Source organism: Sphingopyxis sp. YR583, assembly GCF_900108295.1.
Lineage (GTDB): Bacteria > Pseudomonadota > Alphaproteobacteria > Sphingomonadales > Sphingomonadaceae > Sphingopyxis.
The window spans coordinates 54,826-167,556 of record NZ_FNWK01000004.1; the positions used below are offsets into that span (position 1 = coordinate 54,826).

At 64.0% G+C, this 112,731-nt stretch carries 111 protein-coding genes and 1 tRNA gene (2 of these 112 cut by a window edge); 57 read left to right on the forward strand and 55 right to left on the reverse strand.

The window, feature by feature from the left end:
- Positions 1-91, reverse strand: the 5' portion of a protein-coding gene (gene purT / locus BLW56_RS17610; protein ID WP_093512204.1) for a formate-dependent phosphoribosylglycinamide formyltransferase. Its footprint begins 1,091 nt before the window's first position; the window shows 91 of its 1,182 coding nt (coding positions 1-91); it begins with the start codon at positions 89-91; its stop codon lies off the left edge, out of view.
- A gap of 116 nt (positions 92-207) precedes the next feature.
- On the opposite strand from purT, the gene BLW56_RS17615 reads away from it, so the two are divergent.
- Positions 208-690 (forward strand): methylated-DNA--[protein]-cysteine S-methyltransferase, encoded by a 483-nt coding sequence (locus BLW56_RS17615; protein ID WP_093512206.1) that lies wholly within the window; start codon positions 208-210, stop codon positions 688-690.
- Here BLW56_RS17615 and BLW56_RS17620 read toward each other — a convergent pair.
- Positions 687-1,922 carry an MFS transporter gene (locus BLW56_RS17620; protein WP_093512208.1) on the reverse strand — a complete coding sequence of 412 codons (1,236 nt, stop codon included), beginning with the start codon at positions 1,920-1,922 and terminating at the stop codon, positions 687-689. The genes BLW56_RS17615 and BLW56_RS17620 overlap by 4 nt on opposite strands.
- Before the next feature lie 74 nt (positions 1,923-1,996).
- Positions 1,997-2,497: a GFA family protein gene (locus BLW56_RS17625; protein ID WP_093512210.1), complete on the reverse strand. Its 501-nt coding sequence runs from the start codon at positions 2,495-2,497 to the stop codon at positions 1,997-1,999.
- 244 nt (positions 2,498-2,741) lie between these two features.
- Here BLW56_RS17625 and BLW56_RS17630 point away from each other — a divergent pair, with 244 nt between their 5' ends.
- From BLW56_RS17630 to BLW56_RS17655, 6 genes are all read left to right on the forward strand, one after another.
- Entirely contained in the window at positions 2,742-5,042 is a 2,301-nt protein-coding gene (locus BLW56_RS17630; RefSeq protein WP_093512212.1) for a TonB-dependent receptor, read from the forward strand.
- Positions 5,043-5,044: 2 nt separating this feature from the next.
- Positions 5,045-6,331 (forward strand): spinster family MFS transporter, encoded by a 1,287-nt coding sequence (locus tag BLW56_RS17635; protein WP_093512213.1) that lies wholly within the window; start codon positions 5,045-5,047, stop codon positions 6,329-6,331.
- On the forward strand, positions 6,328-7,956 hold the full coding sequence (locus tag BLW56_RS17640; protein ID WP_093512215.1) for a carboxylesterase/lipase family protein: 1,629 nt from the start codon (positions 6,328-6,330) through the stop codon (positions 7,954-7,956). The genes BLW56_RS17635 and BLW56_RS17640 overlap by 4 nt, the downstream gene beginning before the upstream one ends.
- Positions 7,953-9,539: an AMP-binding protein gene (locus BLW56_RS17645; protein WP_093512217.1), complete on the forward strand. Its 1,587-nt coding sequence runs from the start codon at positions 7,953-7,955 to the stop codon at positions 9,537-9,539. Before BLW56_RS17640 ends, BLW56_RS17645 begins: the two co-directional genes overlap by 4 nt.
- Positions 9,526-10,278 carry a TetR/AcrR family transcriptional regulator gene (locus BLW56_RS17650; protein ID WP_371262257.1) on the forward strand — a complete coding sequence of 251 codons (753 nt, stop codon included), beginning with the start codon at positions 9,526-9,528 and terminating at the stop codon, positions 10,276-10,278. Before BLW56_RS17645 ends, BLW56_RS17650 begins: the two co-directional genes overlap by 14 nt.
- 74 nt (positions 10,279-10,352) lie before the next feature.
- On the forward strand, positions 10,353-11,240 hold the full coding sequence (locus tag BLW56_RS17655; RefSeq protein WP_218140551.1) for an SDR family NAD(P)-dependent oxidoreductase: 888 nt from the start codon (positions 10,353-10,355) through the stop codon (positions 11,238-11,240).
- 27 nt (positions 11,241-11,267) lie between these two features.
- Here the strand turns inward: BLW56_RS17655 and BLW56_RS17660 are convergent, their stop codons facing one another.
- The 4 genes from BLW56_RS17660 to BLW56_RS17675 all read right to left on the reverse strand — a co-directional run bounded on the left by BLW56_RS17660 (position 11,268) and on the right by BLW56_RS17675 (position 16,600).
- Complete coding sequence (locus BLW56_RS17660) at positions 11,268-12,182, reverse strand: tetratricopeptide repeat protein (RefSeq protein WP_143043501.1); 915 nt, start codon at positions 12,180-12,182, stop codon at positions 11,268-11,270.
- Positions 12,183-12,190: 8 nt separating this feature from the next.
- Positions 12,191-13,255, reverse strand: a complete 1,065-nt coding sequence (locus BLW56_RS17665) for a dipeptidase (protein WP_093512220.1) — start codon at positions 13,253-13,255, stop codon at positions 12,191-12,193.
- Positions 13,256-13,340: 85 nt separating this feature from the next.
- Positions 13,341-13,964, reverse strand: coding sequence for a helix-turn-helix domain-containing protein (locus tag BLW56_RS17670; RefSeq protein ID WP_093512222.1), 624 nt, complete (start codon positions 13,962-13,964; stop codon positions 13,341-13,343).
- Between the two features lie 194 nt (positions 13,965-14,158).
- The gene (locus BLW56_RS17675) at positions 14,159-16,600 is read right to left on the reverse strand and encodes a TonB-dependent receptor plug domain-containing protein (protein WP_177176011.1); all 2,442 of its coding nucleotides are present in this window, start codon (positions 16,598-16,600) and stop codon (positions 14,159-14,161) included.
- 185 nt (positions 16,601-16,785) lie between these two features.
- On the opposite strand from BLW56_RS17675, the gene BLW56_RS17680 reads away from it, so the two are divergent.
- From BLW56_RS17680 to BLW56_RS17705, 6 genes are all read left to right on the forward strand, one after another.
- Positions 16,786-18,093 (forward strand): metal-dependent hydrolase family protein, encoded by a 1,308-nt coding sequence (locus BLW56_RS17680; RefSeq protein WP_256203686.1) that lies wholly within the window; start codon positions 16,786-16,788, stop codon positions 18,091-18,093.
- Between the two features lie 43 nt (positions 18,094-18,136).
- Positions 18,137-19,699 carry an L-piperidine-6-carboxylate dehydrogenase gene (locus BLW56_RS17685; protein ID WP_093512227.1) on the forward strand — a complete coding sequence of 521 codons (1,563 nt, stop codon included), beginning with the start codon at positions 18,137-18,139 and terminating at the stop codon, positions 19,697-19,699.
- Between the two features lie 31 nt (positions 19,700-19,730).
- The gene (locus BLW56_RS17690) at positions 19,731-20,723 is read left to right on the forward strand and encodes a hypothetical protein (RefSeq protein ID WP_177176013.1); all 993 of its coding nucleotides are present in this window, start codon (positions 19,731-19,733) and stop codon (positions 20,721-20,723) included.
- A 74-nt stretch (positions 20,724-20,797) separates the two neighbouring features.
- Positions 20,798-22,210 (forward strand): amino acid permease, encoded by a 1,413-nt coding sequence (locus BLW56_RS17695; RefSeq protein WP_093512230.1) that lies wholly within the window; start codon positions 20,798-20,800, stop codon positions 22,208-22,210.
- A gap of 128 nt (positions 22,211-22,338) precedes the next feature.
- Entirely contained in the window at positions 22,339-23,580 is a 1,242-nt protein-coding gene (locus BLW56_RS17700) for an MFS transporter (protein WP_093512232.1), read from the forward strand.
- Positions 23,577-24,581, forward strand: a complete 1,005-nt coding sequence (locus BLW56_RS17705) for an alpha/beta hydrolase (protein ID WP_093512234.1) — start codon at positions 23,577-23,579, stop codon at positions 24,579-24,581. Before BLW56_RS17700 ends, BLW56_RS17705 begins: the two co-directional genes overlap by 4 nt.
- Before the next feature lie 6 nt (positions 24,582-24,587).
- On the opposite strand, the gene BLW56_RS17710 is transcribed toward BLW56_RS17705, so the two are convergent.
- From BLW56_RS17710 to BLW56_RS17725, 4 genes are read right to left on the reverse strand one after another with little or no spacing between them, the layout of a single operon-like run.
- Positions 24,588-26,171 carry a long-chain fatty acid--CoA ligase gene (locus BLW56_RS17710; protein WP_218140553.1) on the reverse strand — a complete coding sequence of 528 codons (1,584 nt, stop codon included), beginning with the start codon at positions 26,169-26,171 and terminating at the stop codon, positions 24,588-24,590.
- Between the two features lie 24 nt (positions 26,172-26,195).
- Positions 26,196-27,677 carry an alpha,alpha-trehalase TreF gene (treF, locus tag BLW56_RS17715; RefSeq protein WP_093512237.1) on the reverse strand — a complete coding sequence of 494 codons (1,482 nt, stop codon included), beginning with the start codon at positions 27,675-27,677 and terminating at the stop codon, positions 26,196-26,198.
- Positions 27,677-28,633 (reverse strand): alpha/beta hydrolase, encoded by a 957-nt coding sequence (locus tag BLW56_RS17720; protein WP_093512239.1) that lies wholly within the window; start codon positions 28,631-28,633, stop codon positions 27,677-27,679. Before BLW56_RS17720 ends, treF begins: the two co-directional genes overlap by 1 nt.
- A gap of 3 nt (positions 28,634-28,636) precedes the next feature.
- Positions 28,637-30,940, reverse strand: a complete 2,304-nt coding sequence (locus BLW56_RS17725; protein ID WP_093512240.1) for a TonB-dependent receptor — start codon at positions 30,938-30,940, stop codon at positions 28,637-28,639.
- Positions 30,941-31,090: 150 nt separating this feature from the next.
- Here BLW56_RS17725 and BLW56_RS17730 point away from each other — a divergent pair, with 150 nt between their 5' ends.
- Complete coding sequence (locus BLW56_RS17730; RefSeq protein ID WP_177176014.1) at positions 31,091-32,020, forward strand: alpha/beta hydrolase; 930 nt, start codon at positions 31,091-31,093, stop codon at positions 32,018-32,020.
- On the opposite strand, the gene BLW56_RS17735 is transcribed toward BLW56_RS17730, so the two are convergent.
- From BLW56_RS17735 to BLW56_RS17750, 4 genes are all read right to left on the reverse strand, one after another.
- The gene (locus BLW56_RS17735; protein ID WP_093512243.1) at positions 32,017-33,018 is read right to left on the reverse strand and encodes a LacI family DNA-binding transcriptional regulator; all 1,002 of its coding nucleotides are present in this window, start codon (positions 33,016-33,018) and stop codon (positions 32,017-32,019) included. The genes BLW56_RS17730 and BLW56_RS17735 overlap by 4 nt on opposite strands.
- Before the next feature lie 29 nt (positions 33,019-33,047).
- Positions 33,048-33,953 carry an alpha/beta hydrolase gene (locus BLW56_RS17740; RefSeq protein ID WP_093512245.1) on the reverse strand — a complete coding sequence of 302 codons (906 nt, stop codon included), beginning with the start codon at positions 33,951-33,953 and terminating at the stop codon, positions 33,048-33,050.
- A gap of 141 nt (positions 33,954-34,094) precedes the next feature.
- Positions 34,095-34,170 (reverse strand) — tRNA-Thr (locus BLW56_RS17745).
- Between the two features lie 74 nt (positions 34,171-34,244).
- Positions 34,245-35,114 (reverse strand): hypothetical protein, encoded by an 870-nt coding sequence (locus BLW56_RS17750; protein WP_093512247.1) that lies wholly within the window; start codon positions 35,112-35,114, stop codon positions 34,245-34,247.
- Positions 35,115-35,177: 63 nt separating this feature from the next.
- On the opposite strand from BLW56_RS17750, the gene BLW56_RS17755 reads away from it, so the two are divergent.
- From BLW56_RS17755 to BLW56_RS17805, 11 genes are all read left to right on the forward strand, one after another.
- Complete coding sequence (locus BLW56_RS17755) at positions 35,178-35,750, forward strand: NifU family protein (RefSeq protein WP_093512593.1); 573 nt, start codon at positions 35,178-35,180, stop codon at positions 35,748-35,750.
- 24 nt (positions 35,751-35,774) lie between these two features.
- Positions 35,775-36,368: a malonic semialdehyde reductase gene (locus BLW56_RS17760; protein ID WP_093512249.1), complete on the forward strand. Its 594-nt coding sequence runs from the start codon at positions 35,775-35,777 to the stop codon at positions 36,366-36,368.
- Positions 36,369-36,385: 17 nt separating this feature from the next.
- Entirely contained in the window at positions 36,386-37,003 is a 618-nt protein-coding gene (gene tsaB, locus BLW56_RS17765; protein ID WP_093512251.1) for a tRNA (adenosine(37)-N6)-threonylcarbamoyltransferase complex dimerization subunit type 1 TsaB, read from the forward strand.
- A complete protein-coding gene (locus BLW56_RS17770) occupies positions 37,000-37,482 on the forward strand; it encodes a GNAT family N-acetyltransferase (RefSeq protein WP_256203625.1) in 483 nt (160 codons plus the stop codon). Before tsaB ends, BLW56_RS17770 begins: the two co-directional genes overlap by 4 nt.
- 108 nt (positions 37,483-37,590) lie before the next feature.
- Complete coding sequence (locus tag BLW56_RS17775; protein ID WP_093512253.1) at positions 37,591-38,025, forward strand: MucR family transcriptional regulator; 435 nt, start codon at positions 37,591-37,593, stop codon at positions 38,023-38,025.
- A 135-nt stretch (positions 38,026-38,160) separates the two neighbouring features.
- Positions 38,161-38,586: a Fur family transcriptional regulator gene (locus BLW56_RS17780; protein ID WP_056369183.1), complete on the forward strand. Its 426-nt coding sequence runs from the start codon at positions 38,161-38,163 to the stop codon at positions 38,584-38,586.
- Positions 38,555-39,343 carry a lysophospholipid acyltransferase family protein gene (locus tag BLW56_RS17785; protein ID WP_256203628.1) on the forward strand — a complete coding sequence of 263 codons (789 nt, stop codon included), beginning with the start codon at positions 38,555-38,557 and terminating at the stop codon, positions 39,341-39,343. Before BLW56_RS17780 ends, BLW56_RS17785 begins: the two co-directional genes overlap by 32 nt.
- Before the next feature lie 7 nt (positions 39,344-39,350).
- A complete protein-coding gene (gene miaB, locus BLW56_RS17790; protein ID WP_093512597.1) occupies positions 39,351-40,688 on the forward strand; it encodes a tRNA (N6-isopentenyl adenosine(37)-C2)-methylthiotransferase MiaB in 1,338 nt (445 codons plus the stop codon).
- A 130-nt stretch (positions 40,689-40,818) separates the two neighbouring features.
- Complete coding sequence (locus BLW56_RS17795) at positions 40,819-41,826, forward strand: PhoH family protein (protein WP_062178213.1); 1,008 nt, start codon at positions 40,819-40,821, stop codon at positions 41,824-41,826.
- A gap of 258 nt (positions 41,827-42,084) precedes the next feature.
- Positions 42,085-44,355, forward strand: coding sequence for a TonB-dependent hemoglobin/transferrin/lactoferrin family receptor (locus tag BLW56_RS17800; RefSeq protein ID WP_256203629.1), 2,271 nt, complete (start codon positions 42,085-42,087; stop codon positions 44,353-44,355).
- A 22-nt stretch (positions 44,356-44,377) separates the two neighbouring features.
- Positions 44,378-45,355, forward strand: a complete 978-nt coding sequence (locus BLW56_RS17805; protein ID WP_093512255.1) for a DUF6607 family protein — start codon at positions 44,378-44,380, stop codon at positions 45,353-45,355.
- Positions 45,356-45,409: 54 nt separating this feature from the next.
- On the opposite strand, the gene BLW56_RS20460 is transcribed toward BLW56_RS17805, so the two are convergent.
- Positions 45,410-45,910, reverse strand: coding sequence for a hypothetical protein (locus BLW56_RS20460; protein ID WP_143043502.1), 501 nt, complete (start codon positions 45,908-45,910; stop codon positions 45,410-45,412).
- A 17-nt stretch (positions 45,911-45,927) separates the two neighbouring features.
- Entirely contained in the window at positions 45,928-46,308 is a 381-nt protein-coding gene (locus tag BLW56_RS17810; protein WP_093512256.1) for a DoxX family protein, read from the reverse strand.
- Between the two features lie 219 nt (positions 46,309-46,527).
- Between BLW56_RS17810 and BLW56_RS17815 the strand changes: the two genes are divergently transcribed.
- The 4 genes from BLW56_RS17815 (at position 46,528) to BLW56_RS17830 (ending at position 49,694) form a co-directional block, all read left to right on the forward strand.
- A complete protein-coding gene (locus BLW56_RS17815; RefSeq protein ID WP_093512258.1) occupies positions 46,528-46,983 on the forward strand; it encodes a carboxymuconolactone decarboxylase family protein in 456 nt (151 codons plus the stop codon).
- Positions 46,984-46,996: 13 nt separating this feature from the next.
- Positions 46,997-47,875, forward strand: a complete 879-nt coding sequence (locus BLW56_RS17820) for a sigma-70 family RNA polymerase sigma factor (RefSeq protein ID WP_093512260.1) — start codon at positions 46,997-46,999, stop codon at positions 47,873-47,875.
- Positions 47,876-48,229: 354 nt separating this feature from the next.
- Positions 48,230-48,736, forward strand: coding sequence for an rRNA maturation RNase YbeY (ybeY, locus tag BLW56_RS17825; protein WP_093512262.1), 507 nt, complete (start codon positions 48,230-48,232; stop codon positions 48,734-48,736).
- A gap of 19 nt (positions 48,737-48,755) precedes the next feature.
- Positions 48,756-49,694 (forward strand): hemolysin family protein, encoded by a 939-nt coding sequence (locus BLW56_RS17830; protein ID WP_093512264.1) that lies wholly within the window; start codon positions 48,756-48,758, stop codon positions 49,692-49,694.
- Positions 49,695-49,703: 9 nt separating this feature from the next.
- On the opposite strand, the gene BLW56_RS17835 is transcribed toward BLW56_RS17830, so the two are convergent.
- A complete protein-coding gene (locus tag BLW56_RS17835) occupies positions 49,704-50,429 on the reverse strand; it encodes a COG3904 family protein (RefSeq protein ID WP_256203630.1) in 726 nt (241 codons plus the stop codon).
- Between the two features lie 175 nt (positions 50,430-50,604).
- Here BLW56_RS17835 and BLW56_RS17840 point away from each other — a divergent pair, with 175 nt between their 5' ends.
- From BLW56_RS17840 to BLW56_RS17865, 6 genes are all read left to right on the forward strand, one after another.
- Positions 50,605-51,666 (forward strand): hypothetical protein, encoded by a 1,062-nt coding sequence (locus tag BLW56_RS17840; RefSeq protein ID WP_143043503.1) that lies wholly within the window; start codon positions 50,605-50,607, stop codon positions 51,664-51,666.
- Between the two features lie 44 nt (positions 51,667-51,710).
- The gene (locus BLW56_RS17845; protein ID WP_093512268.1) at positions 51,711-52,868 is read left to right on the forward strand and encodes a glycosyltransferase family 4 protein; all 1,158 of its coding nucleotides are present in this window, start codon (positions 51,711-51,713) and stop codon (positions 52,866-52,868) included.
- 7 nt (positions 52,869-52,875) lie between these two features.
- Positions 52,876-54,195, forward strand: coding sequence for a replication-associated recombination protein A (locus BLW56_RS17850; RefSeq protein WP_093512270.1), 1,320 nt, complete (start codon positions 52,876-52,878; stop codon positions 54,193-54,195).
- Positions 54,196-54,271: 76 nt separating this feature from the next.
- Complete coding sequence (locus tag BLW56_RS17855) at positions 54,272-55,018, forward strand: hypothetical protein (protein WP_093512272.1); 747 nt, start codon at positions 54,272-54,274, stop codon at positions 55,016-55,018.
- A 14-nt stretch (positions 55,019-55,032) separates the two neighbouring features.
- On the forward strand, positions 55,033-55,386 hold the full coding sequence (locus BLW56_RS17860; protein WP_093512274.1) for an MmcQ/YjbR family DNA-binding protein: 354 nt from the start codon (positions 55,033-55,035) through the stop codon (positions 55,384-55,386).
- A gap of 4 nt (positions 55,387-55,390) precedes the next feature.
- A complete protein-coding gene (locus BLW56_RS17865) occupies positions 55,391-56,737 on the forward strand; it encodes a serine hydrolase domain-containing protein (RefSeq protein WP_256203632.1) in 1,347 nt (448 codons plus the stop codon).
- Here BLW56_RS17865 and BLW56_RS17870 read toward each other — a convergent pair whose 3' ends face one another.
- Positions 56,738-57,154, reverse strand: a complete 417-nt coding sequence (locus BLW56_RS17870; RefSeq protein ID WP_093512277.1) for a GFA family protein — start codon at positions 57,152-57,154, stop codon at positions 56,738-56,740.
- A gap of 220 nt (positions 57,155-57,374) precedes the next feature.
- Here BLW56_RS17870 and BLW56_RS17875 point away from each other — a divergent pair, with 220 nt between their 5' ends.
- The 4 genes from BLW56_RS17875 to BLW56_RS20970 all read left to right on the forward strand — a co-directional run bounded on the left by BLW56_RS17875 (position 57,375) and on the right by BLW56_RS20970 (position 61,629).
- Positions 57,375-57,563, forward strand: a complete 189-nt coding sequence (locus tag BLW56_RS17875) for a hypothetical protein (protein WP_093512279.1) — start codon at positions 57,375-57,377, stop codon at positions 57,561-57,563.
- Positions 57,564-57,568: 5 nt separating this feature from the next.
- Positions 57,569-58,954, forward strand: a complete 1,386-nt coding sequence (locus BLW56_RS17880; protein ID WP_093512281.1) for a class I SAM-dependent methyltransferase — start codon at positions 57,569-57,571, stop codon at positions 58,952-58,954.
- Between the two features lie 4 nt (positions 58,955-58,958).
- Positions 58,959-60,515 carry a sulfatase-like hydrolase/transferase gene (locus BLW56_RS17885; protein ID WP_093512283.1) on the forward strand — a complete coding sequence of 519 codons (1,557 nt, stop codon included), beginning with the start codon at positions 58,959-58,961 and terminating at the stop codon, positions 60,513-60,515.
- Between the two features lie 148 nt (positions 60,516-60,663).
- The gene (locus BLW56_RS20970; RefSeq protein WP_256203636.1) at positions 60,664-61,629 is read left to right on the forward strand and encodes a phosphatase PAP2 family protein; all 966 of its coding nucleotides are present in this window, start codon (positions 60,664-60,666) and stop codon (positions 61,627-61,629) included.
- Positions 61,630-61,650: 21 nt separating this feature from the next.
- Here the strand turns inward: BLW56_RS20970 and ptsP are convergent, their stop codons facing one another.
- The 3 genes from ptsP to BLW56_RS17905 all read right to left on the reverse strand — a co-directional run bounded on the left by ptsP (position 61,651) and on the right by BLW56_RS17905 (position 65,800).
- Positions 61,651-63,948 carry a phosphoenolpyruvate--protein phosphotransferase gene (gene ptsP / locus BLW56_RS17895; RefSeq protein WP_093512285.1) on the reverse strand — a complete coding sequence of 766 codons (2,298 nt, stop codon included), beginning with the start codon at positions 63,946-63,948 and terminating at the stop codon, positions 61,651-61,653.
- A gap of 86 nt (positions 63,949-64,034) precedes the next feature.
- On the reverse strand, positions 64,035-64,763 hold the full coding sequence (locus BLW56_RS17900; RefSeq protein ID WP_093512287.1) for a hypothetical protein: 729 nt from the start codon (positions 64,761-64,763) through the stop codon (positions 64,035-64,037).
- Between the two features lie 32 nt (positions 64,764-64,795).
- Complete coding sequence (locus tag BLW56_RS17905; RefSeq protein ID WP_093512289.1) at positions 64,796-65,800, reverse strand: NAD(P)H-dependent flavin oxidoreductase; 1,005 nt, start codon at positions 65,798-65,800, stop codon at positions 64,796-64,798.
- 204 nt (positions 65,801-66,004) lie between these two features.
- On the opposite strand from BLW56_RS17905, the gene BLW56_RS17910 reads away from it, so the two are divergent.
- Together BLW56_RS17910 and BLW56_RS17915 are read left to right on the forward strand one after the other, a co-directional pair.
- A complete protein-coding gene (locus tag BLW56_RS17910) occupies positions 66,005-66,175 on the forward strand; it encodes a YezD family protein (RefSeq protein WP_082521326.1) in 171 nt (56 codons plus the stop codon).
- Between the two features lie 91 nt (positions 66,176-66,266).
- Entirely contained in the window at positions 66,267-68,783 is a 2,517-nt protein-coding gene (locus BLW56_RS17915; protein WP_093512290.1) for a TonB-dependent receptor, read from the forward strand.
- Between the two features lie 72 nt (positions 68,784-68,855).
- On the opposite strand, the gene BLW56_RS20675 is transcribed toward BLW56_RS17915, so the two are convergent.
- Positions 68,856-68,999 carry a hypothetical protein gene (locus tag BLW56_RS20675; protein ID WP_177176015.1) on the reverse strand — a complete coding sequence of 48 codons (144 nt, stop codon included), beginning with the start codon at positions 68,997-68,999 and terminating at the stop codon, positions 68,856-68,858.
- 381 nt (positions 69,000-69,380) lie between these two features.
- Between BLW56_RS20675 and katG the strand changes: the two genes are divergently transcribed.
- The 4 genes from katG (at position 69,381) to BLW56_RS17935 (ending at position 73,850) form a co-directional block, all read left to right on the forward strand.
- The gene (gene katG, locus BLW56_RS17920) at positions 69,381-71,564 is read left to right on the forward strand and encodes a catalase/peroxidase HPI (RefSeq protein WP_093512292.1); all 2,184 of its coding nucleotides are present in this window, start codon (positions 69,381-69,383) and stop codon (positions 71,562-71,564) included.
- Positions 71,565-71,855: 291 nt separating this feature from the next.
- Positions 71,856-72,287, forward strand: coding sequence for a 50S ribosomal protein L11 (gene rplK, locus BLW56_RS17925; protein ID WP_093512293.1), 432 nt, complete (start codon positions 71,856-71,858; stop codon positions 72,285-72,287).
- A 4-nt stretch (positions 72,288-72,291) separates the two neighbouring features.
- On the forward strand, positions 72,292-72,990 hold the full coding sequence (gene rplA, locus BLW56_RS17930) for a 50S ribosomal protein L1 (RefSeq protein WP_093512295.1): 699 nt from the start codon (positions 72,292-72,294) through the stop codon (positions 72,988-72,990).
- 143 nt (positions 72,991-73,133) lie between these two features.
- The gene (locus tag BLW56_RS17935; RefSeq protein ID WP_256203637.1) at positions 73,134-73,850 is read left to right on the forward strand and encodes an extensin-like domain-containing protein; all 717 of its coding nucleotides are present in this window, start codon (positions 73,134-73,136) and stop codon (positions 73,848-73,850) included.
- Positions 73,851-73,896: 46 nt separating this feature from the next.
- Here BLW56_RS17935 and BLW56_RS17940 read toward each other — a convergent pair whose 3' ends face one another.
- The 10 genes from BLW56_RS17940 to BLW56_RS17985 all read right to left on the reverse strand — a co-directional run bounded on the left by BLW56_RS17940 (position 73,897) and on the right by BLW56_RS17985 (position 82,895).
- Complete coding sequence (locus BLW56_RS17940) at positions 73,897-74,253, reverse strand: HesB/IscA family protein (RefSeq protein WP_177176016.1); 357 nt, start codon at positions 74,251-74,253, stop codon at positions 73,897-73,899.
- Positions 74,253-74,735, reverse strand: coding sequence for an SUF system Fe-S cluster assembly protein (locus tag BLW56_RS17945; RefSeq protein WP_093512299.1), 483 nt, complete (start codon positions 74,733-74,735; stop codon positions 74,253-74,255). Before BLW56_RS17945 ends, BLW56_RS17940 begins: the two co-directional genes overlap by 1 nt.
- Positions 74,732-75,913, reverse strand: a complete 1,182-nt coding sequence (locus BLW56_RS17950) for an aminotransferase class V-fold PLP-dependent enzyme (protein WP_093512301.1) — start codon at positions 75,911-75,913, stop codon at positions 74,732-74,734. The genes BLW56_RS17945 and BLW56_RS17950 overlap by 4 nt, the downstream gene beginning before the upstream one ends.
- Positions 75,910-76,638: a SufD family Fe-S cluster assembly protein gene (locus BLW56_RS17955; protein ID WP_093512302.1), complete on the reverse strand. Its 729-nt coding sequence runs from the start codon at positions 76,636-76,638 to the stop codon at positions 75,910-75,912. The genes BLW56_RS17950 and BLW56_RS17955 overlap by 4 nt, the downstream gene beginning before the upstream one ends.
- A gap of 106 nt (positions 76,639-76,744) precedes the next feature.
- Positions 76,745-77,488 carry a Fe-S cluster assembly ATPase SufC gene (gene sufC / locus BLW56_RS17960; RefSeq protein WP_093512304.1) on the reverse strand — a complete coding sequence of 248 codons (744 nt, stop codon included), beginning with the start codon at positions 77,486-77,488 and terminating at the stop codon, positions 76,745-76,747.
- An 11-nt stretch (positions 77,489-77,499) separates the two neighbouring features.
- Complete coding sequence (locus tag BLW56_RS17965; protein WP_093512306.1) at positions 77,500-77,844, reverse strand: hypothetical protein; 345 nt, start codon at positions 77,842-77,844, stop codon at positions 77,500-77,502.
- Positions 77,841-79,328 carry a Fe-S cluster assembly protein SufB gene (sufB, locus tag BLW56_RS17970; RefSeq protein ID WP_093512308.1) on the reverse strand — a complete coding sequence of 496 codons (1,488 nt, stop codon included), beginning with the start codon at positions 79,326-79,328 and terminating at the stop codon, positions 77,841-77,843. The genes BLW56_RS17965 and sufB overlap by 4 nt, the downstream gene beginning before the upstream one ends.
- Entirely contained in the window at positions 79,325-79,786 is a 462-nt protein-coding gene (locus BLW56_RS17975; protein WP_093512310.1) for an SUF system Fe-S cluster assembly regulator, read from the reverse strand. The genes sufB and BLW56_RS17975 overlap by 4 nt, the downstream gene beginning before the upstream one ends.
- A 299-nt stretch (positions 79,787-80,085) precedes the next feature.
- Positions 80,086-80,973, reverse strand: coding sequence for an AraC family transcriptional regulator (locus BLW56_RS17980; protein WP_093512312.1), 888 nt, complete (start codon positions 80,971-80,973; stop codon positions 80,086-80,088).
- A gap of 101 nt (positions 80,974-81,074) precedes the next feature.
- Positions 81,075-82,895: a DUF885 domain-containing protein gene (locus BLW56_RS17985; RefSeq protein ID WP_093512314.1), complete on the reverse strand. Its 1,821-nt coding sequence runs from the start codon at positions 82,893-82,895 to the stop codon at positions 81,075-81,077.
- 69 nt (positions 82,896-82,964) lie between these two features.
- On the opposite strand from BLW56_RS17985, the gene BLW56_RS17990 reads away from it, so the two are divergent.
- Genes BLW56_RS17990 through BLW56_RS18000 form a run of 3 tightly spaced genes read left to right on the forward strand, consistent with a single transcriptional unit; the run spans position 82,965 to position 87,624 of the window.
- Positions 82,965-84,035: a quinone-dependent dihydroorotate dehydrogenase gene (locus tag BLW56_RS17990; protein WP_093512316.1), complete on the forward strand. Its 1,071-nt coding sequence runs from the start codon at positions 82,965-82,967 to the stop codon at positions 84,033-84,035.
- A 41-nt stretch (positions 84,036-84,076) separates the two neighbouring features.
- On the forward strand, positions 84,077-85,768 hold the full coding sequence (gene ggt / locus BLW56_RS17995) for a gamma-glutamyltransferase (protein WP_093512318.1): 1,692 nt from the start codon (positions 84,077-84,079) through the stop codon (positions 85,766-85,768).
- A 50-nt stretch (positions 85,769-85,818) separates the two neighbouring features.
- Complete coding sequence (locus BLW56_RS18000; RefSeq protein ID WP_177176017.1) at positions 85,819-87,624, forward strand: AMP-dependent synthetase/ligase; 1,806 nt, start codon at positions 85,819-85,821, stop codon at positions 87,622-87,624.
- Between the two features lie 88 nt (positions 87,625-87,712).
- Here BLW56_RS18000 and BLW56_RS18005 read toward each other — a convergent pair whose 3' ends face one another.
- The 9 genes from BLW56_RS18005 to BLW56_RS18045 form a co-directional block, all read right to left on the reverse strand.
- The gene (locus tag BLW56_RS18005) at positions 87,713-88,159 is read right to left on the reverse strand and encodes a hypothetical protein (RefSeq protein ID WP_093512320.1); all 447 of its coding nucleotides are present in this window, start codon (positions 88,157-88,159) and stop codon (positions 87,713-87,715) included.
- Positions 88,160-88,220: 61 nt separating this feature from the next.
- Positions 88,221-88,961, reverse strand: coding sequence for a hydroxyacylglutathione hydrolase (gene gloB, locus BLW56_RS18010; protein WP_093512322.1), 741 nt, complete (start codon positions 88,959-88,961; stop codon positions 88,221-88,223).
- Positions 88,962-89,029: 68 nt separating this feature from the next.
- Positions 89,030-89,437, reverse strand: coding sequence for a VOC family protein (locus BLW56_RS18015; protein WP_177176018.1), 408 nt, complete (start codon positions 89,435-89,437; stop codon positions 89,030-89,032).
- A gap of 10 nt (positions 89,438-89,447) precedes the next feature.
- The gene (locus tag BLW56_RS18020; protein WP_093512324.1) at positions 89,448-89,885 is read right to left on the reverse strand and encodes a VOC family protein; all 438 of its coding nucleotides are present in this window, start codon (positions 89,883-89,885) and stop codon (positions 89,448-89,450) included.
- Between the two features lie 9 nt (positions 89,886-89,894).
- Positions 89,895-90,332 carry an acyl-CoA thioesterase gene (locus BLW56_RS18025; RefSeq protein WP_093512325.1) on the reverse strand — a complete coding sequence of 146 codons (438 nt, stop codon included), beginning with the start codon at positions 90,330-90,332 and terminating at the stop codon, positions 89,895-89,897.
- A gap of 42 nt (positions 90,333-90,374) precedes the next feature.
- Positions 90,375-91,139: an alpha/beta fold hydrolase gene (locus BLW56_RS18030; RefSeq protein WP_093512611.1), complete on the reverse strand. Its 765-nt coding sequence runs from the start codon at positions 91,137-91,139 to the stop codon at positions 90,375-90,377.
- Complete coding sequence (locus BLW56_RS18035) at positions 91,136-91,390, reverse strand: DUF6356 family protein (protein WP_037511175.1); 255 nt, start codon at positions 91,388-91,390, stop codon at positions 91,136-91,138. The genes BLW56_RS18030 and BLW56_RS18035 overlap by 4 nt, the downstream gene beginning before the upstream one ends.
- Before the next feature lie 71 nt (positions 91,391-91,461).
- Complete coding sequence (locus tag BLW56_RS18040) at positions 91,462-91,839, reverse strand: VOC family protein (RefSeq protein ID WP_093512327.1); 378 nt, start codon at positions 91,837-91,839, stop codon at positions 91,462-91,464.
- Entirely contained in the window at positions 91,836-92,258 is a 423-nt protein-coding gene (locus BLW56_RS18045; protein ID WP_093512329.1) for a MerC family mercury resistance protein, read from the reverse strand. The genes BLW56_RS18040 and BLW56_RS18045 overlap by 4 nt, the downstream gene beginning before the upstream one ends.
- Positions 92,259-92,405: 147 nt before the next feature.
- Between BLW56_RS18045 and thrS the strand changes: the two genes are divergently transcribed.
- Genes thrS through BLW56_RS18060 form a run of 3 tightly spaced genes read left to right on the forward strand, consistent with a single transcriptional unit; the run spans position 92,406 to position 96,021 of the window.
- Positions 92,406-94,409 carry a threonine--tRNA ligase gene (gene thrS, locus BLW56_RS18050; protein WP_093512331.1) on the forward strand — a complete coding sequence of 668 codons (2,004 nt, stop codon included), beginning with the start codon at positions 92,406-92,408 and terminating at the stop codon, positions 94,407-94,409.
- Positions 94,410-94,411: 2 nt separating this feature from the next.
- Complete coding sequence (locus BLW56_RS18055; RefSeq protein ID WP_177176037.1) at positions 94,412-95,263, forward strand: metallophosphoesterase; 852 nt, start codon at positions 94,412-94,414, stop codon at positions 95,261-95,263.
- On the forward strand, positions 95,260-96,021 hold the full coding sequence (locus tag BLW56_RS18060; RefSeq protein ID WP_093512332.1) for a sulfite exporter TauE/SafE family protein: 762 nt from the start codon (positions 95,260-95,262) through the stop codon (positions 96,019-96,021). Before BLW56_RS18055 ends, BLW56_RS18060 begins: the two co-directional genes overlap by 4 nt.
- Here the strand turns inward: BLW56_RS18060 and BLW56_RS18065 are convergent.
- Both BLW56_RS18065 and BLW56_RS18070 read right to left on the reverse strand, forming a co-directional pair.
- Positions 96,018-98,519: an ABC transporter permease gene (locus BLW56_RS18065; protein ID WP_093512334.1), complete on the reverse strand. Its 2,502-nt coding sequence runs from the start codon at positions 98,517-98,519 to the stop codon at positions 96,018-96,020. The genes BLW56_RS18060 and BLW56_RS18065 overlap by 4 nt on opposite strands.
- Complete coding sequence (locus BLW56_RS18070; RefSeq protein ID WP_093512336.1) at positions 98,520-99,221, reverse strand: ABC transporter ATP-binding protein; 702 nt, start codon at positions 99,219-99,221, stop codon at positions 98,520-98,522.
- A gap of 16 nt (positions 99,222-99,237) precedes the next feature.
- Here BLW56_RS18070 and BLW56_RS18075 point away from each other — a divergent pair, with 16 nt between their 5' ends.
- Entirely contained in the window at positions 99,238-99,951 is a 714-nt protein-coding gene (locus BLW56_RS18075; protein ID WP_093512338.1) for an arylesterase, read from the forward strand.
- On the opposite strand, the gene BLW56_RS18080 is transcribed toward BLW56_RS18075, so the two are convergent.
- The 4 genes from BLW56_RS18080 to BLW56_RS18095 all read right to left on the reverse strand — a co-directional run bounded on the left by BLW56_RS18080 (position 99,948) and on the right by BLW56_RS18095 (position 103,118).
- Positions 99,948-100,271, reverse strand: coding sequence for a YnfA family protein (locus BLW56_RS18080; protein ID WP_093512339.1), 324 nt, complete (start codon positions 100,269-100,271; stop codon positions 99,948-99,950). The two genes, BLW56_RS18075 and BLW56_RS18080, sit on opposite strands and share 4 nt — an antisense overlap.
- Before the next feature lie 85 nt (positions 100,272-100,356).
- Complete coding sequence (locus BLW56_RS18085) at positions 100,357-100,815, reverse strand: outer membrane protein (RefSeq protein WP_093512341.1); 459 nt, start codon at positions 100,813-100,815, stop codon at positions 100,357-100,359.
- A gap of 227 nt (positions 100,816-101,042) precedes the next feature.
- A complete protein-coding gene (rlmN, locus tag BLW56_RS18090) occupies positions 101,043-102,302 on the reverse strand; it encodes a 23S rRNA (adenine(2503)-C(2))-methyltransferase RlmN (protein ID WP_177176020.1) in 1,260 nt (419 codons plus the stop codon).
- A 72-nt stretch (positions 102,303-102,374) separates the two neighbouring features.
- Entirely contained in the window at positions 102,375-103,118 is a 744-nt protein-coding gene (locus BLW56_RS18095; RefSeq protein ID WP_093512345.1) for an SDR family oxidoreductase, read from the reverse strand.
- Between the two features lie 112 nt (positions 103,119-103,230).
- On the opposite strand from BLW56_RS18095, the gene BLW56_RS18100 reads away from it, so the two are divergent.
- Positions 103,231-103,623, forward strand: a complete 393-nt coding sequence (locus BLW56_RS18100; protein WP_093512346.1) for a winged helix-turn-helix transcriptional regulator — start codon at positions 103,231-103,233, stop codon at positions 103,621-103,623.
- A 69-nt stretch (positions 103,624-103,692) separates the two neighbouring features.
- On the forward strand, positions 103,693-103,950 hold the full coding sequence (locus BLW56_RS18105; protein ID WP_093512348.1) for a hypothetical protein: 258 nt from the start codon (positions 103,693-103,695) through the stop codon (positions 103,948-103,950).
- Positions 103,951-104,049: 99 nt separating this feature from the next.
- Here the strand turns inward: BLW56_RS18105 and BLW56_RS18110 are convergent, their stop codons facing one another.
- Entirely contained in the window at positions 104,050-104,379 is a 330-nt protein-coding gene (locus BLW56_RS18110) for a UrcA family protein (protein WP_093512350.1), read from the reverse strand.
- Between the two features lie 152 nt (positions 104,380-104,531).
- On the opposite strand from BLW56_RS18110, the gene BLW56_RS18115 reads away from it, so the two are divergent.
- On the forward strand, positions 104,532-105,413 hold the full coding sequence (locus BLW56_RS18115) for a LysR family transcriptional regulator (protein ID WP_093512352.1): 882 nt from the start codon (positions 104,532-104,534) through the stop codon (positions 105,411-105,413).
- Here BLW56_RS18115 and BLW56_RS18120 read toward each other — a convergent pair.
- Positions 105,410-106,102 (reverse strand): aspartate/glutamate racemase family protein, encoded by a 693-nt coding sequence (locus tag BLW56_RS18120; RefSeq protein ID WP_093512354.1) that lies wholly within the window; start codon positions 106,100-106,102, stop codon positions 105,410-105,412. The two genes, BLW56_RS18115 and BLW56_RS18120, sit on opposite strands and share 4 nt — an antisense overlap.
- A gap of 362 nt (positions 106,103-106,464) precedes the next feature.
- Positions 106,465-106,962: a hypothetical protein gene (locus BLW56_RS18125; RefSeq protein WP_093512613.1), complete on the reverse strand. Its 498-nt coding sequence runs from the start codon at positions 106,960-106,962 to the stop codon at positions 106,465-106,467.
- A 171-nt stretch (positions 106,963-107,133) separates the two neighbouring features.
- On the opposite strand from BLW56_RS18125, the gene dnaN reads away from it, so the two are divergent.
- Entirely contained in the window at positions 107,134-108,249 is a 1,116-nt protein-coding gene (gene dnaN, locus BLW56_RS18130; RefSeq protein WP_093512356.1) for a DNA polymerase III subunit beta, read from the forward strand.
- 52 nt (positions 108,250-108,301) lie between these two features.
- Here the strand turns inward: dnaN and BLW56_RS18135 are convergent, their stop codons facing one another.
- On the reverse strand, positions 108,302-109,645 hold the full coding sequence (locus BLW56_RS18135; protein WP_093512358.1) for a PQQ-dependent sugar dehydrogenase: 1,344 nt from the start codon (positions 109,643-109,645) through the stop codon (positions 108,302-108,304).
- Positions 109,646-109,817: 172 nt separating this feature from the next.
- On the opposite strand from BLW56_RS18135, the gene BLW56_RS18140 reads away from it, so the two are divergent.
- Positions 109,818-110,033, forward strand: coding sequence for a hypothetical protein (locus BLW56_RS18140; RefSeq protein WP_093512360.1), 216 nt, complete (start codon positions 109,818-109,820; stop codon positions 110,031-110,033).
- A 3-nt stretch (positions 110,034-110,036) separates the two neighbouring features.
- On the opposite strand, the gene argC is transcribed toward BLW56_RS18140, so the two are convergent.
- The 3 genes from argC to BLW56_RS18155 all read right to left on the reverse strand — a co-directional run.
- Entirely contained in the window at positions 110,037-110,954 is a 918-nt protein-coding gene (argC, locus tag BLW56_RS18145) for an N-acetyl-gamma-glutamyl-phosphate reductase (RefSeq protein WP_093512362.1), read from the reverse strand.
- A gap of 4 nt (positions 110,955-110,958) precedes the next feature.
- Complete coding sequence (locus BLW56_RS18150) at positions 110,959-111,903, reverse strand: C40 family peptidase (RefSeq protein WP_256203647.1); 945 nt, start codon at positions 111,901-111,903, stop codon at positions 110,959-110,961.
- Positions 111,904-111,988: 85 nt separating this feature from the next.
- Positions 111,989-112,731, reverse strand: partial view of a leucyl aminopeptidase family protein gene (locus BLW56_RS18155; protein ID WP_093512366.1) — the 3' portion only. It continues 661 nt past the right edge of the window; only the last 743 of its 1,404 coding nucleotides appear in the window; the start codon falls outside the window, past its right edge; the stop codon is at positions 111,989-111,991.

Genomic DNA, 112,731 nt, shown 5'->3' on the forward strand with positions numbered 1-112,731 from the left:
TGACGCGGCACCCGAGCCGTTTTGCCGAAATAACGAATTCGCGGCCGAGTTCGCCCGAGCCGAGGAGAAGGATGGTAGCGGTGGGGGTCATGCAAAAACTTTCCATCGACGTTGGGCGCAAGATTCGGGACGCACAGCGGTGCGGCCTCCGCCATATGAATTTCAGCATCAAAGTGCGACAGTGAATGACATTAGAGGATCAACCTTGTGACCCATTATTCGAAAACCATCTGGTCGCCGGTCGGCGAACTGACTCTCGTTGCCGATGAGCGCGGCCTCGCCGCCATCTTGTGGGAGAATGATCGGCCCGATCGGGTCCAGCTTGGTGTCTTGAGCGAAAAGCCCGATCACCCGGTGCTGGTCGAAACCGAGCGGCAATTGGGCGAATATTTTTCCGGCGACCGCCGCAGCTTCGATGTGCCCTTGTCTTTTGCCGGCACCGATTTCCAGAAGCGCGTGTGGGCGGCGCTGCTCGCCATCCCGTTCGGCGAGACGCGCAGCTATGGCGAGATCGCCGATCAGCTCGGCAATCCGGGGGCCTCGCGGGCGGTCGGCGCCGCCAACGGGCGCAACCCGATTTCGATCATCGCGCCATGCCACCGCGTCGTTGGATCGAATGGCAAGCTGACCGGTTTCGCCGGCGGACTGGAGGCGAAGGCGTTCCTGCTCGACCTCGAAGCGGCGGCCTAAAGGTCGAGCGTGCGGATTTCGGGGATCAGTTTCCACCACAGCAGCGCGCCGAGCAGCGACAGCGCGGCCGCGGTCGCAAAGGCATAGCCATAACCGCCGAGATAATCGACGATCAGGCCCGTGACGATCGGCCCGATGATACCCGAAATATTGCCGAGCGCATTCTGGACGCCCATCCAGCTGCCGGCCGCACGGGGGCCCGCGAAAATCTGGCCGACGGCGAAGATGTTCGTCGCGATGAGCCCCGCGCCGAAGCCCGCGACAGCCAGCCAGAGGGCCAGCATCGCATAGCCGTCTGCAACCGCGATGCCGGCGGTCGCCGTTCCGATGGCGAGCTGGCCCGCGATCATCAGCCAGCGGCGAACCTCGCCTTCATTGGCGCCTTTCGCGACCATCCGGTCGGACAGCCAGCCGCCGGCGAGCGCGACGATCCCCTGCGTCGTGAAGCTCAGCGTCGTCAACGCCGTCATCTCGCCGATCGAATAGCCGCTCGTGTTGACGAGATAGAGCGGCAGCCAGGCGAGCAGGAAGTAGAAGCCGTAATTCGACAGGAAGTGGACGATGCTCATCTTCCACAGCGCGGGCACGCGGAGCAGACGGCGGATCGAAACCCGCTCACTCGCCGGCACCTGTATTGCGCGGGCGCGCATCGAGGCTGCGGCGAATTGCCAGGGGATGAGCCACAGCAGCGTCACGGCGCCGAAAATCCAGAAGACCGGCCGCCAGCCCCATTCGCCGAGGATCGCGCCGCCGGTGAGTACGCCGATGGCCGGACCGAAGGCGATCGCTGCGGAGACCGACGCGTTCGCGATGCCGCGCCGTTCGACGGGGACTTCGGCAGCGAAAATCTTGCTGCTGCCCGGAAAGGCGATGCTTTCGCCCAGCCCGAGGAACAGGCGCAGGATGATGAGCGATACCAGCCCGCCCGCGAAACCGGTGAGCGCGGTGCTGATCGCCCATATTGTGACTCCGAGCGCAAAGACGCGGTAGACGCAGAAACGGTCGCACAGCCAGCCGACGAACAGGCAGGCGGGAGCATAGACCCAGAAAAAGGCCGAGACGGCCAGGCCGAAACCCGTCGCCGACAGCTCCAACTCCTCCTTCATCAGCGGCGCGGCGACCCCGATTGCGCCGCGGTCGACATAGTTGAGGAGAACCGACAATGCGATCAGGATGACGACCCAGGTTACCCGTCTTCCGTCAGCCCGGCCCGTGATCGATTGTGTCGCCATATTCAAGCGCTCCCCTGCCCGGTGACAGGGCTAACAGATGGGTCGCCGCACGCTAGCGAAAATTGGCCGCACGGCTAACCGCAGGCGGGCCAGCTGTCCGTATCATGGTCTGGATGCTGGTGATTGCTCGCGCTGATGGCGCCGACATAGTCGGCCATCGTTTCCTCGGTCGTGCCTTCGCCCTTGATCGGAAGATGGCCGAACATCTCCAGCTGGCCTTCGATCCCGAACTGAACCCGCGGCGGAAAGCGCGCCGGATCATCGAACGACCCCGTCGTCAGATTGATATGCCCGCTCTCGAAATAATCATAGGCGAGCGGCGTCCCGCAACCGGAGCAAAATCCGCGCGCTGCCTTGTCGGAGCTTTTGAACCAGGCCAGCGAACCGCGCGTCCAGCGGATCGCGTCGCGCGGGACACCGATCAGCGCGATGAAGAAATTGCCCGCCGCTTTCTGGCACATCCGGCAGTGACAGATATGCGAGCTGTCGAGCACGGCCGTCACATGCCAGCGTACCGCGCCGCACTGGCATCCGCCGGAGGCTTCGGCTTCAACGCGCTCCGGGCGATCGCTCATATTCCTTGCTCCCGTTCAATTGTCAGATGCCGCGCAATATAACGGAATGCGGTGTCTGGATCGCTCAAATTTTCTACGGGCCCGATCATCGGCAAAAGCTGACTATCCTATGCGTCAGAGCTTCTCTTTTCGGATCAGGAATTTTACTCACACACGTGAGAGTGAATATTGACTCAAGCCTAGGCCGCTGCCATGAACACACCATGCCGACGACCGAGCGGCGATATTTTTAGGAGAGGGCAAGATGAGGGTTCAGCTGTTTGCGTCCGTATGCGCGGGCGCGCTTTTCGCAATTCCGGCGGGCGCCGCTGCGCAAGATGCGGCCGGATCCGCGCCCCAGGCCGACGAAGCACAGGACGGCAACGACATCATCGTCACCGCGACGCGCCGCGCCGAGCGTATTCAGGACGTTCCCATCAGCATCTCGGCCTTTTCGCAGGACGAGCTGACCGAAAAGGGCATCGTCGGATATGAAGGCATCGGGCGCGAGACGCCGGGCGTGGTGCTGAACAAGCCGACCGCCAACTTCAACAATTTCACCGCGCGCGGCATCGCGACCAACGGCTATAACGCCAACCTGCAAAGCTCGGTCGCCATCTATATCGACGAGCTTCCGGTGTCGACGATCGGCAACACCACCGTCGTCGATCCCAATTTGTTCGATGTCGAGCGCGTCGAATTCCTGCGCGGGCCGCAGGGGACATTGTTCGGGTCGGGCTCGCTCTCTGGTGCGATGCGCATCCTGCAGAAAAGCCCCGATCTCAACGATTTCGATACAGCAGCTCTCGTCGATTTGGGCCTGACCGGATCGGATTCGATCCGTCAGCGCTATAATGCGATGGTCAATGTGCCGCTAGTCGAGGACAAGCTCGCGCTCCGCGTCGTCGGTTTCTACCGCGACGAGGAAGGCTATCTCGACAATGTCGGGACGGGCGTGAAGAATTCGAACACGCTGATCGACTATGGCGGCCGTGCGACGCTGCTCTGGCGTCCGACCGACCGGCTGTCGATCAAGCTGCTCGGCAGCTATGAATATAGCAATCCCAAGGACAGCTCGCTGACGAGCCCGTCGCTGGGTCGCAACAAGCGGATCTCGGACGAACCCGATCGCTTCACCGGCAAGCAGTTCATCGCCAATGCGACGATCGACTATGAGTTCGATTTTGCGAAGCTCACCAGCTCGTCGACCTATTCGGATTTCGATCAGCGCTTCTACGTCGATCTTGCCGGTACCTTCGCGCCGGGTTCCTTCGTCGGCGCGCCGATCGCTTTCGGACTCGACGCCGACGCCTATGACAAGGTGTTCGTTCAGGAAACGCGGCTCGCCTCGACGCTCGACGGTCCGTTCCAGTTCGTCGTCGGCGGCTTCTATCTCGACCGCCGCCGCGACGTCGATTATCTCTATCGTTCGAACCCCGGCTTTCTTGCGGCGCGGAACATGACGGGGCTGCCCGACAAATATTTCCAGAAGCTCTACACCCATTCGCTCAGCAAGGAGCTCGCGGGCTTCGGTGAGCTGACCTATCGTTTTTCGGACAAATTCTGGCTGACCGGCGGGATGCGCTACGGCGAGACCTCTGCGCAGGCGTTCACGGAGGCAGGCGGCTATCTGGCGACCGCGTTCGGCTTCAACTATTATGATTATGCACTGCTCGGCCTGCCGGTGAATTTTACGACTTTCACCCCCTATGCGGCGGCCGAAGGCGTGAAGGCGAAAGGGTCGAAGCCGTCGTGGAAATTCAGCGCGACCTTCAAGCCGAGCGACGCACTCACCACCTATGCGACCTTCTCGACCGGCTTCCGCGCGCCGATCGTCAATGCCCGCGCGGGCGCACCCAGCCTTGTCGATCCGAACGATCTCACCATTCCCTATGGCGCTTCATCGGACGATCTCAAAAGCTATGAGGTCGGCGCCAAGGCACGCTGGCTCGACGGGCGCGTCACGATGAACGCCGCCTTCTACCTGATCGACTGGAGCAACATTCAGGCACAGGCGAACCGCCAGTCGGACTCGGTGCAGTTCGCGACGAACATCGGCGCCGCGCGTAGCAAGGGTTTCGAGTTCGAGATCGGCGTGATCCCCGCGACCGGCTGGGCGATCGGTTTTAACGGCGCGTACAACGACGCAAAGATCACCAAGCTGTCGGCGGAGGAAGCTGCGATTTCGGGTGCGGTGCTCGGTCACCGCCTGTCGGCGCCGCGCATCCAGGGTTCGGCCTCTATCTCGTACAGCTTCAAGCTTGCGGACGACATCGACGCGATGCTGGCGGCCAATGCCCAGCATATCGGCGCCTATAACAGCAGCTTCCCGAACACGCCGGGACGGCCGAACGTGCCGCTCTCGACCTTTGGCAAGACCGATGCCTACAGCAATGTGAACCTCAGCTTGGGGTTGAAGAAAGGCGATCTGTCGGCGCAGCTCTATGTCGAAAATCTCTTCGACGATCATTCGATCACCTACATCCATCCCGAAGCCTTCCTCGTGAGCCGCTTCGGGACGATGCGACCGCGGACCTTCGGTGTCCGCCTCGGTTACAGCCTGTGATCATGGCGACCGACGCCACGTCCGTGTCGGATACGAAGCCGGCCGGCCGGCCGGGCTTCGTGCTCGGGATGCTATGCTTCGTCTATGTGCTGAACTTCCTCGACCGGCAGTTGCTGTCGATCCTCGCTAAGCCGATCCAGGACGCGCTCCAGATCACTGACGGTCAACTCGGGCTGATCAGCGGGCTCTATTTCGCGATGTTCTATTGCTTCATCGCGATCCCGGTCGGCTGGTTCGCCGACCGGACGAGCCGCGTCGGGGTGCTGTCGGCGGCCTGCGCGATCTGGAGCGGCGCGACGGTCGCGTGCGGCATGGCGGCCAACTACACGCAACTCGCCATCGCGCGCATGGTCGTCGGCTTCGGTGAGGCGGGGGGCGTGCCGCCCTCCTATGCGATCATCACCGACACCTATCCGCCGGGGAAGCGCGCCGCGGCGCTCGGCATCTTCAATCTCGGCCCGGCGCTGGGCGCGGCAGCGGGCGTCGCCTTTGGCGCGGCGATCGCCGAGAGCTTTGGCTGGCGTATTCCGTTCATCGCGGTGGGCGTGATCGGCGTCATCACTGCGCTGCTCGTGTGGCTGACGGTGCGCGAGCCGGCGCGTGGGGCTACCGATGTCGCGGGGCCGGCGTCGGACGACAAGGCGGCTTTCTGGCCGACCGTCCGCATGTTCCTGTCGCACCCGATATTGATGCTGGCGGCGCTTGGCAGCGGCGCGACGCAGTTCGTTACCTATGGTCTCGGCAATTTTGCCGTGCTGTTCCTGATGCGCGAAAAGGGCATGGAACTGGGTGACGTTGCGATCTGGTATGCGCTGGTGCTGCTCATCGGCATGGGCGGCGGCATGATCGTGTCGGGCCGGGTGATCGACCGCATGGTGCGCAAGTCGCGCGCCGGCTATGCGATTGCCCCTGCGCTGTCGCTCGTTGTCGCGATGCCCTTCTATGTCGCGTTCGTCTGGGCGCCGGGATGGCCGCTCGCGCTGGCGTTGCTCACCGTCGTGATGATCTTCAACTATTTCTACCTCTCGGCCTCGGTCGCGCTGGTGCAGGAGGAAGTGAAACCCAACCAGCGCGTGCTGGCGGGCGCCTTGCTGCTGCTCATCATGAATTTCATCGGGCTGGGGTTGGGGCCGACATGGGTCGGCTTTGCGAGCGACTGGTTTAAGGCGCAGGGCGATCTGCACGGTCTGCAGACGGCGCTCTACACGCTGACTCCCTTTTATCTGATCGCGATCGGGCTGTTCCTCTGGCTCGCGCGGCGGCTGCGCCGTCAGGAGACACAGGCATGAAGACGCTATGCACCGCTTTGTCGGCCGCCGGACTTTTGGCGGCACATCCCGCCTTCGCCGCGAACCCGGTGATCGAGGCTCCAGCCGGTGCCGTCGAGGGCAAGGCTGTCGGAAAAATCCACAGCTTCAAGGGCATTCCCTTCGCGCAGCCGCCGGTCGGGCCGCTGCGCTGGAAGGCGCCGCAGCCGCTGGCCGCCTGGCCGGGCGTTCGCAAGGCGCAGAGCTTTGGCGCCGCGTGCATCCAGCCGCGCCCTGCCGCGGTCCATATCTATGCCAATCCGCCCGCGAAGATTTCCGAGGATTGCCTGACGCTCAACATTTGGGCGCCCGAGGATGCGAAGGGTGCGCCGGTGATCGTCTGGATTCACGGCGGCGCGCTCTCCACCGGCTACAGCCACGAGGGCATGTACGATGGCGCCAAGCTAGCGGCGCGCGGCGCGATCGTCGTGTCGATCAACTATCGCCTGGGCGTGCTCGGCTACATGGCGCATCCGGCGCTCAGCGCGGAATCGCCCGATGGCGTGTCGGGCAATTACGGGTTGCTCGATCAGGTCGCCGCGCTCGAATGGGTCAAGGCGAACATCGGCGCGTTCGGCGGCGACGCGGGCAATGTCACCATCGCGGGCGAGTCCGCGGGCGCGCTCAGCGTGATGTATCTGATGGCTGCGCCGCAGGCGCGCGGCCTGTTTCACAAGGCGATCGCGCAGAGCGCCTATATGATCTCGACCCCGTCGCTGAAGGAGGAGCGCCACGGCGAACCCGCCGCCGAGGCGACGGGCGTGCGCGTGGCGGCCGCCTTGGGTGCAGCGGATCTGGCGGCGCTCCGCGCGATGGACGCGACCAGCGTGTCGGAGGGCGCGCAGAAGGCGGGTTATTTCCCGTGGGGAACGATCGACGGCAAGGTCTTGCCGCGCCAACTCGTCGACACCTTCGATCGCGGCGAACAGGCTGCTGTGCCGATGATCGCTGGGTTCAACATCGGCGAAATCCGTTCGCTGCGTGTCCTTGCGCCGCCGGTTCCGGCGAATGCCGCAGCCTATGAGGTCGCGATCCGTCAGCGTTATGGCGACCTCGCCGACGCATGGCTGAAGCTTTATCCCGCGCGCGACCTTGCCGAAACGATCCTCGCGACGCCGCGTGACGCGCTCTATGGCTGGACGTCGGAACGGCTGGCGATCAAGCAGACCGCGCTAGGTCAATCTGCGTATCTTTATCTTTTCGACCATGGCTATCCAGCGGCGAGCGAGGCAGGGTTGCACGGTTTCCACGCCGCGGAAATTCCGTTCGTGTTCGGCACGGCCAGCGATACGCCGCCCTATTGGCCCAAAATTCCCGACACGGTGGCCGAGCGCCGCCTTGCCACCGCGATGGGCGACTATTGGGTGTCTTTCGCCAGAACCGGACAGCCCGAAGCGGCAGGGCAGGCTGCGTGGCGTCCTTATGGCAAGGATGCCGCCTTCATGGCCTTTGCCGACATCCCGCGTTCGGGCGCGCGGCTGATGCCTGGAATGTACGCCCTTCACGAAGCTGCTGTCTGCCGCCGCCGCGCCGCAGGCAATCAGCCTTGGAACTGGAATAGCGGTATCGTCTCCCCCGTGCTCGCGAAGGGCGAAAATTGTCCATGATTCACGGTATGATGCAGGATTATCCGCTTACCCTCGACAAATTCCTCGATCATGCGGCGCGCTGGCATGGCGATGCCGAGGTCGTGACGGCACGCGAGGACGGCAGCGTGGCGCGCATCGGCTACGGTCCCCTGCGCGAACGCAGCCTTGCGATATCGTCGCTGCTCACCGGTTTCGGGGTGGGCGAGGGCGATCGCGTCGCGACGCTCGCATGGAACAGCCAGGCACATGTCGAGGCATGGTACGCCACGATGGGCATCGGCGCCGTCTGTCACACCCTCAATCCGCGCCTGACCGCGCCGCAGCTCGCGGCCATGGCGGTGCAATCGGCGGCGAAGCTGCTGATTGTCAGCGCCGATCTGTTACCGCTCGCGCGATCGATCGTCGAGCGTGCACCGGCGATTGGGCAGGTTCTGGTCATTGACGGGCGGGCGGGCGACTGGCCGGCATCCGCTCCGCCGCTGCTTGAGCTTGAGGGGCTGATCGGCGACGCACCGGAGGGCGCCCAATGGGGCGGCTTTGACGAGCGTTCGCCCGCCGGCCTCTGCTTCACCTCCGGAACCACGGGGGCGCCGAAGGGCGTGACCTACACGCATCGCGCAAGTTTCCTCCACACACTGCGCGCCCTGCAGGCCGATGTCATGGCCTTCACGCATCGTGATGCCGTGCTCGCCGTGGTGCCGATGTTCCACGCCAATGCCTGGGGTCTTCCCTTCGCGCTCCCCGCCGTCGGCGGTAAGCTCGTGCTCCCGGGCCGACAGGCGGACGGTGCGAGCCTAGCGCGACTGATCGCGGCCGAGAATGTGACGGTCGGTGTCGGCGTGCCCACCGTCTGGCTCGGCGTGGTCGAACATCTCGAAGCCGAGGGTGGGGAACTGCCGTCGCTGAAGCGCATCATTGTTGGCGGGGCGCCGATGCCGCCGGCGCTGATGGAGCGGATCGAGCGACGGCTTGGCGTCACTGTCCAGACAAGCTGGGGCATGACCGAATTGTCGCCGCTCGGCACGATCGCTCCTCCGGATGATCCGCTGCGCACCGCGTCGGTGTCCGGCCGCCCCGCTATCGGCGTTGACCTGCTGCTCACCGATGCAGCGGGTGTGGCGCTGCCCGAACAGCGCGGGGTCGAGGGGCATCTGCGCGTCCGCGGCGCGGCCGTTGTCGAACGCTATCTGGGACAGGAAGTGTCCGCGACCGACGATGGCGGCTGGTTCGCGACCGGCGACCTCGCGCGGATCGACGCGCGGGGCAATCTGTCGATCACCGGCCGCGCCAAGGATCTGATCAAATCGGGCGGCGAGTGGATCAACCCTGCCGAGATCGAGGCTGTCGTCGGGGCGCTGCCGCAGGTGTCGCTCGCCGCGGTGATCGGCCGCGAGGATCCCAAATGGGGCGAGCGGCCGGTGCTGCTCGTCGAGCTTGGCGCAGACACGGATATCAGCGATGCCGACCTCCTCGCGCCGCTTGCGGGCCGGGTGGCACCCTGGTGGATTCCCGATGCGGTCGTGCGCCTTGCCGCCATGCCGCTGGCGCCGACGGGAAAAATAGATAAGATTCGCTTGCGGAACGACCATGGCGCGGGTTGACCGGCAAGGGGGCGTCGCGGCAGGGGCGGCGACGGAACAGAAACTGGAAGTCGGACGAGTGGCAGAACAGGCGAAAACGCGTCGGCGGTCGACCAAGGCCGAACAGCGCGCCGAGACGATGGAGCAGATCCTCGACGAGGCAGAGTTGCTGTTTTCGCGGCACGGCCTGCACGGCGTCACGCTGAAGGACGTCGCGAAGCGCGTCGGTGTGCACCACACGCTGCTCAACTATTATTTCGAGGACAAGAAGAAGCTGTTCGATGCCGTGTTCGCACGGCGGGCGGTGGTGACGAGTACGAAGCGGATGCAGGCGCTCGACGAATATGATCGTGCGAGCAGCGGCAAGCCGACGATCGAAGGCGCACTGCACGCCTTTCTCGACACCGACCTCGATCTCTATATCCACGGCGGCGACGGCTGGAAGAATTACGGCGCGCTCGGCGCGCAGGTCGCGAACACGCCCGAATGGGGCGCCGAACTGATGGACAGCCATTTCGATCCGGTGGTCCTCCGCCTGATCGAGCTTCTGAAAAGGGCGATGCCCGACTGCGCCGAAGAGGATATCTTCTGGGGTTATCATTTCGTCACGGGCGCGCTGATGGTCACGCTCGCGCGTACCGGCCGCATCGACAAGCTTTCGGGCGGGGTCTGCAAGTCCGAGGATTTCGAAGCCATCAAGGCCCGCATGGCGTCGTTTATGGCCGCCGGCTTCCGGCAAATCTGCAGCGCCAAGGCCTGAACGAAAGACGCGGATGCTGCCGCGTCCCGGCTTGTTCATTATGTTAACTCACTAGAGAGTGAATGGAGATCCACATGGGACATGATATTTTGCCGTTGCAGGGCCGGGTCGCGATCGTCACCGGCGCCGGAGGCGGACTCGGCCGCGCGCATGCCCTCTACCTCGCAAGTCAGGGCGCGCGCGTCGTGGTCAACGACCTCGCGCTGCCCGCCGCCGAGCAGGTCGTATCGGAGATCGTGGCGAATGGCGGCGAGGCGCTGGCGATCGTCGCTTCGGTGACCGACGAGACAGCAGTCGAGGCGATGGTTCGCGATACGCTGGATGCGTGGGGGCGCATCGATATCCTCGTCAACAACGCGGGCATATTGCGCGACAAAAGCTTTGCGAAGATGAGCATCGACGATTTCCGTCTGGTCGTCGACGTCCACCTGATGGGCGCCGCGATCTGCTGCAAGGCGGTGTGGGAGGCGATGCGCGCGCAGCAATATGGCCGCATCGTGATGACGACCTCATCGTCGGGGCTTTGGGGCAATTTCGGGCAGGCCAATTATGGCGCCGCCAAGATGGCGCTCGTCGGGCTGATGCAGACGCTGGCGATCGAGGGCGAGAAATACGGCATCCGCGTCAACAGCCTCGCTCCGACGGCCGCGACGCAGATGACGCACGGCGTTCTGTCGGAGGAAAGCCTGACCGCGCTCGATCCCGCACTCGTCAGCCCGGGGCTGCTGGCGCTGGTCGGCGACGCGGCGCCGACGCGTGCCATTCTTTGTGCAGGCGCAGGTCATTTTGCGAGCGCCGAAATCACCTTGTCGGGCGGCGCATTCTTCGGCCGCGACGCGGATGCCGGCCGTCAGCTGACGGATCGCTGGTCGAGCGTTGTCGAGCGGCAGGATGCGATCGTGCCGGCCTATGGCTTCGTGCAGGCGGAGCGCGAAGTGGCGAGCGCCGCCAACGGTAGCTAATATGGCGATCCCGTTGGCGGGCTCGAATCAATAGCCCTTTCGTCCGGGGCTCGCGAGTTCGGCTTCCGACGGCCAGTGACCCTGTGGGTTTTCGCGGACGATCTCGGTCAGCAGCGCCTTCGCGCCCGTCTCGTCACCGGCGAACCGGCGTTCCATCGCGATAGCGAATTTGATCGTGCTGTCGCGCGTGTCCTTGACGCTCGCGGGATCGAGCCGGCCCTGCATGATCTGGACCGCCTGATAATAAGTGAAATTCTCAATCAGCTTGAGCCCCGGCTCGATCGCGTCGATCGCGGCGCGCGCCTTGTCGTGCTGGCCCATCTTGCGATAGGCGAGATAGGTCCAGTAGGCGGTCGGCACGCGCATGTCGTCGCGTGCGAAATCGGCCGACAGTTCGAGCGATTTCGCCATGCCCGTCACCATCGTCGGATAGTCGCCCGTCGCGAAGCTCGTTTGCGCGTGATAATAGACGATGTTGCCGCGGTACGTGCTGATGGTGAGACCGATCGGGTTCGGCATGCCGTCGGGCTCGAAGCTGTCGGGCGTGTCGCCCATCAGTTCGAGCGCCTTTTCATAGTCGGCGAGCGCTTCCTTGAATTTGCGCGCGCGGGTGAGGTCGCGGGCGCGGAAGCGGTAAAGTTTGTAGCTGTCCGGGAATTGCTTGATCCCGGCGCTGAAGGCATCGACCGCGTTGCAGATGCGCCCGGCATAGTCGAGCCGGCGGCCGTACCATATATGGCTGTCCTCGCGATCGGGGGCGATGCGCAGCGCGGCTTCGGCAATCGCGATATCCTCGTTGAGCATCTTTTGCGTCGCGGCCGAATATTTCGGGATCGTCAGCGGCGTCCCGATCAGGCTGGTCGCGCAATTCCCCGCGTCGGCGCCAGGGATGTTCGCCGACGCGGGGGCTGCTGCAAGCAGCAGAAGGGCGAGGGTGGACATGCGGAGGCTCATCCGATCACCTCCTGATAGATGCGACGGACATTGGTCCCCATGATCTTTTCGACCGTGGCTGAGGGGTAGCCGAGCTTGCGCACGCCATCCCATACCACTTCCATGCGGCGCGGGCCGTTGAGTTCGTTGATGAACAGCGGCCAGTCGGGTTCGTGGAAATTGGCACCCTCTTCGGCCTTCAATTCGGCGATATAGGCGTCGGTCATCTCGACGACGCGGTGATCGCGGTCGCTGCCGATCGCGACATGGTCGGCGCCCATCACTTTGACGGCATGGTCGATGTGGCGGAAATATTCGGGCAGCGCGTCGTCGCGCTTGGTCGTCAGGAAAGGCCGCATCTGGCAGATGCCCGCGACGCCGCCCTTGTCTGCGAGCAGGCGCAAATTGGCATCGGTGGTGTTGCGGACATTGCTGTGCACCGCCATGCACGCGGTGTGCGAGACGATCACCGGTACTTTCGACGCATTGATCGTATCGGCCATCGTCTGCATGTTCGAATGCGACAGGTCGATCAGCATGCGCCGCTCGTTCATCCGGCCGACGAGGTCGCGGCCGAAATGGGTGAGGCCGTTTGCGCCGAGTTCCTTGCACCCCGCGCCCGCCCAATTCTGGTCGTTATAGGTGATCTGCGCCGATGTGACCCCGAGCTTGCGGAACAGGTCGACATTGTCGAGGTCACGCCCGAACTGGGTGCTGTTCTGGAACAGGTAGAACAGCGCGAGCTGGCCGTTCTTGCGCGCGACGTCGATGTCGCTGGTGCTCGTCGCCTTCAGGAACAGTTCCGGGTGCTTGGCGATATGCGCGTCATGGTCGAGGACGGCCTGAATGGCCTCTTCATAGGCCTGCCCCTCATAGACTTTGGGATCGCAGAGCGTGATGGTGATTGCGTCGAGCCCGCTCGCGCGCATCTGGCCGATCAGCGCGGCGTCATACTCGAACCGCACCTCTCCCATCGCGTCGAAGGTGAGGGGGCGCGTCTTCGCCAGCGCCGCCGCCGCAGGTGCCAGTGCCATCGTGGCCGACAAGGCCGCCCCCGACAGGATAAAATTCCGTCTGTCCATAGCTTCGCCCTCTCCAATTCTCTATTGGAAAGAAATTAGCGTATCGGAAAATTATTGCAAGCCCGATGATTGGGCGGAGAATTGGCTAGCCGGTGTTGACCCAGAGGACGACGGCATCCTCCTCGCTTGTCGAATAGGCGGCGTGCTGCATGCTGCTGTTGATATAGATGCTGTCGCCGACGCCGAGGATCGCGGGTTCGTAATGCTCGGTCTGGAAGCAGATCTCGCCTTCGAGCACATAGAGGAATTCTTCGCCGCTATGCTGCGACCAGCGCTTGAAATCCTCGAGGCTGCGCGCCTTGATCGTCGTGACGAATGGCAGGATTTTCTTGTTCTTGAGCTCGGCGGCGATCAGCCGGTGGCGATAGACTTCGGTTTCCATCAGGCGGCCTGCGCCGTCCATGGTGACGCTGCGCCTGCCCGCGGCATCCTGACCCATATTGCTCGCGAAAAGTTCGGTAATGTCGATGCCGAAGCCCGTCGCCAGTTTCTGCACGACGTCGAATGTCGGCGACATCTGGTCGTTCTCGATCTTTGATAAGGTCGAGGCGGCAAGTGCGGTCAGGCGGCCCGCATCTTCCAGCGTCATGCCGCGCTCCTTGCGTAACTGGCGGAGCCGCTCACCCAGATGAAAGCCTTCGGATCGAGGCCGCTTCGCGGTGCGAACGGCACCCAATACTTCCGGCTCGTCTCCATTTCTGGGCGGCATAAAACTCCAATCCTTCACTTGCTCGAGATCGAACGGCGTTGGCCAATGGGGGACGGCTGGGGGAAGAGGTCCGGCCAATCAGCCGCCGCCACCTATAAGGCACAAATTTCCGATAGGCTACGGAATTGGCATATCCGCTATGCCAATTCCGTATTTGCCCACCGGAAACAGAGGCCGATCTCGATTAGACGAGATCAGAATTTATACCTCGCATTCAAATAATAGAAGCCGCCGGCGACCCCGAATACGCTGTGGTTGTCATAGATCAGGCCGGCGCGGGCGCGGGCAGGGCCGCGACCCGGGGGAAAGATGTTGAAGATATTGCGTGCACCGACGCTCAATTCGACATCCTGAATCCCCGAGTAAGTCACTTCGGCATCGAACAGCGTCACGGCCTTGCGCGGCAGGAACGTCGCGCCATCGAGCCGGCGCCAGGCGCCATAGTGGATCGCACGCGCCATGAAGCCGACATCGCCGACCTTGGTCGTGGCCGAGAAATTGCCGCGCCAGCGCGGGGTACCGCGTTCGAACTCGGTGACGATCGCCGGGCTGAAGCCCGGAGGCGGCGCACCGCGCAGATGCTGTTCGTTATAGTTCACCGCGAGGCTGAAATCGGTCGAGGCATTGTCCGACCAGCTGTGGCGATAGGTGCTCACAAGGTCGAAGCCGCGAACGCGCGTATCCATCTCGTTCTGGAAGTAACGCACCTGTTCGATGTCGGCGCCGTTCGGGAAGTTGATCGCGGCGAGCGCGGCGCGCTCGGCAGCGGTCGTGTTCCGCGACGGGGTCAGGAGCAGACGGTCGTCGACGTCGATCTGGTAGAAATCGAGCGTGGTCAGGAAGCCGTCGAGACCGGTGAAGACAACACCCGCCGACATGTTGAACGAGGTTTCGGGGGTCAGCGCCTTCGATCCGAAGACCTGCGCAGCGGGCGATCCCGGAACGAGCACGGCGTCGAGGATGAAGCCGCCGACGCCGTCGAGCTGCGAGGTCAGGCTGGTACCGAAAACCTGTCCGGCGGCCGGAGCCCGGAAGCCCGTGCTGACCGAACCGCGCAGTGCAAAGGCATCGCTCAGCTCGAAGCGCGTAGACGCCTTGTAGCTGAAATTGTCGCCGAACTGGTCATAGTCTTCATAGCGGGCGGCCGCCGACAGGTTCCACCACGGCGTGATGTCGGCATCGACTTCGCCGAACACCGCATAGCTGTTCGAATCGAAGCTGCCGGCGAATTCGGGCGAGAAGCCCTGGAAGCCGTTCGATCCGGCGGGCAGGTCCTGCAGCGGACCCGTCGTGTAGCTCGCGACGTCGCCTTCGCCGATGACATAGGTTTCCTTGCGGTGGCTGGCACCGGCAAAGACAAGGATATCCTTGCTCAGTTCATAGGAAACTTCCGCATCGAACTGGATTTCGCGTTGGGTGAGCGAGCCGGGCTTGAACGCGGTCGGCGACTTGACGCCCATCGACGCGTTGATCGTGCCGGTGATCGAATAGTCGACCGTGTTGGTGCCATAGCGTGCCGACAGATCCCACGTCAGCGGACCTTCCTGATCGCGCAGGCCGACGAGGGCGCTGAAATCTTCGAGATGGCCGCGGAACTCGGGCGTGAAGCCGCCCGGATAGATCAGCGCGAGGTTGAACTGCTCGGGATGCGCAGGCGACAGGTCGAACGCCGAATTGGCATAGGTGCCGTGCCCGTTCAGGCCGCCCGCCGCGAAGGGCTGGCGCAAGCCGAAGGTGACCGAGCTCTTGCCCGTCATATAGTTGCCGAAGCTGTAGAGTTCGAGTTCGTCGCTGAGTTCGATGCCGGCGTTCCACACCGATTTGAACGCCATGTAACGCGGATCGAGATTGCCTTCCGGATGTTCGGGCACGCCCGGGACGCTCAGCGCCTTCAGTGCCTCGGCGCCCGCATGGGTCGCCTTCTTCGCATAGGCTTTGGCCTGATCGGTATATTGGGCCGCAATGTTGAAATAGGCATTGTCGCCGACCGGAACCGCCAGGTGGCCCTGGATGTCATAGGTGCGGCCGCCGCTCTGATAATATTCGCCGACCTGCGCCGTGATCGAGCCGCCGCTCTGGGCCTTCTTCAGTTCCATGTTGATCACGCCGGCGATCGCGTCCGAGCCATATTGGGCCGACGCGCCGTCGCGCAGCACTTCGACGCTCGACAGCGCAATCGGCGGAATGACGTTGAAATCCTGTCCCTGCGAACCCGAGGTCGAGGCGTGGCCGGTGCCGATCTGGACGATCGAGGCGCGGTGGCGGCGCTTGCCGTTCATCAGCAGCAGGACATGGTCGGCCGGTGAACCGCGCAGCGTGACGGGGCGCACGAACGACGAACCGTCATTGCCCTGCAGGCGCTGTGCGTTGAACGCGGGCACCAGCGTGCGCAGCGCATCGTTGACGTCCGAATAGCCGGTCGTGGCGATCTGTTCGGGCGCGATGACGTCGATGGCAACCGAGCTATCGGTGATCGAGCGATCCTTGCGGCGCGTACCGATGACGACGATGTCGCTACCGCTACCGCCGGTTTCTGCGCCATCCTCTTCAGGCGGCGCCGACTGAGCATGCGCCATCGGCGTGATCGCAAATGCGAGCGCGGACGACAGCAGCAGGCGTGACACGAACTTTGACATTATTCCCTCCTTTTGGACCCGTTTCCCCACCGGAAATTCATTGATTTCCATCCTGTGTCATAAATTCTAAATTTTTCCTATCATAAAATTTATTGCTCAACTAGCAATTTGTTCCTATGCAATTGAAGAGCGCTGCAGGGGCGGCTTCGCGGCAGGGGCCGGAGGGAGGATTTCGCTTGAGCAGCATGATGAGATTGTCGGCGCTGCTGATCGGCGGGTCGCTTTCGGGTATGGCGCTTGCCGCCCCGGTCGGTGGGGGCGCCGAAGAGGATTTGGTGATCCATGCCGGCGCGATTGTCGCGATCCCGGGCGAAATCCAGCGTGGGCCGAGCACGATTGTGGTGCGCGGCGGGCGTATTGCCGAAATCGAGTCGGGTTATGTCGAGCGCCCCGGCGCCAAGCTTATCGACCTCAAGGGCCGGACGTTGCTGCCTGGCCTGATCGACACGCACGTCCATTTCAGCTTCTCGCCCGAAACGAAACTATGGTCGGGTGCGATCGACACGGCCGAGGATGTCGCGCTCTTCGCTTTTTCCAATGCGAAAAAGACGTTGGAGGCAGGGTTCACGACGGTTCGCGACGTCGGATCCGACGGCTATTCGATCCACGCGCTGCGCGATGCAGTGAACGAGGGTGTCGTGATCGGGCCGCGCATCTTCCTGTCGGGCACGTCCTTGTCGATCGTCGGCGGACATGGCGACATGTCGGGGCTGAATCGCAAGGCGACCGAGGCGCTTTATCCTTATGATTTTACCGGCGCGTGTACCGGTGCCGTCGAATGCGCGCTGCGCGTTCGCGAAGCCGCCAAATATGGCGCCGACCTGATCAAGATCACCTCGACCGGCGGCATCATGTCGCAGCAGGCGCGCGGGCTCGGCCAACATCTGAGCGACGAGGAACTGACCTCGATCGTCACCACCGCGCACGGCCTGGGTCTCAAGGTTGCGGCGCACGCGCATGGCGAGGGCGGTGTCGCCGCGTCGGTGCGCGCGGGGGTCGATTCGATCGAGCATGGCACTTATCTCGACGAGGATACCGCCAGGCTGATGGCCAAACGAGGCACCTGGCTCGTGCCGACGCTTGGTCTGCTCGACGGGCGCAAGGACGCCGATGCCAGTCCGGCGGTGCAGGCCAAGATGGCCGAAGCGCGCCGCGTCGCGGGGCGCAACATCCGCCTCGCGGTCCAATATAAGCTCAATGTCGCGTTCGGCACCGATGCGGGCGTGTCGCCGCACGGGCAGAATGCGCGCCAGTTCCGCCTGATGGTCGAGCAAGGGCCGATGACGCCGGCGGCGGCGCTGCGATCGGCAACGGTCGATGCCGCCGCGCTGCTCGGTCAGTCGGATAATCTCGGAACGATCGAGGTCGGCAAATATGCCGACATGATCGCCGTCGCCGGCGATCCTTATCGCGACATCACGCTGCTCGAACATGTTCCCACCGTCATCAAGGACGGTCGGATCATCGTTCACGACCAGCCAAGCGCGCCCTGATCCCGACTTTCCTGTTATTTCAACGCTTTCAACGGACATCATAATGAACGCTATCGATAAATCTCTCTCCTCTTCGACGGTTTCCGGCGCCTTTGCCGACGAGATTGCCGACCTGTTCGGCGAACTCGGCCTGTCGCTTTCGGGCGACCTCGGATCGGACCTTCCGGTCTTCTCGCCGATCGACGGTTCGGCGCTCGCGACGCTGAAGATGCACCGCGCCGCCGACATGGATGCGATGGTCGCGAATGCCGGGGCCGCCTTCCTGGCATGGAAACGGGTGCCTGCGCCGCATCGCGGCGAACTCGTCCGGCGCTACGGCCAACTCGTGCGCGACCATAAGGAAGCTTTGTCGCGCCTGCTCACGATCGAGAATGGCAAGATCCTGACCGAAGCGCGCGGCGAAGTGCAGGAAGTGATCGATATTTGCGAATATGCCGTCGGCCTGTCGCGCCAGTTGTTCGGGCTGACCATCGCGTCGGAGCGCGCCGAGCACCGGCTTACCGAATATTGGCATCCGCTTGGCCCCCTCGGGCTGATCTCGGCATTCAATTTCCCCGCCGCCGTGTGGGCTTGGGGTACGACCGTCGCGCTCGTTTGCGGTAACAGCGCGATCTGGAAGCCGTCGGAAAAGACGCCGCTGACCGCGCTCGCGTTCGCAAAGCTGCTCCAGAAGGCCGCGGCCGAATATGAATTTGCGCCCGATCATCTGGTCCAGATCGCGATCGGCGACGCCGAATGCGGCGGCATCATCGCCGATCATCCGGGGGTTTCGATGGTCAGCGCGACGGGCAGCGTCCGCATGGGGCAGGATGTCGGCGTGCGCGTGCAGCGCCGCTTCGGGCGTTCGGTGCTCGAACTCGGCGGCAACAATGCCGCGATTATCGCGCCGAGCGCCGATATCGGGCTTGCGCTGCGCGGGACGATTTTCGCTGCGACCGGCACCTGCGGCCAGCGCTGTACAACGCTGCGCCGCCTGATCGTCCATGAGGATATTCGCGCCGATTTCGTGAAGCGCCTGATCGCGGCGGTCGGCAGCCTCAATATCGGCAGCCCGCTCGACGATGCGACGCACGTCGGGCCGCTGATCGACAAGGTGGCGTTCGACGCGATGCAACGCGCGCTCGAACAGGCGCGCAGCCAGGGCGGTACGGTCCATGGCGGCGACCGGATCGACGTCGCGGGATCGCCCGACGCTTATTATGTCCGTCCCGCCATCGTCGAGATGCCGGCGCAGAGCGAAATCGTCCGCGAAGAAACCTTCGCGCCGATCCTGTACGTCCTGTCATATAAGGATTTTGCCGAGGCGATCGCGCTGCAAAATGGCGTGCCGCAGGGCCTCTCGTCCTGCGTCTTCACCAGCGACGTGCGCGAGGCCGAGACATTCCAGTCGGCGCAGGGGAGCGACTGCGGCATCGTCAACGTCAACATCGGGACGAGCGGCGCCGAAATCGGCGGCGCGTTCGGCGGCGAGAAGGTGACGGGCGGCGGCCGCGTGTCGGGGTCCGACAGCTGGAAGAATTATATGCGCCGCGTTACCGCGACGGTGAACTACTCGACATCGCTCCCGCTTGCGCAGGGCGTGAAGTTCGATCTCGACATCGACTGAAGACACGGATTTGTTTCGGAGAGGATTAATGATGAACCGCAGGCATTTGAAATTGCTGGTATCGGCCGGCTTGTTGCTGATTGCGGCGCCGGTATCGGCCGCCGCGCAGGAAGGCAGCTTTCAGGGCATGTCGCTGCTCGGTGAACGGATGGTCACTGCGCCCGCGCGCAATGCGAACATTGCGTCGGTCGAGACGCTGGAGCGCGCCGCGCGCGACGCCAAGACGGCGTATGAGGCGAATATGACCGTCGACAGCGCGACCTGGTACGGCCGCATCCTCTTCTATCAGGGCTATACCAAGGAATCGGCGGCGGTTTACGATCAGGCGCTGAAGCGCTTCCCCAATTCGGGCAAGCTGCTCCGCCACCGCGCGCATCGCGCTTTCTCGCTGCGCGAATTCGACAAGTCGGTCGAGCTGGGGCTGAAAGCGGCGAAGCTTTACGAGAACCAGCCGCTCGAGCGCGAAAAGCCGGGCCCCGACTATTTCCCCGGTGACCCTGATGTCGTGCAATATTATCTCTATTACCATCTCGGGCAGGCCTATTTCGGCAAGCATGATTTCGAAAATGCCGCGAAATGGTTCGCCAAATCGGCGGAATCGGCGGCCTTCACGCACGATATCGAAGCGCGCACGGCCAACACCTATTGGGAATATCTGTCGCTCGCGCGCGCCGGGAATCTCCGCGAAGCGCAGAAGCTGCTCGACAGCTATGACCTGAGCCTGTTCGAAGTGCATCCGAAGGGCGGATCGGACACCTATTTCGACGGCATCCAGCTGTTCAAGGGCAACCGCGCCGCCGACAGCTTTTTCAGCGACAAGGATGGTGGTCGTGCCTTCGCGACCGCCGACGGGGTCGCGGCGTCGACCGCCTACAGCCTTGCCAACTATTATATCCTGAGCGGCGAACCCGAGAAGGCGAAACCCTGGCTCAAGCGCTCGATCGCGGTCGATAGCTGGAGCTTCTTCGCACGCATCCAGGCCGAAGCCGACTGGCTGCTGCTGTTCCCCAACGAAAAGCCCTGAACTCAGGCATCGATTGACGCACCGGGGTGAGCGGCGGACCCGAACCATCGGGCCGGATATTTGGGAGACAAATCGTGAGTAACTGGACCCGCCGCAAACCCCTGTTGCCGTCCGGCGAACGCAGCGCCGACGCGCTTCCGCCGAGCCTGTCGTGGCCGCAACTGATGGCGATGGGCGTCGGTGCGATCATCGGCACCGGCATCCTCACGCTGATCGGCGTCGGCGTCGACCGGGCGGGGCCCGCCGTGCTCATCTCCTTTGCCATCGCCGGTGCGGTGTGCGCGTGCGCGGCGCTTGCCTATGCCGAACTGTCGGCAATGATGCCCGCGGCGGGCAGCGCCTATAGTTATTCCTACGCAGGCCTTGGCGAGGTTTTCGCATGGGTCGTCGGCTGGAGCCTGATCCTCGAATATTCGCTGGTCGTTTCGACGGTCGCGGTGGGCTGGTCGGGCTATGCCTCACCGCTGTTGATGGGAATCGGGTTTCCAGAGGCTTTGACCAAAGGGCCCGAACTTGGCGGGCTGATCAACCTTCCCGCGGTGGCGATCATCGCGGTCGTCGCGGGCCTGTTGCTGCTGGGGACGCGCGAAAGCGCGCGCATCAACTCGATCCTCGTCGTCGTGAAGATCGTCACCTTGCTGCTCTTCGTCGGCTACACGCTGCCCCATTTCGACGCGGCGAACCTCGATCCATTCATGCCCTATGGCTATGTCGCGCATATCGACGGCGACGGGGTGCAACGCGGCGTCATGGCAGCCGCGGCGATCATCTTCTTCGCCTTTTACGGTTTCGATGCGATTTCGACCGCGGCGGAAGAAACCAAGCGCCCGGCGCGCGATCTGCCGATTGCCATCATCGGGTCGATGGCCGTTTGCACGCTCATCTATATGCTCGTCGCCGCTACGGCGGTTGGCGCCACCCCCTTCAAGACGTTCGCCGACAGTCCCGAACCACTCGCGCTCATCCTGCGCTCGATCGGGCAGGGGGGTATAGCCCAGATCGTGGCGACGACCGCCGTGGTCGCGCTTCCGACCGTATTGCTTGCTTTCCTCTATGGGCAAAGCCGCATTTTCCTCGCGATGGCGCGCGACGGCTTCCTCCCGCACCGCCTCGCGCATATTTCGAGGCGCGGTACGCCGACGCGGATCACTTTGTTGACCGCGCTGATCGTTGCGGTCCTCGCCGGCCTGCTGCCGATCGGCAAGGTCGCCGCGCTCGCCAATGCCGGCACGCTGATCGCCTTCATGGCGGTCGGGATCTGCCTGCTCGTCCTTCGCCGCCGCGCGCCCGATATGCCCCGGCCATTTCGCGTTCGCGCGGCCTGGTTCGTCGGGCTCGGGACGGTCGGCGGTTGCCTTTACCTGTTCCTGAGCCTGCCGGTCGAAACCCTCTTGTGGTGCCTGATCTGGAACCTGATCGGCCTCGGCCTCTATGCGGTCTATGGGCAGCGCCAGAGCCGATTGGCGCAGACGGGCGTCGAGGGCTGAGCCCTTTACCGTAGCATAGTATCAGCCAGCTCGAATTTCATGTCCCGATATAATCGGGCTGGCGAATTCGAAATTCGAATGACATCGATAACAATAGCGACTATGCGTTGCCTCCACGGGAGAGGTATATGGATGCAAGACATGGCGATCTGGCGGCCAAAGTCGGCGGCTCCGGCCGGCATGAAGGCGATTCCGGCAGGCTGGGACTCGGCGTTTCGGGCCTCTATCTGGCCCTCTATATCCACTATGGCTTTTTCGCTTTTCTGCCGCTTTGGCTGAAGGCGACGGGGGCGTCGCCCGAGGAAATCGGCATATTGCTGGCGATCCCGCTGGTCCTGCGCTTGTTGACCGTCGCGCCCTTTTCGGCCTTTGTCGGCCGGCGCGGCTGGGTGCGCAATGCCATCGCCTACACCTCGCTGGCGTCGGCGGCGATCGTGTTGTTGCTGCTCGGCGAGCCCGACCATGCCGGGCGGATCGTAATCGTCATCCTCTTCTCGATCGTCTGGGATCAGATCCCGGTGCTGACCGATGCCTATGCGGTGATGGCGGTGCGCAGCCGGTCGCTCGATTTCGGGCGATTGCGCGTCTGGGGATCGATCGCGGTCGTCGCGTCGAACGCCGCAGCGGGATGGGCGATCGGGATCGCCGGGATCAAGATGTTGCCGCTGATGATCGCGGTACTGCTGATCGCACCGGCGATGGTCGCGTTCCTGTTGCCCACGGATCGCAAGCTTTCTGCCGTCGACGATGCAGCTGGCGGACGGTGGCGCGACCTGATCGGCGACCGCGGCCTGATCCTCGCGATGGTCGCGGCCTCACTGATCATGGGAAGCCACGGCGTGCTGACCAGCTTCGGGGCGATCCAGTGGGAGTCGCAAGGGATTTCGACGACGACGATCGGCCTGTTGCAGGCACTGGCGGTCGCGGCGGAGATCGGCGCTTTCTGGTTCGGTGCGAAGCTGCTCGGCAATCGCGATCCGCGCCTGTTGATCGTCGCGGGCGCGATCGCGGGGGCGCTGCGCTGGGCGATCATGGCGGCCAGCCCCGGGCTTCCGCTGCTCGTTTTCGGCCAGCTGCTCAACGGGATCACCGCGACCGGTACGATCCTTGGCATCATGCTCGTGATCGCGCAGCGCGTGCCGACGCATCTCAGCGCGACCGCGCAGGGGATGAACGCGGTGCTGCTGGGACTGGTGCTGGCCGTCGCAACGGCGGGGTCGGGGCTTTTGTGGTCCTATGGTCTGGCCGTCGCCTATCTCGCGATGTCGGTGCTCGCGCTGCTCGGCGCGCTTTGCGCATGGCCGCGCGGGGCCGGTTTCGGGAAACATGATTCAACGGACATGCTGTCCACCTCGGGAGCCGAAGGATGATCCGCCAGACAATGCTTATTTTCGCTGCGCTGCTCGCGGCGGCGACCCCGACACTCGCGCAGGAGGCATCGAAGGTGCAGAATATGCAGGACTGGCCGCTTCCCGAAACGGTGAGCCCCGAAGGGCGCACTGCCGTGGCGGCGATGGCGGCGCAAAAAATGCCCGACCCGCTGCCGCCCGTCGAGGAAATCCGCAAATTCGCGGACATGATGCAGGCGACACTCGGCGCGCAGCTAGAAAAGCGTCATGCGGTGCGCATCGAGAATTCGACGATCGCCGGCGTTCCGGTGCGCATCGTCTACCCCAAGGGCGTGACCGGCCTCGGCGATGGGCCGGTGCTGCTCAACCTTCACGGCGGTGGCTTCGCGGTCGATTCGGGGTCGCTGACCGAAACCATCCCCGTCGCGGCGCGGAGCGGGCTGCCCGTCGTGGCGGTGCTCTATCGGCTCACCCCCGAGCATCCATATCCTGCCGCGCTCGACGATGCGCTGGCAGTCTATCAGGCGCTGGAAAAGGATCGCGAGGCGAGCCGGATCGGCGTGTTCGGGACGTCGGCGGGCGCGGGCCTGTCGGGACAGCTCGTTGCGAAGCTGACGAGCATGGGCAAGCCGATGCCCGGCGCGCTCGGCTATTTCTCGGGCAATGCCGACGCGAGCGTGAAGGGCGATTCAGAAGCATGGATGCCGGGCCCGGGTTTCGACTGGATCGCGACCTATGCGGGCAAGACCCCGCTGACCGATCCGATCCTGTCGCCCATCCATGGCGATGTTTCGCGCTTTCCGCCGACATTGCTCGTCACCAGCACGCGGGATTTCCTGCTGAGTCCTACGTCGATCTTCGCGCGTGCGCTGACCGAACAGGGCGTCGATGCGCGGCTCGTGGTGTTCGACGGCCTGCCGCACGCTTTCTGGGCCTATATGGATATTCCCGAAAGCGATCAGGCGAACGAACTGATCGCGCGCTTCTTCAAGGATAAGCTAAGCAAGACCGCAAAGAAATAAGGACACTCAACCGTTCGCGAGATGATCGCGATATCGGTCGCGCAGCGCCTTCTTGTCGATCTTGCCTGTCGCGGTCAGCGGAACGGTGTCGAACAGGATGTCGTCGGGCATCCACCAGCGCACGACGCGTGTTTCGAGATGCGTGCGGATGGCGTCCGCCGCGACCGTCTCGCCCTCGTGCGTTTCGATGACCAGCAGCGGGCGCTCTTCCCATTTCGGGTGTTGGACGCCGATCACTGCGGCGATGCGAACGCCGGGACAGCCGACCGCCGCATTTTCAAGGTCGATCGAACTGATCCACTCGCCGCCCGATTTGATGACATCCTTGGCGCGATCGGTGAGGCGCAGGAAGCCAAAGCGGTCGATCGTTCCGATATCGCCGGTGTCGAACCAGCCATCGCCGGCGGCGGCGGGCAGGTCGGGGTAATAGCGGTCGACCACCCACGGCCCGCGCACCTGCAACTTGCCCGCCTGTTCGCCGTCCCACGCCAGCGGTGCGCCTTCGTCGTCGATGATTCGTAGCTCGATCCCGAACTGCATCCGGCCCTGCCGCGTCAGGATCGTCTCGTTCGCGAAATCCTCGCCCTCTGCCATCAGCAACGGGGTCGGGGTCGCGATGACACCCAGCGGATTTGTTTCGGTCATGCCCCATATCTGGAGCACGGTGACGCCATAACGCTCGCGGAAGGTCTCGGCCATCGCGCGCGGAACCGCCGAGCCACCGATGACGAGGCGCTTGAGGTGGCCGACGCCTTTGCCGCTGGTCTCGAGATGGGCGAGATACATCGTCCAGATCGTCGGCACGCCGCCCGAGAAGGTCACGCCTTCGCCCAGGATCAGTTCAGCGAGGCTTGCGCCGTCCATCTTGTCGCAAGGGAGGACGAGCTTGCAGCCATTGATCGCGGCGGTGAACGGCAGGCCCCACGCCGTCGCATGATACATCGAGGAACAGGGCATGATCGTGTCGAAGGCGCTGAACCCGAACGCGCTGCTGAGCCCCGCCGCCATTCCATGGAGTACGATCGAGCGGTGGCTGTAGAGTACGCCCTTGGGATCGCCGGTCGTACCCGAGGTATAACAGAGGAAAGCGGCGGCATTCTCGTCGAAGCGCGGCCAGTCGAAATTGCCGTCCTCGGCGGCGACGAGTTCCTCATAGGGCGCGGCGAGCAGCACAAAATGTTCGATGGCAGGAAGTAATGGCTTCAGCCGTTCGACCAGCTCGGCGAGGTTCGCGTCGAAGAAAAGGATGCGGCTGCCCGCATGGTTGATCGTGAAAGCGATCTGATCGTCGCTGAGCCGGGGATTCGCGGTGTGGAGCACGGCGCCGATGCCGGGGACCGCGTAAAAAAGTTCGAGATGTCGGTGGGTGTTCCACGCGAGCGAGGACACGCGGTCGCCGCTTTCGATCCCCAGCGTGCCGAGCATCTGCGCCGCGCGCCGCGATCGGATCTCGCAGCCCGCCCAGTCGTACCGCCACGTCGGCTCACCTGCGAGTTTCGAGACGATCTCGCGCGCCCCGTGCGCGCGGGCGGCGTGGGTCAGGATTGCACTGATCTGCAGGGGGGCATCCTGCATCAAACCGGGTAGCATCGTCTCTCCTTTCGCGGCGCCTGTTTACGCCGTCGGTGGCATCAGGTCGTACCGATCGATAAAATCGGCAGTCACACCATTTGTCCAGCCGAACCCGGTCTGCGTATCATATTCGCCGCCGCCGCCGGCCCCGGGCGTCTCGACGTCATATTTCTCGAACAGCAGGCCGGTGCGGGCAAAGGTCTCGCCAACCGTGTGAACCCAGCGCTCGGCGATGTCGCGCGCCAACGCGTCGTGGCCATAGTTTCTGAGGCCCGCGACCGCGATCCATTGCAAGGGCGCCCAGCCGTTCGGCCGGTCCCATTGCTGACCGGACCGCGCCAGCGTCGTGTTGAGCCCGCCCGAAGCCAGAAGGTCGTCCTCGACCGCCTTTGCCGTCGCGTCGGCTTGCGCCTGCGTCGCGGCCCCGACCAGCAGCGGTGCCAAAGATGCAGCCGTCAGCGGACTCCGAAGCACCCCGTTTTCGATGTCGTAATCGGAAAAATAGCCGCCCGCCGCGTTCCAGAGGCAGTTTATCGCCTCGCGCCGATCGGAGGCAAGACGTGCGTATCGAGCGGCTTCGGCGTCGTCGCTCGCGGCGATGGCCGTTTCCAGACCGAACAGGAATGCGTTGAGATCGATCGGCGCGATCATCGTGGTGCGGATCGACGAGAGCGCTTTGCCATCGAGCCAGCGCGATGAAAAATCCCAGCCGCTTTCGGCACCGGCGCGAAGGTCTCGGTAGACGTCGCCGGCCGCACGCCCGCTTTCGGAAGCGGTCGCGACATCCTCGCGCCAGCTTTCGTCGCGCGGCGTGTCGCGTGGATCCCAATAGCGGTTGAGAAGCTGGCCGCCGGCAAGCCGGGCGACGCGTGCGCCCTGACTGCCCGGGGCAACGCTTTCGGAGCCCTCCATCCACCAGCCATGTTCGCGTTTCATTGCCGACAGTCGGCGCGCCGCGACTGCAGGGCGGTCGTCGCCGAGCAGTTCGACCATCATGTGAAATAATGGCGGCTGCGAACGGCCGAGATAATAGGTGCGCGATCCGTTGGGGATGTGACCGTGCGTGTCGATCAGGTCGGTCAGCGTATCGACGATGCCGTTGGCGAGTTCGAATTCACCGTCGCGGACGAGGCCGAGCATGGTGAAGAAACTGTCCCAATAATATATCTCGCGAAAGCGGCCACCGGGGACGACATGCCGATGCTGGACGGGAAGCGCCGATCCACTCGATGCCTGTTCGGGCGCGCGGGCGAGATCTTTCCAGAGCGCGCGGATATGGTCGCGGAGCGGGAGCACGGCAGGGCGCGCCTCCATCGCCGCTGCGGGCAGGTCGAAATTCGCGGCGATAAACGACCGCAGGGCCTCATCGCCCGCCGGAAGCTTGGCGAAATCGCGCATGATCTCGTCGACCGGGCGCCGGGGCAGCGCATCGACGAAGGTCTTGCCATCGGCCAGGATCGCGCGCTCCTGAACCTTTGCGAGCAATGGGCCATAGAGGTCGGCAGGGCTGGGTTCGACGCCCATCAGCTTGCGAGATGGCGGCTGAAGAAATCGGCTTGCGCGGCGAGTGCCACGTCGGTTTCCGGGCATTCGATCCACGCCCAGAATGCGTGCGCCATGCCTTCATATACGCGCAGGTCGACGTCAACTCCGGCGCGGCGCAGCGCGAGATCGGCGAGCACCGTATGGCTGAGCAACTGGTCGCGCGTGCTGGTCATCAGCATCATGGGCGGAAAGCCCGACAGGTCACCACGGGCAGGGGAGAAGAGCGGATCGCCGGGATCACAAGCCCCCCGATATTCGGCGAGCGTTTCGGCCGCCGTGCGCGAGCCCATGATGGAAGGCAGATAGGCCTCGCAATCGCCGATCAGCGAGAGGTCGCAGGCGCCGGAGAAGACGCCGGCCGCGGCGGGCATCGGCAGCCCTTCGGCCTTGATCCGCGCCAGCAATTGCACTGTCAGGATCGCACCCGCCGAGCTGCCATAGATACCTATAGAGCCGGGCGCCCGATGCGCGAGCGCGTCGATGTAGACCGCAAGCGCATCGTCGACCGCCGCAGGAAAGACATGCTCGGGTGCCATCCGGTACATCACGGTGACGACCGGGATGCCGGTCAGCCCGGCGATCGGAATCGTTTCGGTCAGCGAGCCGGCGTCCACGATAAAGCCGCCGCCGTGGAAGTTGATGAGCAGGCGCGGGTCGGCGGGATCGCTATCCTGCCGCCGCACATGCTTGACCGGTATCCCGGCAATTTTGTCCTTGGTGACATCGACCCCGAAGCGTTTCGCGCGGCCCTTGTTCAACGGTTTCAGGTGATTGGCCGCGGCGGCGCGGACCGCCGCCCGGGTGATCGGGTTGCGGAGCAGCGTCGCGGTGACCTCGGGGGCCGAGCCGCCCTTCAGCATCGGGTCCATGACCGCCCGCGCCTCGGCGCTGACGGTCATGGCAAAGGGTGGTTGCGGCGGCGACGCGGCAGCCATCGATCAGTTCCCGAACCGGTAGCCGATCCGCACGCCGTACATCCGCGGCTCGGTATAGGTCAGGCCGACGGTGCCCGAACTGCCGGCATATTGATCGAGCACGCCGACCGGCTTCGCCTCGTTGGTGATATTGTTCGCAAACAACGTCACGTCGACCGGACGGCCGCCGATGTCCTTCAGCCCGATGGTGGCGTTGAGCAGGCCGTATGCGGGCAGGAAGTTATAGAAGGAGGCATTGGTCTGCGCGGTCGAGACCTTGCTCTGCCGCGCATAGTTGACCGACATCGCCAGGTCGCCCGCACTTCCCAGCGATGTCTCGTAAGACGCGCCGACCGAGAATTTATGCTTGGGCGTATAAGGAAAGGGCGCGCCGTTCAGGATCGCGCCGGCGCTGGGGTCGGCAACGTCGGTGTAGCGCGCGTCGATATAGGAATAGCTGCCGTTCAGGGTCAGTCCCCGCGCGGGCATGACCGCGAGGTTCAACTCGACGCCTTCGATCTTGCCCTTCGCGGCGCTGCGCGTGACGTTGAGCAGCACAGGGCCGCTCGGCGTCTGCACTGCCTCCACGGTGGTGCGCTGGATGTCGTCGTAAATGCCGCGATAGGCGGCGACATTGGCGCGAACGTCGACATTGCCGACAGAGAATTGCGATTTCAGCCCAACCTCGATGTCGGACAGGCGCTCGGGCGGGAAGGTGCGGAACGCCGAACCGTCGGGCACGGGCCCATTGGCGCCTCCCGATTTATAGGCGTCGCGTGCGGTAACATAGACATGCACCCCGGGCGTCACGTCATAGTCGAGCGTCGCGGTGTAGCTCGGATATTTGCTGTCGACCGATCCCGTGATCGCGGGCGGTCCGCCGATCGTCTGCGAGGAGAAGCTATGCTCCCAGGTGTAGCGCAGGCCGCCGGTGACGCTGAGCCCGGTCAGCGCGCCCGACAGCTTGCCGAGATCGACCGTCGCCTGCCCGAAGACGGCCTCGCTATGGTTGCGGTTGTCGAAATAGCCGAAAATCGGCGGGATCAGCGTGCCAATCGGGAAGAAGGTATATTCCTCGATACCCGACGGATTCTTCGTGGTCGCGCGATCGAGATAGCCGCCGACCGCGAAATCGATCGCATCGTCCAGCAACGTGCCCTGAAGCTGCAGTTCTTCGGTCAGGACGTCCGGTGCCAGCGTGTTGATATTGCGCGAGGACTGGCCCGCCAGCGGAAAGGGCGTGGCATCATAGTCGTAGCCGTAACGATTGCGGAACTGCGAATAGCTGATGATGTTACGCAGCTTGATATTGTCGGTGATCTGCACCGATGCCTGATTGATCACCTGCCAATATTCGACCTCCGAAAACTGGTCGAGATCATAGGACACGCGGCGCGGGCCCCGCGCCTGCTGTTCGGCGACGATGGTCGCGGCGCCCGGATGGAAGGCGAGGACGGGGATGAAGCCGAACGGCGGGCCGAGGTCGGCGCCGGCCGCCGGATTGAACGCGTCGATGACGGTGCCGCCGCCATTATTGTCCGAATGATAATAGCGCAGCATCGTATAAAGTTCGATGTTGTCGGTCGGCCGAAGCGTCAGGCCGAAACGGAAGCTTTCGTAGGAAAGATTGTCATAATCCTTGCCCGCGAAGTTAGGGCCGACATCCTTGGTATAGCCGTCGCGCCGGCCCACTTCGCCGGCGATGCGCAGCAGCACCCGGCCGGGAACGATCGGGGTGTTGAGCGCGCCTTCGATCCGGCGGTCGTTATAGTTGCCGAACTGGACGCGGGCATGGCCTTCGAATTCGTCCTTGGGCTTGACCGGCTCGAACAATATGTTGCCGCCGGTGGCGTTCTTGCCGAACAGGGTGCCCTGCGGCCCGGCCAAGACCTGAACGTTGGCGAGGTCGAAATAGGTGCCGACGCGGCCGTCGATGTTCACGCTGTTGGGAACTTCGGCGAAATAGTTGAGGACGCCCGGGGTCGAGCCAAAGGCGGGGCCCTGACCGCGCAGTGCGAAAAAGGCGAACTCGCGGGGATAGCCGCCGTTGATCGTGAACAGCGACGGCGTATTGTCGGCGAGCGAGGTGCGGTCGGTGATGCCTTTTTGCGCAATCGTCTCTTCGGTGAAGGCGGTCACCGCGATCGGGACGCTTTGCAGATTCTCTTCGCGGCGGCGGGCGGTGACGATGATGTCGCCGAGACCGCTGTCGTCGCTGGCGACGGCTTGGTCGGCGGGCGGCGTTTCGGTCTGCGCAAAGGCGGCGGCGGGCAGCAGGCTCGCGCTGCTCGCAAGGGCAAGCAGAAAGGCGGAACGCATCGAAATCATCACTTCCCTCCCAAAGGATAGCCGGATTCGTCCGGTCGATGATGCGGATGCTCGAAAATGGTATCGATGTCAATAGAAGTTGCAAACGGAATGGGAAAGTCTATCAATGGATCATATTCAGACCTGATATCGATAACAGAGAGGGATGGGATGAGCGACGCCGGGCAATTCGGGCCGTGGGTCAGCGACGAGGCAAAGCTGCGGTTCCGCGCTTTTCTTAAGGAGTCGGCAACGCCGTCCGACCTGGCCGCAGCACGCCCCTTCTTTCGTGACTATAATCAGCGGCTGCTCGACAAGGCGCTGGCCCGATATGCCGTCGATGTTGTGACGCGTGAGATCGCCGGGGTCACGGTATATGACGTCGTTCCGTCGGGCGGCGCTGCCGATGCGCCGGTGCTGCTCTGCCTGCACGGCGGCGCCTTCTTGTGGGGCGAGGGGCCGGGTGCCATGCTCGAAGCGGTACCGATCGCGGCGACCGCCGGAATGCGCGTGCTGGCGATCGATTACCGGCTTGCGCCCGAACATGCCTATCCCGCCGCGGTCGACGATGTCGTTGCGGTCTATCGCGCCCTCACCGATACCGTCGATCCGGCGAGTATCGGCATATATGGCTGCTCCGCGGGGGCGGTGCTGACAACGCAGGTGGTTGCACGCCTTCTCCATGACGACGTGCCGGGGCCCGGTGCGATCGGGATATTTCATGGAGCGCCCCTCCCGTTCGCGGGCGATGCGGCGCTTGCGCAGTCGCTGTTCGATCCCCGGGCCGAAACGGGCGCGGTGCCGAAGATCGAGGAGCTTCCCTATTTTGCGGGTGCCGACCTGTCCGATCCGCTCGTGCTATCCGCCGGGCATCCCGAGCTGCTCGCACGCTTCCCGCCGAGCTTGCTGATCTCGGCGACGCGTGACTTCGCCGCCAGCGCGGTGTCGGTCATGCATCGCCGTTTGCTTGCTGCGGGCGTCGATGCCGATTTCGTTCTGTTCGATGGCCTCTGGCACGCGCATCATATGGATGTCGACCTGCCCGAATCGGTCGAAACCTATGCGATCATCGCCGATTTCTTCCGCAAACGGCTGGGCTAGCGGCTGGTCTCGCGTGCAATCAACTCGACGGGCAATGCCTGCGCCGTGGCGGACGCGTTGCCCTCGATCAAGGCGATGAGCGCATGGGCGAGCGCGTGGCCCGCCTCGGCGCCGTCCTGACGGATCGAGCTGATCGACGGACGATGGACGCTTGCGATCGGTGCGTCGTCGAAGCCGACGATCGCGACGTCGCCGGGAACCGAGAGCCCGCGCGCGGACAAGGCGTCGCAGGCGCCGGCGGCGATGAAGTCGCTCGCGGCAAAGAGCGCGTCGAATGCCGTTCCTGCGTCGAGCGCGTCGCGCACCGCCGCGGCGCCACCCTCGGCGGTGAAGGGGCAGGGCAGCGCGCCGACCAGCCGCGCCTCGCTCGACGCGAGCGCTTCGCGAAACCCTTCGAGCCGCGCGGCAATTTCGGGATGCTGTATGTCGCCGAGGAACAGAAGGCGGGTCGCGCCCCGGCCGACCAGATGCTCGGCAGCGAGTTTGCCGCCCATGCGATTGTCGCTGCCGACGACTTTCGCGCTGACCCCGGGAACGGGTTCGCCCCAGACGACGATCGGCAGGTTCATTGCCGACACCTGCGTAACGCGGTGTGCGCCTTCGCCCTGTCCCAGCATCACGGCACCATCGGCGCCGACCGCGCTCGATGACAGGAAATGCTCGTTGGTGGTCAGCAAGGTCGAATAGCCCGCCGGGGTCAGCGTTTCGAGCAGCCCGCCGATGATCGAGAGGATCAGCGGGTCGGTATGCGACTGGCGGCCGGGGTCGATATGGTCGATCACCACCGCGATCGTCCGCGTTTCGCGCGTCCGCAGGCTGCGCGCGGCGACATTCATGCGGTAACCGACCTCGTTCGCCACCTTGGCGATGCGTTCGCGCACTTCGGGGCGGACAAGGTCGCTGCCGCGCAGCGCGCGCGACACGGTGATTTTCGAGACGCCGGCAAGCGTCGCGACCATTTCCATGGTCGGGCGTTCGTCCTTGCCGATCCTGCCCATGATTGAACGTCCCCCGAAAATCCGAAACCCTATGTAGCCGCGAAGTAGCGGCGCACCAGCCCTCCGATCAAGTCATTGGCGGCAGCAACGGCGGGAATCGTGATCGGCAGGAACTGAAATCCGTGCGGCAGGCCCTGCAGGCGGCGCGCCAGCGTTTCGACGCCGGCGCGGACCAGTGCGGCGGCATAATATTCGCCATCGTCGCGCAGCGGGTCTTCCGAAGCGGTCAGCACGATCGCGGGAGCGAGTCCCGCGTGGCTCTCTGCAAGAAGGGGCGAGGCGAACGGATCGGATTCGGGAACATCGCCAAGATAATATTCGCGGCATGCGTCGAGATAGGTTTTCGACAGGCCCGGCGCCGCGATTTCAGTGAACGACGGCAGCGAGAAACGCATGTCGGTCGCGGGATGGATCAGCAACTGGAACAGCGGCTGCGGCTTACCCTCGGCGCGCAGGCGCAGCGTGGCGGCGGCGGTCAGATTGCCGCCCGCGCTTTCGCCGCCGAGCGCAATACGGCCCGGGTCGCAACGGAGGTCGGCCGCCGACCGGCGCGCCCAGTCTAGCGCGGTCATCGCGTCGTCGAGGCCTGCGGGAAATTTGTGCTCGGGCGCCAGCCGGTAACCGACGCCAAGCACCGCGCAGCCGCTTGCCGCTGCGAGGTGGCGCGTCATCGCGTCGTGCGTCTCAAGGTCGCCGAACATCCAGCCCCCGCCATGAAGAAAGACGAGCAGCGGCAGCGGGGCGTCCGACGCGGGGCGATAGAGGCGGACCGGCACGCCCCCGGCGTCGAAATCCTCGACATGATCGATATCGGCTCCCGGCATCGCCGCCGCCATCATCGCCATATGCGCGCGCATCATCGGGATGATCTCCGGGCTCAGCGGCGGCATGTCCTGTGGTTGGCCGATAGCGGCCGCGATATCGGGATCGAGCATGGAATTCCTCTCAGATGATATCGATATCAATTTCCGCCCGGCGCGTCCAGCATAGATCGCGGACCGTTATCGCGTGCGGAAACCTTCACGGGGTATCCGCGATGGCTTTTCAACAATATCATGGGGTTTCGATATTCGGGCTGGTGCCGGCTAGAGGGCTCGAACCCCTGACCCCCTGATTACAAATCAGGTGCTCTACCAACTGAGCTAAGCCGGCACTTGGCGCCCTCTAGGCATTTTTGAGGCGGATGGGAATATCTGGCGTCGGGAAAATGCGGCGGGCAGGGCATTTTAGATGATCCCAAAGGTCCAGCCTTCGGTTCGCGCGAGCGCATTGGTCAGCGGCGACGGCGACCAGGGCGCGGTCTCGCCCGCCACCGCGCGGAGCCATGCCGCGGTGAGTAGCGCGTCGCTTGCATGATCGCTGATCGGTCCCGACAAAAGGCAGGGCGACGAGCCCAGCGCAGCGAGCGCCGTGTCGAGCGCCGCGCCGTCGCGGATCTTGCTGCGCCCTGGGGGGAGTCCGGCGGCGCGCGCGGCAAGGCTGGTATAGATTTCGACGAGCATCGGTCCCGCCGCTGGCACAGGATCGCCGGGCCATAGCGGGATGCGGCCCGTTAGCCGGTGGAGCAGGCGCATTCCCGACAAGCTGGCCTTGCCGACCTGCGCGGCGCCGACGAGGTTGAAATTGCTGACGCTGGCGGCTTGCTTCGTTGCGCGCTGATGCTTCTCGACGACCCGCAGCCGCCCCGCGCCAGCCTCGAACAGGTCGCCTGCCGCACCTGTTTGCCGGAAGTGCCGCCGCGCTTCGGGGTGTGCAAGGAAGCCGCCTGCCTCATAATATGGATCGCTGGCGGTGAGCCGCTCCACAAGCGCCCAGAGCGCGCGCATGTCGGCCGGGCTTTTCTCCCAGCCCGGGAAATAGGCGCCATGGTCCGCAAAGGCGAAGGCGGCCGAAAAATCGAAACCGATCAGCATATTCTCGCCGGCCGCCGCAACGCCCTCCAGCCATCCCAGAATTTCGGCGCGCGACCATATATGTCCCGGCCGCACCAGCGCGGGCGCTGCCGCGCCGCTGGCGACGGCCAACGCGATCCCGCGCTGACGCGGTCCGCGGGCGCCGGACCAGTCGAGTACGGCAAAATGGGTGAAGCGGCGCATCGCCGCGCCTTAGCGCATCCCTATCATCTTGCACAAAGCCTCGCTCCGCCCCACATGCACGCCATGCTGATCGAAACCGAATCGACGCCCAATCCCGCGACGCTGAAATTCCTGCCCGGCCGGGCGGTGATGGAAACGGGAACCCGTGACTTCGCCAGTCCAGAAGAGGCCGAAGCGTCTCCGCTCGCGAGCGCGCTTTTCTCGCTCGGCGATGTGACGGGCGTGTTCTTCGGCCGCGAATTCGTGTCGGTGACAATCGCGCCCGGCGCCGAATGGGCTGATGTGAAGCCCGATGTGCTCGGCATCGTCATGGACCATTTCCTCGCCGAAGTGCCGCTGTTCAATGCCGCCAGTGCGGGTTTTTCGGTGCCGGCCGAGGATGCGGGCTTCGCCGACGATCCCGCCGACGCCGATATCATCGACCAGATCAAGGAACTCATCGAAACGCGCGTCCGCCCGGCGGTCGCCAACGATGGCGGCGATATCGTCTACCGCGGTTTCGACAAGGGTAATGTCTATCTGAAAATGCAGGGCGCCTGCGCGGGATGTCCGTCGTCGACGGCAACTTTGAAGAATGGCATCGAGTCCCTCTTGAAACATTATGTGCCCGAGGTAACGGCAGTTCACGCCGTCTGACCATTTTTCCCGAGGAGTTATCCCATGAGCGAGCCGCTTTCCGACAGCGCTCTCGACCAGCTGTTTCGCACTGCGCGCACCTATAACGGCTATCTCGACAAGCCCGTTTCGGAGGCGCAACTCCATGCGATCTGGGATCTGGTGAAGTTCGGCCCGACGAGCGCCAACAGCCTGCCGGCGCGGATCGTCTGGTGCGTGACCGACGAGGCGAAGGCGAAGCTCGCCGCGCTGGCACTGCCTGCCAACGCCGAAAAAATCCTGAAGGCACCGGTCACCGCGATCATCGCGAGCGACAACGAGTTCTACGAAAACCTGCCCGAACTTTTTCCGCACGCCGATGCGCGTAGCTGGTTCGTCGGCAATGAGGCACTCGCGCAGACCACTGCGTTCCGCAATTCGAGCCTGCAGGGCGCCTATTTCATCCTCGCGGCGCGCGCGCTCGGTCTCGATACCGGGGCGATGTCGGGCTTCAACAATGCCGGCGTCGATGAAGCCTTCTTCGCCGACCAGCCGCAGGTAAAGAGCAATTTCATCTCGACCCTTGGCTATGGCGACCCCGCGACGATCTTCGAGCGCAGCCCGCGCCCCGATTTCGCCCGCTTCAATCGCATCGCCTGACGGACCCTCGATCCTCCATGCGGCATCTGGTCATCGATTCGGCGAGTGAGGCCTGTTCGGTGGCGTTGCTGGAGGCGGGAGCGGTCGTCGACTATCGACATGAGGTGATCGGCCGTGGCCATGCCGAACGGCTCGTCCCGCTGATCGCCGAACTTGCCGGGGGCGGCCGCGCCGATACTATCGTCGCGGGATGCGGCCCGGGCAGCTTTGCCGGGGTCCGGATCGGCGTCGCCGCGGCGCGCGCGCTGGCGCTCGGCTGGCAGGTTCCGGTGCATGGCTTTTCGACACTTGCACTGGTCGCCGCGGGCGCCGCCGCCGACATCGAAGCGGCGGGCGGGGCGCTCGTGGTGATGGAGGGTGGGCATGGCCAATGGTTCGTCCAGCCATTCGCCGCCGATCTGTCGCCGCGCGCAGAAATCCGTTCGCTCGTCCCCGACGAGGCCGTCCTGCTTGGCGACGAACTTATCGTTGGCAATCGGGCCGAGCCCTTTGTCGCGCTCCGCGGTTCGGGGCGTGCCGTCCCGACGCTGCCCGACGCGCGCGCGTTTCTCCAATTGCCGGCTGCGGCGCTGATCGAACAGCCGCGGCCGATTTATGGCCGGGCGCCCGATGCCAAGCCGATGGCCCCCGCATGACGGGCGAAGTCCGCCTCGCCACCGCCCGCGTCGGCGATCTTGCCGCCGTGATGCGCGTGATGGATGCGGCATTCGCTCCAGCCTATGGCGAAGCGTGGAGCGGCGCACAGCTTCTGACCCTGTTTGCCTTGCCTTCGGCGCGCGTCTGCCTGGCGTGGGACGGTGATCAGATATGCGGTTTTTCGGCGGCGCGCATCGCCGGCCCCGAAAGCGAATTATTGTTGCTCGCAGTCGATCCGCTATTTCGTCGTCGCGGTATCGCTGCGTTACTGATGGACGACTGGCAAACTTGGGCAACCGGACAGGGCGCCGAGGACTATTTCCTTGAAATGCGGTCGGATAATGACGCCGTTCACCTTTATGAGGCGAGCGGTTTTGTAGAGTGTGGCCGGCGTCCGGCCTATTACCGTGGCAATGACGGGGTGGTTCGCGACGCAATTACGATGCGTCGATCCGCACGGGAACGAAAGCCCGACTGATCTGTCATTGCGGAATTGCATCCAAAGTGGCAGTAATCCTGCCGGCGAAAGAACAAATCCAATATTCGCTAGCCTTGCTTCTGGGTAATATAAACAAGGAATAGTCTCATGTCCGACCAAGCCGATACCAATGAGATGCTCGTTACGCTGACCGCCGACATCGTCGCTGCGCATGTCAGCAACAACAGCGTCGCCATTTCGGATCTCTCCCTATTGATAAACAATGTCCACGCCGCGCTGTCGGGGCTCGGCAGCGAGCCGGTCGTCGAGGAAAAGCTGGTGCCGGCGGTGTCGATCCGCACCTCGGTCAAGCCCGACTACATCGTCTGTCTCGAGGACGGCAAGAAGCTGAAAATGCTGCGCCGTCACCTGATGACGCATTATGGCATGACCCCCGACGATTATCGCGCCAAATGGGGCCTGCCCGCCGATTATCCGATGGTCGCGCCGAACTATGCCGAAAAGCGCCGCGCGCTGGCCAAGGAAATCGGCCTCGGCACCAAGGGCCGCGGTGGCGGGCGCAAGCGCAAGGCCAAGGCCTGACATTTGCGGTAAATCGCTCCGACTGGAGCAGGGAAGGGCGGTGTCGTAGGGGCGCCGCCCTTGTCCTATCCGCGGGGCGTGCCTATACAGTTTGCAACAAAGACAAACACGGCTGCATCTGCAGGAAAGGCAAGCATGTCCGGCAATATCGATCTCGAAGCCCTGTGTCACGAAAAGGGCCTGCGCATTACCGAGCAGCGCCGCATCATTGCGCGCGTCATCTCGGATTCGGAGGATCATCCCGATGTCGAGACGCTCTATGAGCGCGCGTCCAAGGTCGACAGCGGTATCTCGATCGCCACCGTCTATCGCACCGTGCGTCTGTTCGAAGAAGCGGGAATTCTCGACCGTCACGATTTCGGCGACGGCCGCTCGCGCTACGAAGCCGCGCCCGAGGCGCATCACGATCATCTGATCGACGTCGAAACGGGCAAGGTGATCGAATTCGTCGATCCCGAACTCGAAGCGTTGCAGAAGGTGATCGCCGAACGGCTGGGCTTCCGCCTCGTCGACCACCGCATGGAGCTTTATGGTGTCGCCATCGATCGCAAGCGCGACTGATCGCAGCGCGATTACCTGGCGGACGGTCGCCCGTCTCGCCCTGATGGTGCTGACGCTCCTTTTTCTGATCGTCCCGCATCTCCTCTACCGCGCTGTCGGTCGCCCGTCGCCGATGGTCATGGCCTTCCTCAATGCCGTTGGCTGGATCGCCGGGCTGCGCATCCGCACGACGGGGGCGCGGCTCCGGCGCAATGTCCTGTTCGTGTCGAACCATGTCAGCTGGCTCGATATCCTTGCGCTCGGCGGCGCTGCGCGCTCGGCCTTTGTGTCGAAGGCGGAGGTCGGCACGACTCCGCTCGTCGGCTGGCTCGCCGACCAGAACCACACCGTTTACGTCCAGCGCGAAGCGCGGCGCGAGATCCACAATCAGGCGAACGACCTGCGCAACGCGCTCGCACGCGGCCGCCCGGTGACGCTGTTTCCCGAAGGGACGACGGGGCCGGGCGACGGACTGCTGCCCTTCCGTGCCTCGCTGTTCCAGGCGGTGATCCCGACGCCGCCGAACCTGCGCGTCCAGCCGGTGTTTCTCGACTATGGGGCAGAGGCGAACGACATCGCCTGGCTCGATCCCGAATCCGGGCTCGGCAACTTCAAACGGCTGCTCGCGCGCAAGCGGCCGATCCACCTGACGATCCATTATCTCGACCCGCTTCCCGACATCGTCGAAGCCGATCGCAAGCTCCTTGCCGAGGCGGCACGCGCCACGATTGCGGCCGAAATCGCACGGTCTTCCGCCAGCGCGCCGCATCGCCTATAGCGCGCCGATGAAATCCGACTCTCCTAAAACCTTTCACGTCAAATCCTTCGGCTGCCAGATGAACGTCTATGACGGCGAGCGCATGGCCGAGATGTTGGGCGCCGAGGGCTATGTCGCCGCCGCAGACGGCGCCGACGCCGACCTCGTCGTGCTCAACACCTGCCACATCCGCGAAAAGGCGGCCGAGAAGGTTTATTCGGACATCGGTCGGCTGAAGCGCGCCGACGGCAGCACGCCGACGATCGCCGTTGCCGGCTGCGTTGCGCAGGCTGAGGGCGCCGAAATCGCGCGCCGCGCGCCGAGTGTCGACGTCGTCGTCGGCCCGCAAGCCTATCACCGCCTACCCGACCTGATCGCGCGCGCCGAAAGGGGCGAGAAGGCGGTCGACCTCGACATGCCGCTCGAAAGCAAGTTCGGCGCATTGCCGAAGCGGGCTGGCGGCCAACGCCCGACTGCGTTCCTGACCGTGCAGGAAGGCTGCGACAAATTCTGCACCTATTGCGTCGTGCCCTATACACGCGGCGCCGAGATCAGCCGCCCCTTCGCCGACCTGATCGCCGAGGCGCGCGCGCTCGTCGCGGGTGGGGTGCGCGAAATCACCTTGCTCGGTCAGAACGTCAATGCGTGGGACGGCGAGGATGAGAAGGGCCGGGCGATCGGCCTCGACGGGCTGATCCGCGAACTTGCGCGCGAGGATGGGCTCGAACGTATCCGCTACACGACCAGCCACCCCAACGACATGACCGAGGGGCTCATCGCCGCGCATGGTGAGGTCGACAAGCTGATGCCCTTCCTCCACCTGCCGGTGCAGGCGGGCAGCGACCGCATCCTTGCTGCGATGAACCGCAGCCACAGTGTCGAAAGCTACCTCAAGATCATCGAACGCGTCCGCGCGGTGCGTCCGGATATCGCGATTTCGGGCGACTTCATCGTCGGCTTCCCCGGTGAGACCGACGCCGATTTCGAAGCGACGCTCGATATCGTCCGCGCGACCAACTATGCGATGGCGTACAGCTTCAAATATTCGCGTCGTCCCGGCACGCCCGCCGCGACGATGGACGAACAGGTCGAAGAGGCGGTGATGAACGAGCGCCTCCAGCGCTTGCAGGCCTTGCTCAACGAGCAGCAGCAGGCGTTCAACGAAGCCACCGTCGGCCGCACGACGCGCCTGCTCCTTGAGCGGAAGGGCAAGCTCGACGGTCAGTTGATCGGCAAGTCACCATGGCTGCAGTCGGTGCATGTCATCGCGCCGGGGCTCAAGATCGGTGACATGATCGACGTGCGCATCACCTCGGCTGGCGCGAACAGCGTCGGTGCCGAAGCGCTGATCGAAGAGGTCGCCTAGTGCAGCGGACGGAAGCTGTCTCCCCGAAGACACACTCCGCCTCCTTCCGTCGCATTTCCATCTCGCAGGTCATGGACTCCCGCCTTGACGGGAGTAGAGTCATGTCGTCGACCGAAGGAGCTTTGCCCATATGTCCAAACGCCCGCTGACCGCCTCCACCCCCGCCGAACCCGGCGACCGCGTCAGACTGACCGCGGAATTTGAGCGAACGCAGCTTTTGGGCATTCTTTTCGGCGAGTTTGACCGCAACCTCGTCGCGATCGAAAACCGCCTCGGCGTCTATATCTCGGCGCGCGGCAATCGTGTGCAGATCGAAGGTGAAGCCGAAGCCGCAGCGCGCGCGCGCGATGTGCTCACCGAACTCTACAATCGCATCGAACAGGGGCAGGAGGTCGATACCGGCCTTGTCGACGGCGTGATCGCCATGTCGGCGCAGCCGACGCTCGCCGGCATCATCCGCCACGACAAGGACGAGGCGCCGCCGATCATGATCCGCACGCGCAAAAAGACGATTGTCCCGCGTGCGCCGTCGCAGGTCCCTTATATGCAGGCGCTCGCGCGCGATGACGTGATTTTCGCGCTCGGCCCGGCGGGCACCGGCAAGACCTATCTTGCGGTCGCGCAGGCCGTGGCGCAGCTGATCACCGGCAGCGTTCAGCGCCTGATCCTCTCGCGCCCCGCGGTCGAGGCGGGTGAGAAACTCGGCTTCCTGCCCGGCGACATGAAGGAAAAGGTCGATCCCTATCTGCGCCCGCTCTACGACGCGCTCCACGACTGCCTGCCCGCCGAACAGGTCGAGCGCCGCATCGCGTCGGGCGAGATCGAGATTGCGCCGCTTGCGTTCATGCGCGGGCGTACGCTCGCCGATGCCTTCATCATCCTCGATGAAGCGCAAAACACGACGATCCCGCAGATGAAGATGTTCCTGACGCGCTTCGGCATGAACAGCCGCATGGTAATCTGCGGCGACCCCAAGCAGGTCGACTTGCCGATCCCGGCAACCTCGGGCCTCGCCGACGCGGTCGGCAGGCTCGAAGGGCTGGAGGGCATCAACGTCAGCTATTTCACCAGCGCCGACGTCGTTCGCCATCCGATCGTCGGGCGGATCGTCGATGCCTATGAAGGGCCGGGGGCCTGAGCCTGGCAGTGCGCTAGCCGACACGAAGGACAGACGGGTATCGGAGACCGACAAGGCCGACTCCCCTTGCCCTTGCGCAAGCCCAATCTACCAAAATGTCGGAGTCGATCAATCGGCGCGGATCCATGATCGATGTCGGCCGCCCGCCTCAATTTTGACAAGCAAATGATTCGCAATAGCATAACACTTGACCCTTAGATTTCGCGCGCCTAGACGGCCGCTATTGCGAGTCAGTCGCAATCAATCAGGGGAAGAAAATTGAACATCCAACGTCTGCCGTCCGTAACCCGCCTTGCCGCAGGCAGCGCGCTGGGCCTCGTGCTCGCCGCGACCGCTGCGCCGGCCTTTGCGCAGGACAATGACGGCGACTATTGGGTGGCGCGCAAGAACCAGATCGTCGTCACTGCGACGCGCACCGCGGTGAAGGCTGAGGACGTTCCGGTCACCGTCACCGTCAAGACCGACGAACAGATCGCCGACGAGCTCGTCACCGACATCCGCGACCTCGTCCGCTTCGAACCCGGCGTCAGCGTCCAGCGCCAGCCCGCGCGCTTCGGTGCTGCGCTCGGCGCGACCGGCCGGGCCGGCAACGACAGCTTCAACATCCGCGGCATCGGCGGCAACCGCGTGTTGATCCAGGTCGATGGCGTGCGCGTCCCCGATGGTTTCAGTTTTGGCGCACAAGCATCGGGTCGCGGCGATTATGTCGACCTCGGTCTCGTCAAGTCGGTCGAAATCCTGCGTGGTCCGTCGTCGGCGCTGTACGGCAGCGACGGGCTTGCGGGCGCGGTCAGCTTCATCACCTCGGACCCCGTCGACTTCCTCGAGGAGGGCAAGAATGTCGGCGGCCTTCTCCGCGCCGGCTACAGTAGCGCCGATGAGGAATTCAGCGAAACCGTGATCCTCGCGGGACGCAGCGGCGACTGGTCGCTGATGGCGGCCTACACCCGCCGCGATTACAAGGAACTCGAAAATCAGGGCAGCCTTGGCACCGCGAACGGTATCGGCGCATCGCGGACGCTCGCCAATCCGCAAGACGGCCGCTCGGACGCCGCGCTCGCGCGCATCGTCTATGATCCCGCCAATGGCCACAAACTGCGCCTGACCGGCGAATATCTCGATACGCGCCTCTACACCAACGGCCTCAGCGGCCTCGGCTCGAACGGTCTCGGCGCAGTCGTCGATCGCCTCGAAGGGTTCGATACAGGGGAACGCAAGCGCGTTTCGCTCGACTGGAGCTGGGAAGGCGAAGGCGTGATCGATTTCGCCCGCGTCGCGCTTTACTGGCAGGACGGCGAAGATCGCCAATATACCGAGGAAGATCGTACCCCTTCGGTCGACCGCACCCGCCTCAACACCTTCGAAAACCGGGTCTTCGGTGCCTCGGCCGACGCGCGCGCCGATTTCGCCACCGGTGCGATCACGCACCGCCTCGTCTTCGGCGGCGATATCAGCAAGACGCGCCAGCGCGGCCTTCGCGGCGGCACCGTGCCGCCGGCGGGCGAAACCTATCCGACGCGCGCCTTCCCCAGCACCGACTTCACCCGCGCCGGGCTGTTCGTGGGCGACGAAATCTCGGTCGCCGACGGGCGCCTGCTTCTCTACCCGGCGCTGCGCTTCGACTGGTTCGACCTGTCGCCCGACAACGACCCGCTGCTGCCGACCTTCCGCGGTGCCAAGCAGGACGGTTCGCGCGTCTCGCCGAAATTCGGGGCGGTGTGGAAGGTCACCGATGACGTCCGGCTGTTCGCCAACTATGCGACCGGCTTCAAGGCGCCCGAACCGGGGCAGGTCAACCAGTTCTTCGAAAACCTGACCTCGCCCTTCTTCTCCTACCGGACGCTTCCGAACCCCGATCTGGGGCCCGAGCGCAGCGAAAGCTTTGAAGGCGGGGTGCGCTTTTCCAGCGATGCTGTCAGCCTCGACGTCACCGCCTTTTCCGCGCGGTACAAGGATTTCATCAGTCAGGAACAGGTCGGCGGCACTGGAACGATCGCCAACCCCATCCTCTATCAATTCGTGAATCTCGATCGCGTCCGGGTCAAAGGGGCCGAGGCGCGGTTCGAGGGGCGAGCGTCGTCCGGCCTGTATACGACGCTCGCCCTATCCTATGCGAAGGGTGACATCATCGACCCCGATGGCCTGCGCTCGCCGCTGTCGTCGATCGATCCGCTCAAGCTCGTTGCCGGGCTTGGTTATCGCGATCGCGAAGGACGCTTCGGCGGCCAGATCATCGTGACGCATGCGAGACGCAAGGAAGCGTCGCGCACGACGGGGCTCTGCACCCCCGAATGTTTCCGCCCCGACGCCTTCACCATCCTCGATGCGACGGCGTTCGTCCAGGTGATGGAAAAGCTTACGCTGCGCGCAGGCGTCTTCAACCTCCTCGACAAGAAATACAGCTGGTGGAGCGATGTGCGCGGTCTCGCGATGGGCGGAACAGTGACCGCGCCGACGGTCCCGGCGAGCGCCGACGCCTATACCCAGCCCGGCCGTAACGCGAGCGTGTCGCTGAGTTTCCGCTTCTAAAACAAAAAGAAGGACTGCAACGATGAAAACCTATCGCAAGATTGCCGCCGGGCTGCTGCTGCTCACCGCCGCGCTGCCCGTCGTGGCGTCGGCCCATCCGCCGATCGCCGCCGAGGCCGCGGCCGCCAATTTCGAACAGGACCGCGCCGACATCCTCGCGATGGCAGGCAATTACCGCGTCAGCTTCAACATGCAGGAATCGACGCGCTGGGATCCCGACTACGAAGTCCTCGAACCCAAGCGTTCGGGCGGCAACGAAGTCGTGCGCGTGATCGAGGACACCGGCCGCAAGATCAGCCTGCAGCATATGCTCGTCATTACCGGCGACGACGACAAGAGCATGATCATCAAGCATTGGCGCCAGGATTGGGAATATGAACCCGCGAAGGTGCTCGTCTATTCGGACCGCAATGCGTGGACGTGGGAAGACGTCCCTGAAAAGATGCGCACCGGCCGCTGGTCGCAGACGGTCTATCAGGTCGACGACAGCCCGCGGTACGGCGGCTGGGGCCAGTTTGAAACGCAGGGTGGCGTCCGCCGCTGGCGCTCGAACTGGACATGGCGCCCGCTCGCGCGCCGCGATGCCGTGCGCAATCCGGTTTACGACCGTTACCTCTCGATCAACCGCCACCAGCCTTCGCCCGACGGCTGGGTCCACTGGCAGGACAATACCAAGATGGGGACGAAGGACGGCAAGCTGGTGCCGATCGTCCAGGAATATGTCCTCAACACCTATATCAAATACGACCAGTATGATGTGAAGGCGGCCGACGATTATTGGGCGGCGACCAAGGATTATTGGGCGGCCGTGCGCGCCGAGTGGGACCGCGTCGCCGCAACCAAGGGCGGCATCGCGATCGAAGAAAAGGCCGACACCGGCACCGTGATCAGCGGCCGTCTGCTCGAAATGGCCGACGAGGTTCAGGAAAAAAAGCTGACCACCGCGAAAGCCATTTCCGAAGCGAAGAAGCTGATCGAAACGAACACGCGCAAGCTCTGACGACCTTCACCATGTGAAGCCCGAAACTGGGGGCGGCTCGCGAGGGTCGCCCCTTTATTTTGAGGGAAGACGTTGCGCCGTAGCGGGGCCGTGTTGCTCCTCAAAGATCGGCTGTGGGTTCTTTCCACGGCACGCCTCATACTCGACTGGCGGGTCATTCCGGAACCGGGTTGGCCAGCCGGGCAAACATGTGATTGTCGTCGTATCGAGTCCCCTTGCTAGGGCAAGAGACATTGAATGAGACCGTGCTTCGCCGATCAGGCAATTCAGGTTGGCGGGCGGCGTCGTATCGATCCGAACGAAGGACGATCCGGCGTGATCTGGAATTGTCGAATCGGTCGTAAACGCGTCGATACCGCAACTCCGGATCAACCGGACGCTGGTCGGCCCATCCTCATCCTTTGAGCTATGTGCGAATATTTCGTCGAAATTGTCATCCGCAATCCGCAGATAGAGCGGCTCGGGACGATCCTTGAACCACACGCTGGCAATTGCGGCGCCGACCAATGCCAGCGCCGCGCCCAGTGCCGTGCCCCACAGGAACGATCTGCGCATGCCGGGTTTTCTGGCAGTTATTTCTTCCTCGCGCCCTCGACGCTCCAGATCCCCGCACCGCTCGTCGCGATGAACAGGAAGATGAAGCAGTAGAGGATGATCGTCTCGCCGCCGTTGGCGATCGGGTAAAGCCCCTGCGTGCCGTGTGCGGTCCAGTAACCCACCGCCGACATGCCGCTCGCGATAAAGGCTGCGGGACGGGTGAACAGCCCGATGATGATGAGCGCGCCCGCGATCAGTTCGATCGTGCCTGCGCCATACAGCATCGGGTTGAGCGGATAGGGAAAGGCGGCCGGAAATGCGAAAAACTTCTGTACGCCGTGCGCGAGGAACAACAGCCCTGCGACAATACGCAGCAGCGCATAGGCCTGTTCGCCGAAACCATCGAGAAATTTCATGATCGATCCCCCTTCAAACCAATGACGCCGGCGATGCTAGCGGCTTGCCACGGGACATCAACCTATATCCCGGCGGACCTTATCCTATCCCAAAGTGGCATTGCCTTTGCCCCCTGCCGTCACGGAAAAATGCATCGCGCGAAAAAATAATCGCCCGGCATGTCACATTCGCCGCGCGTTGCTCGTCAAGTCCGTACAAACCAATCAAAGGAGCTTGCAATGACCAAGGTCAACGACCCCTATGCCGCCGCCCCGCACCTGATGAAGCAGTGGATGGCCGCCAGCCTCGCCGCCGAAAAGAGCCTCGAGCCAAGCTTGATCGAGCTGGTGAAAATCCGCTCGTCGATCCTCAACGGCTGCGCCAACTGCATCAACATGCACACGGTCGAAGCCCGCGCGAAGGGCGAAACCGAACAGCGCATCTATCTGCTCTCGGCCTGGCACGAAGCGCCGGTCTACACCGACCGCGAGCGTGCCGCGCTGGCGTGGACCGATGCCTTGACCCGCCTTTCGGAAGGGCACACACAGAAGGCCGCAAAGCAGGCGCTCGAAGCGCATTTCACGCCGGAGGAGCAGGTGAACCTGACCGTGATGATCAACGTCATCAATGGCTGGAACCGTATCGCGGTCGGTTTCGACCTCTGGTACGAAAACGGCGCGCTGAAGGCCGCCTGATGACCCGCGCTCGATGACTGGCGGGGGCATCCGCGGCGAAATCGATGCGGCGGCGGACGCGGCGGTCAGCTTCGACCCGTTGCGCCCGCTGCTCACCCGCGTCGCCTATCGTATGCTCGGTTCGGTCGCCGATGCCGAGGATGTCGTGCAGGACGCATATATCCGCTGGCTCGGCACCGATCGCGGTGCGGTGCGTGAGCCGGCGGCATTCCTGCGGCGAACCGTGACGCGGCTCTGCCTCGACCAGCTCAAGTCGGCGCGAAGCCAACGCGAAACCTATATCGGCCCCTGGCTCCCTGACCCGCTGGTCGAGGAGGAAGAAGAGGATGACGTCACGCTGCCGCTGATGCTTGCACTAGAACGCTTGTCGCCGCTCGAGCGCGCGGCGTTTCTCCTGCACGACGTCTTCGGCGTCGAGTTCGAGGAGGTCGCGAAGACGATCGACCGCGACCCCGCCGCAACGCGTCAACTCGCGGCGCGCGCGCGAACCCACGTCCGCGATGCGCGCCCGCGCTACAAGCTCGAAAAGGAACAGGGGCTTCAGATCGCAAACGCTTTTTTCGCCGCATCGCGGAGCGGCGACATGGGCGCGCTCGGCGCCTTGCTTGCCGCCGATGTCGGCATGTGGGCCGACGGTGGCGGCAAGCGGCCTGCGGCGATGGGCGTCATCCTTGGCGTCGATACGGTAGTGAAACTGCATCGCAGCCTCGCCGTGCTCTTTGGCAAATATGGCTCGACGCTCGTCCATACCGGGACGATCAACGGCCTGCCGGGTTTCGTCACGCGCGAAGCCGACGGCGAACTGCAAACCACCGCGCTCGAAATCGAGGAAGGCAAGATCGCCGCCATCTATGTCATGCGCAATCCCGACAAGCTGCGCCACATGCACTGATCGCCGCGGCGCCTATCAGGTGCTCAAAATGGTAGGGAAAAAGAAACCGGGTGCGCTATGGAAACGCATTTCTGCGCCAACCCGCTGAATTTCTTTGCGAACCGAATCCGATGCAAGTGGGTCATATTTACCGGAAAGTTGAATCGCCAATTATTGGCGACAGGCCGTGCCGCGCTAGCCATCGGTATCCGAGAGGCCTGCGGGGTCTTTTTTGCTGTCCTACATCGTGTCGCGGCTATAGCGTCGCGCCATGATCCACAGCCAGCCTATGCGGGTTTCGCCTGCCGCCTCCGATATGCGATTTCAGAGTGAAGTTACGCAGTTTTCAGCCAGTTCCTGCTCGGGTGATTTTCCATGCTGAGCGTCGAAACCCATGCCGCGACGCCATGGCCCGATCCGCTCGACTGGGAGGCGCGGGCAGGGGAGGCGGTCGCCGCGGCGCTTGCGCTGACGCCCTATGCCTCGCTCGCCGATGCTGCGCCGCTCGTCGAGGTGTCGGTGCGGCTGACCGACGATGCGGAGGTGCATACCCTCAACCGCGACTTTCGCGGCAAGGACAAGCCGACCAATGTCCTCTCCTTTCCGCAGGTGCAGGATGACCTGCTCGAAAGTCTCGCCAACAGCGACGATGCCGAAATCCTGCTCGGCGACATCGTGCTGGCGCGCGAAACCTGCGCGCGCGAGGCGGAAGAGAAGGGGATTTCGATCCCCGATCATGCGACGCATCTGATCGTTCACGGGACGCTGCATCTGGTTGGATATGACCATATGGACGACGCCTCCGCCGCCGCGATGGAGGCGCTCGAGGTGAAAGCGCTTGCATCGCTGGGCATCGCCAATCCATATGCGGATCAGGATTAACAGGGAAAAGCCATTATCTATGCCCGACGACCAGGGATCTTCGAACCGATCGGAAGAGGACAGTAGTAGACCCGGACTATTGTCCGGGCTGAAAACGCTGTTGTTCGGCGACGACAAGGAACCGTCGCTGCGCGAACAGATCGAAGAGGTCATCGACGAGGCCGAGGAAGATGGGCCGGAACGGCGCGGCAGCAGCGTCGTCGGCGACCTCTCGCCGATCGAGCGTAAGATGTTGCGTAACCTCCTGCACTTCGGCGAGCAGACCGTCGACGATGTCGCGGTGCCGCGCGCCGATATTATCGCGATCCCCGAAAGTGCGAGCTTTGCCGACATCGTCGCGCTGTTCGCCGAGGCCGGGCACAGCCGCCTGCCGGTCTATCGCGAAAATCTGGATGAAGTCGTCGGCATGATCCACGTCAAGGACGTGTTCGCCGTACTTGCCGAAGGACGCACGCCGCCGCCTTTGCTCGACCTGATCCGGCAGCCGCTTTACGTCCCGCAGTCGATGGGCGTGCTCGACCTGCTCGCCGAAATGCGCGCGAAGCGGACCCATTTGGCGATCGTAATCGACGAATATTCGGGGACCGAGGGGCTGCTCACGATCGAGGATCTGGTCGAGGAAATCGTCGGCGAGATTGAGGACGAGCATGACGATGAACCGACCGTGCTCTTCGCGCCCGGCGACGGGGGATGTTGGGAAGCCGATGCGCGCGCCGAACTCGACGACGTCGGCGAGGCGATCGACCCGCGGCTTGCCGAGGTGGAGGAAGATGTCGATACGCTGGGCGGCCTCGCCGCCGTGCTCGCGGGCCATGTTCCCGAGGTCGGTGAAATCCTCCAGCATCCGAGCGGCTGGCGTATCGAGGTGACCGAGGCAGACGAACGCCGCGTCCACCATTTGCGGCTTCACCCGCCGGTGGTCGTCGATCTTGAGGCGCCGTCGGAAACCGGGGACTAGCCGCGCCGGCTAATCGGGGCTGATGTTGATTACATTATAGCGCAGCGCCTCTGCGGGTGTCAGGCATCGGCGGGTCGATCGGTCGCTTTCGGTCGCGACCGCCTTTTGCCGGTACATGATGTCCGACAACAGATCGCGCGAGACGTCGAGCCGGATCAACAGGTCATTGTCCTCGGTCGCCATCAGCGCGGCTTCGCGTTCGACGTCGCTGATCAATTCGGTCGTGGAATCGGCTCCCATCGCGACGCTCGACTGGATGGCGTTCTTGTCTCCGGTCATCGTGAACATATGGACCATGAAATGGCCGCCGGGATCGATCGTGCGAGCGCGACCGCCCATGAAGACGAAATTGCACGCACTGAAACAGGTCCATCCCGACGGAATGCGCGTCACCATCTGGCGTTCCTTGCTGAACTTGCGGATCAGCAGCCCCGCCGCATTGCCGGCCCGCGCATCGCCGCCCGGCGACCGGATCCAGATCTCGCTGATCGCCGGATTGTCGGTCAGGATTTTTTCGAGCCGGGCGGGCAGCTCGCTGTCGATGCGCCCCTCGGCCAGCAACACGGTTTCGCCGCTGCGCTTGAACGGCGTCAGCACCATCGTCTTGTAGTCTGACCAGTTGGGCTCTGCGGGGCAGGTGGGATTGTCGGGGTCCATCTCCATCCCCGGGGGCGTCGCCGCGGTGCATGCCACCATCGCAGTCCACGCCGTGAGCGATTTGATCCAAGGGTTCATACGATCATCCCCACATCAAGCGGACCCCCGACCGCTTGTGCGATCATATCAGGTCGTTGCCGGAACCGAAACAATATCGCAGCGCGGATGCCTATGGTGTGACTGGTATCATTGCCCCGGCTTGTGAGCCCGTCCATTCAAGCCTAGCCTTGGAGGCGAGGTTGGGAGTTCGGTCATGCGAACAAAGCTGCGACACGGGTTGGCGGTCGGGGTCGTCTTCATGGCACTGATGTCGGGCCATGGCGACGCGACGGCTTGGCAAGGTCAGCCGAGCGAGGGGGACAAGGCCTTTGTTCCGCCGCCCGTCACCGAACCCGCGCTGCCGGCGCTTCCGATCCGACCGGTGCTCGATACCGAAAGCTACCCCGCCTGCCGCGAGGATTATCGCAAGATCGACGCGCCTTTTGACAAGGCCGCGGCGATCAACCGCTGCACGGTGGCGATCGACACCTATTACCGGAACAAGATGCTTCCCTATCGCGAAGCGATGATCGTCTATCAGGGGGCTCTGTCGTCGCTTTATACGGAGAAGGTTGGGGGCAATATGCGCTATTCCCCCGCGACGCAGGACCGCTTCTACAAAGCCGTTATGGTCGAGCATGCGGCGTCCGATCCCGGGGGCGCCAATCTGGCCGCCTATCGTGCGGTCGAGGCGCAATATCAGACCGACCGCGCCTATCTGGCCGACCGTTTCTGCTTCAACACGGGCTGCAACGGCTATCCAGTCCCGGCATCGCCGGTCAAAATGGCGGTGCCCGACGCAACAGAAAAACCCGCCGAGACGAAAGGTACGGAGGAAAAGCGTGCGAGCAACGACAATCCCGACCCCAAGTGCAAGCGTGCCCGCAAGCGCGGCGGTGCGCTGGGCGGATTGATCGGCGGTGTCGCGGGGAGCGCGGTGGGCCTCAAGGGCGTCGGTACACTTGTGTCCGGGCTGGTCGGGGCGGTGCTCGTCGCCGAAATCGCCTGCCAGCTCGATGAAAAGGAGCAGAAGGCCGCTGCCGAGGCGACCGTTGCGGTGACGAAAAAGGAAGAGGTCGGGGCGACCGCCAAATGGACCAGCCCGACGCGCGAAGGCGTTGCGGGATCGTCGACGATCACCGCGCTCAACACCGAACCCAACGGCAGTAAATGTCTCGCGATCACCGACATCGCGATCGTCGAGGGCGAGGAGACGCGCGTATCGAAACGCATGTGCCGTGCGAAGCCCGGCGAACCGTACAGCATCATGGCCTGACGGCGGCGTTGCGTTTGCGCCGCGACGGGACTAGCGGAGGCGTGATGGACGTCTCAGACCTTCGCATCGCCCTGTTCAGTGGCAATTATAATATGACCACCGACGGCGCGAACAAGGCGCTGAACCGTCTGGTGGCTTATCTTCTGGCCCATGGCGCCGCGGTTCGCGTCTATTCGCCGACCGTCGCAATCCCCGCCTTCGAACCGACGGGCGATCTCGTTAGCGTGCCTTCAGTCGCGATTCCGGGGCGAAGCGAATATCGCATTCCCGTGTCCTTTTCGTCGCGCGTGCGTGAGGACATCACCGCTTTTGCGCCGAACATCGTTCATATCTCCAGCCCCGATCGCGTTGCCAGGCAGGCGGCGGCATGGGCGCGGCGGCGGCGGCTCCCGGTCGCCTGTTCGGTGCACACGCGTTTCGAAACCTACGTTCGCTATTATAATCTGTCGTTCCTCGAGCCGGTTATGGTCGCATGGCTCCGCAAGCTTTACCGCAAGTGCGACGCGCTGATCGCGCCGTCCGAAAGCTTTGCGCAGGTGCTGCGCGAACAGCGGATGAACTATGATATCGGCATCTGGACCCGCGGCGTCGAGCAGGGCGTTTTCAATCCCGGCCGCCGCGACATGGCGTGGCGCCGCTCGCTCGATATCGCCGACGATGTTCCCGCCATTGCCTTCCTCGGCCGGCTGGTGATGGAAAAGGGGCTCGACGTCTTCGCCGACGCGATCGACGTGCTCCAGCGCCGCGGCGTGCCGCACAAGGTCGTCGTGATCGGCGAAGGGCCGGCGGGCGAATGGTTCGAATCGCGCCTGCCCAACGCGAAGTTCGTCGGTTTCCAGGGCGGTGAGGATCTCGCGCGTGCGCTTGCCTCATGCGATATTTTCTTCAACCCGTCGGTCACCGAAACCTTTGGCAATGTGACGCTCGAAGCGATGGCCTGCGGCTTGCCCGTCGTTGCGGCGCGCGCGACGGGCAGCGCCAGCATCGTCAAGCATGGACAAACCGGTTATCTGGTCGCCCCCGGATCGATCACAGGCTTTGCCGACCATCTGCAGCGCTATTGCCGCGACATCCAGCTTCGCGCCGAGCATGGTGCCGCGGCGGTGCTCGAAAGCGGTGCCTATCAATGGGACGCGATCAACCGGACGGTTGCCGACACCTATATTCGCCTGATCCGTCAGAAGCAGCGGCACCGGAGTTGAGATAGGCATGGCCGGGGATCTGTTCGGCGAGGAAGTGCCCGGTGCGGAGCAGGGCAGCGCAACCGGCCCGGTGCCGCTGGCCGAACGGCTGCGTCCGCGCACCCTCGCCGAGGTCGTCGGGCAGGAGCATCTGACCGGGGCCGAGGGGGCGATCGGCCGGATGGTCGCGGCGGGCCAATTGGCCTCGATCATCCTGTGGGGTCCGCCGGGAACCGGCAAGACGACGATCGCGCGGCTGCTTGCAGAGGCGGTGGGCATGCGGTTCGCGCCGCTGTCGGCTGTCTTCTCGGGCGTCGCCGATCTTCGCCAAGCCTTCGCCGACGCGGAGAAGATGGCGGCAGCGGGCAAGCGGACATTGCTCTTCGTCGACGAAATCCATCGGTTTAATCGGGCGCAGCAGGACGGCTTTCTGCCCTATGTCGAACGCGGCACCGTGGTGCTGGTGGGTGCGACGACCGAGAATCCGAGTTTCACGCTCAATGCCGCACTGCTCAGCCGCGCGCAGGTGCTCGTCCTCAATCGCCTCGGCGAAGCGGCGCTGGGCACGCTCGTCGAGCGGGCGGAGACCGAGGTTGGCGAGCGCCTGCCAGTGACCGACGAGGCGCGCGCCGCGCTGATCGCCAGCGCCGACGGCGACGGGCGTTTCCTGCTCAATCAGGTCGAAACGCTTTTCTCGGTGACGATCGAGAAACCGCTCGACCCGGCCGAGTTGGCGCAGTTCCTGCACCGCCGGATGCCCGTCTATGACAAGGATCGCGACGGCCATTATAACCTGATCTCGGCGCTGCATAAGGCGCTGCGCGGATCGGACCCGCAAGCCGCGCTCTACTGGCTCGCGCGGATGCTCGTCGCGGGCGAGGAGCCGCTCTATGTGCTCCGGCGAATCACCCGCTTCGCGAGCGAGGACATCGGGCTCGCCGACCCGCAGGCGCTTGTGCAATGCCTCGCCGCAAAGGACGCGTATCAGTTCCTCGGATCGCCCGAAGGCGAACTCGCGATCGTGCAGGCGTGCCTCTATTGCGCCACCGCGCCCAAGTCGAACGCCGCCTATGCGGCGCAGAAGGCAGCATGGGCTGCCGCGCGCGAAACCGGCAGCCTCGCGCCCCCGGCCAATATCCTCAATGCGCCGACCAAGCTGATGAAAGATTTGGGTTATGGTGCGGGCTACAGTTACGACCATGACGCGCCCGACGGCTTTTCGGGCGGCAATTACTGGCCCGACGACATGGCGCCGGTCGACTTTTACCGGCCGGTCGATCGCGGCTTCGAAAAGCGTATCGCCGAACGTATCGCCTGGTGGGACGAACGCCGACACGTGAAGGAATGACGTCAGCCTTGCCCCGCATCGCGCATGGGTATAGTTTTGGTACCAATCGGGTCGCGCCGGAATTGGGGTAGTCATCATGGCATTGGCGCTTGTCCTTGCCGCTGCAGCGACACCGATCCTGTCCTGTCCAGGCGGCACCATCGAAACAAAATGCACCGCTGCGGAGGTGGCGGCGAAGATTGCGATCACGCGTGCGCGCGTCACCAATATCGCGCAGCGATGTCTGTACGACTTCGGGGGCAAGTGCAGCGTCGAGGCAAGCGGACGGATCAACAGCAGCGATCGCGGCGCGACCTTGCTTTGGCAAAAGATGCTGCTCGCGCCGCGTGACGGTCCGCAGGCGCGGATGCTGGTCCTGTTATCGCAGGACAAGGCGGGCAAGACGGCGCTTGCCGGCTTCGCCGAAAGTTCGGGATCGATCGGCGCGCCCGATCTGGTCGTCGACAATGACAAGCGGCGGCTCGTCCATGTCGGCGGCACGCTCGCCGGCAGCGGGGGTGGCAACGCCGATGCCCTGTTCGTAAGCGATACCGCTACGCCCCAGTGGCGCCGCGTCGATCTGTCCGACTGGGCGGAGCAGGGCGGCAAGCTGCTGCCGACGGGCTATTGGCTGCGTGGCCCGGCACAATTTGCCTTCGACGAAATGTTCGCCTCGGCGCCCGTCGCGCGCGACGGCGACGGCAATTGCTGTCCCCGCGGGGGCAACGCTTTCTATGATCTCGATATTCAGGGCGACCGGCTGGTGTTGACGCGTCTGCGCTTCCAGCCCATGCAGCCGTTGGGACGGGACGTCGAGGTTACAGCCGGGACGCTCGAAGACTAGTTCGACGGGACGCCATGGCGCTTGTATTCGATAGCTGGGACGATGTGGTGGCTTTTGCCTGCGCGCTTCCCGATGTCGAGATGCTTTCCTTTTACGGCACCCCTTGTCCCAAGCTGGGCGGCAAGGCTCTCGCGTCTCCGGGACGCGAGCCGGGCAGTTTTGCGGTGATGTGCAACCCCGACGAAAAGGAAATCCTGCTTGAAACCGATCCCGACACCTTCTGGCAAACACCGCATTATGAAGGCTGGCACGCGCTTCTTGTCCGCTTCGGATCGGACGATCCCGAACGCGTTGCCAATGTCATCAGGCGCGCCTGGTGGGATCGCGCCAAGAAGGCACAGCGGCAGGCGTTCGGCGAACGGCCCTGACCTGTTGCGCATTCTCGGCGCCTTGCTCCTTGTCGGCGCCGTGCCCGCGGCAGCACAGGCGCCGAAGCCCAATGCCGATCTGAACCGCGCCTGGGCCGCGGGTTATCGCGCGGCCTTCGTCTGTTCATCCTTGTGGAACGGTGCGGGCAAACCGCTCGAGACGATCGAACGCGACGAGCTCACCGGAATTTACCCCGAGATCGAGGCCGACGTTCGTGCGTTGAAGGCTGATGTCGACGACAAGATGAAAAGCGTCAGCGTCAGATATCGCGACGATATGCCGCCGCGGATTGCCCAATGGAGCGGGCGCGACGGCTGCGTCACGCTGCCGATCGGGGCTCAGTCGGCAGCGTTTCCCGCCGCCGAACGCCGCGCCGACCTCGATGCGCGCCCTTGGCCGATCGGCGACAAGAATGCGCGGCGTCCCGCCACCAAGGGCTTGGGTCCGTTCGAAGAGACGGCAATGGGCATCGACCGCTTCGGCGGACGCACCAGTTCGCTACTGATCGTCAAGAACGGTCGGATTGCGTTTGAGCGCTATTGGGGCGGGCACGATATCCACACCGCCCAGCGCACCTTCTCGGTCGCGAAATCGATGGCGGCGACGCTGATCGGTCATGCGGTGCAACAGGGCCGGATGGACGTGACGAAGCCCGCGACGATCGCCGAATGGCAGACGCAGGGGGATCCGCGGGCGGTGATCACCACCGAACAGCTGATGCGTATGGCGAGCGGCCTGACCAGCGATACCGCGGGCAACCGCAGCGACGCCATCTATATGGGCGGTGCATCGGTTCGCCAGTGGACGACGCAATGGCCGCTGCTCAACCCGCCGAACAGCCGTTATCGCTATGCCAACAACGACACGCTGCTCGCAACGCTGTCGCTGAAAGCGGCGTTGAAAAAGACGGGCGAACCGCTCGACCCCGCCGCCTTCTTCGACCGGCTTGGCATGACGCGCACCTTCGTCGAGCATGACAAGGACGGCGATTATATCCTGTCGAGCCAGGTGTGGACGACCGCGCGCGATTTGGCGCGGCTGGGGCTCCTCTATCAGAAGGACGGGATGTGGCAGGGCGAGCGCCTGCTCCCCGCCGACTGGCGCCGCTTCGTCACGATGCCGAGCGGGCCGCAGCCCGATGGCGCGTTCGGTTATGGGGCGGGCTTCTGGCTGCTCAACAAGTCGGAAGGAATTCCTGCCGACGCTTTCGGTGCCTTCGGCAACCGCGGCCAATATGTCATCATCATCCCGTCGCGCGAACTGGTGATCGTCCGCCAGGGTTATGACGACGACAAGACGCGGCTCGATACCGCCGAACTCGTCAAGGCCGTGGTCGCCGCCGACCGCTGATCATTCGAAGGGCGGATAACGCTCGAACGCCGGCAACTCGTTGAGCTTTTCCATCCAGCCGATGCGGTCGGCGGTCTGAATCTGCGCCTGCGCGGGGATCGCGTCGGGGTCGTCGAGCGTCGCGGTCTGCACGTCGATCTGGCCGGGGAAGATCGCATCGTTGGTATAGAAGAGCCCCGTGCCGCAATCGGCGCAGAAATGCCGGCGGCCATGCTCGGACGAGGCATAGACCTTCGCCGTGCCGTCGATGTCGATTTCGTCATTGCCGACAAGCGCCCAGCCGACGAGCGGTGCGCCCGAATGGCGGCGACAGTCGCTGCAGTGGCACAGCGCATGATGCTGCACCGCAGTGCTCATCGAATAGCGGATCGCACCGCAATGGCATTGGCCGGAGGCACGGGCGGCTGGCTCGGTCATCTCTCTCTCCTCAAGTTATCGATGGGGAACATAACATAAACATCATGCGCTCGGCAATTTGAAATAGCGTACTGTCATCCGATCCAAGAGGGGAAACAGCTTCTGGCCGTAGGTCGGAATTCTGCGGAAAACTGGGCCATTAACCTGATATTTACGTTGTCTGGTCACAAATCCGCAGCATCAATCAAGGGGGGCTGCATTGAAAAAGACTTTTCCTGACATGCTGTTCGCTGTCTTCGCGTTTATCGCGTTCAGCTTCGCGACCACCACACCGGCCTATGCTTATCTTGACGGCGCGACCGTCAGCATGGCGCTGCAGGCTCTCACCGGCGCGGTCGCCAGTGTTTTGCTGTTCGGCAAAATCTATTGGGCAAAGCTCAAGAACATCGTCAAGCGCCAGCAGGACTGACCTTCATGAAATTCGACGCGGGATCATTCCGCGACCCTTCGGGTCGCGTGCTTCGTCATGACAATCGCGTCCTGCGCGCGGTGTTCGAGGCCGGCGCATCGCAGTTCGCTGCCGTCAAGGACAGCGGCGTGCTCGACGACATGATCGGCCAGGGCTGGTTGCTTCCGGCCGACACGCTGGCGAACGAAAATCTCGACGAATTGGCTCCCGGCGCAATCCATTGGCTGGAGCATCCGGTCCTCGATTTCGTGTCCTATCCATACGAATGGTGCTTCTCCGCGCTGAAAGCCGCGGCGCTTCATCATCTCGATTTCCATATCGCCCTGCTGGGGCGGGGGTTCACCCTGTCAGATGCGACGGCCTATAATGTCCAGTTCCAGGGGACGAAGCCGGTCTTCATCGATCATCTCTCGATCATTCCCTATGAAGATGGATCCGCATGGGCGGGGCAGCGGCAGTTCGGAATGCAGTTCCTCAACCCGCTTTACCTCTGGGCAAAGAAGGGCATCGCTCCGCACGCATGGTATCGCGGTTCGGTGGAAGGCATCGAGCCCGAAGAGCTGGTAAAGCTCCTCGGCCTGCGCGATCGCCTGTCGTTCACCGTCATGGCGCATATCGTCGGGCCCGCGGCCTTCGCGCGTCGCCGCGTTGCAGAGGGGCTGGACACCAAGCCGCACCGCGCCGCGCATTTGCCCAAGCAGCGTCTGATCGCGTTGCTGACCAGCCTGCGCGACTATATCGCGGGTCTCGCTCTCGCCGGCGAAAAGACGGTGTGGGATGATTACGCCGCCAACAACAGCTATGACGAAGCACGCCGCAATACGAAGCACGCCTTTGTCGCAGAGACGGTCGGCCGTGTCGCGCCGGACATGTTGTTCGACATCGGCTGCAACAGCGGGGACTTCAGCCAGACGTCGATCGACGCCGGCGCCCGCAGCGTCGTCGGGTTCGACTTCGATTTCGGCGCGCTCGAACGCGCTTTTGCCCGGTTCGATCGGTCGGGTGCCCGTGTCTTGCCGCTATGGCTCGATGCGACCAATCCGAGTCCGGCGCAAGGATGGGCGGGCGCCGAGCGCAAGAGCCTGCTCGATCGCTCGAACGCCGACATGGTGCTTGCGCTTGCCGTGATCCATCATCTGGCAATCGCCAAGAATATCCCGCTCGATATGGCGGTCGACTGGCTTATGAGCCTCGCGCCCTCGGGCGTCATCGAATTTCCCTCCAAGGCCGACCCGATGGTCGCGCAATTGCTGCGCCACCGGCCCGACATTTTCCCGGACTATACCGAAGAGGCCTTTCTTCGGCACGTCGGCGCGCGCGGCCGCATCGTCCGCGAAGATCGCATTGGCGAGGGTGGACGGCTGATCGTCGCATACGATCGCCGCGGCTGAACCTATGAGTTCGCTGACCGCTCGTGTGGCAAAATATCCTGTCGCCGGGATATTGGTCACGCTCATCGCAGTCATCGCGTTCTGGAACGGCAATCAGCTTCGTCTGGGCTTCGAGAGCGTCTGGCCGACGATGGCCAGTGCCATCGCCGTCGCGGCAATCGTCACGACGCTTTTCCGCGCGATATGCGGCGACTGGATGCGCGCCGGCATCGCGTCGGGTTTCGCGGCCTTCTACTTCTTCTATATCCCGCGGCTGCTGGCGTTGCTGCCCCTGCCTTTTGCGGCGGCAGCCGCTGCGCATGTTGCGGTTATCGCGGGCCTTGTTCTGCTCTATCGCGCGCTCCCTTCCGATCGGGCGAAATTCGGCGATATCGGGGGGCGGATCAATTTATTGTGCGCTTTGCTCCTGACGATCAATATTGCACCGCTCGCGGTCCAGCAACTGCGCCTCGAAGCCGCACGCGGACCGGCGCTGGAAGGCTTGGCGGCGTTAGAGGGCAGGGCGGAAGCCCGCGACCCCGACGTGTGGCACATCCTGTTTGATCGCTATGCCGCCGCCGACACGTTGAAATCGCGCTATGGTTTCGACAATCAGCCTTTTGTCGACGCGCTGCGCCAGCGTGGCTTCGTGGTCCAGGATCACGCCTATTCCAATTATCAGCGGACGAGCCATTCGGTCGCTTCCACGATGAACGGCGTGCTGCTCGACCGGATGGGCGGGCGGATGACCGGAGAGCCGGGCGATTGGGTTCCGATTTATCGCGCCGCGCGTGACGGGGATGCCATTCGGCGATTCAATGATTTCGGCTATCGTACCATTTTCGCCGGCAGCTGGTGGGAACCGACGCGGTTCAGCACCGCCGCGCAGGATTCGATCCGGATCCGGGCGCTGCCGCAACTCGCCCGACTGGCGATCGACCAGTCGGCCGCGGGCTTCTGGCTAGGCAGGCTCGACCTGCCCTATTTCGACGGACGCGGGGACCAATGCCACCGCGCTAACGAGAAATTTCGCAGGCTGCGCGAAGTCGCGCGCGATCCGGCGCGAAAGCATGTATTCGCCCATTTCCTGGTACCGCACCCGCCGTTCGTATTGAACGCCGACGGCAGTTGCCGGACGCTGGAAGCCGCGCAAAAGGCGTCGCGCTCCGAAAATTATGTCGATCAGGTGCGCTTCGCCAATCGGGAGGTGCTGGGGCTCATCGATGCGATCCTCGCCGGGCCACGGCCCGCGGTTATCGTCCTCCACAGCGATGAAGGGCCTTGGCCCGCCCCCTATGTCGGCGACGAGCACGGCCTTGGCACCGACCCGGTTCCCGTCCCGTGGAGCAAATTGTCGGATGGTCAACTCCGCGAGAAAATGGGCATATTGCTCGCCGTGCGCGATCCGTCGGGCCGCGCGCCGGTCACGATGCCCGCATCGCCCGTGCAAATCTATCCCGCCATCCTGCGTGATCATTTCGGATCGACACAGCCGCTGCCGCCGTCCCGCCACTACATGTTCAAGGGCGACAGTGCGCTTTATGACTTCGAGGACGTCAGCGACAGGCTCGCCGCCAACTAGAGGTTCGACTGCGGTCCATTTTGTTCCAGGCGGCTGCGCGGCATCCGATTTAGCCCTAAATTAACCTTGTTGTGGCACCTCGTCGCTGCGGGAGGAGCGGCATCGACTGCTCACCGCGGGACCAGTTTTCTGCCTTTTGGGGTAACCGATGCGATCCAGCCTACGCGCCATTCCGCCCGAGATTGTCATTGCCGGGGCTTCATTGGCGGTGATGTTCCTCCTGTCGGTCGCCTTCAATCTGCCGATCGTCTTGCCGTCGGGCAATCGGGCCGCCTTCGTCGGGGTTCATTATCTCTATCCGCTGATCGGCGTCGCGCTTCTGGGCGTGGCGACATTCGCCGCCGGAAAGCGTGATGTTTCGGCGAGCTTCTTCATCGCATTGCCATGCTATATCGCGATCCTGTTCGCGCACTTCCACATCAAGCTTTGGATTCCGCATATCAATCCCGCACTTTATGACGATTTTTACTGGCAGACGGATCAGATGGTCCGCCCGATCGTCGATGCGTGCATCTATATCCGGAAAAACCTGTTCGGGTTGGTGACGTATGAATCGAACTTCTACATGCTGTCGTTTATCGGCCTGTTCTACACCAGCTTCCTCTATCACGCGATGAAGACGCCCGCCCATTTCCGGACGTTGGTCGTGGCCGTCCTGCTCGTGCAATCGCTCGGCGCGATCGCCTATCTGGTCGCGCCGGCGGTGGGGCCGTTCATCTATGAACGCGGCATCGATCCCTTCGTCACGCCGGGCCAACTCGGCATGCTCGATTTCTATCGCAGCTCGGTTGCGGGGGGCTCGGAATGGCTGGCAGAGCGTGGCGGCACCGATTTTACCGCAGGGCTGGCCGCAATGCCGTCGCTGCACGCCGCCGGGGCTTTCCTGTTCTTTCTCTTCGCCTGGAAGCACGGCCGGATCCTCCTGCCGCTCTATTCGATCATCCTCTTTTTCATCCTCGTCACATCGATCGCGACCCGCTGGCATTATGTCATCGACGTGCCTGTCGGTATCGCGCTGGCGTGGGGCTGCCTCTGGCTTGCCGAGCGGATCGTTCCCGTCGAAAAGGTCGAAACTGTCGAGCCGACCGGGGATGCGGTGCCCGCCGTCGCCTGACCCTTGCTTCCGCCGCGGCGTTCAATCGCCGAGGTCGACCCCATGCGCGGTCGCCCAGTTCCGATACTGGCTGCGCGGATCGGCTGACGGTTGCGCCAACAGCCCGGGCATGTCGGCGCGCAGCGCGGCGAGATCGAGCGAGCGGATCATCGCCTTGACCGGGCCGACACCCGCGGGCGTGATCGACAGGCGTTCGATACCGACACCAAGCAACGCCATGGCTTCGAGCGGACGTCCGCCCATTTCGCCGCATACGCCCAGCGCGACCTTCGATCCCGACACCGTTCGCACAACGCGCGCAAGGTAGCGCATCACCGTCGGCGACAACCAGTCATAGCGTTCGGCAAGCCGCGGGTGTGCGCGGTCGGCCGCGAACAGGAACTGCGTGAGGTCGTTGGTGCCGATCGACAGAAAATCGAGGTGCGGCAGCATCAGGTCGAGCGTTTCGAGAAGGCCCGGCACTTCGAGCATCGCGCCATAGCGGATCGCGACGGGCAGCTTCTTGTTATGGCTGGCAAGCCAGGCGCGCTGGCCGACGAAGAGGTTGCGCGCGGCTTCATATTCCCAAGGCTCCGACACCATCGGGAACATCACGTTGAGCGTCCGACCGGCGGCGGCTTCCATCAGCGCCCGCGCCTGAACCTTCAAAAGTCCTTCGCGTTCGAGCGCAAGGCGCAGCGCGCGCCAGCCCATCGCCGGATTTTCCTCATGCGCGCTGTCGCCGACATTCATATAGGGCAGCGCCTTGTCGCCGCCGATGTCGACGGTGCGAAAGATCACCGGGCGGTCGCCCGCGGCGTCGAGCACATCGCGATAGAGCCGCTGCTGACGGTCACGCGACGGCAAAGTCGCCGATACGAGGAACTGGAATTCGGTGCGGAACAGGCCGATCCCGCGCGCGCCCGTCAGGTCGAGCGCGGCGACATCTTCGCGCAGGCCCGCATTGATCATCAGTTCGATTGCGACACCGTCCTTGGTGACTGCGGGAAGATCGCGGAGCGAAGCGAGATTGGCGCGGCGCTTTTGCGAAATTTCCAGCTTGGCGTCGAACGCGTCCTGCACCGCCTGCGTCGGGCGCACGTGAAGCTGGCCTGCCGAGGCATCGAGCAGCAACAGATCGCCTTCGCGGATCGACGCGCGCACATCGCTGACGCGGCCGATCACCGGTACGCCCATTGCGCGCGCGACGATGATGACGTGCGCGGTCAGGGATCCTTCCTCGAGCACGACGCCTTTCAGGCGGCGGCGGTCATATTCGAGCAGTTCGGCGGGGCCGAGGTTGCGCGCGATCAGGATCGAATCCTGCCGCAGGCCCATTTGCGCTGCGGTGCCCATCTGGCCCGACACGATGCGGATCAGCCGGTTCGACAGATCTTCCAGATCGTGCATGCGGTCGCGCAGCAACGGGTCGTCGATCTGGCGCATCCGCATCCGGGTGCGTTGCTGAACGCGCTCGATCGCCGCCTCGGCGGTCAGGCCGCTGTCGATTGCCTCGTTGATCCGGCGCGACCATCCCTCGTCATAGGCGAACATCTTGTAGGTCTCGATGACCTCCTCATGCTCGCCGCCGACGCCGAAGTCGGCCGAGCTCGCCATGCGGTCGATCTGTTCGCGCATCTTGTCGAACGCGGCATAGACGCGGTGACGCTCGGCCTCGGTATCGTCGGCGACCGTGTGCTCGATGGTGATGCGCGGCTGGTGAAACACCGCGACCCCGGCGCCCATGCCGTCGACCAGCTTCTGCCCGTTCAGCCGCTGCGCCGACTGATCGGCTGCGGCGGCATCGGTGCGTGCCGCGGTGTCGACGAGGTCGGCGTTGGCGATCAGTTCGGACAGCACCATCGCGACGGTCTGCAACGTCTCGATCTCGATATCGTCATAGCGGCGCGGATCTGCGTGCTGAACGCAAAGCACCCCGACCGCGCGCTCGCGGCGGATGATCGGGACACCGGCAAAGCTGTGGAACAATTCTTCGCCGGTTTCGGGGCGATAGGAAAAGTCGGGGTGCGCTGCGGCTTCATCGAGGTTGAGCGTTTCGATCTGGTCGGCGATCATTCCGACCAACCCCTCGCCGAGGCCAAGGCGCGTGACGTGTACCGCCTCCTGCTTCAGCCCGCGTGTCGCATAAAGTTCGAGCGCGCCTTCGCGCAGCAGGTAGATCGAGCAGACCTCGCTATCGAGGCATTCGCCGATGATCCCGACGACCTGGTTCAGCTTTCCTTGCGCATTGGCGCGCGATGCCATGACCTCGTGCAGCCGGGTCAGGATGGTGCGCGCCGACTGGGCGGCCGACGAGGGCGGGGGCGGGGCGTTGGTCATCGCAATCCTGCTAACAGAAGGATGCGGTGCGCGCCAATACCCCGCGCACGATTGGCCCATCTATTCCTGCGCGGCGCGCCGGCGCGTCAGTGGTTCCCCGACGATGGGAGGGTGACCGATGCGGTGGTACCAACCGGAGCCGGTGTGGCCGGCGTCATGATCGTTGCCGGCTTCGGTGCATATTTGGCATCCCAAGCGACGACATCGACCTGATATTGGGCATAGGCCTGATAGAATTCGTTGAACGGCTCATCGAGCCGTGCGAGATGCGCCGGCGCTTGTTCGAGCAGTTGCGCGGTCGGTGTCGACGAGACGATCTGGGCGATCTCGTTCGCACGGGGACAGAAAGCGCGCTGTGCCGGCGGCTGCGCGAAATAGTTGAACAATTGCGTCGACAGCCGGTCGCGCGGGGCGATGCCGTTGTTCTTATTCTCCTTGCCCAGCTGGGTGATCACCGATTTCTCGGTCGATTTGATTACTTTGCCATGCGTCTTGATGATGTTGTTATACGCTGAGACGAGCGTGCTTTCCTCGAGCCCGCGGCAGCCGATAGCCGCGACGTTCAGCCCGATCTTGAGCTGCCAGAAGGCCTTGTCGCCGGTGACGCCGCTATTTGCGGTGACGAAGCGGCCGTCGAGCCCGCGCGCGGGCAGGATCTGGGTCAGCGAGGCATTGCCCGGCGGCAGCGGCCGCGGCGGTATGACGACCGCAACGGGCGGCGGCGGGGGCGGCGGGGGCGGCGCGACCGGTTTGGGCGCACAGGCGGCTACGCTCGCAAGCAGACCGGCTACGATAATTTTACGCGACAAATTCATGACCCACTCCCCATCCGCATAACCATGCGGGATCAACCCCGGGCGTGCAACGCCGCTTCGGCCTGTTGCACCAGAGATGCGACGATTGCTGCCGCGCTCTCCTCTTCCGATACCATACCGACAGATTGCCCTGCCATTAACGAACCATTTTCGACGTCGCCGTCGATCACCGCGCGGCGCAGCGCGCCGGCCCAATAATGCTCGATTTCAAGCTGCGCTTCCATCATGTCGACCTCGCCCTTGTCGAGCTTGTTCGCGACTTCGCGCTGTTTTGCGGTGAAAGCTTCGGTGCCCGCGTTCTTGAGCGCGCGGACCGGGATGACCGGCAGGCGCGGGTCGATCTGGACGCTCGCCACCGCTTCGCGTGCCGAGGCGCGCAGGAAGGCCTTTTTGAAATTGGGGTGCGCGATGCTTTCGGTCGCGCAGACGAAGCGGGTGCCGAGTTGGACCCCCGATGCGCCCATTTCGAGATAAGCGGCGATCGCTTCGCCGCGGCCGATACCCCCGGCGACGAACACCGGGACTTCGTCCGCGAGCGTGGGAAGAATTTCCTGCGCCAGCACGCTCGTCGAAACCGGACCGATATGGCCGCCGGCTTCCATCCCCTCGATCACCAGCGCATCGACGCCCGAGCGGACCAGCTTTTTCGCCAGTGCCAGCGTGGGGGCAAAGCAGAGGACCTTGGCGCCTGATGCCTTGATCGCCTCCAGGCTGCCCTTGGGCGGCAGCCCGCCCGCGAGTACGACATGGCCGACATCATGCTTCGCACAGACCTCGATCAGGTCGAACAATTGCGGGTGCATCGTGATCAGGTTGACGCCGAAATTGCGCGTTGCCAGCGCCTTGGTCGCGGCGATTTCGGTATCGAGCAGTTCGGGCGTCATTGCGCCGCACGCGATCACGCCGAACCCGCCGGCATTGCTGATCGCGCTGACCAGATGGCGTTCGGAAACCCAGCTCATCGCACCGCAGAGAATGGCATAGTCGCTGCCGAGAAGTTCGGTTCCGCGGGCCATCAGATCGTTAATTTTGCTCATTGAGGACGCCTTTGCCAGCACTGGGACTCGCGCGCAATCCCCGGCGTCGCCCGGTCGGTCGGCTCGTCGCATGCTCGAATCCGTTCGCCGCGGTCCGTTTGGCGCAACAACCCAACCTTTCGGCGCAGAAAGCAAATCAATCATTGTCTACTAAATCACTTGGCATATGCTTGACCGGCGAATCCACGAGGGAAAGGAATTACCATGAGCGCTATCAACGAAGTCGCCAAAGGCGGCTCCGAAGAGGTGCCGCGCGCCATTCAGACCGTGCTCGAAGCACTCGACAAGCTGAAGTTCGGTGCAATCCAGCTGACCGTGCACGAGGGGCGTCTTGTGCAGGTCGATGTGACCGAACGGCACCGCTACCCGAACTGAAATTTTTTGAGCTCCCAAGGGGACTGCGTCCCCTCCTGCCGCAGACCGGACCGCCGGATGTGGTGATTTCTATTGCAACAGGAATTGACCCATGACTGCGAAATATCCTTCGGTCCGCCGCCGCGTGCAGGCCTCCTCACTTACCTTGTCGCTCTTGCTCGCGGGCGCCGCGACGCCCGCTTTGGCTGCTGAAGCCGCCGCCGATGAAGCCGGCGCTGCCACCGCGACCGCTGCGGCCGACGATACCGATGACCAGGCCAGCCGCGGCGATATCATCATCGTCACTGCCCGCCGCCGCCAGGAAACCGCACAGGAAGTGCCCGTTGCGATCTCGGTGATCCGCGGCGATTCGATCGAGGCGACCGGCAATTTCAACGTCGTGAAGCTCCAGCAGCTCGCACCGACGCTTCAGGTTTATACGTCGAACCCGCGCAACACCTCGGTCAACATCCGCGGCCTCGGCGTGCCGTTTGGCCTGACCAGCGACGGGTTCGAACAGGGCGTCGGCATCTATGTCGACGACGTCTATAATTCGCGCGTCGCCGCCGCGACATTCGACTTTCTCGATGTCGCGCAGGTCGAAGTGCTGCGCGGCCCGCAGGGCACGCTGTACGGCAAGAATACGACGGCCGGCGCGATCAACATCACGACCAACCAGCCGACCTTCGATTTCGAGGGGCGCGCCGAGGTCAGCGTCGGCAACCTCAACTATCGTCAGGCGAAGGCGGCGATCTCGGGCCCGCTGACCGACAAGATTGCGGCACGCATCGCGATCGCCGCGACCAGCCGCCGCGGCACGCTCTATAACGTCACGAGCGACCGCTGGATTAACGAACAGGACAATCTGGGGCTTCGCGGCCAATTGCTGTTCCAGCCCAATGACGATCTCAGCATCACGGTCGCGGGCGATTACAGCAAGCAGGATCCCGAAGGCTATGGCACGACCTATGTCCGCGTCGGCCGGACGCAGCGCGTGCTCACTCGCCAGTATGATGCGCTGGTCGCGGCGGTCAACGCCGCCAATCCCGGCCGCAACTATGCGGTGCCAAGCGCCAACCCCTATGCGCGCCTCACCGACCTCGACGCCAGCCTCAACGCGGGCAACAAGATCGGCGGCGCGTCTGTTCGGGTGAAGTGGGACGTCGGTCCCGGCACGCTTACGTCGATCAGCGCTTGGCGCTTTTGGGATTGGAAGCCCGAAAACGATCGCGACTTTACCGGCCTGTCGATCGTTTCGCGGTCGCAGAATCCCTCGCAGCAGGACCAGTATAGCCAGGAATTCCGCTATAATTACGAGGGCGACAAGGTCGACTTCGTCCTCGGCCTGTTCGGCTTCAAGCAGCGAATCGACACACAGGGTACGGAACAACAGGGCGCCGACGCGAGCAAGTGGAGCCTGACCGGCGCGCTCGCGAACGATCCCAGCGTCCTCAACGGTCTGACGGCCACCAATACGCAGTATCTCAAGAGCACCAGCGCGGCGCTGTTCGGCCAGCTGAGCTGGAAGGTTACGGACGCCCTGACGATCCAGCCGGGCGCGCGCCTCAACTATGACAAGAAATCGGGCTTCTACCGGCGCGTCGTGACGAATGGTGCCGGGCAGGTCATCAATTGCACCCCGACCCCGGGCAACCCGCTTCCCGCGGTGCTGGCTGCGCAGTGCGGCGTCTACCAGCCACAGGAAAGCGCGCCGTCGGACAGCGCGTGGAACTTTACCTACGACTTCAACGTCAACTACAAGCTTGCGCCCGACATTCTGGCCTATGCGACCTATGCCAAGAGCTTCAAGACGCTGGGCATCAACCAGAATGGTCTGCCGCTCAACGCCGACAACACGGTCAATTACGATGCGAGCACGGTGAAGCCTGAATCGATCGATCATTTCGAAATCGGTCTCAAGACGCAGTTCCTGAACCGGCGGGCGACATTCAACCTCTCGGCTTACCGCACCGACATCAAGGATTTCCAGGCGACGGTGAACGGCGGGCAGTTTGGCACGGTGCGCGGCTATCTCGCCAACGCCGACAAGGTCCGGACGCAGGGCATCGAGGCGGATCTGAAGATCGTGGCGAGCGACCGTTTCACCGCTTATGCGAACGGCGCCTATACCGACGCAAAATACAAGAAATTCACCAACGCGCCGTGCCCGCCCGAACTGTCCGGCGGGACGCTCCAGCCGTCGGGTGCTGCGCCCGATTATTCCAACGCCGGCGTTCCCAACACCGCCAGCCCGCGTCAATGCGATATCTCGGGCCAGCGTCTGCCAGGCGTATCCAAATGGGCCTTCTCCTACGGTGCAGAGACCAACGTCCCCGTCACGCTGCTGGCGAAAGAGGGGCAGATCTATCTCGGCGTCGACGGCAATTATCGTTCGCACTGGAATTCGAACGCATCGCCGTCGATCTACACCAATGTGAAGGGCTATGCGCTCACCAACTTCCGCGTCGGCTTCCGCGGCGAAGGGCTCGATGTCTTCGGATGGGTCCGCAACGCTTTCGACACCAACTATATCGAACTTTTACAGGTTGCTCCCGGCAATACCGGATTGATTGCCGGGCAGGTTGGCGACGAACGCACGTGGGGCGGGACGGTGAAGTTCAGTTTCTAGGCGGAGTCCCTTCCGCTAAAAGAAAAGGGCCGCCCCTGAAGGGGCGGCCCTTTCTCATGCAGGCTGACGAGGTCAGCGCTGCTGCGGGCTCTGGCGGCCCTGATCGGGGCGCTGGTCGCTGCCGGGCTGGCGGTTCTGGCCGCCCTGCTGTTGCTGCTGACGGTCACGATCCGACTGCGGTTTCTTTTCATTCTGCTGGTTCGGGTTGTTAGCCACTTTCCATCTCCTTGCGCCGCGGAAAATCTTTTGATGCGGCGTCCGGTCAACCCGTTGGCACGGCTCGATGTTCCGCAACTCGTCCCGCTTACGTCGGGGCGTGGCGGTTCTGCGGTGGGCGCGGTGGAGTGCAGCGGAAAGCTGTGCCTATGATCGGACCACTCAATCACTGAATTCACCTTATTCGTTTAGGTCGATGGGCGGGCGCGGCCTATCCTGCCCGGGTCAGAGCGAAAGGATGACGGCATCGACTCGCCACGCGCCTCGACCGAACGCCCCACGGCGACGCCGAAGTCGCCGGCTCGTCATGTGCCGGTCATCGGCCTGCGCCACGCTTTCCAAAAGCCATAAAAGCCGACAAACCATAAAAGGAGAGACTGCATGAACGACCCCACCCCCATCGATCCCGCAAAAGGCTGCCCGATCACCAAAAACCGCGGGCTGCTCGGCCGGACGAACAAGGACTGGTGGCCCGACGCGCTGCCGCTTGAAATCCTGCATCAGGGCGGCGCATCGCCCGACCCGATGGGTGAGGATTTCGATTATTCCAAAGCCTTCGCGCTGCTCGATTATCAAGCGCTGAAGGCCGACATCACTGCGCTGATGACCGACAGCAAGCCGTGGTGGCCTGCCGACTATGGTCATTACGGACCGTTCTTCATCCGCATGGCGTGGCACGCCGCGGGCACCTATCGCACTGCCGACGGACGCGGCGGCGCCAACAGCGGGCAACAGCGTTTTGCCCCGCTCAACAGCTGGCCCGACAATGGCAATCTCGACAAGGCGCGCCGCCTGCTGTGGCCGATCAAGCAGAAATACGGCAGCAAGATCAGCTGGGCCGATCTGTTCATCCTGACCGGCAATGTCGCGATCGAATCGATGGGCGGCCCGGTGTTCGGTTTCGGCGGCGGCCGCGCCGACGTCTATGAGGCCGAGCGCGATATCTATTGGGGCGCCGAGGATCTGTGGGTCAGCGAGGGCGTCCAGACGCGCATCGATCCCGACAAGAAGCTCGATCTCGAAAACCCGCTCGCCGCGATCCAGATGGGGCTGATCTACGTCAATCCCGAAGGGCCGGGCGGCAATCCCGATCCCTTGCTGTCGGCACGCGACATGAAGGTGACGTTCGAACGCATGGCGATGAACGACGAGGAGGTCGTCGCGCTGACCGCCGGCGGCCACACCTTCGGCAAGGCGCATGGCGCAGGCGATGCAAGCCTGGTCGGGGAGTCGCCCGAGGGTTCGGACATCGCACTGCAGGGCCTCGGCTGGTCGTCGAGCTTCGAAACCGGGGTGGGCGCGCATGCGATCACCAGCGGCCTCGAAGGCGCATGGGTCAACACGCCGACCGAATGGTCGGAGAATTTCTTCCGCCTGCTGCTCGACTATGACTACGAACTGGTGCGCAGTCCCGCGGGCGCGCAGCAGTGGCAGCCGATCAACCAGAAGGAAGAGGACAAGGCGCCCGACGCCCATAATCCGGGCAAGCGCGTGCCGACGATGATGACGACCGCCGACATGGCGCTCAAGGTCGATCCCGATTATCGCAAGATTTCGGAGAAGTTCCGGAATGACCATGAAGCGTTCAAGGACGCCTTTGCGCGGGCCTGGTTCAAGCTCTGCCACCGCGACATGGGGCCCAAGGTTCGCTACCTCGGCCCCGAAGTCCCCGCCGAAGACCTGATCTGGCAGGATCCGGTTCCGGCCGGCACCAAGCCGTCGGATGGCGACGTCTCGGCATTCAAGACCGCGATCCTCGGTTCGGGGCTCAGCGTTGGCGAACTCGTCAAGACAGCGTGGGCGTCGGCTTCGACCTATCGCAAGTCGGACCATCGCGGCGGCGCCAATGGCGCGCGCGTCGCGCTGGCGCCGCAAAAAGACTGGACGGTCAACGATCCGGCCGAGCTCGCCAAGGTGCTCGGCAAGATCAACGAGCTGCGCGGCGGCCTGTCGCTCGCCGATGCGATCGTGCTGGCCGGTTCGGCGGCGGTCGAGAAGGCGGCAAAGGATGCGGGCTTCAACATTTCGGTGCCCTTCACCGGCGGCCGCGGCGACGCGACCGCGGAGTGGACCGACGCCGACAGCTTCGACGTGATGGAGCCGAAGGCCGACGCCTTCCGCAACTATCTCTCGACCAAGCATAGCGTGAAGACCGAGGAGTTGATGCTCGACCGCGCGTCGCTGCTCGGTCTGTCGGTGCCCGAACTGACCGTGCTGATCGGTGGCCTTCGCGTCCTCGGCGCCAACGCTGGCGGCAGGAAGGAAGGCGTGTTCACCAACCGTGTCGGCCAGCTGACGAACGATTTCTTCGTCAACCTGCTCGACATGGACACACTCTGGGAAGTCGTCGACGCCAGCGGCGACGAGGAGTTCATCGGCTACGACCGCGGCGGACGCATCGAACGTTGGCGCGCGACGCGGACCGACCTGATCTTCGGCTCCAACTCGCAATTGCGCGCGACCGCCGAAGTCTATGCCGAGAAGGGCCATGAAGAGAAGTTCGTGAAGGACTTCGTCAAGGCGTGGACCAAGGTGATGAACGCCGACCGTTTCGACCTCGCCTGATCTTTCGGGCCCTTGTCCTGCATCATGATGTGAGGGCAGGGCCGCAAAAGACGACGGGTCGCGGCCCGCCCCCGGGGACATGGGCTCGGGGGCGGGTCTTCTTTTTGGCTTGAAGGGGCGCTGTCCTTGCATTTTGGCGCGTGCGGAGGTAGGGGCGCCGCTTCGCATCGGGCCGACTTGTCGGGAGCCGATTCGATTCCGCGCGGGAGGAAGGGGTGATGCCCTTCTGTTTGACCGCTTATTTTGAGCCCCGGATCAAGGTTCGGGGCGACAGAAAGAAAGGAGGCCATCATGGCCAAGAAGATTAGCGGCTACATCAAGCTGCAGGTGCCCGCCGGCACCGCCAACCCGTCGCCGCCGCTCGGGCCGGCGCTCGGTCAGCGCGGCGTGAACATCATGGAATTCTGCAAGGCGTTCAACGCCGCGACCGATTCCCTGGAGAAGGGCACGCCCACCCCGACGATCATCACCGTGTTCGCCGACAAGAGCTTTTCGTTCGTCACGAAGACCCCGCCGGCAACCTATCTGATCAAGAAGGCCGCGAACCTGAAGTCGGGTTCGAAGGAGCCGGGCAAGATCAGCGGTGGCAAGATCGCGCGTTCGAAGCTCGCAGAAATCGCCGAGATCAAGATGAAGGATCTCAACGCGAACGACATCGAACAGGCAACGAAGATCATCGAGGGCAGCGCGCGCTCGATGGGCCTCGAAGTGACGGAGGGCTGAACCGATGGCAAAGCTGACCAAGAAGCAGAAGGCCCTCGAGGGCAAGGTTGATGCGCTGAAGCTGCACACCATCGACGAAGCGCTGAAGACCGTTCGCGAGCTGGCCTCGGCCAAGTTCGACGAAACGCTCGAAATCGCGATGAACCTCGGTGTCGATCCGCGCCACGCCGACCAGATGGTCCGCGGCGTCGTGACGCTCCCCGCCGGTACCGGCAAGGACGTCAAGGTTGCCGTGTTCGCGCGCGGCGACAATGCCGACAAGGCGCTGGCCGCCGGCGCCGACAAGGTCGGTGCCGAAGACCTGATGGAAGACATGCTCGCGGGTAACCTCGACTATGGCCGCGTCATCGCGACGCCGGACATGATGGGCATCGTCGGCCGCCTCGGCAAGACGCTGGGTCCGAAGGGCCTGATGCCGAACCCGAAGCTGGGCACCGTGACCCCGAACGTCGCCGAAGCCGTGAAGGCCGCCAAGGGCGGTCAGATCGAATTCCGCGTCGAAAAGGTCGGCATCATCCACGCCGGCCTCGGCAAGCTGTCGTTCGGCGAAGAAAAGCTCCGCCAGAACTTCGACGCGTTCGTCGACGCGATCGTCAAGGCCAAGCCGGCCGGCGCGAAGGGCAAATATGTCCGCAAGATCGCGCTGTCGTCGTCGATGGGCCCCGGCGTGAAGGTCGATACGGCCGACGTGACCGGCGCCTGATCGAAGCGCACATGATTTAGGGAAGGGCCGGGGGAAACTCCGGCCCTTTTCTTTTGGCTTTTCCGGGATGGGTTTTGCCGACGCCTGAACTCATCAGGCGGAGGTGGCTTGTGCGAAGGCATGCCGCGCGCCACTAAGGCGCGGTGCAAAGCATCCGCCCCTATCTGATCTGGTTCGCCGTCGCCGTCTTGCTGGCCATCGGCGCAATCCTCGGCATGAAATGGGTGCGTGCGCATCCCGAGCATATCCCGGGTGTGCGTTTCGAACTCGCGCACCCGCGCGGCTGGGCGACCGAGGGTAAGCTGGTCGCGCTGGCAAGCGATGACACCGCCTGCTTCGCCGCCTTCGACCGTGCCGGGGCGGGTTATCTGCGCAGACCCGCAATCGGTACTGGCGTGTGCCGCGCGAGCCAGCGGATGATCCTGACAAGCAACAAATTCGCGCCGACGATGCGCCCCGCCAATGTCGCGCCGGGCTGCGCCGTAACCGCGGCGCTCATCCTTTGGGACCGCGACGTCGTCCAACCGCTCGCGCAGAAATATTTCGGGCAAAGGGTGGTCGAGGTCGAAAATCTCGGCAGCTATAATTGTCGCAAGATCGCGGGCGAGCAAGCGCAGAGCCAGCATTCGACCGCCAACGCGATCGACATCTCGGCCTTCGTCCTTGCCGACGGGACGCGCGTGTCGTTGATCAACGACTGGGCGCCGGGTGACAAGCGCAGCGAGTTTCTGCACGCGGTGCGCGACGGGACTTGCGGGCTGTTCAGCACGGTGCTGTCACCCGATCACAATGCCGCGCACGCCAATCATTTCCATTTCGACATGGCGGTGCGGTCGGGCGGCTGGTCGGTCTGCCGCTAAGCGGCGCTTTGAACGTAGGACGCGGAAAACACGCCCAAGCTTTGATTTAAACGGTGAAGCTTTCGCCGCAACCGCACGCGCCCTTGGCGTTCGGATTCTCGAACACGAAGCCCGCGGCGAAATCATCTTCGACCCAGTCCATCGTGCTGCCGATCAGGTACAGCACCGACGCGCCGTCGATGTAGAAGACGCCGCCCGGCGTCTCGATCTTCTCGTCGAACTTCACCTCTTCGGTGACATAGTCGACCGAGTAAGCGAGCCCCGAACAGCCGCGGCGCGGAGTCGACAGCCGGACGCCGATCGCGCCTTCGGGCGCCGATGCCATCAGCTTGGCGATGCGCTCTTCGGCGTTCGGCGTCAGGGCGACGGCGGCAGGGCGTGCGCGGGTTTTGGTCTCGGTCATCACAGCATCCCCAGTTCGAGCCGCGCTTCGTCGCTCATATTCTGCGGCGACCATGGCGGATCCCAGACGAGGTTGACCTCGGCATCGCCGACCCCGGGAACCGCGCCGACGCGGAGTTCGACCTCGGCGGGCATCGATTCCGCGACCGGGCAATGCGGCGTCGTCAGCGTCATCGTGACCATCACATGCCCCTCGTCGATCTCGACATTGTAGATGAGGCCGAGGTCGTAGATGTTCACGGGGATTTCGGGGTCGAAGATATCCTTCAGCGCGTTGATCACGGCTTCATACAGGTCACCGCCGACCGCGCCGGGCTCGACCGCCGCGGGTTTGGCCGCAAGGAAGCCTTCCAGATAGTCGCGCTTGCGCTCCAGCTTTTCGCCCATCGTTTCCGGAGCGGTCTCGGCATCGTCGACGCGTGCCTTTGGCGGTGCCTCTACGCTCGTGACTTCTTCTACCTTGATCATGCGATCCTCGCTCATCCGAAAATCCTCTCGACGCGGGCGAGGCCATCGATCAGCGCCGCCACATCATCGTCATTGCTGTAAACGCCAAAACTCGCGCGCGCGGTCGCGGGTACGCCCAGATGCTCCATCAGCGGCTGTGCGCAATGGTGCCCGGCGCGGATCGCGACCCCGCTTTCATCCAAGATAGTGCCGATGTCGTGCGGATGAACCCCCGCCATCGCAAAACTCACGATTCCGGCGCTGTTTTCGGGGCCAAAAAGCGTGACGCTATTCTTGCGCGCGAGCGCATCGCGCAGCGTGCCGACCAGCGCGCATTCGTGCGCATGGATCGTGTCGATCCCGATCGCTTCGACATAATCGACCGCCGCGGCGAGCCCGATCGCCTCGATGATCGCGGGCGTGCCCGCCTCGAAACGGGTGGGGGCAGGGGCATAGGTTGTCTTGGCAAAGGTCACGCGGTCGATCATCGACCCGCCGCCTTGCCACGGCGGAAGCGTATCGAGCTTGTCGCTCCACAACACGCCGACGCCGGTCGGTCCGTACAGCTTGTGGCCAGAGAAAACATAATAGTCGCAGCCGAGTGCCGCGACATCGACGGGCAGTCGCGGCACCGCCTGACAGCCATCGACCAGCAACTCTGCTCCGACGCGGTGCGCGATCTCCGCCGCGCGCGCGACGTCGAGCGGGCTGCCGAGGACGTTCGAGACATGCGCGAAGGCGACCATATTGTGTTCGGGGGTCAGCAGCTTTTCGGCGGCTTCGAGGTCGATACACCCGTCGGCGGTGAGCGGGCACACGTCGACCTGCCAGCCAGCAAGCTGCCACGGAACGATATTGCTGTGATGCTCGAGCACCGACAGCAGCACGCGGCCCTTCTTCGGATGCGAATAAGCGACAAGGTTGATCGCCTCGGTCGCGCCGCGCACGAACGCGATCTGCTCTTCCTTCGCACCGATAAACGCCGCGATGCGCCGCCTTGCCGCCTCATAGGCAAGCGTCATGTCTGCCGAGCGCGCATAGACGCCCCGGTGTACGGTCGCGTAATCGAGCCCCATCGCCTTCACTGTCGCGTCGATCACCGCCTGCGGCTTCTGCGCGGTCGCGGCGGTGTCGAGATAGTGCCAGTCGGGCGTCAGCCCGGGAAAGTCGCCGCGGACGTCGGGGAAGCTGCGGAGCGCGGTCGCGGTGCTCACACCAACTCTCCCAGCTTCGCCAGTGCCAGCGCCTGCAATTTTTCCTCATCCTCGGCGCCATCGAAGACGCCCGCAACAAAGGCTTGCAGCAGCAGCTTCTTCGCCTCGGCGGGCGGCAGGCCGCGTGACTGGAGATAATAGAGGCTCATCGCGTCGAGCTCGCCGATCGCGCAGCCGTGCGCGCATTTGACGTCGTCGGCGAAGATTTCGAGCTCGGGCTTGGCGTTGGCGGTCGCGCTGCGGTCGAGCAGCATCGCCTTCACATCCTGCTCGCTGTCGGTCTGCTGCGCGTCGCGTGCGACGGCGACCTTGCCGAGATAGGTGCCGGTGGCGGTACCGCCGAGGACCGAACGCACCATCTGCCGCGACGTCGCGCCGGGTTCGGCGTGGGTGACCGTGGTGACGATCTCGAGATTCTGTTCGCCGCCGCCGATCTGCGCGGCGCCGAGGTTGAAGTCGGCGCCTTCGTGGAGCGTCACGGCGAGTTCGATGCGGCCATAGGCGCCGCCGATGTTGAGAACGTGCAGCGACGCGGTCGCACCCTTGCCGAGCACCAGCTCGATCTGACGGATATCGCCTGCGTCCTGCACGATCGCGCGGCGGAAGTCGCCGCCCGCGGGCACCATGATGCTTTCGGGCGCGGGCAGCGGCCACGCGGCGGCCACCGCGTCGATGTCGCTATAGCGCCACGCTTCGTCGCGTCGGGTGGGGAGCGGGGTGGTCAACTGGCGAACTCCCACACTTCGTCACCCCGGACTTGATCCGGGGTCCACGCGATCATGGATGCCGGATCAAGTCCGGCATGACGAAAGAAGGAAAAATGCGCGCGCATTACACCGCAATCTCCGCATAGCCTTCGCGTTCGAGTTCGAGCGCGAGCTCCGGGCCGCCCGACTTGACGATGCGGCCGGCGGCGAGGACGTGGACGAAATCGGGCTGCACATAGTCGAGCAGGCGCTGATAATGGGTGATCAGCAGCACCGCCTTGTCGGGGCGGCGCATGATGCTGTTGATCCCGTCGCCGACGACGCGCAGCGCGTCGATGTCGAGGCCCGAGTCCGTCTCGTCGAGGATCGCGAGCTTGGGATCGAGGATGCCCATCTGCACCATCTCGTTGCGCTTCTTCTCGCCGCCCGAAAAGCCGACGTTCACCGGGCGCTTGAGCATGTCCATGTCGAGCTTGAGCAGCCCCGCCTTCTCGCGCGCGAGCTTCAGGAAGTCGCCGCCCGACAGCGGCTCTTCGCCACGCGCCTTGCGCTGGGCGTTCAGGCTTTCGCGCAGGAACTGGACATTCGACACGCCGGGGATTTCGACCGGGTACTGGAAGCCGAGGAACAGGCCGGCAGCGGCGCGTTCGTGCGGGTCCATGTCGAGCAAATCCTGCCCGTCGAAGGTCGCCGAACCTTCGGTGACCTCATAGCCCGGGCGCCCGCCGAGGACATAGGAGAGCGTCGACTTGCCCGCGCCATTGGGCCCCATGATCGCATGGATTTCGCCCGCGTTGATGCTGAGCGACAGGCCCTTCAGGATCGGCTTGTCGGCGACGGTGGCGTGGAGGTTTTCAATTTTGAGCATCGTGGGTCCGTTCAATTCGCGCCGCGTTGCAGGCGGTCGGTACGTATCTTCTGCAATAGTTTCATGAAGTTCGGCTTTTCCGCCGCGTCGAGCTGCGACTTCAGGCCGCTGGCCTGATCGGCCGGATATTCCTTGTCGATCGCGCCGAAGAGCTGGGCCTTCAGCTCCTTGCATCCCTCGGTCGCCGCGGCAAAAATCGCGTCGTCGGTCGCATCGGTCTTGGTCATGCGGACGGCGTAAGTCGTCATGCAACGATCATTGGCCTGCGCCAGCAGCATCGCATTGGCCTGCGCATGAGCCGCCCCGGAGAGTAGTGTCGCGCCCAAGAAAAGGCCCGTTGCCAAAATCCGGTTCATCCCACGCTCCCTTCAAGGCTGATCCCCAGCAACTTCTGCGCCTCGACCGCAAACTCCATCGGCAGCTGCTGCAGCACTTCCTTGGCGAAGCCGTTGACGATCAGCGCCACCGCCTCTTCCTGCCCCAGCCCGCGCTGCATCGCGTAGAAGAGCTGGTCGTCGCTGATCTTGCTCGTCGTCGCTTCATGCTCGACGGTCGCGGTCGGGTTGCGGACCTCGATGTACGGCAAGGTATGCGCGCCGCATGTGCTGCCCAGAAGCAGGCTGTCGCACTGCGTGAAGTTGCGGACGCCCTCGGCATTCGGCGCCACCCGCACGATCCCGCGATAGGTGTTGTTCGACTTGCCCGCGCTGATCCCCTTGCTGACGATGGTCGAGCGCGTGCGCTTGCCATTGTGGATCATCTTGGTGCCGGTGTCGGCCTGCTGGTAATTGTTGGTCACCGCGACCGAATAGAATTCTCCGACGCTGTCGTCGCCGTTCAGCACGCAGCTCGGATATTTCCACGTAATCGCAGAGCCGGTTTCGACCTGCGTCCACGACACCTTGCTGCGCTTGCCCTGGCAGAGCGCGCGCTTGGTCACGAAATTATAGATGCCGCCGAGACCCTCGGCATTGCCCGGATACCAGTTCTGCACCGTCGAATATTTGATCTCGGCATCGTCGAGCGCGACCAGTTCGACGACCGCGGCGTGCAGTTGGTTCTCGTCGCGCATCGGCGCGGTGCAGCCTTCGAGATAGGACACATAAGCGCCCTTGTCAGCGATGATCAAAGTCCGCTCAAACTGCCCCGTATTCTCGGCATTGATACGGAAGTAGGTGCTGAGCTCCATCGGGCAGCGCACGCCTTCGGGCACGTAAACGAAGGTGCCGTCCGAGAAGACCGCGCAATTCAAAGTCGCGAAATAATTATCGTGCATCGGCACGACCTTGCCGAGCCACTTCTTCACCAGCTCGGGATATTCGCGGATCGCTTCCGAAATCGACAGGAAGATCACGCCCGCACGCTTCAACTCCTCGCGAAAGGTCGTCGCGACGCTGACGCTGTCGAACACCGCATCGACTGCAACCTTGCGCGCGCCCTCGACGCCGGCGAGCACCTTCTGCTCCTCGATCGGAATGCCGAGCTTTTTATAGACTTCGAGGATTTCGGGGTCGACCTCGTCGAGGCTCGAGAGCTTGGGCTTCGCCTTCGGCGCCGCGTAATAGTACGCGTCCTGATAATCGATCGGCGGGACGTTGAGCTTCGCCCAGTCGGGCGTCTCCATCGTCTGCCAGTGGCGGAACGCCTTCAGCCGCCAGTCGAGCATCCATTCGGGCTCGTTCTTCTTCGCCGAGATGAAGCGGACCGTATCCTCGGTCAGTCCCTTGGGCGCGAAGTCGGTCTCGATGCTGGACGACCAGCCATGCTCATAATCGGCGACCTTTGCGGCGGCGTCGTGCGCGGCCTGATCCTTGACGGGGAGTTCGGTGTTGTCGGTCATATTCTGATCTCGTCGCCGGCCAATGCCGGGGCAGGCCGGGTGAAGGAGGGTTTGGGTGTGGCGGCAAGGCTCGCAAGGCTGATGTCCGCCAGCGCGCCGCGCACGGCACCATTCACGACGCCCCAATGCGGCTGCACCTTACAGCTGCCTTCGAGCGAGCAATCATGGCGCCCTTCGGACACGCAAGCGGTGAGGGCGATCGGTCCTTCGACCGCCTCGATGATATCGGCGACATTGATTGCCGCAGCCGGTCGGGCGAGCCGCACGCCGCCGCCGCTGCCGCGCGATGCGACCAGCAGGCCGGCGCGCGCGAGCTGACTCACCAGCTTCTGCGCGGTCGGCCCCGGAATGCCCGTCTGCTCGGCCAGCATGCCGGCGTGAATCGGCACCGACCCGCACTGGCGGGCGGCGGCGCTCATCAGCACCACGGCATAATCGGCAAGGTTGGACAGGCGCATTGATCTTTTCCGTCGCAGTTGCGAACGATTCTTAACTGGAGTAATTTACTCCACTTATATAGGCGAGGCTTTGGTGCGGCGCAACCAGCGGGCGCTATTTGGATGCCAAGAAAAAAAGGCACCCATCCGGCCAAAGCCAAATGAGTGCCAAGATGAAGGTCTCAAGTCCTCGTCAGAGGATGAGCTCTTCTGGGTCGCAGTCACGGATTATGCCGACGCGATGATTCGCGATTGGATGAAAACGCCAAAACGACGGGACAGATAATTTTTGAAGGTTAACGGCGGCCGGGGCCGCAGGCTCAGGTCTCGGAGACGAGCGGGCTGACCTTGCCCGCTAGCTGCTTGCGGCCTTTCGTGGTCGCCTCGGTATAGCTCGTCGGCTTGCCGAGCTGGCCGGGGGTCGCGCCCGCGAAGCGCTTGATTTCGCGGATCAGGTGCGACTGGTCGTAAAAGGCGTCGCCAAGCTGCGCGGAGTCGAGCCCTTCGCCGCGCGCCAGCGCCGAGGCGGCGCGAACCGCGCGATATTTGCGCGCCAGCATCCGCGGCGACAGCCCGTAATAATGCTTCGTCATCCGCTCGACCGAACGGATCGACATCCCTGTCTTCTCGACCAGTTCGGGCACCTGCGGCGAGGGCGATGCGGTCAGCCATCCATCGACGGTGCGGATGAACCACATCGGCGGCTGTTCATTGCGGGTCAGCACCTCGCGCGCGAAATTATTGCCGATCACCAGCTTTTCTTCGACGGTCACGGCCTTTTCGAGCGCGGTCGCGACCTCCTCGATCCAGGGGCCGAACAGGTCGGCGGCATCCATCGCGCGGTCCGTCAGCTTGTCGGCATCGTCGCCCATCAGCGCGGCCCAGCCCGCGGGGAGCATCCCGAACCCGAACAATTGGGCCGGGCAGTTGCTGATCGCGCGCACGCGCGCGCTGGTCGGGCCGATGATATTGGCGCGGCACACGGTCGCGCGGTGGCCGTCCTCAAAGACATATTCGCCGTCGGCGTTGGTCACGAAACGGAACTGGGCGCGGTCGGCGCGTTCATATTCGTCGAAGCGCGGCAGGTTCAATCGCGCGAAATAGAAACTCGACACCATCTCCGCCAGATCGGGATCGGGCGGAAAATAGTGTAGTTCGAACGGCGCGCCACCGTCCACGCTCCCAAGCGAGGAAGAAGTATCCGACATGAAGACCCAGACCTCGACAGCCTCACACCGGGCCGCCTTGTTTTCTGGATCAAGTCATTTGCGTTTCGGGCCCGCGCGTCAAGCGGCAATCGTCAACTATCTTAACCCTTCTGCGCCGCGATCCACACATCGACGCGCCGTTCGAGCACGTCGAGCGGCACCGGTCCCGATTCGAGCACCACGTCGTGGAAGGTGCGGAAATCGAACTTGTCACCGAGCGCCGCTTGCGCACGGCCGCGCAGCTCCATGATCTTGAGCTTGCCGATCAGATAGGCGGTCGCCTGCCCCGGATAGACGATATAGCGTTCGATCGCCTTTTCGATGTCGCCGTCGGGGTTCGGCGTATTGTCCTTCAGATATTTGATCGCCTGCTCGCGGGACCAGCGTTTGTCGTGGATGCCGGTGTCGACGACGAGGCGGCACGCGCGCCAGAGCTCCATGCCGAGCCGTCCGAAATCGCTGTAGGGATCGGTGTAGAATCCCATGTCCTTGCCGAGTTCCTCGGTATAGAGGCCCCAACCCTCGGTATAGGCGGTGAACCCGCCGAAGCGGCGAAAGGCGGGCAGGCCGGTGAGTTCGGTTTGCACCGCGCGCTGCAGATGATGTCCGGGGACACCTTCATGGTATGCGAGCGCCTCGAGCTCGGTCTTCGACATGTCCCGGAGATCGAACAGGTTCACATAATAGATGCCGGGGCGCGATCCATCGGGCGAAGGCGAGGAATAAAAGGCCTTGCCCGCCGATTTCTCGCGGAACGCCTCGACCGCCTTCACCTGCAGTGCCGCCTTGGGCAAGGTGTTGAAGAAGGCGGGCAGGCGCGCTTCCATCGCCTTCACCTTGGCATCGACGTCGGCCAGATAGGCCTCGCGCGTCGTGTAAAAATACTGCGGGCTCGTGCGCAGGTGCGCGAAGAATTGCTGGAGCGTGCCCTTGAAGCCGACCTTCTTCATGATCGCCTGCATTTCGCCATGGATGCGCGCGACTTCGGCGAGGCCCAGGTCGTGAATCTGCGACGCGGTCATGTCGGTCGTCGTGTAGTTCGACAGCAACGCTTCATAATAGGCTTTGCCGTCGGGCAGGCGCCAGACGCCGTCTTGGGTCGGCGCGCTCGCTTGCTGACGTTTCATCTCGGCGGACAGGCGGGTATAAGCGGGCCCGGCGCTTTCGGCCCAGGCAGTCTTGGCCGACGCAATCAACCGCGCCTTTTCCGCCGCATCGATATTCAGTTTTCCAACTTTGGCGGTGATATCCTCGACCACGGCATTGTCGGGCTTCTGCAGGTTCCCGATGTCGGAGATCAGATAGGCATAGACCCACTTCGGCGGCTGGATGCCCTTCGTCGCGCGCTCGGCCGACTGCGCCGACAGCGCATCGAGTATGGGGCCGAGCCCGCGGATGCGCTCGATATAGGCTTCGGCTTCGGCGACATCGGCGACGCGGTGGATATTGATCAGGAAGGCCGGCATCTGGCTCTGCGCGCCGTTCATCTGGTCGAAGATATAGCCATGGTCGCGGAACGGGAACAGGCGGTCGGCACGCGCGGCCTGCGTATTGAACAGCTCGAACGACAACGCCTCGTCGGCGGTCAGTTTCGCTGGGTCATAGCTCCCGCGCATCGCGGCGGCTGTTGCCTGCTGCAGCTTGTGGTTCGCCACGGCGGTCTCGTCGGAAACATCGTTCCATTTGCCATAATCGCCATCGCGAATCCCGCGGCGCGCCTTGGATTCGGGCGAGAGCGATAGCTGCGCCGCGTCATAATTGTCGAAGAATTGGGCAAGGTTGGCCCCGGCGGGCGCTGCATCGGGCGCGGGCGTCGCAGCGGCGGTGGCGGGGGCTTCCTGCACCGCGGCCGGGGCGCAGCCGGCAACGGCAAACAGCGCGAGGCCGGTGGACAGGCGAGCGATAATCTTCAGGTGCGACACGAATTTCTCCCGGTTTTTCCGATGCGCACGGGGCTTGCCATAGGCTCCTGCCCGGCGCAATGGCGGGCCATGTCGATCTTCGCCTCGCTAACCGATAGCGCCTATGCGCTCGTCCGCCCGATCGTCCACGCCACCGACGGCGAGGCCGCGCACAACCTGACACTCAGTGCGCTGCAGCCGCTGCCGCGCGCGCGCCATGCGCTCACCAGTCCGGTGCTTGCGACCGAACTGGCGGGCCTCAAATTTCCGAACCCGGTCGGCCTTGCGCCCGGCTTCGACAAGGATGCGCGCGTTGCGCATGTGATGCCGCATTTCGGTTTCGGCTTTGTCGAGGTCGGTACGCTGACCCCGCTGCCGCAGGACGGCAATCCGCGCCCGCGCCTGTTCCGCCTCGTCGAGGATCGGGCGGTGATCAATCGCATGGGCTTCAACAATGGCGGGCAGGAGAAGGCCGCCGACCGCATTGCGTGCCTGCGCCGTTATGGCCTGCCGGTGCCGCTCGGCATCAACATCGGCGCGAACAAGGACAGCGCCGACCGCATCGCCGATTATGCGAAGGGCACCGCCGCGATGGCGCCGCTCGCCGATTATCTGACGGTCAACATCAGCTCGCCTAACACGCCGGGCCTCCGCGCCTTGCAGGACAAGGGATCGCTCGAAGCCTTGCTCGACGGTGTAGCGGCCGCGCAGCCCGCGGGCGCGGCAAAGCCCGTGTTCCTGAAGGTCGCGCCCGACCTCGAACCTGCCGATATCGACGACATCGTCACGGTGGCGTTCGACAAGGGCCTCGCGGCAGTCATCGTCTCGAACACCACGATCGTGCGCCCCACGCTCGCGTCGCGCCATGCGGAGGAAGCGGGCGGCCTCTCGGGTGCCCCGCTTGCCGAACTGGCGTTGCAACGCGTCAGAGACTTCTACACGGCCAGCGGCGGCAAGCTCCCGCTCGTCGCTGCGGGCGGTATCGCGTCGCCCGAACAGGCGTGGGATCGCATCCGCGCGGGCGCCAGCCTCGTCCAGATCTATTCGGCGATGGTCTATGAAGGCCCCGGCCTCGCGGCCCGGATTGCGCATGGGCTTGAAAAGCTGGCGGTGCGTGACGGCTTCGCGCGCGTCGCCGACGCGGTGGGCACGGCGCACTGACGGGGTTGCCTTGACCCGAGGCGCACGCCAATGTCGCGCGCATGTTGAAAAGATTCCTCCCGCTCGCCGCCCTTCTTTCCGTAACCGTCTCCGTACCAGCGCTTGCGCAGGGAGTCACCTCGTCCGCCGATCCGCGCGCGACCGAGGCGGGGCGCGAGATTCTGCATGAAGGCGGGACGGCCGCCGACGCCGCGATCGCAATGGTCGCGGTGCTGACTCTCGTCGAACCGCAGTCGAGCGGGATCGGCGGTGGCGGCTTCATGGTCCACCATAATGCCAAGGATGGCAGCATCTCGACGATCGACGGCCGCGAAATGGCGCCCGCTTCGGCAAAACCCGACCGCTTTCTCGGCCCCGACGGCAAGGCGCGCGGCTATATGGATGTCATCCCCGGCGGGCTGTCGGTTGGCGTCCCGGGCAATGTGCGCCTGATGGAAATGGCGCACAAGAAATGGGGCAAGCTCGAATGGAAGGCGCTGTTCCAGCCCGCGATCAAGCTTGCCGAAGAAGGTTTCATCGTCACCCCCGCGCTCAACAACTGGCTCGTCCAGTTCGAACCGATGTGGAAGGAGTTTCCGGCGCCGCAGGCGATCTATTATGTCGACGGCAAGCCTGCCCCTGTGGGCACGCGCATCAAGAACCCCGCTTATGCGAAACTTCTCCGCGACATCGCGGCGCGCGGACCGGACGCGTTCTACACCGGCGCGAATGCCAAGGCGATCAGCGATGCCGTTGCCAAGGCGCCGCGCCACCCGAGCCAGCTGACCGTCAAGGATATCGCCGCCTATAAGGCGAAGGAGCGCCCCGCGGTCTGCACCACCTATCGCGTCTACAAAGTCTGCGGCATGGGCCCGCCCTCGTCGGGCGCGACCACCGTTTTCGGCATCCTCGGCATGATCGAGGGCTGGGACATGAAGGCGATGGGCAAGGACAATCCGATGAGCTGGCATCTGCTCTCGGAAGCGATGCAGCTCTCCTACGCCGATCGCGCCGCCTATCTCGGTGACGGCGATTTCGTCGATGTTCCGGTGAAGGGCCTGCTCGACAAGAGCTACCTCGCCGAGCGCCGCCAGCTCATTTCGCCCTTTGGCGCCGCGGGCAAATATGAGCCCGGCACCCCGCCGGGTGCCAAGCCGCGCGCCGCCGCGCCGCCGGTGCAGGAACAGGGAACGACGCATTTCGTTACGGCCGACAAGGATGGCAACCTCGTCTCGATGACCTCGACAATCGAAAGCATCTTCGGCAGCCAGCTGATGGCGAACGGCTATTTCCTCAACAACGAGCTTACCGATTTCGACCTCGCGCCGACCGAGGGCGGTGTCCCGACTGCGAACCGCGTCGAAGCGGGCAAGCGTCCGCTGTCCTCGATGTCGCCGACGGTCGTTTACGGTCCCGACGGCAAAGTCATACTCGCGGTCGGTTCGGCGGGCGGCAAGCGCATCATCATGCATGTGACGAAGGTGCTTGTCGGCGTGCTCGACTGGGGGCTCGACGCCAAAACGGCGATGGAGCTTCCGAACCTCTTCTTCGGCCAGCAAGGCGTGCTGATCGAGAATAACGAGGCGGGCAAGGCGATCGCCGCGAAGATGAAACCTTTCGGCTACAGCTTCACCGCGACGAGCCTCGGGTCGAAGCTCAACGCGGTCGAGCGTACCGCCGAGGGCTGGCGCGGCGCCGCCGATCCACGCGGTCCCGGCAGCTCGTCGATCGACGGCGCGCCAGCGCAGAATTGAACCAACGATAACAAAACACACGTAATGAAATCTCCCTGGAGAGAGGCAGAATGAAGCTCGTAAATCCCCATCTCGACCATTTTCCGAGTCTGGTCGCGATGTTCTTCGACCGTGCGGGGCGCGGCGGCGAAGATCCCTTCCTGTGGCGCAAGGCCGACCGCGCCTGGCACCCGCTGAGCTGGCGGCAGGTCGCCAATCAGGTCTCGGCGCTCGCGCATAGTTTGCGCGATCTGGGGCTGAAGGACGGCGACCGCGTCGTGCTGGTCAGCGAGAACCGGCCCGAATGGTGCATCGCCGACCTTGGTATCATGGCCGCGGGCTGCATCACGGTGCCGACCTATACGACGAACACCGAACGCGACCATCAGCATATCCTCGACAACAGCGGCGCGAAGGCGGTGATCGTCTCGACCGCGAAGCTCGCACGCACGCTGATGCCCGCGGTGATGCGCTCCGAAGCGCATATCGTGATCAGCATGGAAAGCCTGCGTGTCGGCCAGCAAGGCGATGTGGCGGTCCACGACTGGGAACCGCTCGTCTCCGGCGGAGAGACCCATCTGGACGAGACCAAGGTGCGCGCCGCGACAATGACGCGCGACGATACCGCCTGCCTGATATACACCAGCGGTACCGGCGGCGCGCCGCGCGGGGTCATGCAACATCATGGTGCGATCCTGCACAATGCGGCGGGTGCGGCGGAGGTGCTCGTCAATGACTTCGGCATCGGCGACGAGGAGGTTTTCCTCTCCTTCCTGCCCCTCAGCCACGCCTATGAACATTCGGGCGGCCAGTTCCTGCCGATCATGGTCGGGGCGCAAATCTATTATAGCGAAGGCCTCGAAAAGCTCGTCTCGAACATCGAGGAGACGCGCCCGACGATCATGGTCGTGGTGCCGCGACTGTTCGAGGTGATCCGCGCGCGGATGATCAAGTCGGTCGAGAAACAGGGCAAGCTCGCCAACTGGATGCTGCGCCAGGCGCTGCGCGTCGGCGAAAAGGATTATGAGCGCCGAATGGGTGTGCTCGACCGGCCCGTCGACCTCATTCTCGACAAATTATTCCGACCCAAGATCGGCAAGCGTTTCGGCGGCCGGATGAAGGCGCTCGTGTCGGGCGGTGCGCCGCTCAACCCAGAAATCGGCGTCTTTTTCCACTCGATCGGGCTGACGCTGCTTCAGGGCTATGGTCAGACCGAAGCGGGGCCGGTGATCAGCTGCAACCGCCCGAGCGCGGGGATCAAGATGGACACGGTCGGCCCGCCGCTAATGAATACCGAGGTCCGCATCGCCGACGACGGGGAAATCCTTGTCCGCGGCGAGTTGGTGATGAAGGGCTATTGGCGCAACACGGCCGAGACCGAACGCGTTCTCGTGGACGGTTGGCTCCACACCGGCGACATCGGGCATATCGACGACAAGGGCCGCATCGTCATCACCGACCGCAAGAAGGATCTGATCGTCAACGACAAGGGCGACAATGTCTCGCCCCAGCGCGTCGAGGGCATGCTGACGCTCCAGCCCGAAATATTGCAGGCGATGGTCTATGGCGACAAGCGCCCGCACCTCGTTGGCATTCTCGTCCCCGATCCGGAATGGGCGACCGAATGGGCCGAAGCGGAAGGGCTGCCCAAGGATTTGAAGCTGCTGCGCGAGCATGAGAAATTCCGCGCCGCGATCCGTGCTGCGGTCGACCGCGTCAACGGCCAGCTTTCGGTAATCGAAAAGGTCCGCAAGTTCGACTTTGCCGACGAAGCCTTCACGATCGAGAATGAGCAGATGACGCCGTCGATGAAGATCCGGCGCCATATATTGAGGCAGGTTTACGAGGACAGGATCGCGGCGCTCTATAAGGCCTGATGGCAGTCGGCGCGATCATCATAGCAGGCGGGGTTGCGACCCGAAGAGCTCGGCGCAAACCGGTCCCCGCCTGCGACTGAACCTTGGCTCAGCCTTTGTCCCCCGCCGGTTTGCGATAGGGGACGAACTCGCCAAAAACGCACGTCGGGCCGCGGATCCCGCTCGACCGGTCGACCAGGTGGAAGAAATCGCCTTCGCAGGTCGAAGACCCGAACTGGCGTACCACCATGATGTCGCTGTCCCGCGCAAGACCCGGGCAACTACTCTTCAAGTCATTCCTGTATACCAGATTGCCGCCGGAACGATAGAGCAAGATGCTGTCGGATACCCGAATAGTATCATTGCTTCGATAATTGGGAAGGCAGCGGACCGGCGGACCCGGAATCTTGCCCGCAAGCTGCTTGTCGAGCCGCTCGGCCTGTTTGGGGGTCAGTGCGGCGGCGCCGGGCTCGCCCGAACCGGCCGGCGCGCAGCTTGCGACCAGCGGCGCAGCCGCAGTCAACAGCGCGGCAGCCATCAGGTTCAGCTTCGCCATGAAAATGCTCCTTGAGATCGGCCATCATGGCCCTTGCAGATGAATGGGTGCTGAAGCGGCATCATGCCGCATCCTTGAGCGCGCGGATACGGCCGAGTTCGGCCGCGCTCGACGCACGGAGAAAGGGGTTGGTCGCGCGCTCTTCGCCGATGCTCGTCGGTACGGTCGCTTCGCCCGCCGCGCGCGCCGACTCGACTGCGGCGAGCCGTTGGGCCAGTGCCGCATTGTCGGGCTCGACGGTCACTGCAAAGCGCGCGTTCGAAAGCGTATATTCGTGAGCGCAATAAACCCGCGTCGCATCGTCGAGCGTGCCGAGCTTCTGCATGTTCGCGAACATCTGCTCGGCGGTACCCTCGAACAATCGGCCGCAGCCCATCGCGAACATCGTATCGCCGACGAAGATCGCAGCGTCGGACGCGAAATGATAGGCGATATGACCGGCGGTATGCGCGGGCACGTCCCAGACGTCGGCAATGTGATTGCCGAGCTTTACCTTGTCGCCACCCTGCACCTGCTTATCGAGTGTCGGAATGCGCGCAAATTCTGCTGCGGGGCCGGTGATCGTGCAGCCGCCCCATGCTTTGGCTGCTTCCTTGATTGCCGCATTGCCGCCTGTGTGATCGGGGTGCCAGTGGGTGTTCCAGATATCGGTGATCGTCCAGCCGCGTTCTGCCGCTGCCGCCAGCACCGGCTCGGCGACTGCAGGATCGACGACCATCGTCGCGCCGCTTTCGGGATCGTGGACCAGCCAGACATAATTGTCGCTGAGAACGGGAATACGGACGATGTCCAGCGCAGCCATATGATCTCCTTTCCAGCGTCTCGCCCCTTCAAGACGGAGCGGCGGCGCCGGGGCCTTGGTTCGCCCGATCAGGTCAGCAGGGCCTCATAGCCCCGTGCGTTGAACTCGATCAGGCAAAATCCGTTGCCGAAGGGATCGGCGAACATCGCCTGTCTGCCATAGGGAAGGGCCAATGTCTCGCCCTCCTGCACTGCGCCCGCAGCCAGAGCCTGTGCGGTCGCGCTATCGAGGTCGTCGACCGAAAAGTCGGGATGTACCGGCGTCCAGTGCCGGTGATAGCGACGGAAATCGCCGCCGCCGGGGCCGATCGCCGATCCTGCGGCTTTGGCGATCAGATAGATGGGCACCTCGCACCCGGTCAGTTCGACGATATCGTCGTCGAACCGCCGGGCCGCGGTCAGTCCCAGGGCATTTGTATAGAAGCGCTCACCAGCGGCGAGGTCGGGCACGTCGATGTTGATCAACAGGCCCGGCACCCTGCGGCTCCTACCAGGCGCCGGTGTTCGGCATCGAGGCCCAGGGTTCCTGCGGCGGCAGATGGCCTTCCTGCAGCAATTCCACCGAAATGCCGTCGGGCGAGCGCACGAACGCCATATGGCCGTCCCGCGGCGGGCGGTTGATCGTCACGCCGGCGTCCATCAGCCGTTGGCAGGTCGCATAGATATCGTCGACCCGGTAGGCGAGGTGTCCGAAATTGCGGCCGCCTCCATATTCCTCGGGCGCGCTGCCGTCTTCGGGCGGCCAGTTATAGGTCAGCTCGACTTCCGCCATGTCGCCCTGTCCGGGCGCGGCAAGAAAGATCAGCGTGAAGCGGCCTTGCTCGCTGTCGAACCGCCGCGTTTCCTCCAGCCCGATCAGCTTGAAGAAATCGACGGTGGCATCGGGATCCGAGACGCGGATCATCGTGTGAAGATATTTGATCATGGCGCCATATTAGGCGCGAAGGGGTCGATCTTCAAACGCTTCGAACAGGGATACGAATGCATCGGGCACCGGCGCGGTTGCGCCCTGCGCCTCCTCGACATGCACGCTGACCTCCAGACCCGTCGCGCGCAGGTCGTCCTTGCCCGCGCCATGCAGTTCGAACAGGAAGGTCATCGAACTGCGGCCGACGCGCGAGCAGCGCACGCAAATGTCGATTTCCTCGTCGAGCAGGATCGGCACCTTGTAATCGACCTCGGCGCGCGCGACGTGAAATTCGGGGCTGTTGTTCGCTGGCCAGCGGTCGTAAACTCCGGCGGCGCGCCAATATTCGGTGATCCCGATGTCGAAATATTCAAGGTAGCGGCTGTTGAACACCACCGCCTGCGCATCGATTTCGGCATAACGGACGCGCTTCTTGACGCTGAATTTGAAATCGCTCCGAGCCATGACGTTCCTCTGTTTAGTTGGTCGCGATACGCACGACGGTTTCTAATTTGTCGCGATACGCGCGACCGTATCGATCAGCAGCGCGATGTCGGTATCGCGCGACAGGCGGTGGTCGCCGCCCTTGACCAGCGTCACCTGAACATCCGTACTCGCGAGCGCGGCCGACAGGCGCAGGCTGATGTCGGACGGCACATCGCCATCCTCTTCCCCGTGGAGCAGGCGCACGGGGCAGGTGAGGGGGATTTCGGTGTCGAGCAGCCTATTCGCTTCTCCGGACTGCAAAAAGTCGCGCGTCGTCACATAGGGCTGGTCGCTGTACGGGGTCTCCTCGACCAGCGCACCCTCGGCAAGGATGATCGCTTTCTCGGTATCGCTGAAACCCCAGTCGGTGAAATCGGGGGCAGCGGCGATCCCGACGAGTCCGGCAACACGCCCCGGCCCGTCGCGCTGGACGAGCGCCAAGGCGGTGAGCAGCATCAGCCACCCGCCCATCGACGAACCGACGATGACGACAGGCCCTTCGGCCTTCGCATCGATCAGGTCGAGCACATCGCCGCGCCAGTCGAGCAGATTCTGTTCGGCGAACAATCCGTCCGACAGCCCGCATCCGGCATAATCGAGGAGCAGGCACGCATGACCCTCGGCCGCCGCCCAGTCGAACAAGGCGGTCGCCTTGCCGCCTGCCATGTCGGACATATAACCCGGCAGGAAGACGATCGTCGGACCTGTGCCCGGCGTATGGCGATAGGCGAGCCGCGGACGGCCCGAACGGTCGAGATAATCGGCGGCGACGTCCACCGGGGTCAGATGACCCAGTCGATCGTGCTCATCTGCATCACGGCCTGCCCCTTGGCGCGCCGCTTTTCGACCATGATATGATTGAGCCGCTGGATCGTGTCGCTTCCCGTGGTGATGCACCACCCCGGCACGACCGCATGCACGAGCGCACAAAGGCCGCCATAGATCATCGTGACGCCGAATTTCGACGCGACGCCAAAATGCTCGATGTAATTTTCATCGACGCTCTTGGGGTGGTCGACGAACAGGCGCTTGAACATGGGGTGGCTCCTTTCCGGCTCGCCGTCGCCCTAGACGTGGACGGTGAGTCCCGCAAGGGCGGCGGGGCATATCATTCGATCAACCGGCTGGGCCATCCGACGCGAACGAGCGTTTCGTCGGGGTCGGACAGCGCGAACTCATACATGCCCCACGGCTTGTGCGTCGGCGCCTTCTCGCGCTCGAGGATGGCATCGCGGAACTGTTCAGCCAATTCGGCCACGCGTTCGGTGTAAAGATACAGGCCGAATGGATTCTGCCCCGGTACCAGCCATCCGTCGGGCGCCTCGTTCGTCAGGTGGAGCTGCCATCCCTTGCCGTCCTCGAGCAGGCGGTAGCTGCCATAGTCGCCGACGACCGACAGGCCGAGCGCCTCATAGAATGCCGTGCTCGCGTCGATGTTTGTGCAGGGCAGGATCGCGGCGATGCTGTGGGGCGTCGGGGTTGTCATGCCGCCAGTCTATGTCCGCCGCCGCGATGGCGCCAGCGCCAGTTGACGAGGTGCGCGGCGGCCAGTGTGATCGCGCCGATCGATGTGAGCAGCCGGTCGGCGCTCTCGGGATCGGCGGCGGTAATCCATCCCTCATGCGCCGACAGACCCAGCGCGAGCAGGCCCAGTCCGACGACTGCCAGCATCGTGGGCGCCAGCCGCCGATGCCGCCGCCAACCATCGCGCATGGCGATGGCCGCGGCGGGCAGGGCGAGCAGCAATATCGCCGCATGTACGCCCTCGGGCAGGGCGATCCAGCGGCTCAATGCAGGCGCGAGCAGGAGGGCGAGGGGCAGGGCGAGGCAATGGATCAGGCAGGTGAATGACAGGATGATCCCCGTCAGGTCGGCAAGGCGCGGGCGCGCGGCGGGGAGGCACATGGAGCTTCTTTCGCGAAAGGGGTTCGTCGTGCCAGATAATGATACATTATCTCATTGCAAGGGTTGTTGTGAATCCGCCCCTTGCCGCCCATATCGCATGCTGGCAAAGGGGCGCTGTTTTACCCCGCCAGAAAGGCCAGTTTTTCGATGTCCCAGATGATCCGTGTCACCCTTCCCGATGGCTCTGCCCGTGAAGTCGTGCGCGGCACTACCGCGGCACAGATTGCGGCCGACATCGGACCCGGCCTCGCCAAGGCCGCGCTCGCCGCCAAGATCGACGGCGAACTGCGCGATATCATGCGCCCGCTCGAGGAAGACACGAACCTTGCGCTGGTGACGAGCCGCGACGAGGCTGACGCGCTCGAACTCTTCCGCCACGACTATGCGCACGTTCTCGCCGAGGCTGTCCAGAACCTGTTCCCCGGCACGCAGATCACTTTTGGCCCGTCGACGGGTGACGGCTTCTATTACGACTTCGCGCCGACCGCCGAGCATGGCCCGTTTCGCGACGACGAACTGCCGCTGATCGAGGAGGAGATGCGCAAGATCATCGCCGCCGACCTGCCGCTGACGCGCGAAGTGTGGGAGCGCGACAAGCTCATCGCCAAATGGGCGGCCGAGGGCGAGACGTTCAAGGCCGAATGGGCCGCCGAATTGCCGCAGGGCGAGGAGCTCACCGTCTATCGCAGCGGCGAAGGCTGGATGGACATGTGCCGCGGCCCGCACCTCGCCTCGACGGGCAAGCTCGACCCCGCCGCGTTCAAGCTGACGCGCGTCTCTGGCGCCTATTGGCGCGGCGACCAGAAGAATGCGCAGCTCAGCCGCATCTACGGCACCGGCTGGCTCAACAAGAAGCAGCTCGCCGAGCATCTCGTCCGGCTGGAGGAAGCCGCCAAGCGCGACCACCGCAAGATCGGCCGCGAGATGGACCTGTTCCACCTGCAAGAAGAAGCGCATGGCAGCGTCTTCTGGCACCCCAAGGGGTACCGTATCTATCGCGAGCTTGAGGCCTATATGCGCCGCGCGATCGACGGCTCGGGCTATCAGGAGGTCAAGACCCCGCAGGTGATGGACGCCAAACAGTGGGAACAATCGGGCCACTGGGGCAAATATCGCGAGAATATGTTCGTCATCCCCGACGAGGTGCCGAACATCGAGGACGAAGGGCCGATCGTCTCCGACGATGCCGAGTGGATGGCGCTCAAGCCGATGAACTGCCCGGCGCACGTCCTGATCTTCCGTCAGGGGATGAAGTCGTATCGCGACCTGCCGCTGCGCATGGCCGAAATGGGCTGCTGCCATCGCAACGAGCCGCATGGCGCGCTGCACGGCATCATGCGCGTGCGCCAGTTCACGCAGGACGACGGCCATATCTTCTGCCGCGAGGACCAGATCGTCGAGGAAGTACGCGATTTCTGCGCACTGCTCGACCGCGTCTACAAGCAACTCGGGTTCGAGAAATATGCGGTGAAGCTCGCGCTGCGCCCCGACATGCGTTTCGGCACCGACGAGATGTGGGACAAGGCCGAACAGGAGCTGCGCGAAGCTGTCCAGCGCGCGGGCATGGCGAACGACGATTATGGCTGGGAAGAATTGCCGGGTGAGGGGGCCTTCTATGCGCCCAAGCTCGAATTCCACCTGACCGACGCGATCGGGCGGACGTGGCAGTGCGGGACGATCCAGTCCGACCGCGTGATGCCCGAACGGCTCGATGCGAGCTACATCGGCGAGGATGGCGAACGCCATCGCCCGGTGATGCTCCACCGCGCGATCCTCGGCACCTATGAGCGCTTCATCGGCATATTGATCGAGCATTTCGCGGGCCGTTTCCCGACGTGGCTCGCGCCGGTTCAGGCCGTCGTCGCGACGATCGTGTCGGACGCCGATGCTTATGCCAAGGACGCGGTGGCCCAGCTCACCGCGGCGGGCATCCGCGCCGAGGTCGACGTGCGGAACGAGAAGATCAACTACAAGGTCCGCGAACACAGCCTCGCGAAAGTCCCCTACCTGCTGGTGGTCGGCAATCGCGAGGCCGAGGAAGGCACCGTCGCGATCCGCACCCTCGGACAGGACGGCCAGCGGATCATGCCGCTCGCCGAAGCGATCGCGATGCTGAAGGGTGAAGCGACGCCGCCGGATCTGCGCGATTGAGCATGACACCGCGGCGGCGTTGGCTGCGCTGGGCGGCGCTCGTTGCGCTGTTCGGCGTCGCATTGCTTGCCAAAGGCTATTGGAACGCAACCCGCGATCCGGTCGTCCGCACCGCGACGGTTGCGGTTGACGCCTGGCCGGCGGGACAGCCACCGCTCAAGATCCTGCTGCTCTCGGACACGCACGTCGCGGGCCCCGATATGCCGCCCGCCCGGCTGTCGCGGATCGTCGGCGACCTCAACCGGCTGAAGCCCGACCTCGTGCTGATCGCTGGCGATCTCGTCAGCGAACGACGCGGCGCGACGCATATCTACACACCGGCCGAAGTGGTCGCGCCGCTCGGCGGGCTTAAGGCGCCGCTTGGCGTCATCGTCGCTCCGGGCAACCATGATCACTGGTTCGAGCCCGATGCGTTGCGCGGTGAACTGGAAAAACGCGGCATTCGCGTGCTGCAAAATGAAGCGGTCAAGCTTGGCCCGCTGATCGTGGGCGGGGTCGACGACGATTATTCGGGGCACGACGATGTGCCGGCGACGTTCGCGGCAATGGACCGGCTCGGTGCGGGCGTCCCGCTGCTGCTGACGCACAGCCCCGACATCATCCCCGACCTGCCGCGCCCGGTCGCCGCGGTCTTCGCCGGGCACACGCATTGCGGCCAGATCCGTTTCCCCTTCGTCGGCGCGCTGACCTATGTGTCGCGCTATGGCGACCGCTTTGCCTGCGGCGATATCGACGACAAGGGGCAGCGCGTCTTCGTCGGCGCCGGCCTCGGGACCAGCCTGATGCCGCTGCGTTTCAACACGCCGCCCGATGCCTGGTTGATAACCCTGCAACCGAAAGCCGCTGCACGATGACCAGCCTCCAGCAACTTGTCGGCCTCGCGCCGCTGACCGTCGCGGGCGCGGCGGCAATGACCTTTGGCGCCGCCTATGTGCGTGGGCTGACGGGTTTCGGCATGGCGATCATCCTTGTCCCCCTGCTCGGGCTGATCGTCCCGCCGGGCGAGGCGGTGGTGCTCGGCATATTGCTGCAGTTGCTGATCGGGCCGGTGGGGCTAAAGGTCATATTGGCCGATGCCGACCGCGGCACGGCGGTCCCGATCGCGCTGCTTGCGATGCTCGCGACCCCGGCGGGCATGGTCGCGCTCCATGCGACGACTCCGGATGTCGCGCGGCTGCTGATAACCTTGATCGCGGTAGGGGCCTTCATCGCCGTCCTGCTGCCGAAACAGCCCGAGGGACACAAGCCGGGCCGCGTCGCAGTCGCAGGGACAGGGATCGCGTCGGGCATCCTCACCGGCTTCGCCGCGATGCCGGGGCCGCCGGTTGTGCCCTTCTACCTGCGCCGTCACCTAGAACCCAAGGTCGCACGCGCGTCGATGATGCTGATCTTCTTCGCGACCGCCATTGCGGGGACGCTCGCCGCCCTGTGGGTCGGCATTGCGACGGCAAGGCTCCTCATCCTGTCGCTGATCCTCTTCCTGCCGATGTGGTTCGGAAACCGGATTGGCGGACGGCATTTCGGCAGCGTCGCGCCGCATGTGTGGCAGACGATGGTCGCAGTCGTGCTTGGCGTTGCGGCGATCTCCGCCGTAATACGGATACTCAGCTAAAGGCTGCGCAGCGCCTGCGCCGGTTTCGCCGAGAGCAAGGGCCAGCTTCCCGCGATCCCGATCAGGAACGACAGACCCGCGCCGCCGATCAGCGTCAGCCCGACGATCAGCGGATCGGGCGCGAAGTCGAATTCGAAAAGCTGCGTCACGACATACCAGGCGCCCGCGAGGCCGAGCCCCAGCGCGAGCACAGCAAGAATGCCCGCGAGCACCGCATATTCCGTGCCCTGCGCGCCAAGGATCTGGCCCCTCGTGGCTCCGAGCAGCTTCAGGATCACGCTGTCGTAAACGCGCCGCTCGCGGCTTGCCGCAATCGCGCCGATCAGCACCGCGATGCCCGCAAGGATCGCGATGCTTGCCGCCGCCGCGATCGCCTGGCTCATCTGTGTGAGGAGCGTCGTGACCTGCGACACCACATCGCGCACCGCAATCAGCGACGCCGACGGGAAAGCGCGCGGGATGCTGCGCGACAGGGCGGTTTCGGCCTCGGGCCCAACCGCAACCGTCGCGACCATATTATGCGGCGCGGCGTCGAAGGTGCCGGGCGAAAAGACGAGCACATAGTTCAGCCCGAAATTGTCCCAGTTGACGGTGCGGAACGAGGCGACCTTCGCCTGCACCTCGACCCCCAGCACATTGACCGATAGCGTATCGCCGAGTTTCAGCCCGAGCGACGCCGCAACCTCCTGTTCGACGCTGACCAGCGGCGGCCCCTTGTAATCGGCCGCCCACCATTGGCCGCCGACGAGTTCGCTGCCGTTGGGCAGGACAGGACTATAGGTCAGCCCCCGGTCGCCGCGCAGCACCCATGCCCCCTCGGGCAGTTCGGCAAGCTCGTCGACGCGCTGCCCGGCAAATTCGGTGACGCTGCCGCGCAGCGCGGGGATCATGTTGATCTCGGCCTTGGGATCCGCCGCTTTCACCATCGCCTGAAAGCGCGTGGTCTCGGTGCGCGGCACGTCGAGCACGAAGAAGCTCGGCGCGCGTTGCGGCACGGTCGACCGGATTTCGGACGTGATGCTCGTCTGGATCGCCGCGAGCGTCACGAACAGGGTGAGCCCGAGTCCGAGCGCCACAACCAGCGCGCCGGTTGCGGCACCGGGGCGGTGCAGGTTCGCGAGCGCAAGGCGGAAGAGCGGGCGTTTGGGCCGCGGCAGCCGGCTCGCGGTACGCCGCACCAGCCAGCCAAGCCCGACGAGAATGAGGAGCAGGCCGATCGCCGCCCCGATGAAACCGAGCGCGAACAAAGGTTCGCGCGCGGTGCCGACAGCCAGCGCAATGATCGCCGCGAGCGCCGCCGCGACCGCGATCACCGTCTGCCGGTCGATCCGCGCCGCGCCGCTCACCGTCGCGCGATAGAGTCCCGCGGCGGGAACATGCCGCGTCGCCGCGAGCGGGGGCAGGGCAAAGGCGATGGCGATCAGCAAGCCATAGGCCGCGCTGACGGCAAGCGGCAGCGGATAGATGGCAACACCGGGTTTGACTGGCAGCACATCGCCCGCAATCGCGCCGATGATCGCGGGCGCGAGCGCGCCGACGATCAGGCCGGCGACAATCGACACAGCCGCAACCGCGAGGATCTGCAGTCCGTAAATGCGCGCCACCGTACCGCTATCGGCGCCCAGCACCTTTAGCGTCGCGAGCCCCGGGCGCTTGCCCGCGAGATAGCTCGCCACGCCATTGCCGACGCCGATCCCTGCGATCACCAGCGCGGCCAGCCCGACGAGCGACAGGAACTGCCCCATGCGCTCGATGAAGCGCCGCGTGCCTGGCGCGCCATTGCTGCTATCGGTGATGTCCCAGCCCGCGTCGGGGAATTCGGCGGTCAGCGCCTTGCCGACGGCTTCGGGGTTCGCGCTGCCCGGCAGGCGAACACGATATTTGCTCTCGTACAGGCTACCCGGCTGGATCAGCTGCGTTGCGGGGAGGTCGGCAAGCCCGATGATCGCGACGGGGCCGAGGGTGAAGCCTTCGCCCAAGCGGTCGGGTTCCTCAGCGATCACGCCGTCGATCAGGAAGCTGGTCTCGCCGAACTTCACGCGTTCGCCGACCTTCAGGCCCAGCCGGGAGACGAGATCCTTGCCGATCCAGATACCGCCCGGCGGCGGCGGACCTTTACGCGCGCCGTTCTCCAGCCGCATCGTGCCATAGAGCGGGTAAGCGCCATCGACCGCCTTGAGTTCCGACAGCAAGGCTTCGCCATCGGGATCGTTCGCCATCGCGCGCAGCCGCACGGTGGCCGAGGGCGTACCGACGCGACGGAAGCCCGCCATTTCTTCGGCCGTGGCTTCGCGCTGTGGCAGGCTGAATTCGACATCGCCGCCGAGGATCGTCTGCCCGCGTACTTCGAGTTCGGACGTGATACCGCGCGTCAGGCTGCCGATCGCCGCGAGCGTCGCGACGCCGAGGAAAAGACAGACGGCGAGGAGGCGAAGCCCGCGGATGCGCGTCGCAAGGTCGCGGCGCGCGATCCGCCAGAGCGTGGTGAGCGGAAGCATTCAGGCGGCCCGCTCTTCGATCTTGCCGTCGTGCATCACGACGACGCGGTCGCAATGCTCCGCGAGTTCGGGGTCGTGGGTGATGATGAGCAAAGTCGCGCCGAGTGCTGCGCGGCGTGCGAAAATCAGCTCGATGATCGACTGGCCGGTTGCGGTGTCGAGATTGCCCGTCGGTTCGTCGGCAAAGATGATCGCGGGCGAGCTTGCCATCGCGCGCGCAATGGCGACGCGCTGTTGCTCGCCGCCCGAAAGCTGTGCGGGATAGTGGGTGAGACGGTGTCCGAGCCCCACGGCTTCGAGTTCGGCGGCGGCACGGCCGAAGGGATCGGCGATGCCTGCAAGTTCCAGCGGCACCGCGACATTCTCCAGCGCGGTCATCGTCGGGAGCAGGTGAAAGGCCTGGAGCACGATGCCGATCCGCCCGCGCCGGGCACGCGCCAGATCGTCCTCGTCCATTGTTGCAAAATCGAGCCCCGCGACACTGATGCTGCCGCCATTCGCGCGTTCGAGTCCGGCCAGCACCGCCATCAGCGAGCTTTTGCCCGATCCCGACGGCCCGAGCAGCGCGACCGAGGTGCCTGCGGGAACCTCCAGATCGACGCCGCGCAAAATTTCGACAGGGGCCTTGTCGCTTCCGAGCGTGAGCGTCACATTATGGGCGGCGATCGCCAGGTCTGGCGAAGGTCGAGGCGCGTCGGTCAAGAAGGGACCCTTTGAAATGAGAACGGCCGGATGGCGCTCTTTGTTGTTATATGGTTGCGCAATTGCGCTTTGCCAACCGCTTGCGGCGTGCGGATCGGCGGAAAACCCGCCGGCTTCGACCAATGACAAGGTTGCGGCGAAAGCGGCGCCCGTCATTCCCGCCGACGCGCCGCTCGTCATCGCCTTCGGCGACTCGCTCTACGCCGGCTACCAGCTTGGTCCGAAGGAAGGGCTCGCGCCGCAATTGCAGGCCGCGCTTGCCGAGGACGGCGTCGTCGCGCGCGTGCAGAATGCGGGCGTCTCGGGCGACACCACCGCCGCGGGGCGCCAGCGCCTGACCTATGTGCTCGACAATGCGAAGGCGAAGCCCGCGCTCGTCGTGCTCGGGCTTGGCGGCAACGACATGCTGCGCGGTATCGGCCCCGACCAGACGCGCGCCAATCTCGACGCGATGCTCGCCGAACTGAAAAAGCGCAAAATTCCCGTGCTGCTCACTGGCATGATGGCCGCGCCCAATCTGGGCAGCGACTATGCCGGCAAGTTCAATCCCATCTATCCCGAACTCGCGTCGAAATATGAAGCGAGCTTCTATCCCTTCATCCTCGACAATGTCGTCACCGACAAGGCGCTGATGCTCGGCGACAATCTCCATCCCAATGCCAAGGGGGTGAAAGTGGTAGTCGAAGGATTGGCGCCGCTCGTCGAACAGGCATTGCCGAACGCGGGCTAGCTCCCCCGCGGCCCGAACAAGATGATCGCCGCGCCGCCGAGGCACACGGCGGCGCCGATCAGATCCCAGCGATCGGGCTTCGCGCCTTCGACCGCCCACATCCAGATCAGCGCCGAGACGATATAGACGCCGCCATAAGCGGCATAAGTGCGTCCCGCGTGCTCGGCGTCGACTAGGGTGAGCAGCCAGGCGAACAGCGCCAGCGACGCCATGCCCGGCACCACCCACCAGATGGACTTATCCAGCCGCAGCCACGCCCAAAAGGCGAAGCAGCCCGCGATTTCGGCCAGCGCCGCCCCGATATAAGCCAATGCCGTCATCGCCCCACCGTGGCCGGATCGCGGGCAAAAGAAAAGGGGCGACCCGCAGGCCGCCCCTCCTTTGTCATTCGCTGTTCCGAAAGGATCAGAAAGCGAAGCCGACGCCGACCGCGAAGGTGTCGAAGTCGCTGAAGTTCTCGATGAACTGGTGGCGATATTCGGCCTTGGCGTAAACGTTTGAGGTCAGCTTGTGCTGGTAGCCGGCACCGACATAGGGATCGTCGATCTGGCCGAAGGTGTAGCCGCCGTTGATATAGGCCTTGCCGTTGGCGCCGACCTTGGCACCGAGGCGCGCACCCGACGAGAACTGGACCTTGGCGCCGTCGATCAGAACCTTGTCGCCTGCGATTTCGGCGCCGGCGAATGCCGTCGAGCCGAGGTCGAAATCATAACCGGCCGCGGCGCCAAGCGTGGCGTCGTCGAGGCCGCTGCCCGTGACATAGCCGCCGCGCACTTCGACGCGGGCTTCGCCACCTTCGGCAGCCATGGCGGGGGTTGCAACGATGGCCGTCAGGAGAGCGGCTGCAACTGCGAATTTCTTCATGTTATTTTCCTTCTGCTTTAATCGGGCCAGCCCTTTTGGGTCGCGGCCCACCCCGTAAATGGGACTTGCGCCTGTCGCTGCAATGAACGGATCGTTCAGAATGTGACAATTTTCTTACCTGTGTTATTTTTACCACACAGTACAGAATAGCTATGCGCTCGCACATCCGCGCAAGCCGCAGATTTCAGCCATTTGCTGGAGATGAATAAGGACGCCGAATGACGTCCTTAGCCGAGCGCGGCCTGCTTCTCTTCGGCGATCCGGTCGAGTTCGGCGCGGGTCGGCTTGGTCGCCGCGCTCTTCAATTGCCCGCACGCCGCCATGATGTCGCGTCCGCGCGGGGTGCGCACCGGCGCCGAAATCCCGGCCTTGAAGATGAGGCTGCTGAACGCGCGCACCCGCTCGGGGGTCGAACATTCATAAGCTGCGCCCGGCCAGGGGTTGAAGGGAATCAGGTTCACCTTCGCGGGCAGCTTATACTGCTTGATCAGCCGGACGAGCTCGCGCGCATCGTCGTCGCTGTCATTCTTGTCCTTCAGCATCACATATTCGAAGGTGATGCGCCGCGCATTGTTCGCGCCCGGATAATCGGCGCAGGCCTGAAGCAATTCCTCGATGCCATATTTCCGGTTGAGCGGAACGATCTCGTCGCGGATTTCTTTAGTCACCGCATGGAGCGAGACCGCGAGATTGACCCCGATCTCTTCGCCCGCGCGCGCCATCATCGGGACGACACCGCTGGTCGATAGGGTGATGCGTCGCTTCGACAGCGCCAGCCCGTCGCCGTCCATCACGATCTTGAGCGCGCCCTTGACCTCGTCGAAATTATAGAGCGGTTCGCCCATGCCCATCATCACGATGTTGGTGAGCATCCGGCCGTCGGCGGTGTAGTGGCCCTGCCCAGAATCGTCAGAGTCGTCGAAGTCCTCATCCTCGGGATCGGCGCCGAAGCCCGCCATCGTGCCCTTCGGCCATTCGCCGAGCGCGTCGCGCGCGAGCAGCACCTGCCCGACGATCTCGCCTGCGCCGAGGTTGCGGACGAGGCGCATCGTGCCCGTGTGGCAGAAACGGCAGTTGAGCGTGCAGCCGACCTGGCTCGATACGCACAAGGTTCCCCGATCGGCGTCGGGGATGAAGACCATTTCATATTCCTGGCCGTCGGCGGCGGCGAGCAGCCATTTGCGCGTGCCGTCGCTCGACACCTGCGCCTCGCGCACCGTCGGGCGGCCTATGATGAAACGGTCGGTCAGCCACGGGCGCATCGCCTTCGCGATATCGGTCATCGCCTCGAAATCGGTGACGCCGCGATGGTACATCCAGTGCCAGATCTGCTTGGCGCGCAGCTTCGCGGCCTTCGCGTCGAGGCCGGCCTCGACCAGCACCCCGCCGATCGCATCGCGGGTGAGCCCGACGAGGTCGATGCGGTTGCCGCCGCGCAAGGGAACGGTGCCCGTCGTGACGGGGTCGATATGGCCGGGAATCTGCATGATGCGCGGCCATATAGGGGCAAAGGGCCGTTTGCGCCAGTCCCGGCGTCAAACGGCCCATTTTCCCGCCGGTTACAGCGACTTCAGCCGCTCCAGCACCTGCGGCACCGTCCCGCTCGCCTCGGCATTGCGCAGCGGCAGGACATTCTGCACCAGAATCTCTTCCGGCGTCGGCACCTGCGCGAACAGCGCCATCACCTCGTCGGCGAACGCGTCGAGCGGCATATAGCCCTCGCGCGTCGACTGGCCGGGGGTCAGGTCGGTGCGCACTGCGGGGGGCGCCAACTCGATCACCTCGACCTTGCCCTCGAGCTGGACGCGCAGCGCGACCGAGTAGCTGTGCATCGCCGCCTTGGTCGCCGAATAGGTCGGCGCCTTGGGGAAAGGAACGAACGCCAGCCCCGACGTCACATTGACGATCGCGCTGCCGTCCTGCTTCGCCAGATGGTCGACCAGCGCGTCGGTCAGCCGGATCGGGCCGAGGATGTTGGTGACGACGGTCGCCTCGGCCTGCGTCAGGTCGCGGCTGGTGCTGACATCCTCGGCGTTCATGATGCCGGCATTGTTGACCAGCACATTCAGCCCGGGATGCCTCGCGACGATCTCCTTCGCAAAGGCTGCGATGGCGTCCGCGTCGGTGACGTCGAGCGATACGGCCGACATGTTCGGCCGTCCCGCGATCGCCGCTTCCAGCTTGTCGGCATTGCGCCCGGTGACGATGACATTGTTGTCCGCGTCGTGCCAGCGCTGCGCGAGCGCCAGCCCGATGCCCGAACCCCCGCCGGTGACGAGGATGGTGTTGCCTGTGGTCTTCATGATTGCCTCCTTTGGGGTGGTGAGAAGGCCCAGATACCCCTATACTCTCCAAAATAAAGAAGGCACCTGAAAGTGCCATAGTTACCCAAAAGAGAGATTTGGAATTTCCGCCATGCCCACGCCCGAAAAAATCGCCTACGATCCGCACGCGCCCGTCGATCCGCGCGTCGAAACGCTCGTCAACGAACTCGTCGGCCGAGTCGCCGACAAATGGACCCTACTCGTTCTGGAAGAGCTGGAGGATCATGGAACCTGCCGCTTCACCGAATTGTCGCGCCGCGTTCCGGGCATCAGCCAGAAGATGCTGACGCAGACGCTGCGCCAGATGGAGCGCGATGGCTTGCTTGTGCGGACGGTGTACCCGGTCGTCCCGCCGAAAGTCGAATATTGCCTGACCGACCTCGGCCACAGCCTCGGCGAAGCCTTTTGCGGGGTGTGGGTCTGGGCGGAGGCCAATCTGGAACGGGTGGCAAGGGCGCGGATGGCGTTCGACGCGCGAGGGTAGGGGCGAGCAATCCGGCCCGGCCGGTTTCGACCGATTGCGGACGTTTGAAGCCAATGGCACACTGAATGAATGACCCGAAAAACCTCAATCAGATTTGCTGTAATTCCCGAGAGTGAAGTGGAAGCCATCGCTTATGTAAACGAGCGGGGATTCGAGCCAGAGATCGAACGAGACGGCCAGGGTTTTGTCTATCTGGTATTTCCAGCGCTATCGGAGCTTGAATGCAAGCAGTTGGCGGACGCGTTGCCGATCCATTTGAGCGCTAAATTTGGCATTGCAACGGATATTCCTCCTCCGTTCACCTCGCCGGGCGGACAGGTCAACTAACCACCCCAATGCCGCAGCAACCCAATAGCAAGCCGGAGCCATGACCGTGCCCGAATCATGGCCCCGGCTTTGGCGGGCCCTGCAACTTGGGTCCGCCGGTCAGTTGCGGATCGAGCTGACCTGGATCAGCTGGTCGCGCGATGCGCTGGCAACCACCACATCGGCCTGCGCAGAAGCGACGCGCAGCGTATCGCGGCGGCACTGCCGCACATCATTCTTGCCCGCGATGTCGAAATCGGGGGCAGTTCCGCACACTTCGACGACGGCGCGCCAGATACGGCGGTCGAGCGCCTTGATGCCCGCTTCGGTGCGGAGGTCGAGGTCTTTGTGCGCCACGGCCACGGTTGGGTTCGCGGGGGCGGTCTGCGCCGAAACAGGCTGGCCGATCGATACGGCAGCAAGGGCGGCGAGGATCAGAAGCTTTTGCATCTTGTATCTCCTTCGGCCGGCTGAAGAGGAGGGGAGGAAGCCGGTGGAGAAGCAGATAATCGGTCGGCGCGAGCCGCGGGAGCAACGATGTTGCGCGGCCATTCTGCAAAATTGCAGAATGAGGCGGGGGCGATTATGTCGCACAAGACGGCATGTATGATTGGAACGACCTCAAGGCCTTTCTGGCCGTTGCCGAGACCGGCAGCACCTTATCGGCGGCGCAGTCGATGCGCGTCAGCCAGACGACGGTCGCGCGGCGCATCGCTGCGCTGGAGGAAGCGACCGGGCTCAATCTCTTCGAGCGGCGGCAGGCGGGTTATGCGCTGACCCCGGTGGGCGAGGCGATGCTTGCAAGCGCGCTCGCTGTCAAAGATGCCGCGGACCGCTTTGGGGAAGCAGCAGGGGCGCGGTCGCGCGATGCGGGCGGCACCGTCAGCCTGACGACCATGGAAATCTTTGCGGTGACGATCCTGCCGCCGATCCTGCGCGATCTTCGCGCCGCGCATCCCGGGATCCATATCCATCTCGATACATCCGACGAGCCGCGTGATCTTGCGGCGGGAGCGGCGGACATCGCGATCCGCAGCAGCAAACAGCCCACCGGCGCGGGTCTGGTCGGGCGGCGCGTCGCCGACAATCCGTGGACCGTCTACTGCAGCCGCGACTACGCCGATCTTCACGGCATTCCGCACACCCGCGAGGAGCTTGCGACGCATCCCTTCATTGGCGGCGGCGGCGGGGTGTGGGAACCTTATCAGGCCTGGCTACGCCAATTCGGGCTCGAGGACTCGGTGGTTATGAAATATGACACCGGCACAGGCCTGCTCGCGGGGGTGCGACATGGCATGGGCCTGACGATCCTGCCCGCCTTCATTGCCGAGCGCGAGCCTGGCCTGATCCGCTGCATCCCGCCCAAGAGCGAGGACACGACCGGCCTGTGGCTGCTCACCCACGAGCGGCTGCGCCATGTCCCCCGCGTGCGGATCGTCCTCGATTTCCTCGCCGCCGAATTGACGAAGCTCGCGCGCAGTTAGGGCGCCATTGCCACCTCGACCGCCGCATCGACGTGCAGCCCAAGCGTGTCGAACAGCGGCACCGCGCTATCTTTCTCGCCGACCAGCAGCATGATTTCGGTACAGCCAAGGACGATCGCTTCGGCGCCGTCGGCGATGAGCGCGGCGATGATCCGGCGATATTCGTCGCGCGATGCGTCGCGGATGACGCCCCGCACCAGCTCGTCATAGATGATGCGGTGGACGATCGCACGGTCGGCGTCGCCGGGGATCATCGCTTCGATGCCCGCCGCCGCCATGCGCGCGGTGTAGAAGGGCTTTTCCATCGTGAAGGCCGTGCCGAGCAGTCCGACGCGCGAAAAGCCCGCCGCCTTGACTGCGGCAATGGCGGGGTCGGCAATGTGGAGCAGCGGTACCGGTGTCGCCGCCTCGACCGCCTCGGCGCACAGATGCATCGTATTCGCACAGATCAGCAGCAGTTCGGCGCCGCCCGCCGTCAGCGACCGGGCGGCGTCCGCCATCTGCGCGTCGAGCACACCCCAGTCGCCGCTCGCCTGCAATTCGGCGATGGGCGCGAAATCGAGCGACAACAACAGGATGCGCGCCGAATGCAGCCCGCCCAGCCGCGTCCGCACGCCTTCGTTGAGCAGCCGGTAATATTGCGCCGAGCTTTCCCAGCTCAAACCGCCGATCAGGCCGATTGTCTTCATCGCATCCGTCCGTTCCGAAATTGCTGTCCTACAATATGGCGCCGATCTAGCCTGCGCCGCGATGACGTGCGACGCATCTTTCCTGCTAACCGATACAGCCGCTCTTCCGCGCTCGCGACCGCGCGCGGGGAAGGGCGATTTGCGAATGAAGTTGCGCGGTTTTCCGCCGTTTCGTGAAAATCCGGTTTCCCCATTTTTCGTCACCCTCGAACGAGACACCTGGCTCGTGAGACTTGATCCGGGGTCCAGCTTCGGCCGATGTCTCGCATGAATCCCGGATCAGGTCCGGGATGACGAAAGAGAAACCGAAACGCGAATCGCGAGTGAAGTTGCGCAGTTTTCCGCCATTTCCCGAAATTGTCTCAGCGCAGCTTTGCGCATCCCAGTGCTGCCGCATCGATGGCGGTCGCGGCGCCGCGCAAACGATAGGTGTCTGCGATTGCGCCGCCCGTTGCGGTCCCGCTTTCGACGCTCATGCTTGGCGCGGACCGCATCGCGGCGACGATTGCGGCATCCATCCGCGCGTCGCTCGCCCAGCCATGCGCGCCATTGCCGGTCAGGATGAAGCGGCGGCTGCCGATCGTCAGTCGCAGTTCGCGGTCCGGCGCGCGCGCTTTCGACAATCGGACGTAAAATTGCCCGCGTATGCGCGACTTCGGCCAATAGCCGACGCTGGCATAGCCTTTCACCTGCGGCTTGCCGATCGTCGCCGACGGTGCGGCGAGTGCATAGCAACGCGGCGTCGCTGGATCGCGGAACGCGCCCCAGCCCTCGAAAATGCCGAGCGCGGTCGGGCCGGAGGCAACTGCCACGGCCGGCACCGCCGCCAGCATCAAGAAAAGGAAGGCCCACCGCCGCATTGCGCCTCGTTCGCGCGATTGGGGATGCTTTGCAAGCATGGCTTGCACGCGCCGCCCTGTGCGTTAAGGAAGGTGGACATTTTCAGGGGCCAGAATCGGGGTGCGAATCGCCTCCGATGGTCTGTCCCCAAGGGACTTTTCCCGAGAAGCACGCAGGATGGCGGATTAAGAATGAAAGCGACGATCGAACGCGCAGTGTTGTTGAAGAGCCTCGGCCACGTCCAGTCGGTGGTCGAACGGCGCAATACGATCCCGATCCTCTCGAACGTGCTGATCGAAGCCGATGCGTCGGGCCAGCTCAAGCTGATGGCGACCGACCTCGATCTGCAGGTCGTCGAAACGATCGCGGCCAAGGTTGAAACGCCCGGAACCACCACCGTGTCGGCGCACACGCTCTTCGAAATCGCGCGCAAGCTTCCCGAGGGATCGGAAGTCAGCCTCGCCGCGGCCGAAGGCAAGATGCAGGTCAAGGCCGGCCGGTCGAACTTCAACCTGCCGACGCTGCCGCGCGACGATTTTCCCGTGATCGCCGAGGGTGACCTGCCGACCAATTTCGAGCTGCCCGTCGCCGAACTGATCCAGATCATCGACAAGACGCGCTTCGCGATCTCGACCGAGGAAACGCGTTACTATCTCAACGGCATCTTCCTGCACGTCGCAGAGGACGCGTCGGGTCCGGTGCTGAAGGCCGCGGCGACCGACGGCCACCGCCTCGCGCGCTACACTGTCACGCGCCCCGACGGCGCCTCGTCGATGCCCGACGTCATCGTGCCGCGCAAATGCGTCACGGAAATCCGCAAGCTGCTCGACGAGGCCGAGGGTAACGTCGAGATCAGCCTGTCGGCAAGCAAGGTCCGTTTCCAGCTTGGCAATGCGATCCTGACCTCGAAGCTGATCGACGGAACCTTCCCCGATTACAGCCGCGTCATTCCGACTGCGAACGACAAGCTGCTCAAGGTCGATCCGAAGAGCCTCTATCAGGGCGTCGACCGCGTCTCGACAATTGCCAGCGAAAAGACCCGCGCGGTCAAGGTCGGGCTCGACAAGGACCGCATCACGCTGAGCGTGACCAGCCCCGAAAACGGCACGGCTGCTGAAGAGGTCGCTGCCGCCTATGACAGCGACACGATGGAGATCGGCTTTAACGCCCGCTACCTCAGCGATATCCTAGGCCAGGTTGACGGCGATACCGTCGAACTCCACCTCGCCGACGCGAACGCCCCGACGCTGATCCGCGAAAGCGAGAAGAGCCCAGCGCTCTATGTGCTGATGCCGATGCGGGTCTGACGACCGCTACATCGCCAAACGAAAAAAGGCCCCGCGTTTGCGGGGCCTTTTCTTATCCGGCCTTCGCGACCCGCCAGATCACGCCGCCGGTGTCGTCGGCAACCAGCGCGCTGCCGTCCTTGGCGACCTTGACGTCGGCGGGGCGGCCACGGGTCGTCTTGCCGTCCTTGCCGAGGAACTGGTCGAGCAGGGTGACCGGAAGCGCGTCGACCGGTTTGCCGTTGGCGCCGAACTTGACGAACACGACGTCATAGCCGGTAACGGGTTCGCGGTTCCACGATCCGTGGCGGGCGATCAGCGCACCGTTCGCCCAGCGCTCGCCAAGGTCGAGGCCCTGCGTAAAGGTGAAGCCCAGCGGCGCGGTGTGGGCGCCGAGACCATATTCGGGACGCTTGACATATTGCCGGCGATCCTCGGCTTCGGGCTCGACGCGTGGATCGACATAGCCGCCCCAATAATACCAGGGCCAGCCATAGAAATCGCCTTCGGTGACATCGGTCAGATAATCCGGAACAAGGTCACTGCCGAGCATGTCGCGTTCGTTGACCACCGTCCACATCCGGTCGCTGCCGGGATAGAAATTGAGGCCGACGGGGTTCCGGATGCCCGCGGCGAAGGTGCGCATATATCCATTTTCGGGACGCACTTCGAGCACGCTGGCACGGCGGAATTCGCGGTTCATGCCGGCTTCGCCGATATTGGAGTCGGCGCCGACGCCGATATAGAGCCATCCGTTGGGTGCGACGGCAAGGCTTTTGGTCCAATGACGGTTGGTGCCTTTTGCCGGCAGGTCGACGAGCTTCTTGGGCTTGCCGCTCATCTTTGTCTCGCCGGCGACATAGGGGAAGGCGAGCAGCGCGTCGGTGTTCGCGACATAGAGCGTGCTGCCGACCAGCGCCATGCCATAGGGTGAGTTGAGTCCGGTGATATAGGCGGTCTTTACTTCGGCCTTGCCGTCGCCGTCGGTGTCGCGGAGCAGGCTGATCCGGTTCGCCGAAGGTTTGCGGCCTGCGCCGCCCTTGCCCATCAGCGACTTCATCACCGCACCCTGCACGCCGCCATCCTTGCGCGGCGGGCTCTGCGATTCCGCCACGAGCACATCGCCGTTGGGAAGCACCAGCATCGTTCGCGGATGATCGAGCCCTTCGGCAAAGCGCGCGACCGCAAGTCCCTGCGCGGCGCGTGGCGCCTGTCCGGCGGGCCAGCTTGTCGCCTCGGGCACGTTGACCGTCGGGAAGGTCTCGGTCTTTTGCGACGCCATCACAGGTACGCGGCCGCTGAGTTCGGCGGTCGAGAAGCGCGCCACATCGGGCCGCGACATGATGTATAGCGTGATGCCACCGACGATCAGCAGCAGCAAAAGGGCGAGGGCGGCATATTTCAGGATCTTGCGCATGATGCCTGTCTACACGGGCGACGCGCGGCGTCAAAGGGGTTGCATCGGCACGTCAAGGTTAACCGTGGCGGTCCCGCAATTAACCTTACCCGATCGTTCATCACGGTTGGGAACGAGGCGGTGAGGGGCGGGCGCTAGGAGTTGGGGCACGATCTAACGGACCAGGAACGACATGAATCTGCCCGCCCCCTTTCTGACCGATCGCGCCGCGGTCGAGGATGCCCATGCGCTGATCAGCATGCATGGCGAGGAGGCAGGTTTTGCCGCCGCCGCGAGGGCGGAGCAATATCGCGTGCTGGGCAATCACATCCATTTCGCGCGCTGGCGCCAGATCGAACGGCTGATCACCTATTTGTCGGTCGAGGATATCCTCGATACCGTCCACTAGGATCTAGAGTCGCAATCCCGAGGTTTCGGGCAATCCCGCCATGATGTTGAGATTCTGGACGCAGGCGCCGCTCGCGCCCTTGCCCAGATTGTCGAGCCGCGCGACGAGGCGCAATTGGCGACCGGCAGGATCGGAAAAGAGCGTCAGCTCCATCCGGTCGGTCGCTTCGTCCTTCTGACTGAGGAGCAATTCGCTCTCGTCGCCGCGCCGCACCGATACGAGCGGTGAGCCCTCGAAATGGGCGGCGAGTGCATCGAACGCCGCATCGGCGGTCGGTGCGTCGAAGCTCAGCGGCACCTCGACGAGCATGCCGCGATAGACGGGGACGACGGCCGGCGCGAACAAGGGCGGGTGCATCAGGCCCGCGCCCCGCTGCATTTCAGGGACATGCTTGTGGTTCAGCGACAGACCATAGCTGCGGAAGCCGATATCGGGCTCGGCCTCGAAGCGCGCGATCAATTCCTTGCCGCCGCCCGAATAACCCGACACCGCGTTGATGCTGAGCCGCGCGTCTGTCGGCAATATCCCTGCTGCGACCAGCGGTGCGACGAGCGCGAGAAAGCCCGTCGGATAACAGCCGGGATTGCTGAGGCGCGTCGAAGCGGCGATCGCTTCGCGCTGTCCCGCGCTCAGTTCGGGAAATCCGTAGGCCCAGTCGGGGGCGACGCGGTGCGCCGTCGATGCGTCGATGACTTTCGTGCTGTCGTTGCGGATCATCGCGACCGCCTCGATCGCCGCGGCGTCGGGTAGGCAGAGGATCACGAAATCGGCGCCGTTCAGCGCCTCGGCGCGGCGTGCAGCGTCCTTGCGCTCGGCGTCGGGCAGGGTGATCAGCGCGAACTCGTTCCGTCCAGCAAGCCGCTCGGCAATTTCCAGGCCCGTCGTTCCCGCCGCGCCGTCGATGAAGACCGTTTTTGTCATGATTTTACCGCAGTCGTTTATAGCCGGAGACCGGCACATCATTCCCTTTCGCCACCGAACGCGCGATCACGTCGGCCAGCGGTTCGCTATTCACTGCGTTCCATCGTCGGCTGGCGTGGATGATGGTCTGGCTGTCAGCCATGATACCGACATGCCCGGGGAAGAAGACGAGGTCGCCGCGTGCGAGCGCCGCCGGATCGACATCCTTGTCGGCGCCGAGCGATGCCAGTTGCAGGTCGCTGTCGCGGGGTAACTCTATTCCCGCTGCTGCCCATACAAGCTGGACGAGACCCGAACAGTCGATCCCCTTGGCGGTGCGTCCGCCCCATAGATAGGACGTGCCGATCATCTGTTCGGCGAGTTCGGCGGGGTCGCTGTCCTCCGTGCCGACTTCGACAAGCGAAGCGAGCGGCAGATAACCGTGCGAGGTTGCAAGCCATTCGCCTTCGGGCTCGCCCATCACCAGCGATCCGCGCGGCAGGACGGCGGGGCCGCCGCTCGCGGCGTCGGGTGCGCTGTGCAGCATCGCTTCGATCATCGCGACGCGGTGCGTCGGCGCGATCGGCGCGGCAAGCGCCTCGGCGGCGAGATAGCCGACATAATGATCGGCAAGGCAATAACCCCACGCCCAGCCGCCAGTCAGGTCGAGCAAGGCGAAGCCCTCGCCGAACAGCAGCTCGCTCGTCTGGTCGGCGTCGACCGACGGCGAGGCGCGCAGCGACGCAGCAGGCAGCACGCCGCTGCGCATCATCGGCGCGGCATAATGGGGCGCGAAATGCGTTCCAGCGACGGCAATATCGGCAAGGTCGGGACGGATCGCGACGACGCGCGGATCGAAGCTTTGCGACGTGCCGGTCAGGCCAAAGCGATCGCGGCCCGCGCCAGCGGCGCCGGGGCGACCCATGCGCACGCGGTTTGCCGCTGAATTATCGCCACTTTCTGCTGTCACTTGCCGTCCTGTAAAAAACTGGGTTCCGCGCGGTGCGGACAATCGCGCGCCATTAGACCAGCAGCCCCCTCTTTATCAAGAATGTTCAGGTTTTCCCGCGCCGGTCGTAGCGCGACTGCAGCATCGCCCAAGCGGCGCGAAGCCCCAGCGCGGCACCGCCTTTGGGTCGCCCCGGCTTCGCAGACGGGCGCCAGGCGAAGGTGTCGAGATGCGCCCATGCCGTCCCGTCGGGGATGAAGCGCTTGAGAAACAGTGCGGCGGTGATCGACCCGGCGAAGGGTGAACTCCCAGCATTGCCGAGATCGGCGATGTCGGTTTCGAGCAGGTCGGCATAGCCGTCCCACAGCGGCATCCGCCAAAGCGGATCGTCGCGATCCGTCCCTGCCGAGAGCATCGCGTCGGCGAGCGCATCGTCGTTGGCGAACAGCGGTGGCAGATCGGGGCCGAGAGCGACGCGGGCTGCCCCGGTCAATGTCGCGAAATCGACGATCAGTTCGGGTTTCGCTTCGCCGGCCTTCGCCAGCGCGTCGCCGAGCACGAGCCGCCCCTCGGCATCGGTGTTTCCGATTTCGACCGTCAGGCCCTTGCGGCTCTTCAGAACGTCGCCGGGACGGAAGGCGTCGGCAGAAATCGCATTCTCGGCTGCGGCGACGAGGCAGTGGAGGCGCACCGGCAGGCCGGATGCCATGACCAGTTCGGCGAGCGCCAGCACGTGCGCCGCGCCGCCCATGTCCTTTTTCATCAGCCGCATGCCGGCCGCCGGCTTGATATCGAGACCGCCGCTGTCGAAGCTGATCCCCTTGCCGACGAAAGCGACACGCGGATGAT

Excerpts from the sequence above, each read along its gene's own strand:
- ptsP (WP_093512285.1), bottom strand. The coding sequence starts at position 63,948 with ATGACCAACGCCCCGCCCCCGCCCTCGTCGGCCGCCCAGTCGGCGCGC.
- BLW56_RS18035 (WP_037511175.1), bottom strand. The coding sequence starts at position 91,390 with ATGTTCAAGCGCCTGTTCGTCGACCACCCCAAGAGCGTCGATGAAAAT.
- BLW56_RS17900 (WP_093512287.1), bottom strand. The coding sequence starts at position 64,763 with ATGAATTTGTCGCGTAAAATTATCGTAGCCGGTCTGCTTGCGAGCGTA.
- BLW56_RS17980 (WP_093512312.1), bottom strand. The coding sequence starts at position 80,973 with ATGTCGGATACTTCTTCCTCGCTTGGGAGCGTGGACGGTGGCGCGCCG.
- miaB (WP_093512597.1), top strand. The coding sequence starts at position 39,351 with ATGAAATCCGACTCTCCTAAAACCTTTCACGTCAAATCCTTCGGCTGC.
- BLW56_RS17775 (WP_093512253.1), top strand. The coding sequence starts at position 37,591 with ATGTCCGACCAAGCCGATACCAATGAGATGCTCGTTACGCTGACCGCC.
- BLW56_RS17705 (WP_093512234.1), top strand. The coding sequence starts at position 23,577 with ATGATCCGCCAGACAATGCTTATTTTCGCTGCGCTGCTCGCGGCGGCG.
- BLW56_RS17910 (WP_082521326.1), top strand. The coding sequence starts at position 66,005 with ATGAGCGCTATCAACGAAGTCGCCAAAGGCGGCTCCGAAGAGGTGCCG.
- BLW56_RS17940 (WP_177176016.1), bottom strand. The coding sequence starts at position 74,253 with ATGACCGAGACCAAAACCCGCGCACGCCCTGCCGCCGTCGCCCTGACG.
- BLW56_RS17810 (WP_093512256.1), bottom strand. The coding sequence starts at position 46,308 with ATGAAATTTCTCGATGGTTTCGGCGAACAGGCCTATGCGCTGCTGCGT.
- BLW56_RS17635 (WP_093512213.1), top strand. The coding sequence starts at position 5,045 with ATGGCGACCGACGCCACGTCCGTGTCGGATACGAAGCCGGCCGGCCGG.
- BLW56_RS18000 (WP_177176017.1), top strand. The coding sequence starts at position 85,819 with ATGAAGCTCGTAAATCCCCATCTCGACCATTTTCCGAGTCTGGTCGCG.
- BLW56_RS17730 (WP_177176014.1), top strand. The coding sequence starts at position 31,091 with ATGAGCGACGCCGGGCAATTCGGGCCGTGGGTCAGCGACGAGGCAAAG.
- BLW56_RS17855 (WP_093512272.1), top strand. The coding sequence starts at position 54,272 with ATGGCATTGGCGCTTGTCCTTGCCGCTGCAGCGACACCGATCCTGTCC.
- BLW56_RS17690 (WP_177176013.1), top strand. The coding sequence starts at position 19,731 with ATGAACCGCAGGCATTTGAAATTGCTGGTATCGGCCGGCTTGTTGCTG.
- BLW56_RS17710 (WP_218140553.1), bottom strand. The coding sequence starts at position 26,171 with ATGCTACCCGGTTTGATGCAGGATGCCCCCCTGCAGATCAGTGCAATC.
- BLW56_RS17685 (WP_093512227.1), top strand. The coding sequence starts at position 18,137 with ATGAACGCTATCGATAAATCTCTCTCCTCTTCGACGGTTTCCGGCGCC.
- BLW56_RS18140 (WP_093512360.1), top strand. The coding sequence starts at position 109,818 with ATGAATCTGCCCGCCCCCTTTCTGACCGATCGCGCCGCGGTCGAGGAT.
- ggt (WP_093512318.1), top strand. The coding sequence starts at position 84,077 with ATGTTGAAAAGATTCCTCCCGCTCGCCGCCCTTCTTTCCGTAACCGTC.
- sufC (WP_093512304.1), bottom strand. The coding sequence starts at position 77,488 with ATGCTCAAAATTGAAAACCTCCACGCCACCGTCGCCGACAAGCCGATC.
- ybeY (WP_093512262.1), top strand. The coding sequence starts at position 48,230 with ATGCTGAGCGTCGAAACCCATGCCGCGACGCCATGGCCCGATCCGCTC.
- BLW56_RS17680 (WP_256203686.1), top strand. The coding sequence starts at position 16,786 with ATGATGAGATTGTCGGCGCTGCTGATCGGCGGGTCGCTTTCGGGTATG.
- BLW56_RS18110 (WP_093512350.1), bottom strand. The coding sequence starts at position 104,379 with ATGCAAAAGCTTCTGATCCTCGCCGCCCTTGCTGCCGTATCGATCGGC.
- BLW56_RS17795 (WP_062178213.1), top strand. The coding sequence starts at position 40,819 with ATGTCCAAACGCCCGCTGACCGCCTCCACCCCCGCCGAACCCGGCGAC.
- BLW56_RS17870 (WP_093512277.1), bottom strand. The coding sequence starts at position 57,154 with ATGACCGAGCCAGCCGCCCGTGCCTCCGGCCAATGCCATTGCGGTGCG.
- BLW56_RS17760 (WP_093512249.1), top strand. The coding sequence starts at position 35,775 with ATGAGCGAGCCGCTTTCCGACAGCGCTCTCGACCAGCTGTTTCGCACT.
- BLW56_RS17915 (WP_093512290.1), top strand. The coding sequence starts at position 66,267 with ATGACTGCGAAATATCCTTCGGTCCGCCGCCGCGTGCAGGCCTCCTCA.
- BLW56_RS17670 (WP_093512222.1), bottom strand. The coding sequence starts at position 13,964 with ATGCCGCCCAGAAATGGAGACGAGCCGGAAGTATTGGGTGCCGTTCGC.
- BLW56_RS17875 (WP_093512279.1), top strand. The coding sequence starts at position 57,375 with ATGCTGTTCGCTGTCTTCGCGTTTATCGCGTTCAGCTTCGCGACCACC.
- BLW56_RS17650 (WP_371262257.1), top strand. The coding sequence starts at position 9,526 with ATGGCGCGGGTTGACCGGCAAGGGGGCGTCGCGGCAGGGGCGGCGACG.
- BLW56_RS17850 (WP_093512270.1), top strand. The coding sequence starts at position 52,876 with ATGGCCGGGGATCTGTTCGGCGAGGAAGTGCCCGGTGCGGAGCAGGGC.
- BLW56_RS18040 (WP_093512327.1), bottom strand. The coding sequence starts at position 91,839 with ATGACAACCCCGACGCCCCACAGCATCGCCGCGATCCTGCCCTGCACA.
- BLW56_RS17860 (WP_093512274.1), top strand. The coding sequence starts at position 55,033 with ATGGCGCTTGTATTCGATAGCTGGGACGATGTGGTGGCTTTTGCCTGC.
- BLW56_RS17625 (WP_093512210.1), bottom strand. The coding sequence starts at position 2,497 with ATGAGCGATCGCCCGGAGCGCGTTGAAGCCGAAGCCTCCGGCGGATGC.
- BLW56_RS17780 (WP_056369183.1), top strand. The coding sequence starts at position 38,161 with ATGTCCGGCAATATCGATCTCGAAGCCCTGTGTCACGAAAAGGGCCTG.
- gloB (WP_093512322.1), bottom strand. The coding sequence starts at position 88,961 with ATGGCTGCGCTGGACATCGTCCGTATTCCCGTTCTCAGCGACAATTAT.
- BLW56_RS18125 (WP_093512613.1), bottom strand. The coding sequence starts at position 106,962 with ATGCGGCGGTGGGCCTTCCTTTTCTTGATGCTGGCGGCGGTGCCGGCC.
- BLW56_RS17965 (WP_093512306.1), bottom strand. The coding sequence starts at position 77,844 with ATGAACCGGATTTTGGCAACGGGCCTTTTCTTGGGCGCGACACTACTC.
- BLW56_RS18085 (WP_093512341.1), bottom strand. The coding sequence starts at position 100,815 with ATGAAGAAATTCGCAGTTGCAGCCGCTCTCCTGACGGCCATCGTTGCA.
- BLW56_RS17820 (WP_093512260.1), top strand. The coding sequence starts at position 46,997 with ATGACTGGCGGGGGCATCCGCGGCGAAATCGATGCGGCGGCGGACGCG.
- BLW56_RS17830 (WP_093512264.1), top strand. The coding sequence starts at position 48,756 with ATGCCCGACGACCAGGGATCTTCGAACCGATCGGAAGAGGACAGTAGT.
- BLW56_RS20970 (WP_256203636.1), top strand. The coding sequence starts at position 60,664 with ATGCGATCCAGCCTACGCGCCATTCCGCCCGAGATTGTCATTGCCGGG.
- BLW56_RS17770 (WP_256203625.1), top strand. The coding sequence starts at position 37,000 with ATGACGGGCGAAGTCCGCCTCGCCACCGCCCGCGTCGGCGATCTTGCC.
- rplK (WP_093512293.1), top strand. The coding sequence starts at position 71,856 with ATGGCCAAGAAGATTAGCGGCTACATCAAGCTGCAGGTGCCCGCCGGC.
- BLW56_RS18115 (WP_093512352.1), top strand. The coding sequence starts at position 104,532 with ATGTATGATTGGAACGACCTCAAGGCCTTTCTGGCCGTTGCCGAGACC.
- BLW56_RS18105 (WP_093512348.1), top strand. The coding sequence starts at position 103,693 with ATGACCCGAAAAACCTCAATCAGATTTGCTGTAATTCCCGAGAGTGAA.
- BLW56_RS17735 (WP_093512243.1), bottom strand. The coding sequence starts at position 33,018 with ATGGGCAGGATCGGCAAGGACGAACGCCCGACCATGGAAATGGTCGCG.
- BLW56_RS17750 (WP_093512247.1), bottom strand. The coding sequence starts at position 35,114 with ATGCGCCGCTTCACCCATTTTGCCGTACTCGACTGGTCCGGCGCCCGC.
- treF (WP_093512237.1), bottom strand. The coding sequence starts at position 27,677 with ATGGGCGTCGAACCCAGCCCTGCCGACCTCTATGGCCCATTGCTCGCA.
- BLW56_RS17620 (WP_093512208.1), bottom strand. The coding sequence starts at position 1,922 with ATGGCGACACAATCGATCACGGGCCGGGCTGACGGAAGACGGGTAACC.
- BLW56_RS18065 (WP_093512334.1), bottom strand. The coding sequence starts at position 98,519 with ATGCTTCCGCTCACCACGCTCTGGCGGATCGCGCGCCGCGACCTTGCG.
- BLW56_RS17815 (WP_093512258.1), top strand. The coding sequence starts at position 46,528 with ATGACCAAGGTCAACGACCCCTATGCCGCCGCCCCGCACCTGATGAAG.
- rplA (WP_093512295.1), top strand. The coding sequence starts at position 72,292 with ATGGCAAAGCTGACCAAGAAGCAGAAGGCCCTCGAGGGCAAGGTTGAT.
- BLW56_RS17840 (WP_143043503.1), top strand. The coding sequence starts at position 50,605 with ATGCGAACAAAGCTGCGACACGGGTTGGCGGTCGGGGTCGTCTTCATG.
- BLW56_RS17645 (WP_093512217.1), top strand. The coding sequence starts at position 7,953 with ATGATTCACGGTATGATGCAGGATTATCCGCTTACCCTCGACAAATTC.
- katG (WP_093512292.1), top strand. The coding sequence starts at position 69,381 with ATGAACGACCCCACCCCCATCGATCCCGCAAAAGGCTGCCCGATCACC.
- BLW56_RS17990 (WP_093512316.1), top strand. The coding sequence starts at position 82,965 with ATGTCGATCTTCGCCTCGCTAACCGATAGCGCCTATGCGCTCGTCCGC.
- BLW56_RS17700 (WP_093512232.1), top strand. The coding sequence starts at position 22,339 with ATGGATGCAAGACATGGCGATCTGGCGGCCAAAGTCGGCGGCTCCGGC.
- BLW56_RS17630 (WP_093512212.1), top strand. The coding sequence starts at position 2,742 with ATGAGGGTTCAGCTGTTTGCGTCCGTATGCGCGGGCGCGCTTTTCGCA.
- rlmN (WP_177176020.1), bottom strand. The coding sequence starts at position 102,302 with ATGCAGATTCCCGGCCATATCGACCCCGTCACGACGGGCACCGTTCCC.
- BLW56_RS17740 (WP_093512245.1), bottom strand. The coding sequence starts at position 33,953 with ATGCTCGATCCCGATATCGCGGCCGCTATCGGCCAACCACAGGACATG.
- BLW56_RS18080 (WP_093512339.1), bottom strand. The coding sequence starts at position 100,271 with ATGACGGCATTGGCTTATATCGGGGCGGCGCTGGCCGAAATCGCGGGC.
- BLW56_RS18120 (WP_093512354.1), bottom strand. The coding sequence starts at position 106,102 with ATGAAGACAATCGGCCTGATCGGCGGTTTGAGCTGGGAAAGCTCGGCG.
- BLW56_RS18025 (WP_093512325.1), bottom strand. The coding sequence starts at position 90,332 with ATGGCTCGGAGCGATTTCAAATTCAGCGTCAAGAAGCGCGTCCGTTAT.
- BLW56_RS18055 (WP_177176037.1), top strand. The coding sequence starts at position 94,412 with ATGACACCGCGGCGGCGTTGGCTGCGCTGGGCGGCGCTCGTTGCGCTG.
- BLW56_RS17660 (WP_143043501.1), bottom strand. The coding sequence starts at position 12,182 with ATGTCCACCCTCGCCCTTCTGCTGCTTGCAGCAGCCCCCGCGTCGGCG.
- BLW56_RS20460 (WP_143043502.1), bottom strand. The coding sequence starts at position 45,910 with ATGCGCAGATCGTTCCTGTGGGGCACGGCACTGGGCGCGGCGCTGGCA.
- BLW56_RS17725 (WP_093512240.1), bottom strand. The coding sequence starts at position 30,940 with ATGATTTCGATGCGTTCCGCCTTTCTGCTTGCCCTTGCGAGCAGCGCG.
- BLW56_RS17805 (WP_093512255.1), top strand. The coding sequence starts at position 44,378 with ATGAAAACCTATCGCAAGATTGCCGCCGGGCTGCTGCTGCTCACCGCC.
- BLW56_RS17880 (WP_093512281.1), top strand. The coding sequence starts at position 57,569 with ATGAAATTCGACGCGGGATCATTCCGCGACCCTTCGGGTCGCGTGCTT.
- BLW56_RS18005 (WP_093512320.1), bottom strand. The coding sequence starts at position 88,159 with ATGGCGAAGCTGAACCTGATGGCTGCCGCGCTGTTGACTGCGGCTGCG.
- tsaB (WP_093512251.1), top strand. The coding sequence starts at position 36,386 with ATGCGGCATCTGGTCATCGATTCGGCGAGTGAGGCCTGTTCGGTGGCG.
- BLW56_RS17665 (WP_093512220.1), bottom strand. The coding sequence starts at position 13,255 with ATGGACAGACGGAATTTTATCCTGTCGGGGGCGGCCTTGTCGGCCACG.
- BLW56_RS17655 (WP_218140551.1), top strand. The coding sequence starts at position 10,353 with ATGGGACATGATATTTTGCCGTTGCAGGGCCGGGTCGCGATCGTCACC.
- BLW56_RS18075 (WP_093512338.1), top strand. The coding sequence starts at position 99,238 with ATGAGAACGGCCGGATGGCGCTCTTTGTTGTTATATGGTTGCGCAATT.
- BLW56_RS17845 (WP_093512268.1), top strand. The coding sequence starts at position 51,711 with ATGGACGTCTCAGACCTTCGCATCGCCCTGTTCAGTGGCAATTATAAT.
- BLW56_RS17945 (WP_093512299.1), bottom strand. The coding sequence starts at position 74,735 with ATGAGCGAGGATCGCATGATCAAGGTAGAAGAAGTCACGAGCGTAGAG.
- BLW56_RS17885 (WP_093512283.1), top strand. The coding sequence starts at position 58,959 with ATGAGTTCGCTGACCGCTCGTGTGGCAAAATATCCTGTCGCCGGGATA.
- BLW56_RS18135 (WP_093512358.1), bottom strand. The coding sequence starts at position 109,645 with ATGCGCAAGATCCTGAAATATGCCGCCCTCGCCCTTTTGCTGCTGCTG.
- BLW56_RS18045 (WP_093512329.1), bottom strand. The coding sequence starts at position 92,258 with ATGTGCCTCCCCGCCGCGCGCCCGCGCCTTGCCGACCTGACGGGGATC.
- sufB (WP_093512308.1), bottom strand. The coding sequence starts at position 79,328 with ATGACCGACAACACCGAACTCCCCGTCAAGGATCAGGCCGCGCACGAC.
- BLW56_RS18020 (WP_093512324.1), bottom strand. The coding sequence starts at position 89,885 with ATGATCAAATATCTTCACACGATGATCCGCGTCTCGGATCCCGATGCC.
- BLW56_RS18060 (WP_093512332.1), top strand. The coding sequence starts at position 95,260 with ATGACCAGCCTCCAGCAACTTGTCGGCCTCGCGCCGCTGACCGTCGCG.
- BLW56_RS17675 (WP_177176011.1), bottom strand. The coding sequence starts at position 16,600 with ATGTCAAAGTTCGTGTCACGCCTGCTGCTGTCGTCCGCGCTCGCATTT.
- argC (WP_093512362.1), bottom strand. The coding sequence starts at position 110,954 with ATGACAAAAACGGTCTTCATCGACGGCGCGGCGGGAACGACGGGCCTG.
- dnaN (WP_093512356.1), top strand. The coding sequence starts at position 107,134 with ATGAAAGCGACGATCGAACGCGCAGTGTTGTTGAAGAGCCTCGGCCAC.
- BLW56_RS17640 (WP_093512215.1), top strand. The coding sequence starts at position 6,328 with ATGAAGACGCTATGCACCGCTTTGTCGGCCGCCGGACTTTTGGCGGCA.
- BLW56_RS17975 (WP_093512310.1), bottom strand. The coding sequence starts at position 79,786 with ATGCGCCTGTCCAACCTTGCCGATTATGCCGTGGTGCTGATGAGCGCC.
- BLW56_RS17905 (WP_093512289.1), bottom strand. The coding sequence starts at position 65,800 with ATGAGCAAAATTAACGATCTGATGGCCCGCGGAACCGAACTTCTCGGC.
- BLW56_RS18100 (WP_093512346.1), top strand. The coding sequence starts at position 103,231 with ATGCCCACGCCCGAAAAAATCGCCTACGATCCGCACGCGCCCGTCGAT.
- BLW56_RS18095 (WP_093512345.1), bottom strand. The coding sequence starts at position 103,118 with ATGAAGACCACAGGCAACACCATCCTCGTCACCGGCGGGGGTTCGGGC.
- BLW56_RS17720 (WP_093512239.1), bottom strand. The coding sequence starts at position 28,633 with ATGGCTGCCGCGTCGCCGCCGCAACCACCCTTTGCCATGACCGTCAGC.
- BLW56_RS17785 (WP_256203628.1), top strand. The coding sequence starts at position 38,555 with ATGGTGTCGCCATCGATCGCAAGCGCGACTGATCGCAGCGCGATTACC.
- BLW56_RS17835 (WP_256203630.1), bottom strand. The coding sequence starts at position 50,429 with ATGAACCCTTGGATCAAATCGCTCACGGCGTGGACTGCGATGGTGGCA.
- thrS (WP_093512331.1), top strand. The coding sequence starts at position 92,406 with ATGTCCCAGATGATCCGTGTCACCCTTCCCGATGGCTCTGCCCGTGAA.
- BLW56_RS17755 (WP_093512593.1), top strand. The coding sequence starts at position 35,178 with ATGCTGATCGAAACCGAATCGACGCCCAATCCCGCGACGCTGAAATTC.